This window comes from Acidovorax radicis (assembly GCF_020510705.1).
GTDB lineage: Bacteria > Pseudomonadota > Gammaproteobacteria > Burkholderiales > Burkholderiaceae_C > Acidovorax > Acidovorax radicis_A.
In genome coordinates this window covers 1313801-1429143 of record NZ_CP075184.1, presented here as the reverse complement: position 1 = coordinate 1429143, position 115343 = coordinate 1313801, and the positions used below count along the sequence as shown (strand labels likewise).

Below are 115343 nucleotides of genomic sequence, written 5' to 3'. Positions count from 1 at the left end.
CAACAGATCACCGCCTCAGTCGCCGCCGCCGAAGGCATCCAGGCACCGTTTGACCGCGAGATCATCGGCGGCAAGGACGCACCGGGCCACCAGCGCATCCAGAAGACCATCGACAGCCTGACGCAGCAAAGCAAGGACCTGGTGGCCGCGGCCAACGCCATCGGAATCACCAAGCTCACGCTCGTGCAACCTTGAGGATGAAGCATCCCCTGCGCCTGGCGGCAGCCAGCATCGGCATCATCGCCCTCGGCAGCCTTGGTGTCGGCGCCTTGACGGCAGCGCCCCAGCCCGATCCGTTGGGCGAAAAACCCGGCGGCGAGACCACGGTGTTCGCCACCGGGCGCAATGCCTTTTCGTTCCCGGCCGCCAACCTGACCGATGAGGAGCGCACACGCTTCGTCATCGGCAACTCGTTCTTCCGGCGCAACTGGGTGGAGGCGCCTGCCTCCACCAAGGCGCGCGACGGGCTGGGCCCCCACTTCATCGCGCGTTCGTGCGGCGGCTGCCACGTGCAGGACGGCCGGGGCGAGCCGCCAGCGATCTTCAACCGCCTGGGCGAAACCAAGGACCCCACCGTGGCCCTGTTGATCCGTCTGTCCATCCCCGGCACCGACGCGCATGGCGGCCCCAAGCACGACCCGGTATACGGCGACCAGTTCAATAACGCGGCCATCCAGGGCGTCAAGCCCGAAGGCCGCGTGACCCTGCGTTACGACACCATCAAGGGCCAATTTGCCGACGGCACGCCCTACACGCTACAACAGCCCATCTACGGCTTTGCCGACCTGGGCTACGGCCCTATGCACCCGGACGTGATGACGAGCCCGCGCATTGCGCCGCAGATCATCGGCGTGGGCCTGCTCGAAGCCATTGCCGAAGCCGACATCCTGGCCAATGCCGCCAATCAGGCCGCCACCCCTGGCCCCATCAAGGGCGTGCCCAACAAGGTGTGGGATGCCCCCGCCAGCCGCATGATGGTCGGCCGCTTCGGCTGGAAGGCCAACGTGGCCAGCATCGCGCACCAGACAGGCGGCGCCTTCCTGGGCGACATGGGCATCACCTCGCGCCACTTCGCGCAGGAAACCTGCACGCCCACGCAAAAGGACTGCCTGGACGCACCCAGCGGCCAGAACAGCAGGAAGGGTGGCGGCAAACAGGGCCAGTCCGGCGTGGAGATCGACGACAAGACCCTGGCAGACGTGATCTTCTACCAGGCCACTCTGGCACCGCCCGCACGCCGGAACATCAACGACGCGCAAGTGCTGCGCGGCCAGGCGCTGTTCTCGCAGGCCCAGTGCGCCACCTGCCACCGCCCGAGCTACGTCACCAAGGAAGGTCACAACGACGGTGTTTCCCCCCTGCTGACCAGCAAGGCGCTGAACGGCCAACGCATCGCCCCCTACACCGACCTGCTGGTGCACGACATGGGCGAGCGCCTGGCCGATGGCCGACCCGACTTCGGCGCCAACGGCCGCCAGTGGAAAACCCCGCCGCTGTGGGGCGCGGGCCTCATTAAGGACGTGAACGGCCACACCCGCCTGCTGCACGACGGCCGCGCGCGCGGTGTGCTCGAAGCCGTACTGTGGCACGGCGGCGAGGCCGAGGGCGCCAAGGACCAGGTGCTCAAGATGAAGAAGGCCGACCGGGATGCGCTCGTGAAATTTGTGGAGTCGTTATGAAAATTTACCCCCACGCTCCGCCGCTACGCGGGTCGCAGCCCCCCAAGGGGGCCGCGTTTTCATCTTGGGGCGGCCCGTCGATGAAAACATCCCTCCTTGCAGCCGCCCTGCTGCTGGCCACCCTGCCCCCTCTCGCAGCGCAGGCACAGTCTGCGGCGCCCACTGCACCCACCATCCCGGCCTGGCAGCGCAACGCCGTGCCCTTCTACGACACGGTGCATGCCCTGCAAGGCATCTACGGCCACTGGACTCTGCCGCGCGCGCAGGACTTTGACCGCGATGCGCGCGCCCTGGTGCCCGCCGTGGCGGCGTTGTGCCAGGTGCCGGCGGCAGACGGCACGACCGCGCTCGAATCCGCACGCACCGCCTGGCAGGCCACAGCCCGCGCGTGGGAGCAGCTCGCCGCCGTGTCCGTCGGCCCGGTCATCGCACGCCGCAGCCAACGCGCCATCGACTTCACGCCCACACGCCCTGCACTGATCGACAAAGCCATCGCTGCCCAGCCCCAGGGCGCCAAGGCCTTCGAGCGCATCGGCACGCCAGCCAAAGGCCTGCCCGCACTGGAATGGCTGCTGTGGACGCGCCCCGCCCAGCTCGGTAGCCCTGCCTGCAGCTACGCCCGTGAGGTGGCCCAGGACGTGGCGCGTGAATCGGCCGCACTCGCCAAGGCCTATGCCGACGCGGCGACCACCGACTGGGGCGCCGAGGACGAGCAAGAGGCATCCACCCAGGCCATCAGCGAATTCGTGAACCAGTGGGTGGGCGGCATCGAACGCCTGCGCTGGGCACAGATGGACAAGCCGCTGCGCGCCGCTGGATCGGGATCCCGCACCCGCACGCCGGACTACCCTCGCACCGCCAGCGGCACCACGCTGGCCGCCTGGGCCGCCACCTGGGGCAGTCTGCGCAGCCTGACCGCCTTGCCCGCCAGCGCCAGCATCCCTGCCGCTGGCGAGGCTCTGGTGCCGCTGGAGATGGTCCTGCGCGGCAAGGGCCTGAACCCGCTGGCCGACACGCTGCGCCAGGCCACCGACAAGGTCGACGCGTCGATGGCCCAGGTGCAGAAGTCCGGCCTGCAGGACAAGACAGCCATCCAGCAGACCGTGCGCGACCTGGCCGCGCTGAAGTTCCTGGCCGAATCCGAAGTGGCGCCTGCGCTGCAGGTGAGCATTGGCTTCTCGGACGCCGATGGCGACTGACCTACGCCGCCGCCATGCGCTGGCCACTCTCGCGGGCCTGGGCGCCTGCGTGATTACCCCCGGCACGGCATTCGCCAAAGTCGGTGATCGCGTTCGACTGGCCGCTGCCTGGGAGCGCCAGGGCAGCTTTCACATCGGCCTGCTGTCCACACAGGAAGGCGCTGGGCAGGCGCTGCAGATTCACGCCGCGCTGGAAGTGCCGACGCGCGCCCACGGCCTGTGTGTGCTGCCCGACGGGTCGGTGCTGGCCACCGCCCGCAGGCCCGGCGACTGGCTGGTGCGGTGGCGGCCCGGCGCTGGCGGAGAGCCCCAGTGGCTGTGGCAAGACGGAGACCGCTCCTTCAACGGCCATGTACTGGCCAGCGCCGACGGCCAGCGGATCTACACCACCGAAACCGATGCCGAGACCGGCGCGAGCTGGGTCGTGGTGCGCGACGCTCGCACGCTCGCAAAAACCACCGAGTGGCCCACCCACGGCATCGACGCGCACGAATTGATCTGGGACACGCAGGCCGGCAAAGGCAACGGCGGCGCCACCCTGATCGTCGCCAACGGCGGCGTGCCCACCACGCCCGAAATCGGCCGCGTCAAGCGCAACCTGGACGCCATGGACTCATCGCTCGTGCGGCTCGACGCCCGCACGGGCAGGCTGCGGGGCCAATGGCGCCTGCAGGACCAACGCCTGAGCCTGCGCCACTTGGCCTGGAGCCCCGATGGAACCACGCTGGGCATCGCGTTGCAGGCCGAGCACAACGACGCTGCCGTCAAAGACGCAGCCCCCGTGCTGGCCCTGTTCGACGGCATGGCGCTTCGCGTAGTGCCCACGCCCCAGCACATCGCGCAGAGCATTCACGGCTACGGCGGCAGCATGGCCGCCACACCCACCGGCTGGGCAGTGAGCTGCCCGCGCGCCCACGGCATCGCCACGTTTTCATTGCGGGGGGGGTGGCAGGGCCTGGTGCCGCTGCCCCAGGTGTGCGCGCTGGCGGTGCGCGACGGTGCGCTGTGGGCGGCAGGCCTGGGTGCCAGCCTGCAGGATGCACAGGCCACTGCGCGGGTAAGCCATCCGCATGGCGCCAGCCTGCAAGGTGCGCGGCTGGACAACCACTGGGGCGTGGCACATGAAAATGTCACCAAAAATCGGCCTTAGCGCTTGTTGAACAAGCGCCATTAGCTATCAAAAATATAGTAAATTGATGCACTATCTTTGCCGCTGTCGCACACATGGCCGTGCGGTAGGCATCGGGAACCCCACGAATGCGAGGGCCCAGATGATGAGCACCTGGCCATACCGCAGCACGCAGACGCTGCGCGCTGCGCCACATTACCGCCCGGTGAACATGAAATACGCCAGCACACACACACCGCCAGCGCCACGATGAGACGTGCGATCCAGGGGGTGATCAGCCAAGCGCCCAGCACCATGGCCACACGGCCCCACAGGTGCGGCGACTGGAGTGCGTTCTTCGGCCCCTGAGATGGTGGCCCGTTGCCCTGCAGCGGGTACCCACAGGAAGGGCAGGCAGGTGCCTGCGACGAAACTTCACGCCCACATTCCGGGCAACGCATGAGTGCCATGGTCTATCTTTTCACGCCAGGGGGCACCCCGATCAGAATCTGGACGCGCCGGTTCAGTTGCCGCCCTTGCGGATCGTCCCGCCCGTCAGGGGTGGTGTTGGGCGCCAGCGGCTGGCGCTTGCCACGGCCCTCGGCATGGGCCTGACGGCCCGTCTGGCGCAGCAGGACTTGCGCCACGGCATCCGCGCGGCGCAGCGAGAGGCTGTCGTTGTAGGCATCGGTGCCCTTGCCGTCGGTGTGGCCCACCACCGTCAGCGGTGCGGTGGGGTAGCTCTTGATCAGCTCTGAGGCTTTGTCCAGCGACGCCGCCGCATCCACACGCAGTTCGGCCTTGTCAAAATCGAACAAAACATCGGCCGGTAAATCAATGGAAATAGCCTGCTCGGGCGTGGGGCGGGCCTTGAGCTCGGCCAGCAGCGCGCGCGTCTGCTCCAGCCGGTGGGCGGGAACCTCTGCCTCGCGCAACAGGGTGCGCGGCCCGGTGCTGGGCTGCAGCGTGGTCTGCGGGGACTGCGCCGCCAGACCGCCCGCGTCACCTTGCCGCTGCAGCACCGTGGAAGGCGCCCCCGATGCAGGCACCAGATGTGTCGGCACTGCGGCCAGCGACCGGCCGCTGCGCACCACATCGATCGCCTTGGCCATGCCCGGCACAGCCAGAGCCGCCGCCAGCACGAAGGCCTCCCGCCGCGCCAGCACTCCCGCGATGGCTTCGCACACCATCAAACGCCCTGCAACGGCAGGTCGATGACCAGCCCCGGCGCCACGATGTTGTCGCCCTGGTTGCCATCGTTGAACACCAGCTTGAGCTTGCGCGCCGAGGGGGCCACGGCCCCCATGAACACCAGTTGCCCGTCCAGCGTCTCGCCTTCGCGGATGGTCATGTCGCGGTTGTTATCGGGCCGCTTGATGTGCAGACGCGCCCCACTCTCGTCCTGCAGATACGTGTCGGCCAGGGCCAGCATGGTGGTGTCGGTGATGCGGTTGGCAAACGAGATGCTCACATCCAGCACTGTGGCATCGCCGCCGATTTCCACACCCTTGACCCGCACGGTCACCCCGGCAGGCGCCACGCCCTGGATCGACAAGGCCACCTTCCTGGGTGCGGCAGCCGTCGCCGCTGCCGCGACCGGTGCCGCACCGGCGGGTGCTGTGCCCACGGCAGCAGGTGCCGCCGCTGGCGGTGGGGCGGCGGCAGGCATGGCGCCGGCTGCGGGCGTCGCAGCCACGGGCTGGGGCGCATCCGGGGCCTGGTCTTTGCAGGCGCCCAACAGCAGGGCCGCCGCCAGAAGGCCGCAGGTGGGCACGCCGCGCCGCAGGCTGTGCTGGGTAGGGGTGAATCGGTTCATGGTCATTCTCTTGAAGGTGGTTGTTGGTTGGTGTGGGGTGGCAGTGCGCGGTGTTTTGTGCCTCAGCGGATACGGATGCTGTTGACCTGGGCTGGCACCTCGGGCGCCCCGGGCGCCTTGTGGCCCGCCGCAGCGCCGGCGGTGTGTGGTGGGCAATCGCGCGTATCCACGTTCTGGATGTTGCGGCCCTGCACGACGACGGTCTGGCCGTCGAGCCGGGCGCGCGACACGTCGACGCTGTTGACGGACGCCGTGCCGTTTTGCGCGCACCGTGTGCCCACAGCGGTGTTGCCTGTCACTTCGATGTGGTTGCCGGTGCTGGTGGCGGCGCCTGCAGGGGCGCCGTGGGCAGCACCCGGCGCGGCGGAAGGGGCGCGCATGGGTGGCCGAGGGGTGCGATGAAGATCAGCACCGGGCGATTCAACCGGGGACGTGGACCGCGATGGGCCCACCGGCCCGACGGGCCCCATGGGGCCCACCGGCCCCGCCGCGAAGGCCAGAGCCCCGCCAAGAACAAGCGTACTGGCCATCAAAACACGAACCACAACAACAGCGCGGTGCACCGACACCTCCATTTCGGCGCATTCACGCCGACATTGTGGATGCCGCAAGCCGGCCCTTTTCATTGCGGCGCCGCTTTCCCCGGCATGCCGGGCAACCCACCCCCTGCGGGCGCATCCGCAGAGGGCGGCGTCACCACCCTGTTTCGCGGGACCGAAGAAATCCCCGGCAGTCCCCCGCCGGGCCGCGCCGGGGACATTGCCGGCTGTGGCGGGCCGCCCACGGCGCCCGTGTCTGCGGTTGCCTGGCGCTGAATACGGGCCTCCAGCTCGGCAGCAAAACGTTCGGCCAAGGCCACTTCTTCCACCGCCATCTCTGAACCCAGCTCGTTGATCACGGTGGCGGCGTGTCGCTGGGGATCACTGTTGGGCTGCGCCAGTCGCTCAAGCAACCGCGCATAACCCAGCGCTTTCACGCTGTCTTTGGGCACGCCCTGCCCCTTTCGATTCATCTCCGTCAGGCGCTGCATGGCCCGAGGGTCTCCGCGCACGGCCGCCAGCAGGTACCAGCGGTAGGCCTGGCCCATGTCCCCGAGGCCCGAGCGCGGGTTCTCGTAGGCACCGCCTACAAACGACAACAACTGGGGGTTCTGCGTGGTCAGCGCCTCACGCTTGAGGCGCTCCAGTTCATTGCGGTAAATGGGCCCTTGGCAGCCCAGGTCAGTCACGCCGCGCTCCAGAGATTGGTTGCAGGCCTCGACAAACCGCGCGCCCACATTGGCAGCAGGCGCAGGGGCCTGGGCGGGCGCCAACGGGCTGCCAGGCGCAGCAGGAGCCACCGGCGGGGACGGGGGCACCTGCGCCATGGCGGCGATGTGCAGGCCGGCGCTGGCGATACAAAGGCTCCAGCCCTGCAACGTCCAAATGGCACGCTTCATGAGCCCGCCTTGACCTTGACAGCCGGCGCACCCGCCACAGGGGCCTGCGCCACTTCCCAGGCCATCGGAACACCAAAAAACAGCGGCTCGAAGCCCTGCCAGGTCATCACGTCCACCGCGCCAAGCGATGCATAGCGTGTGCCATACACCTTCTCAAGGGCCTGCCGGGTGGCATCGTCCAGTTTCTGGGTCACCTGCACCGGCTCGCCATATTTGCGCAGGGTCACTTGAATCAGTCCGAGCTTGAGTTCGGGGCTGAGGCCATTGAACGCGCTGCGCATGTTGTCCACCACCACGGGGTCGGGCTTGCCGTTGGGAATGCAACGCCAGTACGGTGTGTTGGTGGCCTTGCCCACCAGTTCAAGCACGCTCAGGTCCACGAGGGTGCGAATGGCAGAGTGGCGCCCCTGCAGGTATTTGCCTTCGAGCTTGAAGCCGAAGGCATCCCCGTAGAAGCCCAGGCTGGCGTTGTCCTCCGAGCTGAAGTTCAGGACCTTCACCACGTTGGATGCCTGAATCTGCGGAACCATCTGCTGCGTGGAGAAGCTCACCAGATTCAGGTCCAGCGCCAGCGCGGAATAGATGGCCGTGCGCTTGACATCACCGCCCAGCGTCACCTTGCCGTTGCCGCCACCGAATTCGATGCCGGCCGAATTCACACGGCCCGCACCTGCGATAGCGCGGTCAAACTCGGTGAGCGCCCCCGTGATCAGAAAGTCCGGCATCGTCACACCGAACTTGGCCCCTAGCTGCGCCTGCGATATCAGGTAGTCGGGGTGGTAGGGCACATACACCACGCGCGCGCCAATGCGATTGACGGCGGTGCGCACCATCTCGGTGATATCCCCCGGTATCTCTGCGCCCACGAGGGGGCTGGAAAGGTTGGTCGCGTCCAGGATGCTGCGCGTCTGCATGTAGATGACGGGATCGCCCTCTTTGTACACATCAAGCATCCGCCCAAACCGGCCCAAGGCCAGCGAATAGGGGCTGAGGTTGGTCACGGGCAGCAGTTTGTCGGCTTCGCGCTCTGCCAGCAGGGTGTTGGCGTCCTTCAACGCGTTCTCGGTCGACGCGCAGCCAGCCAGCGTTGCAGCGGCCAGTGCGAGCGCCGTCCATCGCAGAATTTTTCTTGTCATGGTTGTTATGGATCGTGTTGTTATCGGGTGTCCCGGCGCCCCGCTCTCTCTCGGGGCCGTCCTGCGCAGCGGGCAGGGCGCGGCCTAGCGGCGCGAGTTCAATACGGTGATGTTCTCCACGCCCTTGCCCTCTACGTAGAGCGTCACGTTGCCGTTGACGTTGCCCTGGATCACCGGGCTGGCAATGCGCAGCGTGCCGTCCGCAGACCGCTGCACGTCCGAATACGTGCTGCGGATCACGATGTTCTTCTGGTTCTCAGGCAGCAGCAGCGTGCCGTCGGGCTGCAACAGGGCGCTTTGGTCTACCAATGTGTTTTGCGCGATGGCGCGGTTGACCCGCGCCTTGGCACTGACCGAGGGATACACGCCATCGTTCAAGCGAACGCCACTTTGGGCCATGTCTTTGTAAGCCCCCAGCTGCTCGCCGTAGTTCACCATCTGGGCTTGGGCGCCCCAAGCAATACACAGCAGGCCACCCGCCAGCAAGGCCCGACGCCCCGCCCCTGCACGCAACCGGCTGTGAAAAGATCGACCCAGGTTTTTCATGTCAACTCCTTCGATGCACGGAAAAAATAAAACAGAAAACCACGTCGCTACATGCTGAGCAGAGTCACCGCAGGCAACACGGTGACGGACTGGTTCACGATGCCTGTCGACGGCACGGTGTATGTGTAGCCAGGGTTCGCAGCAAACGGTGTGTTGGCGGCCACCCCGGCGACCCCCGTGATGGCGCCGCCGACATTGCGCACACTGCCGGATGTCATGCCCGCCGCAGCCATGGACATGTTGCCCACAATGGTCACGGCGCCAGTGATCACGCCCTGGTTGACGACCGAGTTGGACACGCCACCGGCCATGGCGCGCCCCTGGTTGCCCACAATCATCACGCTGCCAGCCATCACACCCTGATTCACCAGCGAGTTCACGGTGCCCCCCATGGTGGTCGAGCCCCGATTGCCCGCAATCACCACCCGGCCCGACAACTGGCCCCGGTTGTCCACGCTGTTGACGGTGCCACCGCCCGTGGCATCGCCTTGATTGCCTGACAGCACCACCTGCGCACCGGCCATGCTGCCGCGGTTGCGCACGCTGTTGACCGTGCCACCACCACTTGCGCGCCCCGCGTTGCCAGCAATCAATATCTGGCTGCCCTTGATGGAGCCTGCGCCCGAAACGCTGTTGACCTGGCCGCTGCCCTGAACGCTGGCCTGATTACCCAGGATGGTGATGTTCGAAGCGGTCACGCTGCCTTCGCCACGCACGCTGTTGCCCAACCCGCCACTGACCGAGCCGGCATTGCCGAGGATGGTGATCTGGCTGCCCGCCATGCGCGCATCACCCACCACGCTGTTGATCACGCCGCCGTCGCGCGCCGACCCCTGGTTGCCCAGAATGGTGATGCTGCCGCCCTGCAGGGTGCCCGCAACGTCCACGCTGTTGGCCACGCCTTGCTGCGCAGCGCCCTGGTTGGCGGCCACCGTGATGGTGGAGCTTCCGACACGTCCCCGGCTCTGGCTGCGCACGCTGTTGGCCAGCGCGTCTTTACCGGCCGCACGCGCACTACCCTGGTTGGCAACCACTTGCACGGCACTGCCTTGCAGTGTGCCGTCCACCTGCACGCTGTTGGCCAGTGCCGTGCTGCCCTGGTCCGCCTGGGTGGAGGCTGCCGAGTTGCCCGCAATCAGGGCCTGCACGCCATCGACGCGGCCCGCAGCCCCCTGCGAGAAACTGTTGGCGGCTGCCAGCCCATTGCTTGCCCCCACGCTACTGGCCGAGTTCCCGATCAGCTGCAGGCTGGCGGCGCGCATGGCCCCCAGCACCTGAACGGCATTGGCGTTCGCCTGCCCTACCCCCTTGCCAAACGCTGCAAAGCCGCCGACCGTGCCTTCACGCCCTTCGCTGTGCACATTCGAGGCCACATTGCCGGCCACGGACACGGTCGTGCCGTCGACACGGCCTTCGGCGTTGATAGACAACGCATTGGCATTGATGCGGCCGCCCTGCGCGTCCAGCTGCCGCGCACTGTTGCCCACCACCTGCAGCGCGCTGCGCGCCAGCGACGTGTCGCCGGAGCCATCCATATACAGGCCATTGGCCGCCAGCACGCCGTTGGAACCCGAACCCACGCCCAGCGCCTGCGACGAGCCACCGCTCGCGCGGATGTTTTCTCCGACGTTCCCCGCGATGACCACGGGCGTGCCCTGCACGCGCGCGCCGCGGTAGGCCGCCAGCGCATTCACCAGCGCCGTGCCGCCAGTGGCATGCACGCCGCGTGCGGTGTTGCCGGCAATCAGCCAGGGGGACGCGGTGTCCATAAAGGACCGGTCATGCAGCACCAATGCATTGGCAGCAGCCCGCGCCCGGCTTTCGCGCCCCGCCAGCCCCCCCACCGCGGATGCGGAATCTGCGGCCGTGGTCATATCGGTGGCGGTGTTGCCGGTGAGCGCGCCCGCAGCCGACAGGTGTGATGCAGAGCCCGCCCCGCTTTCCAGTGCCACGCTGTTGGCCTGCAACGCGCCGCCCCGTGCATCCAGGCGTGACGCCGTGTTGCCCACAACGGCCACAGACTGCGCGTCCAGTTGCGCGCCCGTGACCGCAATGGCATTCGCCAAGGCCACCGACTGCTGCGTGGCCGCAAAAAGAACGCCGCCGCCCGCCTGCGCGGAGTAGCCCGTGGACCGCACGCCGTCGGCTCGATTGCCGGCCAGTGAAACGCTCGTGTTTTGCACGCGGCCTTCACTGACGGTGAGGGCATTGACAGCCGCCAGCCCGCCAGACCCTGTCACGGACTGCGCGCGATTACCAACCATCGCAACGGCGGACCGCTCCAGGGTGGATTGCTGGTCGGCCGCGACAGCATTGGCCAGTGCGCGCCCGTTGCGGTCCAATGCCGCCACCACGCCACCGCCTACGCCGCCTGATCCGCCCGTGGTGCGCACGGTGTTGGCATCGTTGCCCGCCACGACCAACGTACCCCCACTCACACGTGCGGCGTCCAGCCACACGCTATTGGCCACAGCAGCGCCGCCCGTGGCCACGACATCCTGCGCAGTGTTGCCCACAATCTGGTGCACCGGCGCCTCGGCCAGTTCCCCCCGGCTCACGGAAATGGTGTTGGCCAAGGCTGTGGCCGACACGCGGACATCGGCAAGCGCTCCGCCCAAAATGGAGCCTTCACCACCGAAGGCCTGCACATTGCGTGCGGAATTGGCCGAGACGGCCGCCTGGTAGCCAGCCGATCCGGCGAGGCGGTGGTCTGCAAAACTGATGCTGTTGGCCAGAGCGCTGCCGCCCGTGGCCGTGAGTTGCGCCGCCTGGTTGCCCACCACGGACAACCGCGCGCCCCTCAGTTCACTGGACGCCAGCGCCACCGCGTTGGCCCCCGCGACCCCGGTCAGGTCTACCTGGGCAAGGGTGCCCCGCCCCACGCCAGCACTGCCACCGCCCGCGCGCACCTCTTGTGCACGGTTACCGGTTTGCACAATGCGGGTGTTCTCCAGCACGCTGCGAGCGGCCGTGAGGGCGTTGGCCAGCGCCGATCCGCCGATCGAGGTGACCCGCAGGGCATCGTTGCCGGAAACCACAGCCTCCGTGTTGCGCACCGCCGTGGCATCGAGCAACACGCTGTTGGCAGTGGCACGGCCCGGCATCTGCAACGATCCCGTACCCAGCAGCACCTCGGACTTGGCGCCAAAAGCAGCAATGTCTGCGGCGCGGTTGCCCACCACCACCAGACGGCTTGCCGTGAGTGGCTGAGCGCCCGTAGCGCTGGCCGCCAACACCACATTGGCCGTGGCGGCACCCCCCAGCGCATTCACAAAGCCTGTGACCTGGTTGCCCAGCACCGCGATCTGGGACTGCCGCACGTCCATGGCCGCCAAGCCCACGGCATTGGCCTGCGCGGTGCCAGCCAGATCGACCCGCATGCCCGCGTTGGCCAGGGCAGACCCCTTGCCGCCGGTGGAAACCACCGGCCCCGACGAGCGATTGCCCTGGACCTGGAGCTGGCTGCCCGCATCCACCTGTGTTCCGACGCTGTTCTTGTGCCAGCCCAGGCCGGCCAGCATGGACTCCTGCGCTGCCGCCTCGTGTACAGGCGCGACGGCGGTGGTCAAGCCCATCAGGCATGCCACGGTGAGAGGGGATGGCGTCTTAGGCACTTGCGATCTTTGAGGTTGTCAAAAGGTGCTGGCCACCTGGCGACACGCCTGGTGGCCCATTCGCACGGCGGGCACGGCGGCCCCAGAAGGGCGCGCGGTATCCCTCGCACCGTCCATCAGTTGATGTTGATGGTGTTGACGTTGGCCGTGCCGCCAATCGCCTTGATGTCCGTGGCTTCGTTGCCGCTCACGGTGATCTCCGAATTGCGGATCTTGGAACCCGTGATGTTGATGCTGTTGACGTTGGCTACGCCTTCCATCGACACCTCGGCCACCTTGATGCCCGCCTTGCCGCCACCCGCGATCACGTTGGTGGCTTTGTTGCCGGTCACGGTGATGCGGCTGTTGGTGACTTCAGAGCCAGAGGAGCCCTTGCCCGACAGCAGGCCAGGGATCGTGACGTTGCCGCTCTGGGCAAAGGCGACGCCGCAGGTCATGGCCAGCGAAGCCAGGGCAGTAATGGCAATTTTGCGCATATCAATAATCCTTCAAGAAGTTGAACATTAATCGACGAGCAGCCCAGAAGCGGCTTGCGAAACGAATTCTTGAAGAGACAGCGCCATCACGGAGTAAAGAAATGTAGCCATTTTTCAAATACGTGAATCATGGGTTATCCACAGCTGCACGATCTATAAAAATCCTTGCAAACGCACTAACAGGGCGGCATGCAGGCCTGCGTCCTACACCCCAAAATGAAAGATTCCCACAGACAGGTCTTGAACGCCTCTCAAAACTTTCTCCTTAATTTGGCAGCATTTAATTACACTTAAAATCATAATCAAACTCACAATAACATTTTGAAATTAACAAACCACTGAAAATTAATCGGCATATCCATTCGTTTGTAATAAATATGAAATTAATCATGCTACGCAACCTTGGCACTATGGTTTTGGCCAGCGCACTTCTGGCCTGCTCGCCGCGCTCCGGGCCGGAAGCACCCGCAGGAGCTGCCTACCCCACAGATGCCCAGATTTCCGCCGCACTGCAGACGCAATTTCAGACCGACCCACACAGTGCCGCTGCGCGCGACCTCATCCGCACCCTGGGCGGCGACAAAGGCGCGCTGCGCTACCAGATCCACCACGTGATCTACCGCCAAGGTGCGTATGAGGCTCGGTATGACGCCGTTCTGGTGATGGGCCAACCGGGGGCGCAGAGCCTCTTGGCGCTCTACGCCAGCATGATTCCCGAGGCCGAGCGGGCCCCAATCGGGGCGGCCAGCCTGGACGCCTACGAAACCTGGCTCAAGGCACAGGCAGAGTCGCTCAAGAAGACATCACCGCCGCAGGCGCAGGCGTTGATGGCCACCATGGAATTGCTCGGCAAGTGCTACCGCGACGCCCGGGCGGGCAGCGAGGTCACGGTCATGCAAGGGCTGGGGGCGCTGATTTCTCCCGAGCGCAGCGGGCTGTATGCCGAAAAACTGGCGCTGCCCGACACCACGGCGCGCTGCCTGCCCACGTGACTGCCGTGGCACGAAGGGGCGTCGGTCGGCGCAGGGATGTCAACAACCAGCAAACGGCCGACGCTTTGTTCTCGCCAGACGGACGGGGAACAGGCGCACACCGGCGAGCAGACCGTGGAGACCATGGAAACCGTGGGGAAGGTCATCCTTTGCCGCAGCATGGCGGGCCAGTCAACCTCTCCAATGGGATAAAAATGGCCTCTAGCGCTTGATGAACAAGCGTTAACAGCTCTCTAATTGATAGCTAATAGTTCCTCTGGCAACTCAGCGGTGCCAGTCACACGGCATCGCTGATGGCGCCAACATGCCATCGGGCAGTGTTCCTTGCGCACGGCCCCTTTGGCGCCTGTTCAAAGCCCCTCTCAAGGCGCGGAGAGCTGTACGGGGGCCATGGACTGCAAGGCGCCATCCCCGCCTGCTGGCCGGGATCTCGCAGAGCACACAAACATGGGTTGGACGAAGGCGGAGCGGCTGGGGGCTGCGTGGCCCCACCCGCCCGCAGAGAGCCCCGAGTCTGGACGCCAGCGCCTTGCCCCCTCGTTCGCTGGATCAATGGACGTTCGCTGTGATCGCGGCGCGGTGCCACCGGGTGCCCGCACTGCCGGCAGCGGTGCATGCGCGTCCTAGCTTCCGTGCCACCCCATTGCGGCCCAGGCTGACAGCAAAGCCCGGGGTGGGCGGTCAGATCACGCGGCTCACTCCACCACCGTCAGCTTGGCCACGCTCAGCGCCAGCCACTTGGTGCCGTGGCGCGGGAAGTTGACCTGTGCGCGTGCGTCGTCACCCGAGCCTTCGATGGCCAGCACCTTGCCTTCGCCAAACTTGGTGTGGAACACGTTGATCCCCGCGCGCAAACCGTGCGATGGCGCGGTTTTCTGCACGGGCACCGGCGGGCTGGCGAATGTCTCGGATTTGAAGTCAAATTGGCCTCTAGCGCTTGATCCATAAGCGCTACCAGCTCCTGATTTAGGAGCAAAACTCGGCGCATACGAGCCAAACCCCTGCTGCTTGGGCGTGATCCACTTGAGCGCGCTTTCAGGCAGCTCGTCAAAGAAACGGCTCTTGACGTTGTAGCGCGTCTGGCCGTGCAGCATGCGCGTTTGCGAATGGCTCAGGTACAGCCGCTTGCGCGCGCGGGTGATGGCCACGTACATCAGGCGGCGTTCTTCTTCGAGGCCGTCGCGTTCGGTAGAAGAGTTTTCGTGCGGGACCAACCCCTCCTCCATGCCACCGATGAACACGGCATCAAATTCAAGGCCCTTGCTGGCGTGCACGGTCATGAGCTGCACGGCGTCTTGCCCGGCCTGGGCCTGGTTGTCACCGGCCTCCAGCGCGGCGTGGGTCAGGAAGGCGGCCAGGGGCGAAAGGGTTTCGCCAGTGTCGATGTCCACGATGCCGGGGATGGCGGGTCGCAAAGGCTCGTCCAGCACGGGCGCATTCGGGTCCAGACCTTGGCTCACCGGGCTTTGCGCGCTCTGGCCCAGCGGCGTGCCGTGCTCATCGAGCGGCAGCGCCACGGCGTCGCGGCCAAAGCCTTCCTGCGTGACAAAGCTCTCGGCGGCGTTGACCAGTTCCTGCAAGTTCTCGATGCGGTCGGCGCCTTCTTTTTCGGTGCGAAAGTGCTCAATCAGCCCCGTGGATTCGAGCATCTGCTCGATGATGCCGCGCAGGTTCAGGCCCTGCGTCTGCTCGCGCAGCACATCCACCATGGACACGAAAGCGCCCAGGTTGGCGCCCGCCTTGCCGGGCACGGCGCTCACTGCGTCGTGCAGCGAGCAGCCTGCGGCGCGGGCAGCGTCTTGCAGCACCTCAATGCTGCGCGCGCCGATGCCACGCGGCGGAAAGTTGACCACGCGCGTGAAGCTGGTGTCGTCGTGCGGGTTCTCCAAGAGGCGCAGGTAGGCCAGCGCGTGCTTGATTTCTGCACGTTCAAAAAACCGCAGGCCGCCGTACACACGGTAGGGCACGCTGGCGTTGAACAGCGCCGATTCGATCACCCGGCTTTGCGCGTTGCTGCGGTAGAGCACGGCAATCTCTTTGCGCTCAAAGCCGTCGTTGCGCACCAGCTGCTTGATCTCATCGACCATCCACTGCGCCTCGGCCAGATCAGAGCTGGCCTCGTACACACGCACCGGCTCGCCCGCGCCCTGCGTGGTGCGCAGGTTCTTGCCCAGGCGGCGGCTGTTGTGGCTGATGAGGGCGTTGGCCGAATCAAGAATGTTGCTGTAGCTGCGGTAGTTCTGCTCGAGCTTGATCTGGCGCTGCACATCAAATTCGCGCACGAAGTCGGTCATGTTGCCCACGCGCGCGCCACGGAAGGCGTAGATGCTCTGGTCGTCGTCGCCCACGGCGATCACGCTGCCACGCGCTTCAAAACGCCCGTCCACCTCATTGCCCGCCAGTTGCTTGAGCCAGGCGTACTGCAGCTTGTTCGTGTCCTGAAACTCGTCGACCAGGATGTGCTGGAACCGGCGCTGGTAATGCTCGCGGATGGGGTCGTTGTCGCGCAGCAGCTCATAGCTGCGCAGCATCAGCTCGCCAAAGTCCACCACCCCTTCGCGCTGGCATTGTTCTTCGTACAGCTGGTAGATCTCGACCTTTCTGCGCGCGTCGCTGTCATTCGTCTGCACGTCGCCGGGGCGCAGGCCTTCTTCCTTGCAGTTGGCGATGAAATAGGACAGCTGTTTGGGCGGAAAACGCTCGTCATCCACGTTGTGCTGCTTGCACAGGCGTTTGATGGCCGAGAGCTGGTCTTGCGTGTCCAAAATTTGAAACGACTGCGCCAACCCCGCCGCCTTGTGGTGCGCGCGCAAGAGGCGGTTGCACAGGCCGTGGAAGGTCCCGATCCACATGCCGCGCACATTCACCGGGAGCATGGCCGACAGGCGGGCCACCATCTCCTTGGCGGCCTTGTTGGTGAAGGTGACGGCCAGAATACCGCCGGGCGTGGCGTAGCCGTTTTGCAGCAGCCAGGCGATGCGGGTGGTGAGCACCCGGGTCTTGCCCGAGCCCGCCCCCGCCAGGATGAGTGCATGGCCTGTGGGCAGCGTGACGGCAGCCAGTTGCTCGTCGTTCAGGTTGGCCAGGAGGGGCGACGCGGCCGAGGCCGCACCGGCGTGTGGGGGCACCAGGGCTTCTGGCGCGCCCGAAAACGGGTCTTGTGGGAACATGCGGACATTGTAGAAAGCGCCCCGCGCCCCCATCCACCCGCCCCATGAAAAACATTGCACATCCCCTGGCGATCCTGTTGGCATCGATGCTGGCGCATGCCCCCTCTGCCATGGCCCAAGCCAGCTGCAGCAGCGACGGCACCGCCCAGCCCGTAGCGGTGTTTGAGCGGTTCATCAATGCGGACTGCGAAGCCTGCTGGGCCGACCCGGCCACGCCTGTACCTTCGGAATCGTCGTTGTCCAGCCCGGGCGCGGTGGTGTTGGACTGGATTGTTCCGGCGGCATCGGGCGACGAGGCACCGCTGTCGGCAGCAGCGATCAACGATGCGCTCATCCGCCTGCAGGCGCTGGGACGCCAGGTGCCCAAAGCTACCGATGTGTACACCGCACCGGTGTTGCCCCTGGCAACGCCATCGCCCCGGCTGCGCGTAGCCCACGGTTTGCCATTCGGCGACTACATAGGCACTGCCATCGCCTGGGCGCCAGCACAGCACACCAACACCAGGGCACGCTCAGCGGCACACCAGAACGGACACAAGAACACACAAGCCACACCCCCTGGCGTATTCCGCTACCACCTGGTGCTGGTGGAGTCGGTGCCTGCGGGCACCGATGGCACCACCGTGCCACGCCATATCGTGAGAAACCTGCTCGAAGGCGTGTGGGCACCCTCGGACCTCCGCCCCGATTCCAAGAAACCCCGCCAGCGCCGGTGGATGGAGGTGCGCCCAATGCAAATCCCCCAAGGTGCGCAGGCCGAGCGTTTGCACATGGTGGGCTGGGTGGACGATGCCCAGAGCCGGATCATGGCGGCCGCGCAGTCTGCGTGCAGGTAATACAGGTCATACCGCCAGCGTTATGACGCACGTTTTTGAGGCGGGTAGAATCAATCACCGGGCCCAAGTTTCTTGACGCCCGGTTTTTTTTTGTGCCCGCGCTCAGCGGGGTTCGGTGCGAGCCGCCACGTTCGCCCCCGCATAACCGGTCAACAAGCCAAGCGCCCACCGCGGCAAAAATCCTTTTGCCGCGTCCTTCACTGGAGCTTGGAATCTCATGGAAATCTTCGACTACGACAACGTTCTTTTGCTGCCGCGCAAGTGCCTGGTGGAGAGCCGCTCAGAGTGCGACGCCAGCGTGACGCTGGGCAGCCATTCGTTTCGCATCCCCGTGGTGCCCGCCAACATGAAGACGGTGGTGGACGAAAAAATCTGCGTCTGGATGGCGCAAAACGGTTACTTTTACGTCATGCACCGGTTTGATCTGGACAACGTCCAGTTCATCAAAGACATGCATGCCAAGAGCTGCTACGCCTCGATCTCGCTGGGCGTGAAACAGCCCGACTACGCCACGGTAGACCAGTTGGTGGCGCAGGGCATCTCACCCGAGTTCATCACCATCGACATTGCCCACGGCCATGCCGACAGTGTGAAAAACATGATCGGCTACCTCAAGAAGCACCTGCCCAAGGCCTTCGTGATCGCCGGCAACGTGGCCACCCCCGAGGCCGTGATCGATCTTGAAAACTGGGGCGCTGACGCGACCAAGGTGGGCGTAGGCCCGGGCAAGGTGTGCATCACCAAGCTCAAGACGGGTTTTGGAACGGGTGGCTGGCAATTGTCGGCGCTCAAGTGGTGCGCACGGGTAGCGACCAAACCCATCATTGCCGACGGTGGCATCCGCAGCCATGGTGACATCGCCAAGAGCATTCGCTTTGGCGCCAGCATGGTGATGATCGGCTCGCTGTTCGCAGGCCACGAAGAATCACCCGGCAAAACGGTGGAAGTGGACGGAGAGCTGTTCAAGGAGTACTACGGCTCGGCCAGCGATTTCAACAAGGGCGAATACAAACACGTCGAGGGCAAACGCATCCTCGAGCCGATCAAGGGCCAACTGGCCAACACCCTGATCGAGATGGAGCAGGACGTGCAAAGCTCCATCAGCTACGCGGGGGGCAAAACGCTGATGGACATCCGCAAGGTGAACTACGTGATTTTGGGCGGCGACAACGCGGGTGAACACCTGCTGATGTAATCCCGCCAGGGACTGGCGACGTACGTGCCACCCCGATGCGTGAGGCGGGCGTGGCCGCTACCTGCGGCCGCCGCGCAGGGGCCGTCGTCCCTCCGCAATGTCGGCAACCCCGTGCGTGCAACGGCGCGAAGCGCCTGGGGACACTTCTTTCTACGCACGCAGCAAGTTCAACGCCATCTGGTGCAGTTCATGCCCAGGTTTTGCCAAGGCGTCCACCACACTGAAGTGGTTGAGCCCTGGCAATGATTGGCTGCGGGGCACAAAGTGACTGCCCCAGGCGTCCTGCATCAGATGGTTTTGCCGAATGAACTCGGCACTTTCATCGCCCCCCACCACACAAAAAAGCACGCCGCGCTGTGGCGCTGGCAGCCGCGCCGGGCTGACCTGCAGCACCTGCTGCTCTGTGATGTGCAAAACCGACTGGTACATGGGCGTGTGCATGACGGGTTCCAGGTCGTGGATACCGGATATGGACAGCGCGCTGCGCACCAGCCCGTCGGGCAGGCCGTGGCCTATCAGCGGCCACAGGCTGGTCAGCAGCATGGCCGCCAGTTGCCCACCGGCAGAGTGCCCGGCCACGGTGATGCGCCGCGCGTCGCCGCCATGGCCTGCAATGTTTTGCGCCACCCAGCCCAGGGCTTTCTCCATCTGCCGCACGATGTGGGGAATGGTGACGGGCGCGTCGGGCGTGCCGGGGCACAGCGCATAGTTCACGACCACGACACAAAACCCGGCCTGGGTGAATGATGGCGCCACAAACGAGTGGTCAGACTTGTCAAGCGACCGCCAGTACCCGCCATGAATAAACACCAGCACGGGCACGGGCGACACCTGCGCGTGCACGGGCGCAAACACGTCCAGCGTCTCGCCCGGGCCGGTGCCATAGGGTATATCCAGCACGCAAGGCAAATTGGCCCGGACCTGGGCTGAGTCTTGCGCCCAACGGTCCAGATAGTCCATGTGGTCGGGCACCAGCGCGCGGTTGTTGTACATGCGCTCCAGCCAGGCGGGGTCGTGCAGGGGCAAGGTCATGGGCAAGGTCTCCTGGGTTTTGTGATGGGCCTGTGGCGTGGCGGGGCAGCCCGGGGCTGCGGGCACTGCGCCAGGCGCCATGGGATCATCTTGGTAATCATCCAATGCTGCAAGCTCCTTGACAGACTGTCGCCCCAAAAGCGCCCATGATGATGAAAACCAGCCGCAGAACCAACCCGATCAGAGTGACGCCATGACCCACACCCCGCTTCGCATCGCCGTTCTCGGCATTGGCATGATGGGCCTGCCCATGGCGCGCCGTCTAAGCACCGCCGGCCACCAGGTGCACGCCTGGAACCGCACCCGCGCCAAAGCCGAGCCGCTGGCCGGCGATGGCGTGATGGTGCATAGCGCCCCCGCCGATGCCGTGGCACACGCCGATATCGTGATCAGCCTGCTGGAGAACGGCCCGGTGGTAGGACAGGTGCTGTTTGATCTGGGGGCAGCGCATGCCATGCGTAAAGGCGCCCTTTTTATTGACATGGCATCGATTCAGCCCAGCGAGGCCCGTGATCATGCGGCCCGCCTGGGCGAGTTGAGCCTGTCGCACCTTGATGCACCTGTCTCGGGCGGCACAGTGGGCGCAGAGGCCGGCACCCTCGCCATCATGGCGGGTGGGCGCGCCGAGGATTTTTTGCGCGCGCAACCTGTTTTTGCGGCGCTGGGCCGGGCCACCCATGTGGGCCCTCATGGCGCAGGCCAATTGGCCAAACTCGCCAACCAGATGATCGTTGGCATCACTATCGGCGCGGTGGCCGAGGCCCTGCTGTTTGCGGCCAAAGGCGGGGCAGACATGGCCAAGGTTCGCGAAGCCATCAGTGGCGGGTTTGCGGACAGCCGGATCCTGCAATTGCACGGACAGCGCATGGTGGATCGTGATTTTGCCGCCCGGGGCCGCATGGCGGTTCAGCTCAAGGACATGCGCAACGCGCTGGCAACGGCCAAGGAAACCGGCTTCGACGCCCCCATCACAGCCTTGTTCGAGGGCCTGTATGCGCAAGGCATAGAGCATGGCTTGGGCGAACTGGACCACAGCGGGTTGTTTGTGGAGCTGGCCAGTCGCAACGCCATGCAATAATTTTTTCAGCAGAGTTTTATGACAGTGAAAAATTAGTGCATAATTCGAGGCTCTGCAGCAATGCAGACAAGTCGTCAAAAGATTTGGGTTCTTAGCTCAGTTGGTAGAGCAGCGGACTCTTAATCCGTAGGTCGAGTGTTCGAGTCACTCAGGACCCACCAAAATTAAGAACGAAAAAGCACTTAGCGAAAGCCAAGTGCTTTTTTTCTTTGTGCGTCGTAGCAAGTACCGGTTTTTTCCACACAAACCGGTCGCCTGACTCGACTGAAAAGTAGCGCATCAATACGTGCAACGTTCGGCGCACCCGGAACCACCACCGAAGCATGCCAAGCGTGCGAACACCACATGCCTCCCGCATAATGCGCCAGGCTCTCGGCACCGGCAGCATCCAGGCGCACATGTCCTGCTGACAAGCCCCAACACCTCGCTCACTGTATGCACCCACAAGCCCACCTGCTCTGGAAAGCGCCCCGCTGGGCCTTGGCAGTTCTGCTGGCGGTGCTTGGCATGCTGGGCCCGTTTTCCATCGATACCTATATTCCGGCCTTCTCCGGCATAGCCGCCGCCCTGGGTGCCACGCCGGTAGAGATGCAGCAAACGCTGTCGGCCTATCTGTTCGGGTTTGCCTTCATGAGCTTGTTTCATGGCGCGCTGGCCGACAGTTTTGGCCGCCGCCCCGTCATTTTGTGGGGCATTGCGGTCTTCACCCTGGCATCAGCAGGCTGTGCCTTGTCCCAAACGATCGGCCAGTTGGTGATGTTTCGGGCATTGCAGGGCCTGTCGACCGGGGCGGGGATTGTCGTATCGCGGGCGGTCATTCGCGACATGTTTCCCCCCACCCAGGCGCAACGGGTGATGAGCCAGGTCACGATCTATTTCGGCGTCGCACCGGCCATCGCCCCGATCATTGGTGGGTGGTTGTTTGTGCATACGGGCTGGCACAGCATCTTCTGGTTTCTGACGCTGATAGGCGTCATCCTCTGGACCGCCAACTTTCGGCTGCTGCCCGAGACCTTGCACACCGAACAGCGTCAACCTTTCAGCGTCAGCCATCTGCTGAAGGGCTATATGGAGCTGGGCTCCAGCGCACGGTTCGTGTTGTTGGCACTGGCCAGCGGCGTTCCATTCAACGGGATGTTCCTGTATGTGCTGTCAGCCCCAGCTTTTCTGGGCGAGCACCTGTCACTGGCGCCGACGCAATTCTTCTGGTTCTTCGTGCTCACCATATCGGGCATCATGGGTGGGGCCTGGTGCAGCGGGCGCCTGGCCGGCCGCATCCCACCCAAGCGGCAGATCCGCCACGGCTTTCTGATCATGTTCATCGTGGCGGTTTTCAATCTTGCCGCGAACCTGCTGTTCACCGCGCACGCTTACTGGGCGCTCGCGCCTATTGCCATCTTTGCCTTTGGCTGGGCGCTGATGGTCCCCGTGGTGACCTTGCTGGTGCTGGATCTGTACCCTGAGCGGCGAGGGATGGCCTCATCCATGCAGGCGTTTGTGGGGTCCACCGCCAATGGCTTGGTGGCAGGCGTCATTGCGCCCTTGGTAATGCACTCGACCATTCTCCTGGCCCTGTCATCGCTGCTGATGATGGGGATAGGAATGCTGGCCTGGGTTTACCTGCACCATCGCTGGCCAGACATCGGAAACGAGCCTGTCGGCCACTGATGGCCAGTTCAGGCGCCGACCGGCAGCCAAGACATGGGCATCAGCGATTCGGAGACAAGAGCCCACCCCGCAAAACGGCACCAATGGAGTCTCGGCCCTATTGCCGGCGGTCCATGTCCTTTTGCTGGTAGTAGCGGTTCTTTTCGGCATACATGGCCTGGTCCGCACGATGGACCGCGCTCTCCACCACATCGCCCGACTGACAACACGCCAGGCCCATGGCCAGACTCAGGTGTTGCCCAGGATAGAACTGGTTGTTGAGATCGAGCAGAGAAAGGATGCGCTGCTGTACCGCCTGGGCACCGCGCTCATCAATGCCCGGCAACAACACCGTGAACTCATCGCCCCCAATACGGGCCGCACAGGCAGGCGCATCCACAGCCTTCGCCAGAACCTCCCCCACCCGCCGCAGCATCGAATCACCAGCCGCGTGCCCCTGCTCGTCGTTGACCGACTTCAGCCCATTGAGATCAATCGCAATGATGGACAAGGGCCAGGGCCCCTTGCGGGTGATGCGATTGAGCTCTTCAGCGTAAAAGGCCCGATTGCGAAGCTGCGTCAGTACATCGTGTTTGCCCAGATACTCAAGATAAGCCTCTGCCTTCTTGCGTGCCGTGATGTCCACCAGCGATAGCAGCACCAACCCCCAGTCGGCCAGGTGGTCGGCCAAAACGGAGAACTGCATGTGGATGTACACCGCATCCCCTGACAGCGCGTAATTGACCACTTCACGCTGCTGGAAGGTTTTCCCATCCCACAGATCCAACAACTGTTCGGCGAACGACTCGTGCATCTCGCCACGGAACACGCGCCCGATGTTGTTGAGCAGCATTTCCTTGTTGCTGGCGCCAAACATGTGCAAGGTCTGCTGGTTGACGTCAATGACCCGGATCTCTTGCATGCAACGTGTCACAAACTCTGGGTGCACCCTGATGAAGGTCTTGAAATCCACAATACCCTGGGCCCGAACCCCATCCAGCAAATTTTTGACAACGCTGAAATCCTCGACCCACAAAGACACCGGCGAGTGCTCGAACAGATCCCGTGCATAACGTTCGCTGCGCCGCAACTCGTTGCCCCCCCGCACCTGCGCGGTGACATCTTCCAGTGAAACCAGCACGCGGCTCCAGGTATCTTCGTAGCCTGGCAATATGCGCCCGTGGATCTGCACATCCAGCCGGCGTCCATCCAGCGCGTAGTTCACGGTTTGGTTCGAAAACTCGAGTTGCCCAGACCACAGCTGCACCAGCTCATCGGCAACCGCGTCGTGCATGTCATCCCTGAAGACCTTGCCCAGGTTGGCTTCGAGCTCATGCTGGCTTGCTGCAGCGAACAAATCCAGCGTACGCTGATTGACTTTCAGCACCTTGAGTGCGGCACTGCATTCGCGCAGCCGCGCCATATCTTGTGTGAGGTGATCCCGTATGTCGGCCACCCCTTCGGCGCGCCACCGATCAAACAGCTGCTTCAATGCGCTGTAGTCTTCCAGCCAGAGCGACACCGGGGCCAATTCGAACATGTTCTCAAAGTCAGCACCCGAAGATATAGAAGACGACACAGCAAATTCCTCCCAAGCCAATTATTGTCGCGGCCCCATACCCCAGCACGCTCGCAAGGCTGCGCGGCAATAAAAAAGGCTGGCACCTTCCAGTGCCAGCCCTTCAACATAAGCCTCTTGCGCAAACCTGCGCCAACAACGATCAGCGTGCTGGACGCGCAGGACGCTTGCGTGCGTCATGGGCGACGAATGGCTTGCCACCACCGCTTGCTGGCTTCGCAAAGCCCGGCTTGCGCGGTGCAAAATCACCGCGCGGTGCGCCTGCGTCAGCACGGGGAGCAAAACCTCCACGGCCTGCATCACCAAACCCGGGCTTGCGGCCAAAACCTTCGCCGTCACGGCGCGGAGCAAAGCCACGGTCATCACGGCCTGCAAAACCGCCTTGACCTTCACCGCGGGCTGGTGCACCACGGTTGTCACGACCTGCGAAGCCGCCACCAAAACCGCCACCACCACCAAAACCACCACGGTCATTACCGCGGGCTGGGCCACCAAACTTGCGTTCACGGCTGTCGCGGTCGTAACCACCGCCACCGCCGCCTGGACGACCGCGGCCTGCGTAATCACCACCACCACGCGGAGCTTGTGGAGGACGCTGCGAAGGCTCCATGCCAGGAACAACATCGGCCTTGAACTGCTGGCGGCTGTACGACTCAATGTCGTAGATCTTGCGGCGGTCGCGGAATTCGGCAAATGTAATGGCCAGGCCATCGCGTCCCGCACGGCCGGTACGGCCAATGCGGTGGGTGTAATCCTCGGCCTTCATGGGCAAACCGAAGTTGAAGACGTGGGTTACGGTGGGTACGTCAATACCGCGTGCAGCCACATCGGTGGCCACCAAGATCTGCACCTGACCAGCGCGCAGCGCCATCAGACGGCGATTGCGCAGGCCTTGGCTCAAGGCACCATGCAAAGCCACCGCCGAGAAACCTTCTTGTTGCAGGTCGTTGGCCAGGCCATCACATTCCACCTGGGTGCTGGCAAACACGATCGCCTGGTTGATGGTGGTGTCACGCAACCAATGATCCAGCAGCTTGCGCTTGTGCTGCGCGTTGTCAGCCCAGTAAAGCACCTGCTTGATGTTGGAGTGCTTTTCTTGCGGAGAATCGATGGTCACTTTTTGCACAGACGCACCGCCATCGTGCATCACGCGCATGGCCAGTTGTTGAATGCGCGGCGCAAACGTGGCGCTGAACATCATGGTCTGCTTGCGCTGGCTGGTGAGCTGATTGAGCTCGGCCAGATCGTCCGAAAAACCGAGGTCGAGCATGCGATCGGCTTCGTCGACGACCAGGAATTGCACCTTGTCGAGCTTGATTTGCATCGAGCGCTGCAGGTCAAGCAGGCGGCCGGGGGTGGCAACTACGAGGTCGGCATTTTGCAGCTTGGCAATCTGCAGCTGGTAAGGCATACCGCCCACCACATTGGCGACGCGCAGGCCACGGCAATGCTTGACGAGGTCAATGGCGTCATGCGCCACCTGCTGTGCCAGTTCACGTGTGGGGCACACGATCAGGGCGCCGGGGGTGGCAGCCTTGAAGTTGCGCGAGCTGGTGGGATCCTTGCGCTTGGCGCGCTTGGGTGCGGGTTCGCCGCGTGCTGCGGCTTCGGCCACAGCACGATCAAAAGCGGCACGCTCTTCGGCCTCGGCAGCAGCTTGCTGCTGGAGCAAGGTGTGCAGCACGGGCAGCAAGAACGCAGCGGTTTTGCCACTGCCGGTTTGGCTGGAAACCATCAGGTCAATGAACTTGGTGGAATCATTGCCGCTGCCCATGGCCAAGGGGATGGTCTTGAGCTGAACAGAGGTGGGCTGGGTGTAGCCCAGGTCGGCAACAGCCTGCACCAACTCAGGCGCCAGGCCCAACTCGACGAAGCCATTGGGTTCTGCGGTCACAGCCACCTCGGCCTCAGCGGCGGAAACAGCCACTGCGTCCAAAGGGGAAGACTGCACGGAATTGTCGGCAGCAAAGGAAGTATCTGCAGGCGCGAATTCGCCCTGCACCAAAAAGGTGTCGGTCATGATTTTTCTCTCACGAAGACGATCACAGGCGCTGCCTGTGACTGGCTTCGTCAATGGTTAAAAAACATCAACCATCAAACGAAACCTGCGCTGGCTCTAAACAGGTAGGCCTTGGCGGGTGGGCATTGTTCGCGAGTCCAGAACTGTCGTAAACAGTTGGCTTGCAAGCCCGGTGTGTGAGGGGAGATGCACAAACTGCGAGGAATCGTTTCCTGCGCAGCCCGCAATTATTGCACACATAGGGTTTCCCCGCAAGCCCTGATAGGTAAGGCCCACGACGCCGTATGCATGAGACCCGCCCCAGCCGCCCACACACGGAGCAGCCCGGCCTGTCAGACCGACAGAAGATGGGTGCGGTAGTGCGCCAACTCGTCGATGGACTCGTGCACATCGGCGAGCGCCGTGTGTTTCTGGGCTTTCTTGAAGCTCGTGTAAGCCGCAGGTTTCCAGCGCTTGGCCAACTCCTTGAGGGTGCTCACGTCGACATTGCGATAGTGAAAGAACCGCTCCAGCTTGGGCATGTACCGCACCAGAAACCGCCGGTCCTGTCCGATGCTGTTGCCACACATGGGCACAACCCCCTTTGGCACATAGCGGCTGAGGAACTCAATGATCTGCCGCTCGGCGTCTTCTTCGGTCACCGTAGAAGTTTTTACTTTTTCGATCAATCCGCTGCGCCCGTGGGTCCCCTTGTTCCAGGCATCCATCTTGTTCAACAGTTCATCGGACTGGTGAATGACAAACACCGGGCCTTCGATGCGCGGCTCCAGGTTGGGGCCGGTAACGACCACGGCAATCTCGAGCAAGCGCTCTGCCTCGGGGTCCAGGCCGGTCATTTCACAATCGAGCCAGACAAGGTTTTGGTCGGATTTGGCAAGCGAGGCAGGTGCGGGGTTCAAGGCTTCAGACATGGCACGCATTGTCGCCCATGAGCAGGGCCTTCCCCGCCAGCGTTCAGGGTTGCGACAATAGGAAGAACACGCCCTACACTCCCCGCACATGCTGCCACCCTTCGACGACCTTTCTCCTTCCACGGTGCTCACGCTGGCCTTTGCCGTGGCGCTGCTCACAGGCCTGGCCATCAAATTCTGGCTCGCCACACGCCAGATCCGGTATGTGGCCCGGCACCGGGATGCAGTGCCAGCGCCCTTTGCAGAGCGCATCACCTTGGCCGCCCACCAAAAGGCAGCGGACTACACCATCACCAAGGCACGCCTGGGGATGCTGGAGATGGCGCTGGGTTGTGTGGTTCTGCTGGGCTGGACATTGCTCGGCGGCCTGGACATGCTGAACCAGGCACTGCTGGGCGGGTTCGGCGGGGGGGGCATGTGGCAGCAGTTGGCACTGCTGGCAGGCTTTGCCGCCATCAGCGGCCTCATTGACTTGCCCCTATCGCTTTACCAGACCTTTGTGGTCGAACAGCGTTTTGGCTTTAACAAGATGACGCTGCGCCTTTGGCTGGTGGATGCGCTCAAGGGTCTGCTGGTAGGGACGATGATCGGTCTGCCCGTCGCCGCACTGATCCTGTGGCTGATGGGCGCGGCCGGACCTCTGTGGTGGCTGTGGACCTGGTGCTTCTGGATGGGGTTCAACCTGCTGCTGATGGTGGTTTACCCCACCTTCATTGCCCCTCTGTTCAACAAGTTCCAGCCCCTGGAAGATGAGTCGCTGAAAGCCCGGGTCACCGCACTGATGCAGCGCTGCGGCTTTGCGGCCAAGGGATTGTTCGTGATGGATGGCAGCCGTCGCAGCGCGCATGCCAACGCCTATTTCACCGGTTTTGGTGCCGCCAAACGTGTGGTTTTTTACGACACCTTGTTGCGCCAGCTGGCAACCGGGGAAGTGGAGGCCGTGCTGGCGCATGAGCTCGGCCACTTCAAACACCGCCATATCCTCCAGCGCATCGTGATCATGTTCGCCATGAGCCTGCTGGGGTTCGCGCTGCTGGGTTGGGTGTCTACACAAGTGTGGTTCTACACGGGCCTGGGTGTACGGCCCAACATCTCGTTGGACCCCGCCATGGCGGCCGCCCCGAACGACGCGCTGGCGCTGCTGCTGTTCATGCTGGTGGTGCCCGTGATCACGTTTTTCATCTCGCCCCTGTTCTCACTTCAGTCGCGCCGCCACGAGTTTCAGGCGGATGCGTATGCCACGTCCCAGGCCAGCGGGGCGGACTTGTCGTCAGCACTGCTCAAGCTTTATGAGGACAATGCATCGACCCTCACGCCCGATCCCGTGTACGTGAAGTTCTACTACTCGCATCCGCCCGCAACCGAACGGTTGGCGCGCATGCTTTCATCTGCTACCCCATGACCACCATGTTGAAGAAAAAAGACTGGTCAGCGCTTATACGACGTGCGCTGACAGCTACTGAAATCGTAGCGAATCTGGCCAAACTGGAAGGCTGGAGCCTGAGTAGCGATGGCGCCAACCTGTCCATCGAAAAGACCTACCACTTCGCCAACTACTACGAAACGATTTCGTTCGTGAATGCCGTGGCGTTTGTTGCCAACGCACAGGACCACCACCCCGATCTGTCGGTGCATTACAACCGTTGTGTGGTTCGGCTGAACACCCACGACGTGAACGGCATCTCTGCCACGGATTTCGACTGCGCCACCCAGTTCGACGCCCTGGTGGCCTAACCGCATGACGAATCACGCACACCATGGCTGAACGCAGCGCCCTCATGAAAGGCACCGTGGTGGCCAGCCACGGGCGCCACTGCATGGTAGAGACCGCCGATGGCGAACGTCGCATCTGCCACCCCCGCGGCAAAAAAAGCCAGTCGGTGGTGGGCGACCATGTCCTGTGGCAGGCGCCCCCACCCGGCCAGGGTGATGAAGGCACGATCGAAAAGGTGCTGGAGCGGCGCAACCTGTTCTATCGCCAGGACGAGATCCGCACCAAATCATTCGCCGCCAATCTGGACCAGGTACTCATCCTGATCGCGGCCGAGCCCGTGTTTTCCGAAAGCCAGCTCTCACGGGCTCTGATTGCCGCTGAGGCGGCGGGCATCCAGCCCATCATTGCGCTCAACAAGAGTGATCTGGTCGAGCCGTTTGCCCGGGCATGGGAGCGTCTGCTACCTTACCGCCACATGGGTGCCGGCAAACACTACGGCGTGCTGCCGCTGTCGCTGGCGCTCTCCAGTGACGTGGATCGTGCCCTGCTGATGAAACACCTTGCGGGCAAGACTACCCTGGTGCTGGGCCCCTCCGGCTCAGGCAAGAGCACATTGATCAATCTGTTGGTGCCCGGTGCGACGGTGCTGACCGGTGAAATATCCCAGGCACTGAACTCGGGCAAACACACCACCACCAGCACCCATTGGTACTGGATGGATGCCGCACGCACCACCGCACTGATCGACTCGCCAGGCTTTCAAGAATTTGGCCTGTACCACATCGCCCCCATGCAGCTGGCCGCCTGCATGCCCGACATTGCGGAACACGCGACCGATTGCAAGTTCTACAACTGCACGCACCTTCACGAACCCGGCTGTGGCGTGCTGGATGCCGTCAAAAAGGGGCCTGACGCAGGTGGGATAAGCGCAACACGCTACAAAATATATAGCGATTTATTCGAAGAGCTCCGCCATACACGCTATTGAGCACAGGCGCCAAAAAGCAAGAGAAACAAAGAGCGAACAAGCCATTGCGCAGCGGACGCTCGCAGGGCTGCGACGCACGATGCACTGAGCGTTTCGAGCAATGGGAAATGCCGGCGGTTGTCCGTAGCGCTGCGCGCGGCAGGTGGCGGTGCGATTCAGCCCAGCAGGCGGGCCAGGGTCAGCAGTGCCAGCAGCAGCATCCAGACCACCACAGAGCGCCACACCAGCCCCACCACACTGCGCAGGTGACCGACCTCGGGCTCCCGGCCGGGGGTGGCATCGCTGTCACCCATATCGGCATCGATCTCAAGGCCCTGAGGCGCGCTCACGCTGGTGCGCGCTTTCAAGGCCTCGCCCCCCAGGCGCACGTTGATGGCCCCGGCCGTCGCGGCCAGCACCACCCCATCATTGTCGTTGGGGAAACGCTGCGCATGAAAACGCCAGCCCTCAATGGCCTCTTCAAAACTGCCCACCACGGCAAAACTCAAGGCCGTCAGCCGCGCAGGTAACCAGTCGATCCCTGTCCACGCCAATGCCGACGCACGCTGCAGCGACGGGCTCGCGGCCGGGGCTCCGACGCGCTCCTTGGGGTGCCAGTACCGCGAGACAAACTCAGCCAGCCGATACAACACCGCACCGGTGGGGCCAAGGCCCAGAGCCGCCAGCACCGAAAACCAGGCCAACACGCCAAACACGTGCCGATGCGCCGCCAACACGGAATACTCGATCACATGGCGCACGATTTCGCTGCGGGGCAAGGCCACCACATCCACCTGTTGCCAATGCGCAAGCCGCTCGCGCGCCGCGTTTTCGTCACCTTCTTCCAGTGCATCGCGAATACCGGTGAAATGGTGGCTGAACTGCCTGAAACCCAGCGTGACATACAGCACGGCCACGCTCCATACCACGGCAAACGGCCAGCCCAACCCCCACAGAAGCAGCCAGTGGATCGCCAGCGTGACCAGCGAGGGCAACAGCACCGCCAGAGACCATGCCACCCAGCCATGGTGGGATTTTCCTGCATCGAAATTGCGACTCACAGACAAAGCCCACGCCCGCAAACCCGCGTGGATCGGGTTGCTGCGTGCCAGAGGGCGCGCCTGCTCTATCAGCAAAGCGAACAGGATGGCGAAGAAGCTCATGGAGCGCAATGATACTGGCGGTTAACGCCCCCGCGTGCCGGATCTGCGGTCGTCAGGCCTGCATGAAACGATAGAAGTTGCGCAGCATGCCAGCCGTAGCCCCCCAGATGAAATGGTTCTTGGGGCCGTCCTGGTATGGCATCGAAAACCATTCGCGGTGCACGCCGTCCCGATCGAAGACGTGGCGCCGGTGGTTGGCAGGGTCGAGCAAAAATGCCAGAGGCACTTCGAAGATGTCCGCCACTTCATAGGGGTTGGGTGCGAGCACGCAGTCCGGCCTCACCAGCGCCACCACCGGTGTGATGATGAACGATGACCCCGTCACATAGGTAGCCAAGCTGCCCAGCACCTCCACGAACTCCGGCGCAAGCCCCACTTCCTCTTGAGCTTCTCGCAAGGCGGTGTCGGCAGGGGTGGCGTCTTCCGGATCAGCCCGGCCGCCCGGAAACGCCACCTGCCCCGAATGGGTGGACAGGTGCGCCGTGCGCTCCGTGAGCAACACCATAGGCTGCTCCCGCATGACGACGGCCAGCAACACAGAGGCATGCGCCGGCTCACGGTTCATAAATTTCTTTTCCAGCACCACCTCGGGCTCCCAACGGGGCGGTTGGGCGAAGCGAGCACGCAGCGACTGGGGCGTCTGCCGATCACCCGATACGGCAGGCAAATGAGCGTCCACGCCCACCACGGGCACAAGACGGGGGTCAAAATCAGGCAGGCTCGACAGGGGAGCAATGACAGACGAGACAGAGGAGGTGGAAGGACGGTTCACGTAACGCAACCTCAGAGCGCTTTAAAGGGCCAGAAAAACAAAAAGCCGCTACAGGCGAACGCTGTAGCGGCTTTCAAGGATGAATCCCTCGCCTTATGCGGCGGTGGCGGCAACCTTGACGCGCGAAGGCAGCTTTTCCTTGATACGTGCCGACTTGCCGCTGCGCTCGCGCAGGTAGTACAGCTTGGCACGGCGCACGTCACCACGGCGCTTGACTTCGATCTTGGCGATCAGTGGGCTGTAGGTCTGAAACGTACGTTCCACGCCTTCGCCACTGGAGATCTTGCGCACGGTGAAGCCGCTGTTCAGGCCGCGATTGCGCTTGGCAATCACCACACCTTCGTAGGCCTGCACGCGCTTGCGGGTACCTTCCACCACATTCACGCTCACGATGACAGTGTCACCAGGGGCGAATTCGGGGATGGTCTTGTTCAAGCGGGCAATTTCTTCCGCTTCCAGGGTCTGGATCAGGTTCATTTTTCACATCCAACGATCATGTCCGCGCCAAAAGTGGCAGCGTCGGGATTGACGTCTCAATGTTTTGCGGGAGAAATCCCAGTCAAAACGGCCGGCCAGAGGATCGAAAAGCCTTTGATTATAGCAATTCAGCCAATCTTCACCAATACCGCTTCGTCTGCGGGCGTCAGGCGCCCGGCCTTGCGTGCCGCGTCAATCAGATCAGGCCTGTGCCGGGCCGTGATGGCCAGACGCTGATCACGCCGCCAGCGCTCAATCTGCGTATGGTGGCCCGACATCAGCGCGGCAGGCACGTGTTGTTGCGCCCACACCTCCGGCCTTGTGTAGTGCGGGCAGTCGAGCAAGCCGTCCAGTGCGGGGTTGAAACTGTCGAGCTGATGGCTGCCCTCGTCGTTCAGCACGCCCGGCTGCAGGCGGGCCACGGCATCGAGCAACGCCATGGCGGCGATTTCGCCTCCTGAGAGCACAAAATCACCCAGACTCACCTGCCGATCGACATATGCGTCGATAAAACGCTGGTCAATGCCTTCGTAGCGCCCGCAAAGCAGCACAGCGCCAGCGCTCGCCGACCAGCGTTCGACGCCAGCGTGGTTCAGTGCTTCGCCAATGGGTGAAAAAAGAACCAAGGGGGCCTTTTCACCGTCGGGCTCATTGCGTTCGGTGCGGATGGCGGCAAGGCAACGCAGCAGTGGTTCCGCCATCATCACCATGCCGGGGCCACCTCCGAAGGGGCGGTCATCGACACGGCGGTAGTTGCCCTCGGCATGGTCACGCGGATTCCAAAGGCGCACATCGACCTGGCCACCCGCGTAGGCACGGCGGGTCACACCACTCGCTAGAAACGGCGCAAACAGTTCGGGAAACAGGGTGATGATGTCAAAGCGCATGGTGCGCGGCTGCATTGAAGCAATGCCCCCTCAATACATCAATAGTCAGGCTGCCAGTCGACCGTAATGCGTTTGCCGGGCAGGTCGACCTTATCGACAAAAGCCGACACAAAAGGAATCATGCGCTCTTGCGCCTTGCCGTCTTGCTCATAGGCCAACACAAGCACCGTCTGCGGGCCTGTGGACATCAAATCCTGCACCAGCCCCAGCGCCACACCTTCGCGGTTGACGACCTCCAGGCCGATCAGATCGACCCAGTAATACTCGTCGTCGCCGGTGGTGGACGGGAAACTCGACCGCGGCACAAAAATGCGGGCGCCGCGCAGCGCCTCGGCCGCATCGCGGTCATCGATGCCTTGCGCCCAGGCCACCACGGTGTCGGAATGTTCCTTGGCCTGCCGAATAGGCAAGAGCACTGTTCCGGCAAACGTTTTGGCGCCACGTTCGGACGGCTGCAGATACCACTGCTTCGCCGAAAACAGCGCCGCAGGGTTGCTGCTGTGGGACAACACCTTGAACCAGCCCTTGATACCCCAGGCGTCAGCAATACGCCCCACCTCGACGGCATCGGCTGGCAGTTGTGTGGGCTCTAGGGACAGGGTAGTGACCATGGTGTGAATCCAGAATAGGAAAAGGGCGGGTTTCGTGCGGCAAGCCGACGAAACCCGCCCTTTTCAGGGAGCTTTAAGCAGCCTTCTTGGCAGCTTGCTTGATCAGGCGGTCCACGGTAGGCGAAGTTTGTGCGCCCACACCCACCCAGTAAGCCAGACGGTCTTGCACGATGCGCAGGCCCTCTTCGGTTTCCTTGGCAGTGGGGTTGTAGAAGCCAATACGCTCGATAAAGCGGCCATCACGGCGCACGCGCTTGTCAGCAACAACGATATTGAAGAAAGGACGGCCCTTGGAGCCGCCGCGAGAGAGTCGAATGACGACCATGATTTATCCTTCGGGTGGTGAACTCCGGCAACATTTGCCTTGAGCCACAGTGTTCGCAACCATATTCGCAACGCTTGAGACACGCGACATGGCCACCCGGCCAGCGACACGCTGCAAAGCCCGCGAGTATATCTCTTTCTTCAAAATGCCCACCATCCGCCCCAGCATCGACAGCGATATCCCAGCCATCACGGCCATTTACCAACACCATGTGCTGCACGGCACCGGCACTTTCGAAATCGATCCCCCGTCCGAAACCGACATGGCGGGCCGCCGCGCCGACGTGCTGGCCCGTGGTTTGCCATGGCTTGTGGCCGAAAAAGACGGCCAGGTGCTCGGTTTTGCCTATGCCAACTGGTTCAAACCACGTCCGGCCTACCGCTTCTCTGCGGAAGACTCGATTTATGTCGCGGACCAGGCCCGAGGGATGGGCCTAGGCCGCAAGCTGCTGGCCGAACTGGCGGTTCAGGCGCAGGCGGCCGGTGTCCGCAAGCTGCTGGCGGTCATTGGCGACTCGGCCAATGCCGGCTCGATCGGAGTGCACCGGGCGCTGGGCTTTACCGACGTCGGCATCATGCGATCCGTGGGCTGGAAATTTGGCGCCTGGCGCGACATCGTGCTCATGGAAAAGACCATCGGCGCTGGCGACACCACATCACCCGAATAAGGCGGCGCGGAACCCGCGCTCGCCATAATCGGGGCATGAAAAACAAAACTGTCGCGGCATGGCTCACTTTTTTTGGCGGGCCGCTGGGCCTGCATCGCTTTTATCTGCACGGCTTCGGCGACATGCTGGGCTGGTTGTTGCCTATCCCAACCGCGCTGGGAATCTATGGCATCCAGCGGGTGCAGGAACTCGGACAGGATGATCATTACAGCTGGGTGCTGATACCCCTGCTGGGATTCACGATCGCGGCGTGCGCGCTGCGCGCCATCCTTTACGCGCTGATGACGCCAGAGGTATGGAATGCGCGCTTCAACCCCACCGCCGCACCAGATGCCCAACCGGGCAGGACGCAATGGATCACCATCGGGGCCATTGTGGTGTCTCTCATGGTCGGCACGGCCGTGCTGATGGCAAGCCTGGCGTTCAGCTTTCAGCGCTACTTTGAATACCAGATCGAAGAAGCACGCAAGATCTCGCAGTAAGCACCCCATGTATCGAGTGCCATAAACCCAAACGCCCCTACAGACTTCGGTCTGCAGGGGCGTTTGGTGGGGGTTTGGTTTTCTCCAGCAGCGCATCACCAGCCACTGCGGATCATCAAAAGATCTGCAGGCTGACCCAATAGGCAACCGCAGCAACAAATGCGCTGGCCGGGATGGTCAGAACCCACGCCCAGATGATGTTGCCAGCCACACCCCAGCGCACCGCGCTGGCGCGCTGTACCGATCCCACGCCCACAATGGCGCCGGTAATGGTGTGTGTGGTGGAAACCGGAATCCCCAGCGCGGTGGCCAGAAACAAGGTCAACGCCCCCCCCGTCTCGGCGCAAAAGCCCCCGACCGGTTTGAGCTTGGTGATCTTCTGGCCCATGGTCTTCACGATGCGCCAGCCCCCAAACATGGTCCCCATGCCAATCGCAAGATAACAACTTGCAATGACCCAGGTGGGAGGCGACGCGTCAGACGATGACGAATACCCCGTGGCAATCAGCAGCAGCCAGATAATGCCGATGGTTTTCTGCGCATCATTGCCACCGTGGCCCAGGCTGTAGGCCCCCGCGGATATCAACTGAAGCCGCCTGAACCACTTGTCCACCTTGCTGGGTCGCATTCGCCGGAAGACCCACGCGACCACCACCATCATGAGCGAGCCCAGCGCAAAACCCAGCAACGGCGAGACGAAAATGAAGGCCACCGTTTTCAGAATGCCACCCGAGATGAGTGCCCCGGCGCCCGCCTTGGCGATCACGGCACCGACAATGCCGCCAATCAGTGCGTGCGATGAACTGCTGGGAATGCCGTAGTACCAGGTAATCACGTTCCAGGTGATGGCGCCCACCAGGGCGCCAAACACCACATGGGTGTCCACCACCCCCGGCTGAACAATGCCCTTGCCCACGGTGGCAGCCACACTCAGGTGAAACACCCAAATGGCCACACAGTTGAAAAAGGCGGCAAATAACACCGCCTGAGCGGGCTTAAGTACACCGGTGGAGACAACAGTGGCAATCGAGTTGGCGGCATCGTGAAACCCGTTCATGAAGTCGAACAGGATCGCCAGCGCCACAAGCAGAACCACAACCCACAGGGTCGTTTGTACGGTTTCCATGCTTTATCCGACGAATCAGGAGTTCTCGAGGACGATGCCCTCGATGCAGTTGGCCACGTCTTCGCACTTGTCGGTGATGGTTTCCAGCAGCTCGTAAATGGCCTTGAGCTTGATGACTTCGCGCACATCGGGCTCTTCGCGAAACAGCTTGCTCATGGCGCTGCGCATGACACGGTCGGCGTCGGATTCGAGCTTGTCGATCTCCTCGCAGGTCTTGAGCGCGGCTTCGGCCACGGCGGGGTCTGCGATCTTGTCGAGCAGCTTCACGGCATCACGCAGTCGCTCGCAGCACTTGAGGCTCAGATCGGTCAGGCGCGTGATCTCGTCGGTCATGTGGTGCACGTCGTACAGCGCCATGGTTTCAGCCGAGTCCTGGATGAGGTCGGCCACATCGTCCATGGTGTTGATCAGCGTGTGGATCTGCTCGCGATCGATGGGGGTGATGAAGGTCTTGTGGATGGCCTTGTTCACCTCGTGCGTCACACGGTCGGCGGCACGCTCGGCGTTGTCCACATCCTGGTTGTATTTGTCGCGCAGGTGCGGGTCGCTGTAGTTGGCCACCAGTTGCGAGAAGGCCCGGGCCGCCTCGACGATGCGGTCCGCATGCTGGTTGAACATTTCGAAAAAATTGCCTTCGCGTGGCAACAGCTTGGCAAACAGCATGGGAACTCCTGGAGGGGATCGTTTTTTGGAAGAGGCCAAATCATGACAACAGCATGACTTTTAAAGACCCGCGGAGTTTAACCGTCAGTCCCGGCGCAAGAGGCGCCCGCATGCACATCGGTCCATGAGAACACCGGCCACCCGTTCAAGCGCGTGCAACCATCGATTCTCACGCCCCCCGAAAAATGAAATACACAGCGCCCACCATGCACAAACCGGCCCATAGGTAGTCCCATTTGAGAGGCTGGTCCATATAGAAAACGGCAAAAGGCACAAACACGCTGAGCGTGATCACCTCCTGCATGATCTTGAGCTGGCCTACGTTGAATTGGGTGAAACCGATGCGGTTCCCAGGCACTTGCAGCAGATATTCAAAAAGCGCGATGCCCCAGCTCGCCAGTGCCGCGACATACCACGGCGACGCGGCCAGATTTTTGAGGTGCCCATACCAGGCGAACGTCATGAAAACGTTGCTGGCAATCAGCAGCAACACCGTCTGCAAGGAAACCGGCAGGGATTGAAGAGCATTCATGGACAAACGTCAGCGGCTGCCGACCAGAGAAAATGAGGATGCAATTATGAACAAAATCGCCGCTTTGCGCTTATTGCACATACTCTAACAGCTATCAAAAAAATAGCATCTTTGGTTTCAACCATTGCAAGCAATGAGGCCGACGTTCGGCACAAAAAAAAGCACCTCCCGCAGGAGGTGCTTTGGATCGGACCCCTCGCCCAGGCTCGCCGGGCGTCGTTGTCCGTTATTCGCCCAAATAAGCGGCACGCACCTTGGGGTCGCTCAACAAGTCCTGACCAGGACCACTCATGGTGATGAGGCCGGACTCCATCACGTAGCCGCGGTCGGCAATGGCCAATGCACGGCTGGCGTTCTGCTCGACCAGCAAAATGGTGACGCCCAGCGCATACACGTCGCGCACCACTTCGAAGATCTTGTCCACCATGATCGGCGACAGGCCCATGGAGGGCTCGTCCAGCAGCAGCACCTTGGGCTGGCTCATCAGTGCGCGGCCCATGGCCAGCATCTGCTGCTCGCCACCCGACATGGTGCCGGCCAGCTGGTCCTTGCGTTCGCGCAGGCGTGGAAAGATGGTGAACATTCGCTCGATATCAGCCAGGATGCCGGCCTTGTCGCGGCGTGTGTAGGCGCCCATCTGCAGGTTCTCGGTGATGGTCATGCGCGCAAACACGCCACGGCCCTCGGGCACCATCACCAGGCCTTTTTTGACCAAGTCCCAGGCACCCTGGCCTCTGATGCTCTCGCCCAGGTACTGGATATCACCGTCGTTCAGGGGCAACGTGCCGGTGATGGCCTTCATGGTGGTGGTCTTGCCGGCGCCATTGGAGCCGATCAGCGACACGAGTTCGCCCTCGCGCACCTCGAAGTCGACGCCCTTGACGGCCTGGATACCGCCGTAGGCCACTTTCAGGCCTTTGACCTGCAGCAGTACCTTGTTGGATTTTTCGGCCATTCTCAATGTCCTCCGGTGCCCAGATAGGCCTCAATCACTTTTTCGTTCTTCTGCACGGTGGCAGGCGTGCCTTCGGCGATCTGCTTGCCATAGTCGAGCACGGTGACCCGATCGCACAGGCCCATCACCAGCTTCACGTCATGCTCGATGAGCAGGATGGTGCGGTTGTCGTTGCGAATGCGGTCGATCAGTTCGCGCAGCTGCACCTTCTCGGTGGCGTTCATGCCCGCGGCGGGCTCGTCCAGGGCGATCAGTTGAGGGTCCGTCGCCAGGGCACGGGCAATCTCCAGCCGGCGCTGATCGCCGTAGCTCAGGGTGCGCGCCTTGTAGTCGGCAAACTTGCCAATGCCTACGTAGTCGAGCAGCTCCTGCGCGCGCTTGGCAATGGCGGCCTCTTCGGCCTTGAAGCCCTTGGTGCGCAGCACCGCCCCCAGCAGCCCCGATTTGGTGCGGATGTGGCGACCCACCATCACGTTCTCCAGCGCCGTCATGTCCGAAAACAGGCGGATGTTCTGGAACGTGCGGGCAATACCCGCCTTGGCGACCTCATGCACGGCCGTGGGTTTGTAGGGTTTGCCAGAGAGCTCGAAGGTACCGCTATCGGGCGTGTAGAGGCCGGTGATCACGTTGAAAAACGTGGTCTTGCCCGCGCCGTTGGGGCCAATCAGGCCATAGACCTGGCCGCGTTCAATGGTGATGCCCACATCCGAGAGGGCCTGCAGGCCGCCGAAGCGCTTGGATATACCGGCAACCTTGAGCACCACATCGTTAGATTTTTCTGCCATGTTCAAACTTTCTGCGGTGTGTTCAGATCTTCTGCGTGAGGCTCTTGCCATGGTCGGGCGCAGGCCACAAACCACGGGGACGCAACAGCATGACGATGATCATGGCCAGCGCAATCAGCAGCTGGCGCAAGATGGCCGAGTCCAGACGGCCGTCCGTCATGGCCTGCAGCGGGCCGGCCACATAGCGCAGCACCTCGGGCAATGCGGACAGCAGCACCGCACCCAGAATGACGCCGGGGATATGGCCGATACCGCCCAACACCACCATGGCGACGATCATGACCGACTCCATCAGGCTGAACGATTCGGGCGATACAAACCCCTGGAACGCACCAAACATCGCACCCGACACGCCACCGAACGAGGCGCCCATGGCAAATGCCATCAGCTTCAGGTTGCGGGTGTTGATGCCCATGGCCTTGGCGGCGATTTCATCTTCACGGATGGCCATCCAGGCGCGGCCCACACGCGAATCCTGCAGCCGGTAGCAGATGATGATCGAGATCACCACCAGCACCAGGAACAGGTAGTAATACAGCGTGACCGAGTTGATGTCGAAGCCGAACAGCTCCAACCGCTTGCCCAGATCCAGGCCAAAAATCTTGACCGAGTCGATCTGGCCCACGCCTTTGGGACCGTTGGTCAGGTTGACGGGTTGGTCGAGATTGTTCAGGAAAATGCGGATGATTTCGCCAAAACCCAGCGTCACGATGGCAAGGTAGTCACCCCGCAACTTGAGCGTGGGTGCCCCCAGCATGGCCCCGAAGAACGCCGCCAAAAGCGCCGCGACCGGGATCACCAGCCACAGGGATGTGTGCAACCCATTCGGGAACATGGCCGCAAAGGCGGCGAAGTTCTCCGCCAGGTGCGGCGATGCCATCAACCCAAACAAATAGGCCCCCACGGCGTAAAAGGCCACATACCCCAGGTCCAGCAGACCCGCGTAGCCCACAACTATGTTCAGGCCCAGCGCCAGCATGACGTAGAGCAGCGCCAGATCGGCAATACGCACCCAGGCGTTACCGAAAAATTGCAGCATGAGCGGCAGCACCAGCAGCGCGACCGCCCCAATGATCCAGGTGGTTTTGTTGTTTTTCATGGTGATGCTCCTCAGGCGCGATCCGCCACACGCTCACCCAGCAGACCCGAGGGGCGCAGCGTCAGGATGATGATGAGCACGATGAACGCAAAAATGTCGGTGTAGTTACTGCCCAGCAACCCACCCGTGAGCGTACCGATGTAGCCCGAACCGATGGCTTCGATAAGGCCCAGCAAGATGCCGCCGACCACCGCGCCGGCCAGATTGCCGATGCCGCCAAACACCGCCGCCGTGAAGGCCTTCAAACCGGGCAGGAAGCCCATGGTGTGCTGCGCCGTGCCATAGTTGGATGCATACATGATGCCGGCGATGGCCGCCAAAATGGCGCCGATGATGAAGGTGGCCGAGATCACCATGTCGGGCTTGACCCCCATGAGCGAGGCCACGCGCGGATTCTCTGCCGTGGCGCGCATGGCGCGGCCCAGGTTGGTGTAGTTGACCAAGTAGACCAGGGAGGCCAGGGCCACCGCCGTCACACCGAGAATGAGAATCTGCGTGGGCGTGATGTACGCACCGCCCAATTCAAACGGCGCGCTGGGCAGCAAGGTGGGATACGGTTTGTAGTTGGGTTTCCAGATGATCATCGCCAGCGTCTGCAGCAAGATGGACATGCCGATGGCGGTGATCAGCGGCGCCAGCCGAGGGCTGCTGCGCAGCGGGCGATAAGCGACTTTTTCGATCACGAAATTAAGGGCGGCCGCCACGATGCAGGCAATGATGGTGGCGAGCAAAAGAATCACCCAACCCGGGGCGCCAGGCATTGCGCCCTGCATCATTCCAATACAGCTCCAACTGGTCAGGGCGCCAATCATGAGCACCTCGCCGTGGGCAAAATTGATCAGTTGAATAATGCCGTACACCATCGTGTAGCCCAAGGCTATCAAAGCGTACATGCTGCCCAATACCAGACCGTTGATGATCTGCTGCAGCAAAATGTCCATAAGAGAAGTCCTTCGTTTGTAACGCGCCCACCGCAGAGGCACCGGAATCGGTACAGCCTTGTGGGCCCGACTGCCATCTAGCAAAAAACCCGCCAGAAATACAACTGTGCGGGTTTGTGGACGGAATTGTAGCGAGTAGTCACAACCCCCCCTACTCAAGCTGGGCGGGGTTTTCCCTCGGGTTTGGGCCACATCAGCGTGCCACGCAATTCATAAGAAAAATTGATGCGCGCAAGAAAATTGATGTGCAAACTTATTACCAGCATCATGCGAAATCGGCATAAACCGACCTAAAACACACTCGAAGCCGCCACAACGTCCCCGCGCGCCAGCGCCGATCAGACATCTTCGGCGGGAGTTCCGCCCGCAGAGGCTGCGCTATTGCGCAGCTTGAGCTCACGCAACTTGTGTGCAATCTTGATTTCCAGCCCCCGCTCAACCGGTTGGTAAAAACCCGGCTCGGGCATGCCTTCGGGCAGGTAGTTCTCGCCGGCCGCAAACCCGCCTTCTTCGTCGTGGGCGTAACGGTAGCCTTTTCCGTAATCGAGCTCTTTCATCAACCGGGTCGGCGCATTGCGCAGGTGCATCGGCACCGGGCGCGTGCCGTCTTGCTTGACCCAGGCGCGGGCCGCGTTGTATGCCTTGTAGACCGCGTTGGACTTGGGCGCCACGGCCAGGTAGACCACGCACTCGGCCAGTGCCAGCTCGCCCTCAGGGCTGCCCAGGCGTTCGTAGACCTCACTGGCATCGAGCGCCAGACGCAGCGCTCGGGGATCAGCCAGCCCCACATCCTCGGCAGCCATGCGCACCAGGCGCCGCGCCATGTACCGGGGATCGGCCCCCCCATCGAGCATGCGCACCAGCCAATACAGCGCGGCATCCGGGTCCGAGCCTCGCACGGATTTATGCAGCGCGCTGATGGTGTCGTAGAACTGCTCGCCACCCTTGTCGTAGCGGCGCATGCGTTCGCCCAGCACCTTGAGCAGCCAGGCATCGGTGATCTCGGAGAGCTTCTCCTGCGTGGCCGCCATGCCCAGGGTTTCGAGCGTGTTGAGCAGGCGGCGAGCATCCCCGTCGGCATAAGCCGCGAGCCGGTCAATAGCTATAGATTCAATAGCTGGAAGCGCTTGTTCCGCCTGCGCTAGCGCCACAATTTGCTTCAAATCCTGTTCAGACAGCGGTTGCAGCACATACACGGCGGCACGCGAGAGCAACGCGGAGTTGACTTCGAAGGACGGGTTCTCGGTGGTGGCGCCAATGAAGGTGAACAGCCCGCTTTCGACATGCGGCAAAAACGCATCTTGCTGGCTCTTGTTGAAGCGGTGCACTTCATCGACGAACACGATGGTGCGCTGCTGCATGAGGCCGTCGCGCGCCGCCTCGGCGCGCTCGACGGCCTCGCGGATGTCCTTGACCCCGCCCAGCACGGCGCTGATGCTGATGAACTGCGCATCAAACGCATCGGCCATGAGTCGCGCTATGGTGGTTTTACCCACGCCAGGCGGCCCCCAGAGGATGCAGCTGTGCGGGCGGCCCGATTCGAACGCCAGCCGCAGGGGCATGCCTGGGCCCAGCACGTGTTGCTGGCCAATCACCTCACCCAAGGTGCGCGGGCGCAGGCGCTCGGCCAGTGGCTGGTGGGAAGAAAAAATATGAGTCGACGTTGTCATCAAAAATCCGCAAGCCACCACGGTCGGAGGGCAGCACACGCCAGACACCCCGCGCGGTGAGCACTAAGTGGACGGCATGCGCCAAGGGTAACCCGATTGTTCTCTTTCGCTGCCAGCGCGGCACGGTCCGTGGGTCCCGCGGTGAGAGATCGCGCGACAATGCACCTTGAATCAGAATCAGGTTGAATCAGGTTATTGGGCCCATTGGCGGATAGGAGACACACCATGCCGGTACGCGTTGTTCAACTGGGTAGCGCACGCACCGAAGACGAAGGCGTGCGCATCGGCACAGTGCGCCACCCGCCGCGCGGTGTGCCCCGTGAAGAGTTTGCCCGCCAGAACTGGTACGACGTGTGGTACCCCAACCTGGCCCCCAGCGCAGAGGCCGTCCAACAGGCCCTGGGCGCGGGCACCCCCGCCGAATGGAAAGCGTTTGCGAAAAAATACCGCGCCGAAATGGCAACGCCGGAAAACCGCCACACGCTGGCCTTGTTGGCTCAACTGTCACAACACACGAATTTTTCGGTAGGGTGCTACTGCGAGGACGCCTCGCGCTGCCACCGCTCGATCCTGCGCGAACTGCTCGACGAAGCCGGCGCCAAGATGGCATGAACAGAACCGGCACCGGCGCACCTGAGCGGCCCCAAGTGCCTGAGTCTCTGAATGCCCTGCTTGCCCGGGTGCGCGCCTGCACACTGTGTGCCTCCGGCCTGCCGCTGGGGCCACGGCCGGTGCTGCAGGCACACTCAGCAGCCCGCATCCTCATCGCCGGTCAGGCACCGGGCCGCAAGGTGCACGCCAGCGGCATACCGTTTGATGACGTCAGCGGCGAACGGCTGCGCGCGTGGCTGGGCTTGTCCCGCGAACATTTTTACGACCCGCAGCAAGTCGCCATCTTGCCCATGGGCTTTTGTTACCCCGGCACCGGCAGGGCGGGCGACCTGCCTCCCCGCCCCGAATGTGCGCCGACATGGCGCGATGCTTTGCTTGCCCGGCTGCCCCACATAGAACTCACCCTGGTGCTGGGCCGCCATGCCCTGCCCTATCACGTGCCGGGCGCAAAGGGCACATTGGCCGATGTCATGCACAACGGCACACCAGAAGGTGGCGCAGTGGTGGTGTTGCCCCATCCAAGCCCGCGCAACCAGCTGTGGCTGCGCCGCAATCCCTGGTTTGAGGCAGAACAGCTGCCCCTGCTCAGGGCGCGTATTGCGAAAGTGCTGGCGAGCGCTGCCTAAAACCGGCCACGTGCACTAGGCCATGTCGCCGCAAACTGGCAAGGGTCTGCCACGGCAGCGTATCAACAGCCCCGGGCGCTGCGTATGACGACGGCCCTCTGGCTCCCTATTTCCCTATTTCCCTATTTCCCTATTTCCCTATTTCCCTATTTCCCTATTTCCCTATTTCCCTATTTCCCTATTTCCCTATTGTTTGACCACGTCCGCCCCGGCGGGCGGCTTGAACTGGAAGGTGCTCGCCGGCAAGGCGGCATTCGTCTGCATGCCATTGAACCGGATCAGCGAGTGCTGGCCAAAGCTGTCGAGAATATCGAGGGCGGCCAACTGGTCCCCCGCGAAGCCGACACGCACACTTTTGAGCTGCCCGTCGCGGGCCTTGGGGGTGGCCAGCACCCACTGCAAACCATCCTGGTCCGGGGCGGCTGCAAGCGTGAACTCGGCCTTCAATGCCGACAGGTCAGGAGCGGAGGCCAGCAGCGCTGCAGGCGTGGAACCCAAGGCCTGGGACTGCGAACGCTGCGTCACCTGGTTCAGATCCACGTCATACAGCCACAGCCATTGCCCATCCGCGACGATGGTCTGCTCGAATGGTTTTTTGTAGACAAACTTGAAGCGCCCGGGCCGCTGGAACTCAAAGCTGCCTGTGGATGTTTTGGTGCGCGCGGCCTGGCCGTCCTTGGGCGGGGCCGTCACTGTCTGCGTGAAGTCTGCGCGACCTGCCTGTGTGCCTTTCATGAAAGACTCAAGGCTTTTTAGGCCGTCAGCGCTTGCTGCGCCTGCGCAAGCAGCTATCAATATTGCAGTGGCTATTTTTTTCAACGACATTTCTCCTGTGAATAGGGGCGTGCTGGCGGCGGGGCCGCATGCGCTCATTCGTTGCGTGCGGGCACCAGCACTTCGCGCTGGCCACTGGTGGTGAGGCCACTCACCAAACCGGCCTTTTCCATGTCTTCCAGCAAACGCGCCGACCGGTTGTAGCCAATGCGCAGCTTGCGCTGCACGTACGAGATGCTGGCCTTGCGGTCCTTGAGCACCACTTCGACGGCCTGGTCGTACATCGGGTCCTTTTCGCCCCCGTCGCCGCCGCCCTCCCCTGACAGATCACTGTCACCATCCACAGTTCCACCCTCGAGCACGCCTTCTATGTAGTCCGGCTCCCCTTGTTGCTTGAGGTAACTGACGACACGGTGTACTTCTTCGTCCGACACGAAGGCGCCATGCACGCGTATGGGGAGGCCCGTGCCGCTGGCCATGTAGAGCATGTCGCCCATGCCCAGCAGGGCTTCGGCGCCCATCTGGTCAAGGATGGTGCGGCTGTCGATCTTGGAGCCCACCGAGAACGCAATGCGGGTGGGAATGTTGGCCTTGATCAGGCCGGTGATCACATCCACGCTGGGGCGCTGGGTGGCCAGGATCAGGTGGATGCCGGCAGCACGCGCCTTTTGCGCCAGGCGGGCAATCAGCTCTTCGATCTTCTTGCCCACCACCATCATCAGGTCGGCCAGCTCGTCGATGATGACCACGATGTGCGGCAGGCGCTGCAGCGGCTCGGGCTCTTCGGGCGTGAGACTGAAGGGGTTGTAGATGAACTCCTCACGGGCCTTGGCTTCGTCGATCTTGACGTTGTAGCCCGCCAGGTTGCGCACGCCCAGCTTGGACATGAGTTTGTAGCGGCGCTCCATCTCGGCCACGCACCAGTTCAGGCCATTGGCGGCCTGCTTCATGTCGGTGACCACGGGCGCCAGCAGGTGCGGAATGCCCTCGTAGACCGACATTTCCAGCATCTTGGGGTCGATCATCAACAGGCGCACGTCGCGCGCCTCGGCCTTGTACAAGAGCGAGAGGATCATCGCGTTGATCCCCACCGACTTGCCCGAGCCCGTGGTGCCGGCCACCAGCACATGCGGCATCTTGGCAAGGTCAGCCACCACGGCATTGCCCACGATGTCCTTGCCCAGGCCCATGGTGAGCATGCTCTTGGCCTCGTGGTAGACCTGCGAGCCCAGAATTTCAGATAGCTTGATGGTCTGTCGCTTGGCATTGGGCAGCTCCAATGCCATGAAGTTCTTGCCCGGAATGGTTTCCACCACGCGGATGGACACTAGGCTCAGCGATCGTGCCAAGTCCTTGGCCAAGCCCACGATCTGCGAGCCCTTCACGCCCGTGGCAGGCTCGATCTCATAGCGTGTGATCACCGGGCCAGGCATGGCGGCCACCACGCGCACTTCCACGCCAAAGTCCTTGAGTTTTTTCTCGATAAGGCGGCTGGTCATCTCCAGCGTCTCGGGCGCCACCGTTTCCTGGCGCTGCAGCGGGCCGTCGAGCAGGTCCACCAGCGGCAGCTTGCTGTCCGGCATCTCGGTGAACAGGGGCTTCTGGCGCTCCTTCACCACGCGGGTGCTCTGCGGCACGTCCACCAGCACCGGCTCAATGATCTGCACCGGTTGCGGATGGTGTTCTTCGCTCTCGGTGCGTTCTTCCAGAACCACCACCGCGCGCTCGCGTGCGGCCTTGCGACCCACGGCCACGTCCTTGGCCACCTCGCGCCTGGCCAGGCGTGATTGCACCAGCGCATCAATGCGCCCGCCCACCACTTCAGCCACGTGCCCCCAGGAAAAGCGAAACACCAGCGCTGCGCCCGCCACGGCCAACACGATCGCCACCAGGCCAGAGCCCGTGAACCCCAGCCATTTGACGCTGGCCAAGCCCACAACGTAGCCCAGCACCCCCCCGGCCTGCCCGGGCAAATAGGACTCAAACCGGTACAACCGCGACCACTCCAGCGCCGTGCTGGAGCACATCAGCACCACCAGGCCGACCCAGAAAATCGCCCGACGCACCGCCGGGCTGGACGCACCGGGGGCGACATCACCAGCGCGCATCCAGCGTGCCAGGGACGACAACCAGGCGCAAATACCTGCGGCCACACACCACCACACCGAAAACCCCAGCGCGAAGTAGCTGCCATCGGCCAGCCACGCACCCAAACGGCCCGCCCAGTTGGACACCATGCGGGTGTCACTGGCGCCCGACGTGGACCACGCGGCGTCTTGCGCCGAGTAGCTCACCAGCGCGAGCAACCAGAAAACCAGGGCCAAGAGCCCCACGACAAGGCCGATTTCATGGCCAAAACGGGCAGCGCCCGTGCGCGGCGGCGACTTGGCCGCTGCCGATGCGTTCAGGGTATTGAGGGAATAGGTCATATGCGTGCCGGGCGAGCTTACCCCATGCACCCAAGGGGATTACCGTGTACAAAACTGTTACCAAACCGCGCCATCAGCCCAGAGCACTCAGGCGGTCCTTGAGCAAGGTGGCCCCGTTGGGCAAGGCCTCAATGAAGCCGCGCTCCTCCAGATCCTTCATCACCCGGCTCACCATCTCGCGCGAAGCGCCCACCATTTTGGCCAGGTCCTGGCGCGATATTTTTTCCTTGATCACCCGCTGGCCATGGGCGTCGGGCGCAGCAAATTCCAGCAAGGCGTGGGCCACACGGCCATACACATCCAGCAGCGCCAGGGATTCAATCTTGCGATCGGCATGGCGCAGCCGCTTGACCAGGCCCCGCATCACCACCAGCGACATGGAGGCGTTCTCCGTCAGGCAGCGGGCAAACTCCGCGCGCCCAAGCATAAGTACATCGGTCTGCACCTCGGCCCGCACGGTGGCTGAATGGGGCTGGTTGTCGATGATGCTCATCTCGCCCAGATAGTCCCCCGGCGCCAAGGTGGCCAGAATCACCTCGCGCCCCCGGCTGTCGGAGGTCATGACCCGCGCACGGCCCGTGAGCAAAATGAACAGCGCGTCCGACTTTTGCCCCTGCGCCACCAGCGCCTCGCCGCGCTTGAAACGCTGCTTGATCACGGCACCACTGATCACCTCGGCCTGGGCCACCGTGAGCAAAGAGAACAAAGGCACCCGGCGCAACAGGTCCAGGTTGGACAACAACATGGTCGACATTCAGACATCTCCTCTCTTGGGGCGCCCCGACGCGCGCTTCGGCGGGTTATTGGGACCTGGGGATTGATGGGTTCTTACAATCGCCGTGATTGAAAATAGGGCCACCCACCGGCGCGATGTCCGGTTGATACTCGTCGGTTCAATCCCCAGCTTTCCCAACAGCGCCCCATGTGGCGGGCGCAAAACACAGGCTTTTACCATGTCCATCACCCAACACACGAAAGTTCTGATCCTTGGCTCTGGCCCCGCAGGCTACACAGCGGCTGTCTATGCCGCCCGCGCCAACCTGAACCCCGTGCTCATCACCGGCATGGCCCAGGGCGGCCAGCTGATGACCACGACCGAGGTGGACAACTGGCCTGCCGACGTACATGGCGTGCAGGGCCCGGACCTGATGCAGCGCTTTCTGGAACACGCCGAGCGTTTCAAGACCCAGATCATCTTTGACCACATCAACAAGGTCGATTTCAGCCAGCGCCCCTTCACGCTCACCGGCGACAGCGGCACCTACACCTGCGATGCACTGATCCTGGCGACTGGCGCATCGGCCAAATACCTGGGCCTGCCCTCGGAAGAGGCTTTCATGGGCAAGGGCGTGTCCGGCTGTGCGACGTGTGACGGATTCTTCTACCGCGAGCAGGATGTCTGCGTGGTGGGCGGCGGCAACACAGCCGTCGAGGAGGCGCTGTACCTGTCGAACATTGCCCGCAAGGTCACGCTGGTGCACCGCCGCGACAAGTTCAAGGCCGAGCCCATCCTGGTGGACAAGCTCAACGAGAAGGTCGCTGCGGGCAAGATCGAACTCAAGCTGTTCCACACCCTGGACGAGGTGCTGGGCGACAACACGGGCGTGACAGGCATCCGCATCAAGAGCACGCAGGACGGCAGCACCCAGGACATTACGCTGCAGGGCTGCTTTATTGCGATTGGGCATGCACCCAATACGGAGATTTTCCAGGGTCAGCTGGCCATGGAAAACGGGTACATCATCACGCAGGGCGGCCTCAAAGGTTTTGCCACCCAGACCAGCGTGCCCGGCGTGTTTGCCGCAGGCGACGTACAGGACCACGTGTATCGCCAAGCCATCACCAGCGCTGGCACCGGCTGCATGGCCGCACTCGATGCGCAGCGTTTTCTCGAACAAGGGGCTTGATGATCTGAAAGGGCGCAGGCTATAATCTGCGGCTTTGCTGAGTTCGGCCACGGTTTGTCGTGGCCGGGTCATTCAAGCAAATCGGGTTACCGCCACCCTTTCTGGCGAGGTGAGGCCGCCAGCGACCCCAGGGAAATCATCTCTGGGTATCCGCAAACGGCCGTTAAAAAGTATCGGAGTGTCCACATGGCACGCGTCTGCGACGTAACGGGCAAGAAGCCCATGACGGGGAACAATGTTTCCCATGCCAACAACAAAACCAAGCGCCGGTTCCTGCCGAACCTGCAATACCGCCGTTTCTGGGTCGAAACCGAAAACCGCTGGGTGCGTCTGCGCATCTCCAACGCTGGTCTGCGTCTGATCGACAAGAACGGTATTGATTCTGTGCTCGCAGACCTGCGCGCACGTGGCCAGGCTTAAGGAGAAACACCATGGCAAGCAAAGGCGGACGCGACAAGATCAAGCTGGAATCCACTGCGGGTACCGGTCACTTCTACACCACGACCAAGAACAAGAAGACCATGCCCGAGAAAATGCTGATCATGAAATTTGATCCAAAAGCTCGCAAGCATGTGGAATACAAGGAAATGAAGCTGAAGTAATTCAGCGCCTTTCCCCCCAAAAAAGCCGCCCGGCGTTAAGCTCGGCGGCTTTTTTGTGTCTGAGTGAGCGCAGATGACACGACGGGGCCACTACGTTTCGAGGGCATGTTGAGCATCACTCCATTCGAATCCCGGGGTGCACAACGAGGAGGATGCGCGGGATTGCTTCGCTGGCCAATGCAAGCGACCTGAGGGCGGTTTCTGGACCATCAACCCGGCCCCAACCCTATCAGCGCTGCCATCGAATCCGCAGCGCCCCCCAAACGAAAAAGCCGCTGCGGGCTAAAGACCCTGCAGCGGCTTGGACGAATTTGGGGAAACCGAGTTCGTCAGGCCCGTGCAGCACGCAAGCGAATGGAGAACTCACGCAGGGCCGCAATACCGCTTTCCTCGGCCCGGCGGCACCAGGCCTGCAAATCGGTCGTGAGCTGCTCGCGCGATTGCGAGGTGTTGAGCCACAACTGGCGCAGTTCTTCGCGCATGGTCACCATCTTGTCCAGGGCCGGATGCGCAGCGCGGGCCTGCGCCAACTGCGGCAAGGCCACGGCGGGCACCTTCTCGGCGTCACGGTGCAGCCAGCGCTTGGCGGCCTTGAGCACCGAAACATCGGCCTGGCGCGCCTGCAAGGCGGCGATTTCTTCCTTGCACGCCTGGCGAACACCACGCGCATAGCCCGCCATCACCTCATAACGATTGGCAATCAGGGCTTCCAGGGTTTTTCCATCGGCCACGGGCTTCACATCGCCCAATTGCAGCTTGGGCGGCACCTTCTTGACCGTGGCCCAACCGATCTTCTTCATCAGGCTGATGTAGACCCAGCCGATGTCAAACTCGTACGGCTTGACCGAAAACTTGGCCGCCGTGGGGTAGGTGTGGTGGTTGTTGTGCAGCTCTTCGCCACCAATGATGATGCCCCAGGGCGAGAGGTTGGTGCTGGCGTCCTGCGCCTCGAAGTTGCGGTAGCCCCAGTAGTGGCCCACGCCGTTGACCACACCGGCCGCCCAGAACGGAATCCAGAGCATCTGCACGGCCCACACGGCGGCGCCCAGGGCACCGAACAGGGCCAGATTCAGGATCAGCATGAGACCCACGCCTTGCCAGCCGTAGCGGGTGTAGACGTTGCGTTCCATCCAGTCATCGGGCGTGCCGTGACCGAACTTCTTGATGGTTTCCATGTTTTGGGACTCGGCGCGGTACAGCTCCGCCCCCCGCCACATCACCGTGTCCAGGCCCCGGGTCTGGGGACTGTGGGGGTCCTCCACTGTTTCGCACTTGGCGTGGTGCTTGCGGTGGATGGCCACCCATTCCTTGGTGACCATGCCGGTGCCGATCCACAGCCAGAAGCGGAAAAAATGCGAAGGAATGGCATGCAGGTCGAGCGCCCTATGGGCTTGCGCCCGGTGCAGAAAAATCGTGACGGCCGCGATGGTCACATGGGTGGTTGCCAGCGTGTACAGCACCACCTGCCACCACGAAAGGTGCCACAGACCATGGCCCAGCCAATCGATGGCGGCATTCAACACAGCCCAGTCGGGTAACAACATAATCAAAAAAACCTTACAAAAACCCTGCCTACCAATACCGCAGGTGTTCTATTTTAGAGATGCCGTCGTGATCCACAAGGCGTTATCACACGGCATTTCACCGGTTTTTTGCGCCTTGTGGCATCAACACTCACCAACTGAAGCCTTTCACGCTTTTTTGGCCCACACCGCAGCAAAAAAACCGTCGGTGTGATGAAGATGGGGCCACAAACGCAAATAACCACTGCCTGATGCACCGCCACTGCACAAGCCCTTGGCGCCCTCCACCTTGAGTTGCTCCAGCAGATCGCCTGCATCCAGCCATTCAAATTCGGGATGTGAGGCACTGAAGGCTTCGGCAATGGCCTCGTTCTCCTGCGGCAAGATGCTGCAGGTGGCATAGACCAAGCGACCGCCGGGTTTGAGCAAGCGGGCCGCACTGTCCAGAATGGCGGTCTGCTTGGCCACCAGCTCTTCTATGGACTTGGCGGACTGGCGCCATTTGAGATCAGGGTTGCGCCGCAACGTCCCCAAACCTGAACAGGGTGCGTCCACCAACACCCGGTCGATCTTGCCTGCCAGCCGCTTGACGCGGTCGTCTCGCTCGTGTGCGATGGCTGCGGGGTGCACGTTCGACAGGCCACTGCGGGCCAGGCGGGGTTTGAGGGCGTCGAGCCGGTGAGCCGACACGTCAAACGCATAGAGCCGCCCCGTGCTGCGCATGGTGGCGCCAATGGCCAGTGTTTTGCCCCCTGCGCCCGCACAGAAGTCCACCACCATTTCGCCACGCTTGGCGTCCAGCAGCATCGCGAGCAATTGCGACCCCTCGTCCTGCACCTCGATGGCACCGCGTGTGAAGGCGTCGAGTTTGGTCAAGGCAGGCTTATCGTCAATGCGCAGACCCCACGGCGAATAGGGCGTGGGGCTGGCTTTGATGCCCGCTTTGGCCAGTTCCTTTTGCACATCGGCGCGCTTGTCTTTGAGGGCATTGACGCGCAGGTCCAGCGGTGCGCTGTGTGCCAGGCTCTCCACCAGCGGCCAGAAACCTTCGCCCAGTTGGTCCTTGAGGGGCTTGACCAGCCACTCGGGCAGGTTATGGCGATGGCGCTCCATCAGATCGTCGGGTTGGACCGCATCACATTGGTCGAGCCAGTTTCTCTCCTGGTCGGTGAGCGCGCTCTTGAGGAAGTCGCGGGGGCCATAGAACCCCAAAATGGCCAGGCGGCGCTCCTTGGGGCCCGAGCCCGAGGGTGCCATGTGGTCAAACAGCAGCTTCTTGCGCAGCACGGTGTAAACCGTCTCGGCCAGCGTGGCCCGCTCGCGTGGCCCCAGGCCCCGGTTGTCGCGGAAAAAACGTGACACCACGGCATCGGCCGGGTGTTCAAAAGTGAGAGTGAGCCTGACGAGTTCAGCGCAGGCGTCGAGAAGGACTTTGGGATGCATTCCCCGATTGTCCCACTGTGGTCTGCTGCGCCGTCAAACCCGGCAGGCTACTGCAGCAACGGCCACGGGCTTACCGCGTATAGACGGGCTCGAACGCCGAACGCCCGATCTCCTGCAAGGTAGGCGATTCACCAGCCCACAGAGCAACGGCGGGGCCGGGCAGGCACAGGTTACGCTCCAGGGTGCGGCACAGGTGGTAGCGCCTTTCATCGTCCAGACCCGGCAATTCAAAAAACACCAGATAGGCCCGGCGTTGCGGATGCTCGCGCAGGTTCTTGCGTACCAGCCAGCAGCGTGTGAGCGGTGCGCAGCGTGCCAACTCCGATTGCAACTCGGCCAGCTCGAACGAGCTCAGGTCATGCCGAGCGATCTGGCTAAAGAAAGATGTGCCCGAAAGCTCCTCCCAGGCCCGCTCTTCCGACTCCTGCGCGCGATCCAACCGCTTGCGCCATTGCTTGAAGGCGGCGGCATCGTGATCCATCCCTAGGCGCGGTGTTTCCAGCTCGGCCAAAGCAGTGCGTGCCGCCCAGTAGCGGTCACTGCTGCCAGCGTCCCACAACCGGTGCAGCAGCGCCAGTTTGCCATCGCGGTCTTCATTAGGCAGGCAGGACACCAGGCTTCGCAAAGCGGCAGGGTGCTCGGGGCTGCGCTCCAGCGCCAGCTCAAACAAGGCGCGCACATCAGCGCGCGGGTCAAGGTGACGCTTCAGGCGTGCCAGCTCCACCAGCTCCACCGCATTGCTCTGCGCGGTGGCTTCACCCAGGGTTTGGATACGCACGCGTACCCGCTCCAGCCAGGCGTGGTGCTGCTTCCATTGGGTTGCATTGTCGCGGCACCATTGCTTGTCAAAGTGGCTGACCCAGCGCTTGGCATCCGACCCCAGCAGGCCCAGGGCGGTGCCGCGAGACCAGTCAGGCACAGTGGGCACGGCGTCCAGCGCCTCCATGCGGTCGCGCAAGCCAGGGTGGGTATCGTCCACACTGCTGATCCGCTTGAGCGCCTGGCGCAACGCATCATTGGCAAACGCGGCATCAGGCGGTTCTGCCAGGCGGCGGCGCATGCTGCGATATGGCCCCACGGGCAGCGGGTTGCCCGCCGCCGCACACCAATGCTGGCTCCAGAAGTTGGCCTGCAACCAGGCGCCACGGATTTCAATCTCGGCCAGGGCTGCCGCCGCGACCTGCCGGCCCAGCAACTTGCCGGCGATACGGTCGGCCTCGTATTCGTCCTGCCGGGCCAAGGCAAATGTCTTGGCAGAAAACCGGGGAAAGTACCACCGCATGAATGCCTGCGTGGCGGCACCCACGGGCCCTTCATCGTCTGCCAGACTATGGTTCAGCCGCATCCAGGAAAGCCGGGTGCGATAGATCCAGGCGGCAAACTGCCCATGATCGCCGCGCAGGTGCCCATATTCGTGCGCCAGCACGGCCAGAAAACGCGGCCGGTCCAGCGCCATCAGCAGAGGCAGCCCGATACTCAGATGGTTGACGGCGCCGCCCAACAAGCCGAACCGGGGCAACTGCTGAATGCTGGCATTGAACTCATCGTTGAGCGTGACCTTGTGGATGGCCGGCCCTTTGATTTTTCGGCGAATACGCTCAAGGGCTTCAAACAGCTCGGGAGCCTCCAGCGCTGTGACCTCTACGCCGGTGGGCTCCTCAAAACGCACCCACAGGGCGCGCAGGCTCACCCACAAAAGCCCCAACGCACCGAGCAACGGCCACACGAGCGCGATCCGGATCCGCCCCTGCAGCAGCTGGGGCACCACCCACATCAAAATACCGATGGCCAGCGCCAGGCAGCCCAGCACCCACGCATAACCCAGCGCGGCAAAAACAGCCACGCTGCGACGGTACGCACGGCTGTTGTCCGCGCTGGCATGCTCGCTCATGCGTACCAAGTGCACAAAATCTGCCTGATCCACGGGCGACCCTCCCCATTTTTGATTGTTCCTTGCCGGCCACCATACTAACCACCCTCCAAACACACCTGCCCACCATGACCGACGACGACCTGCCAGCACTCATCTACACACCCCCAGGGCTGTACCGCCACTACAAAGGCATGCTGTATGAGGTGATCGACACCGTGCGCCACAGCGAGACCCTGGAGCCCATGACGCTCTACCGCGCGCTGTATGGCCAGCGCGGCTTATGGGTGCGCCCTGCCGCCATGTTTGGGGAGCAGGTGGTCATCGACGGGGTGAAGCGGCCGCGATTCGAGCCGTGTGGAGACGACGCGCACGCAGGGTAAGGACGTCTGGCCTTAGAACGTGTTCACGATCTCAAACCATCTACGGCCGTGGGTGTGGTTGTGGACGCGGAAACACGGCGGTTGCCACCAGCCCGCCGCCTTCGGCATTGCGCAATACAAGCTGCCCACCGTGGCGGCGCACGATGTCGCGGGCAATGGTGAGCCCCAGCCCGGCCCCACCGCTTTGGCGGTTGCGTGATGCCTCCACCCGATAAAACGGCTTCATCACCCGCTCCAGTTCAGCCGGCGGCAGACCAGGCCCGTGGTCGCGCACCTCGATCACCAGCGCGTCGTTTTCATCGCGAAGGCCGATCTCGGCGCTCCCGCCATAGCGGACAGCGTTGCCCACCAGGTTGTCGAGGCAGCGCCGCAACGCAGTGGCCTGCAGCCACCGGGGCAAGACATGCCCTGTCACGGTGACCTGGTGGCCCATGGCGAGGTGATCATCGGCCATGCTTTCCACCAGCGCCTGCACATCCAGCAGCACCCAGGCTTCGGCGTCCGCCACGCCGCGCAGGTAGTCGAGTGTCGACGCGATCATCGCGTCCATCTCGGCGATGTCGCGGCGAAAAAGTTGCTGCGCGCATGGGTCGCCAAGGCTTTCGGTACGCAGGCGCAGCCGGGTCAGGGGCGTACGCAGGTCGTGCGACACCGCGGCCACAAACCGGTCGCGCTCGGCCAGTTGCTGGCGAATACGCGCCTGCATCTGGTTGAAGACGCGGCTGGCATCACGGCATTCAAGGGTGCCATCCTCAGGCAGTGCAGGGCGTTCGATGTCACGCCCGAGCTCCTGCGCCGCCGTGGCCAGCCGGTGCATGGGGCGCGACAGCCAGCGCGCTGCCCACCAGGCCGCCGCCACCAGAGCAGCCAGTCGCACGCCGATGTCCAGCAACAGACCCAAGTGCAGCGAGGGTGGCGCGCTCCAGAACCCCGGCCCTTGCCCGGGCGGCGGCGGGCCCGGCGGATGCCCGGGGAAGGCCGGACGAAGCTCGAACATCAGCGTCAGCGCCAGCACATGGCTCACGATCACGGCCACGATGAGCAGCAGCGCCAGCCGGCCAAACAAGGTGTCGGGCACGCAGCGCTGACCCCATGCGCGCAAGCGCTCGCCGATCAACACGGCCACCCCACCTGACCTTGCAACGACTGCACGTGGAACAGATAGCCAGCACCACGCACGGTGCGGATCATCGACGGTGCACGCGGGTCATCCGCAAGCTTGCTGCGCAGGCGCGAGACCAGCAAATCGATGCTGCGCTCGAACGCATCCATGGCCCGGCCCCGGGCCTGCTCCATGAGCTGGTCGCGGCTGAAAACGCGGCGCGGCATGCGCAAGAAAGTGCAAAGCAACCGGAACTCGGCGTTCGACAGGGGCACCACCACGCCCTTGGGGGACACCAGGTGCCGCTCGATGCTGTGCAGCGTCCAGCCATCAAACCGCACCACTTCATCGGGGCCCTGGGGAGCCGGTGCGCTATCGCCGCGCGTGCGGCGCAGCACGGTCTGGATGCGTGCCACCAGCTCGCGCGGCTCAAAGGGTTTGCCCATGTAGTCGTCCGCGCCCATCTCCAGCCCCAGAACGCAGTCATAAGGGTTGGCCCGTGCCGTGAGCATGATGATGGGCACCCGCGAGCGCTCACGCAGCTCGCGGGCCAGCGTGATGCCGTCGGTGCCAGGCAGCATCACATCCAGCACCACCAGGCCGATGGGGTGCGCGGCCATCTGGGCACGCATCGCCTGCGCGTCGCACGCGGCGTGGGTGGCATAGCCAAATCGGGTGAGGTATTGGGTGAGCAATGTGGTGATCTCGACATCGTCGTCCACCACCAGGATATGTTGCATGGGCCTGCGTGCGCTAAAAAATAGAGGGCTTTGGCCCTTGAGTTTAGGCAGCGCCCACAGCGCACTGGCAACAATCTGACGGGCATTTGCCCCCCTGTTCAGGCCTTGTGGGCGCCCTTTGTATCGGGCTTGGTACAAAGCGGACAAACCACAGAGACATGCGCGCCCAAGAATGGATTCGGGCCTTGGAGTCTGCGCACGCCCTTTTCGACGGAAAGACCGCGCACAGGCTCTAGCGCTGCCAGCCCCCGCTCCGGGAGCCCAGCCCCTGGCCTACCCATGGAACGAAAGGAACGACGATGACGACCATCAGTAGCGTCAGCAGTGCCTGGTCCAGTGCAAGTGTCCAGAGGGCCATGCGCCCCGGGCAAATGTCGGAACGACTGCTGTCAAAGATAGATGCCAACGGCAGCGGCGGCGTAGACAGCAGCGAGTTGCAGGGGCTGCTGGACGATGTCTCTACCAAGACGGGCGTGAGCACCACAACCAGCGCCGCAGACTTGATCACCCAGTACGACAGCAACGGGGACGGCAGCCTCAATGCCGACGAGCTGGGCAAGACCATGCAAGGCGTGCTGCCCCCGCCGCCGTCGACCATGGCATTCGCCCAATCGCGCGGCAGCGCCGACAGCGACACCGCCACAGGCAAAGCTGGCGACGACCTGTTTGGCAAGGTGGACAGCGACGGCGACAGCGCCGTGAGCAAGACCGAGTTGCAGGCACTGCTGGAGGCCATGTCGGGCGGCACGGCCAGCCAGACAGAGACCAGCAGCGACAAATTGTTCAGCCAGCTCGATGCAGATGGCAACGGCAGCCTGACCCAGGCCGAATTCGACGCAGGCCGCCCCTCAGGCACTGCGGGGGAGACGGGCCAGACAGGTGGTGGCATGCAGGCCACGGGCGGCATGCCACCACCCCCTGGGGGCCCAGGCGGTGCAGGTGGCGCAGGCGGTACGGGTGCGGCATCCAACAGCGCCACCACCTACGACCCCTTGGACACCAACGAAGATGGAGAGGTCTCGCTCACCGAGCGGCTGGCCGGCGCGAGCAGCAACAGCACCAGCAGCACCAGCGTGGAGGAGCAGGACGCGATCACTGAACTGTTCAGCGCTATCGACACCAACGGTGACGCCACCCTCAGTGCCAGCGAATCAAAGGCCTTCATCGACCAGCTGACCAGCCAGGCCCAGCAGATGACCAGCACCGCCTCGACCACCTCGACCCTCTCGACGAGCAGCAGCAAGGCGAAGGAATCCGGCCAACGCAATGACCTGGCGCGGCTGACCGACTTTGCCCGGCACCAGTACGAAAGGGCCGCCAATGGCTGGAATACATCCTCCAACGCCAGCAGCCTGAACGCGGTGGCCTGACAACACACGGATGGACGGCGACCAAGTCGGCCGCCGCCGCAGGGTTTCTGGCCGCGCAGTGCGATTCGCCCGTCAGTTGACGAGCTGCGTGCGCCAGAAGCCCCCGCGATAACAGCGACTGGAAAGATTTAGATAAAAATAGCCGCTAGCGCTTATCCCATAATCGCTAGCAGCTCCACATTTGATAGCAATCATGGCGACGGCGGAACAACCCTCCCAGGGCGCCCACCCAACCCCCGCCACACCACCGCCCAACGCGCCCAGGCTACAAGGCCTGTACCAGCGCCCGCACGGCGCGGGGGTAGATCACGTGTTCCTGCGTCAGCACCCGCGCCGCCAGCGTCTCGGCGGTGTCGCCCGGCAGCACCGGCACCACGGCCTGGTCCAGGATGGGGCCCACATCCAGCTCGGCCGTCACCTGGTGCACCGTCACGCCCGCAAACTTGCAGCCCGCGTCGATGGCACGCTGGTGCGTGTGCAGCCCGGTAAAAGCGGGCAACAGCGAAGGGTGGATGTTGATGAGCCGCCCGGCGTAGTGCGCCACAAACCCTGGCGTCAGGATGCGCATGAACCCGGCCAGCACCACCAGCACGGGCTGGTGGCGGTCAATCGTCGCGGCCAGCTCGGCATCGAACGCCTCGCGGCTGGCAAAGGCCTTGTGGTCCAGCGCCTCGGCGGTGATGCCCTGCTCGCGTGCAAACACCAGCCCCGCAGCATCCGGTTTGTTGCTGATGACGGCCGCCACGCGGGCGCCGTAGCGTTGTGCCCAGTTCTCTTGTTGCGCGGTGCGGACGATGGTGGCCATGTTGGAGCCGCCGCCAGAGATCAGAATGACGATGTTCTTCATAAATTGCCACGGATTATCCCAGTGCCCTTCGACCCCGCCATCCGCCCCCTCACCCCCCACGAAGCCCGCGTGCTCGCCACGCTGATGGAAAAAGCCCGCACCGTGCCCGACAGCTACCCCATGTCGCTCAACGGCCTGCTAACCGGCTGCAACCAGAAGACCAGCCGCGACCCGGTGATAAACCTCAGCGACGCCGAGGCGCAAGAGGCGCTGGATTCGCTCAAGCTGCTGACCCTGGCGTTTGAAAGCAGCGGCAACCGCACCACGCGCTGGGAGCACAACTTTCAGCGTGGCGTGGGCGTGCCCGAGCAGTCGGCCGTGCTGCTGGGCCTCTTGATGCTGCGCGGCCCGCAGACGGCGGGCGAGTTGCGCATCAACGCCGAGCGCTGGTACCGGTTTGCGGACATTTCGTCGGTCGAAGCCTTTCTGGACGAGCTGCAGGAGCGCAGTGCCGAAAAGGGTGGCCCGCTGGTCGTGCAACTGCCCCGCGCGCCCGGCGCCCGCGAGCAGCGCTGGGCGCACTTGATGTGCGGGCCGGTAGACACCACTGCCAGCCATGCGCCCGCAGGCAGTGCGGGCTCCAACCCATCGCCCGCATTGCAGGCCCGCGTGGACGCCCTGGAGGCCGAAGTGGCGAGCCTGCGCAACACCGTGCAGCGGCTGTGCGCCGAGCTGGGCATTCCCCCTGAGTTCAGTCCAATGTCGCCACCCGGACAGGAGTAAAACGAACGACCGTGCTACAAATGCGCAATCACTAGGAGACGCACCGCATGGATCTCGCATTCACCCCCGAAGAGCAGGCCTTCCGCGAAGAGATTCGCGCCTGGGTTCACGCCAATCTGCCCAAAGAAATCTCTCACAAGGTCCACAACGCCTTGCGCCTGACCCGCGCAGACATGCAGGGCTGGGCCAAGATTCTGGGTCAAAAAGGCTGGCTGGGTTTTGGCTGGCCCAAAGAGTTTGGCGGCCCCGGCTGGACGGCCGTGCAAAAGCACTTGTTTGAAGAAGAGTGCGCGCTGGCCGGTGCGCCGCGCATCATCCCCTTCGGCCCCGTGATGGTGGCGCCGGTGATCATGGCGTTTGGCAACGCCGAGCAGCAAAAACGCTTCTTGCCCGGCATCGCCAGCGGCGAGGTGTGGTGGAGCCAGGGCTACAGCGAACCGGGCTCGGGCTCGGACCTGGCCAGCGTCAAGACCCGTGCCGAGCGCGTGGGCGACAAGTACATCGTCAACGGCCAAAAGACCTGGACCACCCTGGGCCAGCATGGCGACTGGATGTTCAACCTCGTGCGCACCAGCACCGAGGGCAAGCCCCAGACCGGCATCTCCTTCTTGCTGCTGGACATGAAGTCCAAGGGCGTCACCGTGCGCCCCATCAAGCTGCTGGACGGCGAGTGCGAGGTGAACGAGGTGTTCTTCGACAACGTCGAGGTGCCTGCCGAGAACCTGATTGGCGAAGAGAACAAGGGCTGGACCTACGCCAAGCACCTGCTCAGCCACGAGCGCACCAACATCGCCGACGTGAACCGCAGCAAGCGCGAACTGGAACGCTTGAAGCGCATCGCCAAGACCGAAGGCGTGTGGGACGACCAACGCTTCCGCGACCAGATCGCGCTGCTAGAAGTGGACATCGTCGCCCTGGAAATGCTGGTGCTGCGCGTGCTGTCGGCCGAGAAGTCGGGCAAGAACTCGCTCGACATCGCGGGCCTGCTCAAGATCAAGGGCAGCGAGATCCAGCAGCGCTACGCCGAGCTGATGATGCTGGCCGCCGGCCCCTTTGCCATGCCCTTCATCGAAGAGGCCATGGAAGCTGGCTGGCAGGGCGATTTCCCTGGCGGTGTCACCGCCAATGCGCCGCTGGCATCGACCTACTTCAACCTGCGCAAGACCACCATCTACGGTGGCAGCAATGAAGTTCAACGCAACATCGTCGCGCAGACGGTTCTGGGCTAAGGAGACAAGAACATGGATTTCGATTTTTCTGACGACCAGGAACAACTGCGCGACGCCGTGCGCAAATGGGTGGACAAGGGCTACACCTTTGAGCGCCGCCGCGCCGCGGTGGCCGCTGGCGGTTTTGACCGCGCCGCCTGGGGCGAGCTGGCCGAGCTGGGCCTGACCGCCCTGACCGTGCCCGAGGCCCACGACGGCATGGGCCAGGGCGCCATCGACGCCATGGTGGTGGCCGAAGAACTGGGCCGCGGCATCGTGCTGGAGCCCATTGCCCAGGCCTTCATGGCCAGCAGCGTGCTGTCGCACTACGCCCCCGCCGACGTGCAATCGGCCTGGCTGCCCCGCGTGGCCAGTGGTGAAGCCCTGGTGGTACTGGCCCAGCAGGAGCGCAAGGCGCGATACCGCCTGGATGTTTGCGAGGCAAAAGCGGCCCCAGCGCAAGATGGATATGCACTGACAGCTATCAAAAGCGTAGTAGCTGCCGGCGATAAGGCCGATGCGTTCATCGTGCCTGCCCAACTGGACGGCAAGACCGCCCTCTTCCTGGTCGAGCGCACCGCCACTGGCGTGACCACCCAAGGCTACGTCACACAAGACGGCAGCCGCGCCGCCGAGGTGAAGTTCACCAACGCCCCCGCCACGCTCATCACCACCGATGGCCTGGCCGCGCTGGAACTGGCCGTGGACACCGGCATCGCCGCCACCTGCGCCGAGGCCGTGGGTGTGATGGACAAAACCGTGGCCATCACCGTCGAATACATGAACCAGCGCAAGCAGTTCGGTGTGTTCATCGCCAGCTTCCAGGCGCTGCGCCACCGCGTGGCGGACATGAAGATGCAGCTGGAGCTGGCCCGCTCGATGAGCTACTACGCCAGCCTCAAGCTCGGCGCCCCCGCCGCCGAACGCCGCGCCGCCATGGCCCGCGCCAAGGTGCAACTGGGCCAATCGATGCGCTTTGTGGGCCAACAGGCCGTGCAACTGCATGGCGGCATCGGCGTGACGGACGAGTACATCGTGAGCCACTACTTCAAGAAGCTCACGCAGCTGGAAGTGACCTTTGGCGACACGCTGCACCACCTGGGTGAAGTGTCGGCCCGCATGCAAGACACCGCGGGCGTGTTTGCCTGATGTGAACTGACGCAGCCGCGTCACACCCACTAACGATGCTCGTGGATTTCGCAGTCCACGGGCATTTTTGCTTTCTGGAGCCCCCCATGAATCACCCATTCCTGTTGCCACGCCGGTCCCTCTTGCTGGCAGCCGCTGCGGCCGCCAGCCTGGCGCTGGCAGGCTGCGCCACCCAGAGCCCCAGCCTGGCCGAGGCGCCGCCCATCGTCTTTGTGCATGGCAATGGCGACACTGCCGCGCTGTGGCAGACCACCGTCTGGCGGTTCGAATCCAACGGCTGGCCCCGCGAGCGCCTGCACGCCATCGACGTGCCCTACCCCCTGGCGCGCGATGAGGACGCCAAGCCCCAGGCGGGCCGCACGTCTGCAGCAGAACACATGGCCTACCTCAAGGCCGAAGTGGACAAGGTGCTCAAGGCCACCAGCGCCAGCCAGGTGGTGCTGGTCGGCAACTCGCGCGGCGGCAATGCCATCCGCAACTACATTGACAACGGCGGCGGCAACAAGACGGTGAGCCACGCCATCCTGGGCGGCACGCCCAACCACGGCGTGTGGGCGACCCCTGGGGTGCGCGAAGGCAACGAGTTCTCGGGCACCGGCCCCTTCCTCACCGCCTTGAACGCCCCCAAAAATGCAGCGGGTGACGAAGTGAGCGGCCCCGTGCAGTGGATGACCATCCGCTCGGACAACAACGACAAGTTCGCCCAGCCCGACGGCCTGTGGATCGGCCAGAAAGGCACGCCCACCCACGTGACCGCAGCAGGCCCCGAACTCAAAGGCGCCACCAACGTAGTCATCCCGCGCATCGACCACCGCGAGACGTCGTACTCCCCCGCGGCGTTTGAAGCCACCTATCGCTTCATAACCGGCAAGGCACCAGCACGCACCAACATTGCGACCGAAAAATCCGTGGTACTGAACGGCAAGGTCACGGGCCTGGGCGTGGATTCTGCAGACCCCAAGACCGGCAACTTCAGCAACAACCTGCCCCTGGCGGGCGCGCAGCTGGAGGTGTATGCCACCGACCCCGCCACCGGCACCCGCACGGGCAATGCCCTGCTGCGCAAAACAGTGGGAGCGGATGGCCAATGGGGGCCACTGGCCGTCCCCACCGGCTCGCCCATCGAGTTTGTGATCACCGCCCCCGGCTACGCCACCACCCACATCTACCGCAGCGGCTTTCCGCGCAGCAGCAACCTCATCCACCTGCGCGCCGAGCGCATCGCCGACGCCGACAAAAGCGCCGAAAGCGTTGCGACAATGAACCGCCCACGCGGCTATCTGGACCCGGCGCGCGACAAGATGCTGCTGGATGATGCACCGCCAGCCGGCGTGCCTGCGGGCGCCGGTGCGGCCACCGCCAAAGTGAAGCCTGCTGGCGGGCTGCGATCAATCACGGCGGAATTCAATGGCGAGCGCGTCACCGGCCAAACGTGGCCTGCCGCACAAGGGCACGTAGTGATGCTAGAGATCAGCCAATAAGCAGGCTACGACACCGTCCCGTGTTTCGAGGCCATGGCATCAAGGCGGGCCGCGGCTGGTGCTCCGCTACGCTCGGTCAGTGCTTGTGTCCTTCGTGGCTGTGGCTGTGGCTGTGGCTGTGGCTGTGGCTGTGGCTGTGGCCAGGGTGCTCCGCACGCTTGCGGTCATCCACCACGTTCACCGTCACGCCATTGGGCAACACCATATCGCCGGGGCGTTGACTGGCTGAACACGCGCCCAGCCAGCGGCCTTCAAACACCATGCGGCCCGTGTTGTTAAAAGGCGTCTGGGGGTACTTCACGTTATACGTGCCGTGGTAAGAGGACTGCAAGTCGCCCAGCAGCTCCATCTGCGCGCTCAACCGGTTGTCGTGTACGTAGCACACAGTGTTGATGTTGTAACCCGCCACTTGGGCGCGCCGCCAGACATTGAGTTCATGGCAGTCGTCCTGGCCAGGCATGATGGATGTCAACATTACCGGCTCTGCTTCGGGGCTGGTGCATTGCCGGACAGTCAGTGGCCGCTGCGGCGCCTGACCCGCCCGCTTTAAAACCAGATCGTCGCTGCGCACCGTCACCTCCCACAAGCCAGGCTTGCGTGCAGGCAATGGGGATTTTTTGGCGGCTGGCTGCGCCTTCGCTGGCTGCCTGGCGGTGGGGGCTGATTCATGCGCGGCGCTGTGTGCAACTATCACCGCGAGGCACAGCGCAAGAACGCTTTGTCTGTACTTGTACTGCATGTTTTCCCCAACATTCAATTCGAAAATGATAGCTACCCGCGCTTTAAAGATAAGCTCTAACGGCCGATTTTATTAAAAAAACCAGCGATACCATCGGCATCACTGGTTTCTGGGCCAGGACACGAGGGCCCTGGCGTTGGCTTTTCAGCACATCTCAAATCATCTGACGACGGCGCATGCCGATCATGCCCAGCCCGATCAAAGCAGAGAGGATGATGAGACCCCACTCACTCAAAGTGGGGATGGAAGCCACTTGCCCCCCCGCGCCAGCAAAGGCAAAAGCCACGGCACATGCAGCCGTCGCATTGGTCATCGTGTAGGTGTAGGGTGCCGTGGCGCTCAGCGTGCCCGTGCAAGTGGACCCTGCCACCACACTGGGAACCATGCCAGCCGTGGCAGGCGTGAGTGTCCAGACGCGCGTGTCACCTATCGCCAATACGGTTTCTCCAGCGCCGTTCTGGCCGGGGGTGGTCACCGTGCCATTGCCGCCCGGCACCGTCGCAGTCACCGTGATGGCATTGGCTGCAGCGATGAACTTCACCTGAACGGAGCAGTCCGCCAGCGCGTTGCTGGCGGTGAACTGGTTACCAGTGCGCAAACCGGTGCAGGTACCGCCAAACACGGACTCATTGCCTCCGCCAGGTGTTGCGGTAAAGGTCTGACCGCCACCCTGTGCCACAGTCGTGGACCCACTGGGAGTGATGGTGCCGGTGCCGCTGGTCACTGAAGAGCTGATGTTCACGGTCTGATTGGTGAACGACACGCTGAAAGCGCAGTTGGCGTTCACCGGGGACACGGTGTAGACATTGCCCACCAGCGTGCCCGGGCAGTTGCCGGTCACCAGGGGATAGAAGCCCGCCGTTGGCGAGAAGTTGTAGGTGCGCGATCCGCCACGTGCCAGGTTGATGGTTCCTGTGGTGTCCACGCTGCCGTTGCCGCCCGTGACGGACGATGTCACCGTCACCGGGTCGTTAGTGAACGAGGCAATCACCGTGCAGTCTGTGGTCGCGTTGGCTACCGTATACGTGTTGGCCGCAATGTCCTGGGTACCCTTGCAGGTACCCCCCACCACGGCCGAGTAGCCAGCGCTGGGCGTGAGGGTATAGACGGTATTGTTGGCACCAGGAACCAGTGGCCCCGTCACGCCCAGCGGGCTGATAGTGCCATTGCCGCCAACCACCGAAGAAGTCTCTTCAAAAGTGAACGCTACCGTGAAACCACAATTGGCGCTGACCGGATTGACGGTGTAGGTGTTGGGAGAAACGCTCGTATCCAGCACACCCGTACAGGCCGTACCAGAAGCTGGGGGCAGAACATAAGTCGTCTTGCCCGCGTTGGGGGTGATGCTGAAGACCGTCGAGGTACCGTCTTCCACCTGACGTGGCGTAGACGATGTCATCGTGCCGCCGGGCAACAGCGTGGGCGTGACGATGTAGGCGCGAGCGAATTCAGCCGTGGCCGTCACGTCCGTGGCTCCGACCGTGATCACGCACGTATTGCCGCTGAGAGACGTGCAACCAGTCCAGCTCTTGAAGAGCGAGCCAGCATGGGCCACGGGCGTCAGGCGCACCTCATCGCCCTGCGCCACCGGCTGAGTGGTACCCGCAGCGCCACACGCGGCACCCGCGTTACCGCAGGCCAAGCCGCTGGGCACCGCCAGGATGTGACCCGTACCGGCTCCCGTGGAGTTAGCAGTCACGTTACGCAGCGTGCCCACGGATGTGTTCATGCCGGCGGTGTTATTCGCTGACTGGGTGTCCTGCGTACCGGCTGGAGGAGTCACCGTCAGTACCGTATTGGCAGGGGTACCCGCGCCAGTGAGCGTGCCGCCCGTATAGGTGTAGACCAGGCTCTGACCGGGGGGCACATCGGCCGTGTTAGTAGCGATGGGGCCAGCGCCACTGCTGGTGGCGCCACAACTTGCCGTGCTGCCCGCAGGCACGGCGCAAGTCCAGTTGCCACCGGTCACACCGGTCAGCGTCTGACTGACGCTGGCGCCCGTGACACCCGAGCTGCTGTGGTTGGTCACCGTCACCGTGTAGACCGGGGTATCGGCTGGTGCATAAGAAGACGAGCCGCCGTTCGTTACGGTCACACCCAGGTCTGTGGTCGGAGTGGCTGCGGGCACGATGGCCGTCTTGACCAGCGGGCCGATAAACGGGCTGGCCGTGTCGGAACGCACATCGTAGTCCCCGTTGTTAACAACTGCATTGGAGCCCGATGTGGCTGCACCGGCAGGTACGGTGAACGTCACGTTAAAGCTACCACTCTGGCCGTCATTGAGCAAACCGCTGCTACCCACCTCGCACTCCAGGTAGTCTGAGCGCGGGGCGACCCCAGTGTGCGGACCAGTGCACGAAGCCGGCCAGGAGCCCGGAACAAAGGTTGTAAACAAGCCGTCTTCCGTCTTCGGAGCGGCCACCCGCACCTTGGAACCCAGGGCAATCACGCCGCTGTTGTTGGCATAGCTGTAGGTGTAGGTCACCTGATCGGCTGGCTTGGTCGTCGATGGCCCAGTGGACGTGATTGCAAGACCTGGCATAAAAGCCCCCACGGCATCCATATACACGCGCGCCTCATGAGCAGCGGCACCCGGCGAGCAATTGGAGGCATAGATGATGAGCATGACCTGATCACCCACATCCAACTGGCCATTGCCAGGGGCGATATCAAACCCCTGCCAATCGGTATAGCGGTAGCTGCCTGCGGTCTGCCAAGGCACGCCGGACTGGTTGGCGTAGTTGTAGGTGTAGAACATCACCTTGTTCTTGGTGAGGTTGCGCACCTCAACATAGAAGTAAGGCTGCTCCGTTGGACCATGTCCACCGTCCACCAGTACCGGCGCCATACCAAAGCGGACGTGAACTTTGTTGTCCACAGGATCCACTTCCGCCACGGTCATGGTAGCAACCTGTTCAATAGACGATGCCAATTTGGCACCTTGATCATTGAGTTTGAGTGCGTTATTGCCCCACCGAGGGGCCGTCAGCGTGCCCGGATTGGTGGCTGGAACGTTGAAAACAGGCATCGTGACGATGGCACTGGCGCCATTCCCCACGGCTGCACCGCTCAGTCCCAACTGACCCAGCGTGATGCCGGTGGTGGGGTCTGGCAGGGGCGGAGAGGCAGGCAACACCGCGCTGCGGGTGTAGGTGCGGTGCGTCCAACCAGTGGGAGGCATCGTGTTGTTATCTTCAAACCCCCCGTTGGCAAAACCTGCATGCACCACTGGAGTCCCCAGAAGAGCCCCCCCGGCTGCAATCGCCCATACGCCGCGTTGGCACCGCCGGGCCAAGCCCTGCAGCCCCCTCCATACATTGATTGTTTTCAACACGTTCCCCTCTTGGTAGATTCACGGCCGACAACCTCGCGGTTGCAGCCCCATACAGTTCACACGACAAAACACCGCCCCGACTCGCGACCACTCGGTCGCTGAGTCAGCATTTAGAGGGGTGTTGGTTCAACAGATCGCACAACATCGCGGCACCGATGGGCACTCATGCAGGTTTCAGTTCAAGCAACGAACACAAGCCCCTTCCCAAACACGGCACGCACCGGCAATGCGGTGCCCGTGGTTTCCAGCGTCTTGCGACGCAACCTGGTCAGTTGGGACTCGATGCGATGAAAGCCGCCCTCCGCCTCGTCAGCGCCCATGGCCTCCGTGAGCGCCTGCTTGGTGAGCAGCGCACCCGGCATCACCATGAGGCAGCCCAGCAGTTCCAGTTCACGGCTGGTCAGATCGACAACCCGTTGATTGGGCGCGACAAGCCGGGACGCCGCCTGGTCCAGGCGCCAGGGGGCAACGGCATCCCCGTGCGCTGTACGCGGCGCCATACGGCGCAGTTGTGAGCGGATGCCTGCCGTCAACTCCTGCATATCCACGGGCTTGACGAAATATTGAAGCGCTCCAGCATCCAGCCCTGCGATTCGACTGCCCACATCTGCTCTTGCAGTCATCAGCACCGTGGGGACTGCCTGGGCGGCAAGGCGGGCCACGAGACTGAGCCCATCTTCACCGGGCAGACCAATATCGACGACCACCAGATCCGCACGATCCTTCAGCAACCGAACATAAAAATTCTCAGCCGACTCCACACCCCATGCCCCAAAGCCGGAACACTCGAGATATCTGCAAACGTTTTCGCGAATGTCTGCGTCGTCTTCGACCACGGCAATGATGAATTCAGGGGGCATGAAATGGGGGTGGCGCAAGGAACAGATGAAACATCCAGATACGGACTATTCTCTGTGTTCATCGACCAGCCAGCCATGCTCAAACGCTCACAATTACTCACAACATTGCAAACAATGCGCGCAGGCCAACACCTGAAATACCTGTTCTTGATTTGCGTGTCGCTCGTCGCGCTCATGACGCACGCCCCATCGAACGCAGCAGGGTCGGCAGAGCGCGCGCTCATGTTGGGACGCGATATCTCCACACAGAGACTGGACGACCACAGCGGAAATTTGACACCTGACGATGTTCTTTCGGGACGGCGAACCGTCCCGAAGTGGGAATCCATGGATTCAGCCTTGAATGCGGGCTACCTCCAACATGTGGTGTGGCTAACCTTCACCGCGCCGGCAGCAATGCACCCGAGCGACCCGCTCTGGCTGGTGGGACAACCGACCTACCTGGACTCCGTCACGCTCTACCAGCGTGATGCAACCGCCAACGCCTGGACGGCGCAACGCAGCGGCGACTACGTTCCCACCAGTGAAAAGATGTCCATCCGGCAACACCTGTTTCGTCTGGAGCCAGGAAAAGCTACTCTGATTCGCATCGAAACGACAAGTGCCATGCAGTTTCAGGCCAGCGTGTTTTCGAGCACACAAGCGCTGGCGGCGCATCTGGCATCCAACGAAAGGGTGATGGGGCTTTACTTTGGCGCAATGATGACCCTGCTCTTGGTCACCTGGGCTGCCGCAGTGATCTTCCGCACCCACGACATCTACGCCCTGGCACTGCTGGGCACGGTGAGCCTGCTGCACGTTTTTAATGTGCGTGGATACACGAACCTGTGGGCCCCGGAATCCTGGACGGTGTGGGCGAGCCATTCCGTCGGCATAGGCGCATTTGTCCTTGCCGCCACGATTGCCTGGCAGATACGCGAGCAATTGACGCGCAACACACGCTATTGGTGTGCAGACCGCATTCTGTTTGGGTTGGTGGTTGTCAATCTTTTGGGCACATTGAGCGTGCCATTGGGCTTTTACGCGTCAGTCGCTTGGGTCAACCTCGCGTCGCTGGTGGTCGCTGACGTATTCGCCGTGGTGTTCTGCCTCGTCGCATTGCAACGGCGCCAGCGTGTTGCTCAAAGTGCACTACTGCTGGCCGCTTATGTTGTTCACTTGCTGGGCGGCATACCGACCACCGCTTTCATGATGGGAATCACCCGCTGGAACATCGACATCACGAATCTGTGGCAATTCCAGGCCTTGGTCTTCACTGGCATGATTGCCTGTGCCGTCTTTGTCGGTATGGTGCAACGCTACCGCCAAGCCAAAATTTCAAACGATCACGCCATAGAGCGCTTGGCTCATTCAGAACAGGTTTTGGAAGAAAGGATCGAGCAACGCACGCGAGAACTCTCCAACGCCCAGCATTTGCTGAAACAGGCATTGGACAGCGAGCGGGAACTGCGTCAAGAGCAACAGCAGTTCTTCCACATGATCAGCCATGAATTCCGCACCCCCCTAGCGGTCGTGGACAGTGCCGCCGCAGAACAGCAGAGCTTCCCGTCTTCAGATCTGCAGGCGCAGACCGACCGGGCGAAACAAATCCGCCGTGCATGCCGCCGGCTGACGTCACTGGTAGACAGCTGCCTCATCAGTGAACGCCTCGATTCTGCGGGGTTCAGGCTGTATGCCGCCCCCACCGGTGTGGCGGCACTGCTGGAACATGCGGCACAACTGGTGCATTGGTCCCCCCGCCACCAGCTACGCCTGTTCACCGAGGCCGCTCCCGCCGAGTGGATCTGCGACCAGGCACTGGTGCGCATTGCGCTGTCCAACTTGGTGGACAACGCCGTGAAATACGCGGCAGCAGGCGAGATATTCATTGCGGCACACAAGAACGATGCGGGAATGCTGGAAATATCCGTCGCAGACGAAGGCTCCGGGATGTCGCTGGAGGTCATGAGCCGAATTTTTCAGCGGTTTGAACGCGGTGACCGCACCGATCAAAGCAAAGGGTTTGGACTGGGGCTGTGGGTCAGTCGCCGGGTGGCGCGGCTTCACGGAGGAGATATCACCGTGCAATCCCAGCGCGACCATGGTGCCCGCTTCACATTGACCCTGGCACCCCAACGCGTAAGCACCCCCAGCGGCTTATAGGCCCATAGGCACCAGCCGATTGCCACTTGCCACTTGCCACTTGCCACTGCGCAGCAGGATGATCTTGGCGCTGACGGGGAATGAAGCCTTTTGTGCTCTTTCCAGCCCGCAATATGCGGATTTCACACGGCCCCTTCGCTCGAAAAATGGACATCAAAAAATGCGCGAGGGATGGCTCCGAGGGGGTATCTGCGAATCCTGGATAATCTCCAACTCTATCTTTACCGCATCTGGCTCGCCGAGCCCAGCAGACCGCGCAGCGGTCCCATTGCAACCATCCAGCATCCATGAGCGCCACAGCGACCGACCCCAACCTCAAGCACCTGACCAAGGCCCGTGAACAGATCGCCAAAGGCGACCTCAAGAATGCCGCACTGACGCTCAACAAAGCCATTGCCCTATGGCCGCAGGATGCCCGCGTATACATGCTGGGTGGCCTGCTTGCAGAAAAGGCTGGCAATGTAAAAGGTGCGTTTGAAGCCCTGCGCAAGTCGGTTGCACTGGCTCCAGCGTGGGGCCCCGGCCTGTTGGAGCTCGCGTTGCTTCTGGCGCGCCAGAACCAATTCAAGGAAGCCGTGGAAACCGCGGAAAAAGTAGCCGCGCTGGAACCCAAGAACCTGCAGGTGCTAGCGGGCGTCATCGACATCGCACACCGTGCGGGCCATACAGAGATGGCCGTGCGCCACCTGCGCCGAGGTCTGGAGCTGGTCCCGGGCGACGTCGCGCTGCGGCGGTTGCTTGCGCGGGACCTGAGCGAACAGGGCCATCACGAGGAGTCCATGGCGCTGTGGGATGCATTGCTCGAACAGCATCCCGAAGATGCCCAGTCGCTGGTCGGCCGCGTTCAAGCCTGCATCACCGCCGGCAAACCTGCACAAGCACGCGAAGACGCGGCAGCGCTGCTGAACCTCGCGCCTGGCGATGCGGTGTACCAGTACTACGCCCAGCTCACGCAGGGTGAAACACCAGCACAACAGCCCGCAGCCTTGATGCTCCCCCTGTTTGATGGCATGGCGGAGTTCTACGACGTTCACATGGTGCGCAGCCTGAAGTACCAATTGCCCAAACAGGTGGCTGAAAAAATCATCGCCCGCCATCCCGACAAGAAAATCAACGTGCTCGACCTCGGATGTGGCACCGGTCTGCTCGGGGTGTGCCTGGGCCGTCTCGATGGTGCCCTCATCGGTGTCGATCTGTCGATGAAGATGATTGAGCAGGCGGCTCGCCACAACGTGTATGACCGGTTCCACACGGTGAACCTGCATGACGCATTGCGCGAGACACCCGACGGTCTTTATCAGGTCATCGCGGCGCTGGATGTGTTCATATATGCGGGTGACTTGACCCAGGCCGTGTCCGATGCGTTCCGCGTCCTGGCACCCGATGGCATACTGATTTTCTCTTGCGAGATCGCCGATGAATCAGGGGCCAACCTGGTGTTGTTGCCGGCGGGGCGCTATGCGCACAAACGCAGCCATGTCGAAGCACTGTGCAAGGCCGCCGGTTTTGACACGGTCGACGTGCAAGAAACCGTGCTGCGCCATGAAAACCACCAGCCCGTGCACGGGTTTGTAGTGACCGCTCACAAGCGGGCCTGATTACTCGCTTACTACCAAGGCAACGCTTCGCGCATGCCGTGATCGATAGCGCCCCCGGTGGGGTATCGGCAGGATGCGTTCCTGCCGGACCGTTGATTTTCCGTGTTGCCCCGCTGGCAACCACGGCTATTCTTTTGACGATCTCACCGCCACGTGAAAGATCACCAACGGGTCACGCCAGAAGCCGCGACGACTTGGGCACGTGCGCCATCAAGAACTCCATCTGATCGGCCAGGATGCGGCGGTTGCGCAGGATGAAGTCTTCCCACAGGCTGGGCACGTAGGGGGCGTAGAGCAGCGGCATGTGGGCCTGCTCGGGCGTGCGGGGGCCCTTGCGGTGGTTGCAGGGGCGGCAGGCGGTGACCACATTCATCCAGTGGTTCTGCCCATTGCGCGCAAAAGGCACGATGTGCTCACGCGTCAGGTCTTCTTCGTGAAAATGCCCGCCGCAGTAGGCGCACACATTGCGGTCACGCGCAAAAAGCTTGCTGTTGGTCAGGCTGGGTTTGAGCTCAAACGGGTTGATGCTGGGCACACCCTTGGTGCCGATGATGCTGTTGATGGCAATCACCGATTGTTCGCCCGTGATGGCGTTGTGGCCGCCCCGGAACCGTGCGATCTGCGCGCCGGATTCCCAACGCACTTCGCCCGCCGCGTAGTGGATCACCGCTTGCTCGAGCGTGATCCACGATTGGGGTAGCCCTTGGGCTGACAGCTTCAAGACCTTCAAAACACGCCTCCTGGAACATAAAGTACACAAGGATTCGGAACGCAGATGTCTCAGGGCGACTTCGCGCAGATCACCCATGGGTCACAATATACTCCGGTTTCATGACAAATTGGCGTCTTGCGCTTGATGCATATGCGCATGCTGCTATCAAAAAGATAACAATCCGATGAAGATCTTTCGTGGATTCCACCATCCCGGCATTGCCCGCGCCTGCGCGTTGACCATCGGAAATTTCGACGGGGTGCACCGGGGCCACCAGGCCATGTTGGCCCTGGTGAACAACGAGGCGGCGCACCGGGGCGTGGAGAGTTGCGTGCTCACGTTTGAACCCCATCCACGCGACTACTTTGCCCGGGCACTCCACAAGCCCGAGCTGGCGCCGGCCCGCATCGGCACGCTGCGCGACAAACTCACCGAGCTGGAGCGCTGCGGGGTGCAACAAACGGTGGTGTTGCCCTTCGACGCCAGCCTGGCCGCACAGTCGCCCCACGAATTTATCGACCGGGTGCTGGTGCAGGGCCTGGGGGTTCGGTATGTGTTGGTGGGTGATGACTTCCGGTTTGGCCGCCAACGCACGGGCGACTACGCCATGCTCGACGCTGCGGGCAAAAAGCAGGGTTTCGACGTGGCCCGCATGAACAGTTACGAGGTGCACGGGTTGCGCGTTTCCAGCTCTGCCGTGCGCCAGGCGCTCGGGGCCGGTGACATGCAAGCGGCAGCGCGCCTGCTCGGGCGGCCCTACACCATCAGCGGCCATGTGGTGCACGGGCGAAAGCTGGGGCGGGAGCTGGGCGCCACCAACGCCGGCATGGGTGATGGGTTTCGGACCCTCAACCTGCGTTTTGCGCACTGGAAACCCGCCGCCAGCGGCATCTTTGCCGTGCTGGTGCACGGCCTGGCCGAAGCGCCCCTTCCCGGCGTGGCCAACCTCGGTGTGCGTCCTTCGCTGGACCCTGGCGACGTGAACGGCGGCCGGGTTCTGCTGGAAACCCATTGCCTGCAATGGCCTGCCGCCCTCGGGTCCGAGGGGGCGTACGGTAAAATCGTGCGCGTGGAACTACTGCACAAACTGCACGATGAGCTGAAATACGACGGTCTGGATGCCCTGACGGCAGGCATCGCCAAAGACTGCACCGACGCGCGTGCCTACTTTGCCTCGGCCCAGGCACCCAATCACACCGAGACCCGGCGCCAGACCACCCGCGACCGAATTTGAGGGGGGCTGCTTCTCGCAGCGCCCGCTTGGCGGGCCCGTCATCTTTCGCGCTCCCATCCTGTTCTTGCTCCGGGCCCGCCCCGGAATGCCCTGTTTTTAAGGCTCCCTCATGTCCGACGACAACGCCAGTACCTCTTCCGCAGCGTCCACCGCCCCGGATTACCGCAGCACCCTGAACCTGCCTGACACCCCCTTCCCGATGCGTGGTGATCTGCCCAAGCGTGAGCCAGGCTGGGTCAAGGACTGGGAAGACAAAGGCCTGTACAAACGCCTGCGCGATGCCCGCCACGGCGCGCCCAAGTTCATCCTGCACGACGGCCCGCCCTACGCCAACGGCCAGATCCACATGGGCCACGCGGTCAACAAGATCTTGAAGGACATGATCACCAAGGCGCGCCAGCTCGAGGGCTTTGACGCGCTGTACGTGCCGGGCTGGGACTGCCACGGCCTGCCGATCGAGAACGCCATCGAAAAGAAACACGGCCGCAACCTGAGCCGCGACGACATGCAGGCCAAGAGCCGCGCGTTTGCCACCGAGCAGATCGCGCAGCAGATGGTGGACTTCAAGCGCCTGGGCGTGCTGGGCGAATGGGACAACCCCTACAAGACCATGAACCCCGCCAACGAGGCGGGCGAAATCCGCGCCTTCAAGCGCGTGATGGAGCGCGGTTTTGTGTACCGGGGCCTCAAGCCCGTGTACTGGTGTTTTGACTGCGGCTCCTCGCTGGCCGAGTTCGAGATCGAATACCAGGACAAGAAGAGCACCACGCTGGATGTGGCCTTCAAGTCGCATGACGCGGCCAAGCTGGCTGCAGCGTTCGGATTGCCATCGCTCTCCAAAGACGCCTTCGTCGTCATCTGGACCACCACCGCCTGGACCATCCCTGCCAACCAGGCCCTCAACCTGAACCCCGAGATCAGCTACGCGCTGGTCGATGCGGGCGAGCGCATCCTGCTCGTGGCCGAGCCCCTGGTGGCCTCGTGCCTGGAGCGCTACGGCCTCACCGGCACCGTGCTGGCGACCACGCTGGGCAAGAATCTGGGCGGTCTGGAGTTTGAACACCCGCTGTACGACGTGAAGAGCGAAGACGGCACCCAGGGCTACCGCCGCCTGTCGCCCGTCTACCTGGCCGACTACGCCACGGCCGACGACGGCACGGGTATCGTGCACTCCTCGCCCGCCTACGGGCTGGAGGATTTCAACTCCTGCGTGTCCCATGGCATGGCGCTGGACGACATCCTGAACCCCGTGCAAGGCAACGGCACCTACGCAGCCGACTTTCCGCTGTTTGGCGGCCAGCACATCTGGAAGGCCGTGCCCGTCATCATCGAAGCCCTGCGTAACGCGGGCCGCCTGATGACCACCAAGGACATCACGCACAGCTACCCGCACTGCTGGCGCCACAAGACGCCGGTGATCTACCGCGCTGCCGCCCAGTGGTTCATCCGCATGGACGAGGGCGAAGGCGTGTTCACTAAAGCAGGCATGAAACCCGCCAAGACGCTGCGCCAGATTGCGCTCGACGCCATCGAACACACCAGCTTCTACCCCGAGAACGGCAAGGCCCGTCTGCACGACATGATCGCCGGACGGCCCGACTGGTGCATCTCGCGCCAGCGCAGCTGGGGCGTGCCCATCCCGTTCTTTTTGCACAAGGATTCGGGCGAACTGCACCCGCGCACCATGGAAATCATGGACCAGGCGGCCGACATCGTCGAAAAGGGCGGCATCGAGGCCTGGAGCCGCGTGACGACCGAAGAAATCCTGGGCGCCGAAGACGCACCGCACTACACCAAGAGCACCGACATCCTCGAAGTGTGGTTCGACTCCGGCTCCACCTTCAGCCATGTGCTGCGCGGCACGCACCCCGAGGTGCACCACGACACCGGCCCCGAGGCCGACCTGTACCTCGAAGGCCATGACCAGCACCGCGGCTGGTTCCACAGCTCGCTGCTGCTGGCCTCGGCGCTGGAAGGCCGCGCGCCCTATCGTGGCCTGCTGACCCACGGCTTCACCGTGGACAGCCAGGGCCGCAAGATGAGCAAGTCGCTGGGCAACGGCATCGACCCGCAAGAGATCAACAAGAAGCTGGGCGCCGAGATCATCCGCCTGTGGGTGGCCGCCAGCGACTACTCGGGCGACATCGCGGGCGACGAGAAGATCCTGGCGCGCGTGGTGGACGCCTACCGCCGCATCCGCAACACCCTGCGCTTTTTGCTGGCCAACGTGAGCGACTTCGACCCGGCCAAGGACGCCGTGCCGTTCGACCAGATGCTCGAGATCGACCGCTACGCGCTCACGCGCGCGGCCGAGTTCCAGGCCGAGATGCTGGCGCACTACAAGGTGTACGAATTCCACCCCGTGGTGGCCAAGCTGCAGCTGTACTGCTCGGAAGACCTGGGCGGTTTCTACCTCGACGTGCTGAAAGACCGCCTCTACACCACGGCGGAAAAGAGCCTGGCCCGCCGCAGCGCGCAGACCGTGCTGTTCCAGATCACCCATGGAATGCTGCGCTGGATGGCGCCCTTCCTCTCCTTCACGGCCGAAGAGGCCTGGAAGGTGTTCGGCAACTCCGACTCCATCTTCCTGGAGACCTATGGCTCCATCGCCGGTGCCGACGAAGGCCTGCTGGCCAAGTGGGCGCGCCTGCGCGAGATCCGTGATGCCGTGAACAAGGAGATCGAAGTCCTGCGCGCCGCCGGTCAGGTCGGCTCGTCGCTGCAGGCCGCTGTCACCCTCACAGCGGCCCCCGAGGACTACGCACTGCTGGCCAGCCTGGGCGATGACCTGAAGTTCATCTTCATCACATCCGCTATTGAATTAGTAGCTGGCAGCGCTTTACAGATAAGCGTCAAGCCCAGTTCTGATACCAAATGTGAGCGCTGCTGGCACTACCGCAGTGACGTGGGCCAGGATGCCGCCCACCCCACCATCTGCGGTCGCTGCACCAGCAACCTGTACGGCGACGGCGAGAGCCGGGCGCACGCCTGATGGCCCGCACGTCGCAGGCCGGGCGTTCCGGTGCAAGCATGTGGCCCTGGCTGGCCTGGGCGGTGGTGATTCTGTTGGCGGACCAGGCGACCAAGACGCTGATCCTGGGCAACTACCGGTTGGGCGACTCCACGTTCATCACCAGCTTCTTCAACATCGTGCGGGCCCACAACACCGGGGCAGCGTTTTCGTTCCTGTCGGACGCGGGCGGTTGGCAGCGCTGGCTGTTCACCGGCATCGGTGCGGCGGCCACGGTCTTCATCGTGTGGCAACTGCGCGCTCACCCTGGCCAGAAGCTGTTCAGTTTTGCGCTGTCGAGCATTTTGGGCGGGGCCGTGGGCAACGTGGTGGACCGGCTCATGCACGGTTATGTGGTGGATTTTCTGCAGTTCCACTATGCGGGCTGGTATTTTCCGTCGTTCAATCTCGCGGACTCGGCCATCACGATAGGCGCTGCATGCCTCATCCTGGATGAACTGCTGCGGGTGCGCCGCGAGCGGTGATCTGAACCCGCACGCTGGCGCCGCATGAGTGCGGCGCCAACGCCCAAGCCAACGGCCCGCCGCGCGCGGGCCGTTGGCTTGGGGGCCTGAAAACCTCTTCAAAGTCTTTGAACAGGCTCTCAAAACGCGTCGGGGGAACTATCCCGCTTGAAAGCTGTCCAACCCCGTCGCTCCGTATTCAGCCGCCAGGCGGTGCGGGCACGGCAGCAGAACCATCTCTCGCCCCCTTAAGCGCCCACACACCCAGCCATGCACCGGCACGGCTGTCAGGGCCGCCACGGCTTCCCGACCACCGGATCGCCCCCACATGGGCATCTGCACGGGGCACCGGAATCGGGGGTATGCTTATAAGTCAGTTTTGTGACAACAACAGATGTGCGCATTGCGTGCGGGCATCTGCTGCACCCAGAGGCCGCGAAGCCGGCCCCGCAGACACCCCTGCCACCCGCCTCCGGGCACAAAAATGAGCGCCCTGCTCCACCGCGCACGGGTACGCATGTTGCAGCGCGTGGCGCGTGGTTCGAGCGCTGCTTTTGTTTCTATCACTCAAAAAATTAGAAGGATTCATCCACTTTCATGAAGCATCTCCTGAATCTTTTGGCCGCGGTAGCCCTGCTGGTGTGGGGCACTCAACTGGTGCGCACCGGCATCTTGCGGGTCTTTGGCACCAAACTGCGCCAGATGATTGCGCGCAGCGTGCGCACGCCCGCAGCGGCGGTCATGTCAGGGGTGGGCGTGACGGCGCTGGTGCAGTCGAGCACCGCCACCGCGCTGATTGTTTCGTCGTTTGTGGGGCAAGGGCTGATGGCGCTGCCCGCTGCGCTGGCGGTCATGCTGGGCGCCGACCTGGGCACCAGCGTGATGACGGTGCTGTTTTCGCTGGACCTGTCCTGGCTGTCGCCGCTGTTCATCTTTGTGGGCGTGGTGATGTTCATCGCGCGCCCCGACACCACCCTGGGGCGCATGGGGCGGGTGTTCATCGGGCTGGGGCTGATGCTGCTGGCCCTGCGCCTGATCACCGAAGCCACCACGGTGCTGACCCAGTCGCCCGCCGTGCGCACGCTGCTGGCGTCGCTCACCAGTGACCGCATGCTGGAGATCACCATGGGCGCCGCGCTCTCGGTGGTGTCGTACTCGAGCCTGGCCACCGTGCTGCTCACCGCCACGATGGTGGGCTCGGGCGGCATCCCGGTGGAGGTGGGCCTGGGCCTGGTGCTGGGCGCCAACCTGGGCAGTGGCCTGCTGGCGGTGATGACCACGCTGCGCTCGAACGTGGCCGCCCGCCAGGTGCCGCTGGGCAGCCTGATCTTCAAGATGGCCGGGGTGGCCATCATGGCCCCGTTCATTGGCCTGTGGCTGCGTTACGCCGGGCCCTATGTGGCCAACGATGCGACGCTGGTGGTGCTGTACCACCTGGCGTTCAACACCGTGCGCGTGGTGCTGTGCATCGGGCTGACAGGCCCGGTGGCGCGACTGGTGGAGCGCATCCTGCCGCCTGAGGCGGCCGTGTCGGGCACCGACACGCGCCCCCACCACCTCGACCCGTCAGCCCTGGCCACGCCGTCGCTGGCCATCACCTGCGCGGCGCGCGAGGCCTTGCACCAGGCCGACGTGGTGGAGACCATGCTGCAGGGCATGCACACCGTGTTGCGCAACGACGACCTCAAGCTCTCGCAAGACCTGCGCCGCCTGGACGATACGGTGGACCACCTGTATTCGGCCATCAAGTACTACATGACCAAAATCTCGCGGGCCGAGCTCGATGAGGCAGAGGGCCGGCGGTGGGCGGACATCATCGGCTTCACGATCAACATGGAGCAGATCGGCGACATCATCGAGCGCGTGCTGCTGGACATCGAAGACAAGAAGATCCGCAAGAACCGCCAGTTCTCCGAGGCCGGCATCGAAGAAATCAACGAGCTGCACGCGCGCCTGATCGACAACCTGCGCCTGGCGATGGGTGTCTTCCTCAACGGCAATGTGCGCGATGCGCAAAAGCTGCTCGAAGAAAAAATGCGCTTTCGCGACCTGGAACACGCCTACTCGGCCACCCACCTGGCGCGGCTGTCTGACAACACGGTGCAGAGCATCGAGACCAGCTCGCTGCACATCGACCTCATCAGCGAACTCAAGCGCATCAACTCGCTGCTGTGTTCGGTCGCCTACCCCATTCTCGAATCGGCCGGCGCATTGGCCCCCACCCGCCTGCGCGCGATGAGCGAGCGGCCCTGACGAAGAGGCCCCGGCGGGTTCTCACCTGCCAGGGCAGGGTTTTGAGCTTTTTTGGCTTCTAGCGCTTATGGAATAAGCGCCAGAAGCTATTTAAACAATAGCAAATTTCCCACCCACCCACGCCGCCGGCCCACAGCTCAGGAGCGGCGCGCGTAACGCTGCGCGAGCACCGCACACACCATCAACTGCATCTGGTGAAACACCATGATGGGCAACAGGACGGCACCCACCGCGCTGGCTGCAAACAGCACCTTGGCCATGGGAACGCCACTGGCCAGGCTTTTCTTGGAGCCGCAGAACACGATGGTGATCTCGTCTTCTTTTGAAAACCCCAGGCGGCGCGCCATCCAGGTGGTGGTCACCAGCGCCAACGCCAGCAACACAGCGCACACGGCCACCAGCCCCGCCAGCGCAGGCAACGGCAACTGGCGCCACAGGCCCTCCACCACGGCCGCGCTGAACGCCGTGAACACCACCAGCAAGATCGAGCCCTGATCCACCAGCCGCAGAACGGGCGCGCGCCGCTGCACAAACCCGCCGATCCAGGGGCGCAGCAGGTGCCCGGCCACAAAAGGCACCAGCAATTGCAGCGTGATGCGCCCGATGCTGTGCAGCGTGTCCTGCTGCGAATGCTGGGCCTGGGCCTCGGGCAGCAGCAGGCCCACCAACAGGGGAGTGATCACGATGCCCAGCAGCGTGGACGCAGACGCACTGCAGATGGCCGCGGGCATGTTGCCGCGCGCCATGGCCGTGAAAGCGATGGCCGACTGCACGGTGGCCGGCAACACACACAGGTACAACACCCCGGTGTACAACTGCGGCGTGACCAGCGGCAGCAGCACCGGCCGCAGCGCCCAGCCCAGCAGCGGAAACAGCACGAACGTGGCGCCCACCACCAGCAAGTGCAGCCGCCAGTGCGAAAGCCCGGCCTTGACGGCGTCGCGCGAGAGCTTGGCCCCATGCAGGAAAAACAGCAATGCAATGGCCGCCACGGTCACTCCGTCCAGCACGGAAGCCATGGCGCCCGAGGCAGGCAACACGCTGGCCAGCGTCACGGTGCCCAGCAGCGCGAGCGTGAAATTGTCGGGAAGAAAACGGGAACGGGTCATGAAAGAAGCACCACAAAGGCCATAAAGCGCCCGATTAAGCCGCAGCCCCATTCAAAAATGAAATGGATTGTTGTGATGGTTTTATGATTCGAGCGCATGAATATCACCTTGCGCCAACTGCATGTATTCCAGTCGGTGGCGGCCACCCACAACTTCAGCCGCACAGGCGACGCCGTGGGCCTGACACAGCCCGCCGTGAGCCGCAGCATCAACGAACTGGAATCGCAACTGGGCTTGAAGCTGCTCAACCGCACCACGCGCGAAGTCACGCTGACCGATGCAGGCCAGCGCCTGGCCGCCCGCTTGCCGCGTGTGCTCGAAGAGCTGGACAACACGTTGCTGGACGTGCGTGGCATGGCCACCGAGCGGCGTGGGCGCGTGCGGGTGGCCAGCAGCCCCACCTTGTCGGCCAACCTCATGCCGGACTGCATTGCGCAGTGCCTGCAGACGTTGCCGGGGCTGGAGCTGGTGCTGCTAGACCGCATTCAGAGCGCGGTGCTGGCCAGCGTGCTGTCGGGCGAGGTGGACTTTGGGGTCGTGATCGACCCTGGCGAGCGCGAGGCGCTGGAGTGCGAAACCATCCTGACCGAGCCCTTTTGCCTGGCCTGCCCACCCAGCCACCGGCTGGCCCGCAAACGCCACGTGCGCTGGGCCGATCTGGCTGGTGAATCGCTGGTGCTGCTGGACCACGCCTCGGGCAGCCGCCGACTAATTGACCGCGCGCTGGCCGACCACGCCGTGCCGCATACGGTGGCCCAGGAGGTGGGCCACCCCACCACCATCTTCCGCATGCTCGACGCGGGGCTGGGCATCTCGGTCATCCCCACGCTGGCCCTGCCACCCGAGGGCCTGGCGCGGCTGGTGGTGCGCCCGCTGGTGCCCCGCGTGGACCGCGACATCGTGCTGGTGCACCGGCGCAACCGTGCGCTGGCCCCCGTGGCGCAGGCCGCATGGGACCTGGTACGCGAGGTGGCGGCGCAACGGCTACGGTGAGTAGACAGGCGGGCGGTTTAAAGCAATAACGGGCGCTACCGCTTGATGATCAAGCGCAGATAGCTATCAAATTTATAGTGCTCAGCCAACACAACGTGTGGACGAGAAGGCGACGAGTCGATAAATCGAAAAGCGACCCGGCGGCGCAGTGCGGCGCTTGCCGACTCAGCCCCCCACGCCCGCCCCATCGGCCAGATACTGCTGCAGCCCCGCCACCAGCGCATCGAAAGTGACGCGGCAGCGCGGGCTGTGGCGCAGGTCTTCGTGCATGACGACCCAGGTCTCCAGGCCCCACACGAACTGCGCAGGCAGCAGGTGCACCAGGGCCGGGGCGCGCAGCGCCAGCCCGGTCTGGCACACGCCGATGCCGCCGCCCGCGCGCATGAAGGCCAGCTGCGCCACGTCGCTGTCGCTGCGCACGGCAAACCCCTCGCGCTGCCAGGCCGGAAAGGACTTTCGGGCCGCGCGCAGGAACGGGGTTTCCTCGTCAAAGCCGATGAGCCGGTGCTGCGCCAGGTCGGCCAACGCCTGGGGCGTTCCGTGGCGCTGCAGGTATTGCGGGTGGGCATACAGCCCCAGCGCCACCGCGCCCACGCGGCGTGCCATCAGCGCGTCCTGCCGGGGTTCGGTCATGCGGATGGCGATGTCTGCCTCGCGCTGCAAAAGATCGTGCACGCGGTTGCTGAGCACCAGCTCGACCGTCAGCGCGGGGTGATCGGCCTGCAGCCGGGCCAGGATCGGGGGCAGCACCTCCACCCCCACGATCTCGCTGGCGCTGACGCACCGTGCCACGCACGCCGTCGCCCTGGGCGCCGGCAGCGCGCACCAGGGCCGCAGCGGTATGGCCCATGGCCTCGGCGTATGACTGCAGTGCGAGCGCGGCCTCGGTGGGCAACAGGCCTTGCGGCGACCGGGTGAAGAGCACCAGCTCCAGCGCAGCCTCCAGCGCGGCGATATGGCGCCCCACCGTGGGCTGCGTGACGCCCAATGCCCGTGCGGCACCAGACAGCGAGCCCTCACGCAGCACGGCCAGGTAGGTGCGATAAAGCTCCCACCCAATGCCTTGGATGTCTTTGATGCCTTTGTTTTCGTCGTCGTTTTCGCCGTCGTTATCGCGTTGACTCATACATAAATGTATAGCCACTGCACTTATTTCGACAATTTCATTTTGACTCCACAACGCCCACACTGCCGGTTCTCATCTTCTTCTGGAGTTCTGGCATGGCAAATGGCAACAAGGTTCTGGTCCTCGGCGCCACCGGCGGCATCGGCGGCGAGGTGGCGCGCCAGCTGCGCGACAGAGGCTGGGACGTGCGGGCCATGCGCCGCAGCGGCCCGCAGGCCACACCGGCGCACCCCGATGGCATCACCTGGATCCGTGGCGACGCCATGCACCGCGCGGACGTGCTGGCGGCGGCCCGTGGCTGCGACGTGATCGTCCACGCCGTCAACCCACCGGGCTACCGCCGCTGGAGCGAACTGGTGCTGCCCATGGTGGACAACACGATCGCTGCGGCCCAGGCGAACGGCGCCACGGTGGTGCTGCCGAGCACCGTCTACAACTACGGGCCCGATGCCTTCCCCCTGCTGCACGAAGACTCGCCCCAGCACCCCCACACGCGCAAGGGCGCCGTGCGGGTGGAGCTGGAGCGCCGGCTGCAACAGGCCACCGTGGCCCACCCGCTGCAGGGCAGCTGCCGCGTGATCATCGTGCGGGCGGGAGACTTCTTCGGGCCGACAGCGGGCAACAGCTGGTTCGCCCAAGGCCTCGTCAAGCCCGGGCGCCCCGTGGCGGTGGTCCACACGCCCGGCGCACCTGGCGCGGGGCACCAGTGGGCGTACCTGCCGGATGTCGCATGCACCATTGCTCAGCTGCTGGAGCGCCGCTCCACGCTGCCGGCCTTTGCGTCCTTTCACATGGCCGGCCACTGGGATGCTGATGGCACCGAGATGGCCAGCGCCATTGGGCGCGTGGTGGTGCACAGCGGGGGCGCAGCGCCCCAGGTGAAGGCCTTTCCCTGGTGGCTCGTGGCACTGGCATCGCCGGTGGTCGCCACGCTGCGTGAGCTGCGCGAAATGCGCTACCTTTGGCAATACCCCGTGCGCATGCCGGGCCACCGACTGAGCGCGCTGCTGGGCCAGGAACCCCACACACCGCTGGACGAGGCGGTGCAGGCCACGCTGGAAGGCCTGGGCTGCGTGAAGAAAACCGGCACGGACAGGCTGGGCGCGGTCCTCACAGACCCCAATGCGCCGCAATCACCAGGCCAGCTTCCAGCGTGAAACGCTCTTGCACCAGGTGTTCGCGCACGACTTCGGTGGATCGCAGGGCAAACTCGTCGACCTCCCCATCCTGGTTCCGGGGCTCGGCACCCTCCGGCACCTGGGCACGAAACCAGTCGATGCGCTCGACCATATAGCCCGCGCCGCCGCCCTCGCTGCTGGGGCGGCTGAACAGCACATGGCCGCCATGCACCACATCGGCCAGTGTGTTCACGTGCAGCCCGGCCTCCTCCCAGGTCTCGCGGGCCAGCGCCTGCGGCAATGAATCGGCCGCCGACACCATGCCGCCCATCAGCGTGTCCCACTGGCCGGGGTTGTTGGGTTTGGTCATCGACCGTTTTTGCACCCACATGCGCCCGTCGGGTGTCAGGCCCACCAGGTGCACGGCGCGAGAGGCAATGCCCAGCACGCGCACAGCGCCGCGCTCCACCGTGCCCACCACCTCACCGCGCGGGTTGGTCACCGCCAACTGCTCGTTGCGCCAGGGGCCACACAACCCCTGGTCACGCAAGGCCTCTGCGAGGGTGTTGAGGGCGTCTGTGATAGCGCCGGGGCTGGCTTCGGCAAGCCCCTCCAGGCACCACGCTGCATCACCTGCATGCTCACTATTTGATAGCTTGTAGCGCTTATCCAATAAGCGCTGAAGGCCAATTTGGCTTAAAAATCCCTCTGCCACAGTGCCCACCACCTGCCCCGCCACCACCAGCGGTTGGCGTGGCTGGCGCGGTGGCTGGTGTGCCAGTTGCCGTGCGCCCGCCAGCCACTGCGCGAGCGAGGGGCTGCGTACCACCGCGTTCACAGCGTGAGGATGGTGCAGCCGGTGGTCTTGCGTGCTTCCAGCGCGCGGTGCGCCGCTTGCACGTCGGCCAGGGCAAACCGCTGCTCAATGTGAATCTTCACCTGGCCACTGGCCACCACGGCAAACAACTCATCGGCCATGGCCTGCGTGCTTTCGCGCGTGGCAATGTGGGTGAACAGCGTCTGGCGCGTGACGTAGATCGAGCCCTTGGCGCCCAGCGAGCCCGGTGCAAACGGCGCCACCGGGCCCGACGCGTTGCCGAAGCTGGCCATCAAGCCAAAGGGGCGCAGGCAGTCCAGCGATTGATCCCAGGTGTCCTTGCCCACGGAGTCATAGACCACCTTCACGCCCTTGCCGCCGGTGATCTCCTTCACGCGCGCCGCGAAGTCCTCGGTGCTGTAGTTGATGGCGTGCGCCGCGCCGTTGGCCAGCGCTAGTTGGCACTTGGCATCGGACCCTGCCGTGCCGATGAGCTGCAGGCCCAGCACCTTCGCCCATTGGCAGGCGATCAGCCCCACACCACCCGCAGCGGCGTGGAACAGCACATGGTCGCCAGGTTGCAGGCCTTCCACGGGCAGGGTTTTCTTGAGCAGGTACTGCGCCGTCAGGCCCTTGAGCATCATGGCCGCACCGGTCTCGAAGCTGATCGCGTCGGGCAGCTTGCACACGCACTTGGCGGGCATCACGCGCACTTCGCAATAGGCGCCGGGCGGGTTGCTGGCATAGGCGGCGCGGTCGCCCACCTTCAGGTGCGTGACGCCCTCGCCCACGGCTTCGATCACCCCCGCGCCTTCCATGCCGATGGTGGCGGGCATGTGGAGCGGGTACAGGCCCGTGCGGTGGTACACGTCGATGAAATTGAGCCCGACGGCGTGGTGGCGAATGCGGATCTCGCCGGGGCCGGGTTCGCCCACGGTGACGTCGACGATGTGGAGTTCTTCGGGACCACCGTGCTGGCGGATCTGGACGGCAAGGCTCATGGCAAAAGGCTCCTGGGAAGCGTGTGTTGTAACGGGCGAGACAAACGGCGGCCATCCTGCCATGAATCTGCAAGGCTTGCTGACGAGGCACCGCTACAGTGCAGCCCCATGACACAAAAACTCACGCCCGGCACGGCAGTGCTGCTGGTGATACCGCCGCTGCTGTGGGCCGGCAATGCCGTGGTGGGCCGGCTGGTGCATGACCTGATCCCGCCCGTCACCCTCAACTTCATCCGCTGGGTGCTGGCCTTTGCCATCCTGCTGCCGCTGGCCTACCGTGTGCTGCGCGCCGACAGTCCCCTGTGGCCACACTGGCGCCGCTACGCGCTGCTGGGGCTGCTGGGCATTGGCCTGTACAACGCGCTGCAATACATGGCGCTGCAGACCTCCACGCCCATCAATGTGACGCTGGTGGGCTCCAGCATGCCGGTGTGGATGCTGGCCGTGGGGGCGCTGCTTTTTGGTGCCACTGTGACGCGGCGCCAACTGATGGGCGCATTGCTGTCGATGTGTGGCGTGGTGCTGGTGCTCAGCCGGGGCGAATGGTCGCAGCTGCTGGCGTTTCGCCTGGTGCCAGGCGACGTGTTCATGCTGATGGCCACCGTCTCGTGGGCGTTCTACAGCTGGCTGCTATCCGCTACCCGCGAGCCGGCCAGCATCCGGGGCGACTGGGCCGCGTTTTTGATGGCGCAGATGGTATTTGGCCTGGCGTGGTCGGGCAGCTTTGCGGGCGCCGAATGGGCCAGCGGGCGCACGCACATCGCATGGAGCGGCCCGTTGATCGCCGCACTGGCCTTCATTGCCGTGGGGCCGGCCGTGGTGGCGTATCGGTGCTGGGGCATGGGTGTGCAGCGCGCGGGGCCAGCAGTGGCGGGGTTTTTCATCAACCTCACGCCGCTGTTTGCAGGGGTGATGTCGGCGGTGTTTCTCGGCGACACGCCACGCCCGTTTCACGCAGCAGCGTTTGCGCTGATTGTGGGCGGCATCGTGGTGTCGTCACGGCGCTGACAGTGGGGCTCGGGGCGCACGCCAGGCCCCGCAGTTGTCAAAACGCCAACACGTCAAAACGGCTCAACGTTCAACGGCTCAACGCGGCTGCAAGACGATGATGCCCATGCCCGCCAACGCCACGGCGACGCCTGCCACATCCCAGGCCGACGGTCGTATGCCATCGACCACCCACAACCAGACGATGGCAACGCCGATATACACCCCACCATAAGCCGCGTACACGCGCCCCGACGCCGCCTCATGCAGCGTCAGCAGCCACGCAAAAACCGCCAGGCTCGCTGCGGCCGGCAGCAGCAGCCAGACCGCGCCACTTTGCCGCAGCCAAAGCCAGGGCAAATAGCAACCGACGATTTCTGCCAGTGCGGTGGCGAGGTACAGAAAGAAGGGTTTCACGCTGCCGTCCCCGGGGGCGATGCCACAGCGTCAGGGCAATATTGGATTTCGATGGTCGAATGGACAATTTCTTCATGCACGGACAAGCGCTCGCGCACAACTTCTGGCGTCAGCGCCTTGTCGTGCGTCACGACCGTCAAGGCGCATGAATAAACGTTGCGGCCCACGCGCCACACGTGCAGATCGGTGATGCGGGTGCTACTGGCGCCGGGCCCCGTCTCCACCACGTCGCGAATCTCATCCACGACCGGGTGGTCCATCTCCCGGTCCAGCAGCACTTTGCCGGTGTCGACGATCAGCCCCTTGGCCCAGACTGCGACCAGCACGGCCCCGACGATGCCCATGAACGGATCCAGCCATGACCAGCCATACTTCCAACCACCCCACAGGGCCACGATGGCAAGCACCGAGGTCGCCGCGTCGGCCATCACGTGCACATAGGCCGACTTCAGGTTGAGGTCATGGTGATCGCTGTGGTGGTGGCCGTGGGGTTCATGGCCGTGGCCGTGGTCGTGGTGGTGTGCTTTCCCGAGAATCAGGGCGCAAACCACATTCACCACCAGCCCCAGGATGGCGATCACGATCGCTTGCTGGTACTGAATGGGTTGCGGCGAAACCATGCGCTCCACCGAACCGACGAGCATCATCACCGCTACGCCCAGCAGAAAAATGGCGCTGGCAAAACCGCTCAGAATCTCGATCTTCCAGGTGCCAAAAGCGAACCGTGGGTCTTTGGCGTAGCGCCGTGCGGTGCCATAGGCCAATGCGGACAAGCCAAGCGCCACCGCATGAGAACTCATGTGCCAACCATCCGCCAGCAGGGCCATCGAGTTGTACCACCACCCCGCAGCAATCTCGATCCCCATCATCGAGGCCGTGATCCACATCACCAAACGCGTGCTGCGCTCGGCGGGATCGTTGCCCGCATCGAAGACGTGGTCGTGTATGAAGTGGGAAAGTCGCTCGGTATGCATGGAGGGGTTTTCGTGAAAGATCAAAGGGCCCAGACGGACTGCTGCGCGTCCATCACGGGCTGTTGTTATGCGGCTTGCCCGATCGTGGCGATCAGCGTTTCCAGCTGCGCCACGGGCGTCGGGCGTCCCAGCAGGTAGCCCTGAAAAAGCACGCAGCCGTGCCGTGCCAGGAAGTCCCTCTGCATCTGGGTTTCCACCCCTTCCGCGATCACGTCGAGTTCGAGGTTTTTGGCCATGCCCAAGATGGTTTGCACGATCACGTCATCGGTGTGGCGCACGCCCAGGTTGCGCACAAACGACTGGTCGATCTTGAGCTGGTCCAGCGGCAGCCGCGTGAGATAGGCCAGCGATGAATAACCGGTGCCGAAGTCATCCACCGAAAACCGCACACCCTTGGTCTTGAGCAGGCTGATCTTGGCGATGGTGTCGTCCACGTTGTCCAGCACCAGCGACTCGGTGAGCTCCAGCTTAAGCAGATGGGGGCGCGCACCCGTCTCGCGCAGCACCTCAATGACCCGCGCCACGAAGTCGCGCTGACGAAACTGCCGCGCGCTCACGTTGACGGACAACTGCAGGTGCTCATAACGCGCATCGCCTTGCCAGGCCGCCAGTTGTGCGCAGGCCGTGCGCAGCACCCAGTGGCCCATGGGCACGATAAGTCCGCTTTCTTCGGCCACGCCAATGAACTCGCCAGGGGCCACCAGGCCGCGCTCGGGGTGTTGCCAGCGGATCAATCCCTCGGCACCCACGATGTGGCCATCCAGGTGAAACTGCGGCTGGTAGTGCAGCACGAACTGCCGGGCGGCCAGCGCTGCCTGCAGATCCACTTCAAGCTGCGCCCGCAAGCTGATGGCGATCTGCATCTGCGGGTCAAAAAAGCACAGCGCGTTGCGCCCTTGCGACTTGACCTGGTACATCGCGATATCGGCCTGTTTGAGGAGTTCTATCGAGGACTGCATGGTTCCACCCATCAACGTCGCCCCGATGCTGGAGGTGCTGTGGTGCACGTATTCACCCAGCGTGTAGGGCACATTGAGCTTGCGCAAAATCTTCTCGCCCACACGGCGGGTGTAGGCCGCAGCCTCCTCACGCTGGGTCGACAGTTCGTGCAGCATGACCACAAACTCGTCGCCTCCCAATCGCGCAACGGTGTCTTCGCGCCGAACGCAGGTGGTCAGGCGCTGGGCCACCTGCCGCAAGAGCATGTCGCCCACCTCGTGGCCCCGGGTGTCGTTCAGCGTCTTGAAGTGATCGAGATCGAGGAAAAGCAGCGCGCCGTATTGCCCGCTGCGCACGCTCGCCGCAATGGCCTGCTGCATGCGGTCCATCAGCAGGCGCCGGTTGGGCAGGTTGGTGAGCGGGTCATAGAAGGCCAGATTTTCGATCTCGGCGCTGGCCTGGCGCCACGCCGTCACGTCGTTGTAGCTGATGACGAGCCCGCCATCGGGCGTGGCGCGTTCGGTGATCTGGATGGTGTGGCCGTTGTTGAACACCTGTTCCTGCGGCTCGACCTGCGGCTTTTTTTGCTTGTCCAGGCGCTGCTGCACCCAGCGCGCGATGTCCGCCTCGTCCATGCGCGGCACCTGGTACGTCGCACCCCTTTCGATCACGTCGCGGAAAGACATTTGAGGGCGCACCAGGCCCTTGAGCCAGGGGAAGATTTCCTCGAAATGGCTGTTCCACTGCACCACGCGGTTTTGGTTGTCGAGCAGCAAAAAGCCGCTGACCATGGATTCGAGCGCCTGATCGAGCGTGGCCTTCGACCGGGCGATCGCCAGGCGCGCCTGCGAGAGCTGATCGACATAACGCTGCGCCAGCCACCCGGCCGCCACCAGCATCGCCACAAAAAGCAGCGCAGTGAGCCCGATGGCATCACGCTGCTCGCGCCAGGCGGCCAGCGTGGCTTGCCTGGGGATGCTGGCCGAGATGCGCAGGTCTTGGTAAAGAATCGGCCGGTAAACCACCAGCGCGGCTTCACCGGTGAGGCGCGCGGGGGCCTGCCACTGCTCGTTGGTGCCAGTGACTTCATCGAGCGGTGGCGTCAGCGTGGGCGTTGCGAGGTCTTCGCGGGCGGGAACACTCAGCAGCAACTGGCCATCGGCCCGCTCCAGCGTCACCTGCAGGCCGCTGATGTCCACCCCTTGCACCAGCACGGCGCTCAGCGCCACCACGGGGAGCTCGGCCACTGCCACCACCCGTGTGCCATCCACCATGCGCAGGTGGCGCGCAAAGAAAAGCACGCGCTCGGAACTGGCAAAGCTCACCACCGGCGCGCTGACCGTGAGCGTGGACAAGGGCTGTGCCAGCACACTGTCCAAAAACCCTGCGGGCAGATGCACCGTGTGCGCGCCGCCCCCCGGGTCGGACGACGCCAGGGTTTTACCCGTGCTGTCGAGCACGGCCACATCACGCACCATGAGGTTTTGGCGGGCCGAGCCGCGCAACCGCTGGCTGGCGGTTTTGGTGTCTACCCAGGTGGCCATCGAGCTGGACAGGTCCAGCAGCTCATCCAGGCTGGCCAACAGCACGTCCACCGACAACAACGCGCGGTTGAGCGCCGCCTCCGCGCCCGCCACAAAACGGGTGGCCTGGTCCTCGCCTTCATTGAGCGCCACCTTGCGGGTATTCCAGACCAATGCGATGGCCACCAGGACCACCGCGGCCACAAAGAAAATCACCCCGTACCAGATGGAGGCCTTGACGCGTGCGGGATTGGACGGCTCTTTCATTTGTCAGGGTCAACCATCAAGCCGCGCGTGGGGCCGATGGTCTGGTTCCAGACCTTGGCGCAACGCGCGCCACAGCGTTGTACCCAGCGTGGCAATACCGTCGATGCCAGGATCTCCTGGCGCTTGCGGTCGTCCTGGGCTGACAAGGGCACGACCACCATGGCCCCTTTGCCGCCACCCACACAGCTGGGCGCCCCCCGGTTGCAGGCAATGCCGTCTGCGGTCTCGCGTTCGGACTCGGCCCAAATGGCGGCTTCGAGGCGGGGCAGCTCCCGGCGCAGCAGCACACGCAGTTCCTCGGGCAACGCCGCCCAGGCAGCCTGGTTGGCGCCAAACACCGCAAGCCCCCAGGTCACAGGCAGGGTGTGCAAATGGGATGTGAGCGTTTGCAGGCCCAAGGTGTTGCCAGACATGGTGCCCGTGATCGCACATTCGGTGTTGCCGGTCGTCAGGCTCGGCACGATCTGGGCGAACCCGGTCAACACCGGCACGGCGCCCAACGCGCCCACAAAATCGGCCTGCGTGGCCGACGAAACACGGACACGGCGCCCCGCAAGATCCGCCAACGAACGCAAAGGTTTTTTGCAGAACACCACCTGCGCCGGATACACATACACGGCAAGGGCCTCTACCCCGTGCTGCTCACGCAGCGCTTTTTCCAGATACGGGCGAAATGCCGCCAGGGTGGTCTTGAGGGTGGCGATGTCGGGGTTCAGGCCCGCCAGATCAGGCGCGGTGTATTCCGGGTATTGCGCAGTGAAGGAACTCATCAGCGCGGTGCCAAAAGGCACCACGCCGAGTTGCAGGAGCCGCAGCATTTCAGTGCCAGGCACCCCCGCCCGGTCAAATGGCACGATCTCTGGCAAATACCGCCCCCCCGTCAAACGGGGCAGCTCCTTGCTCCAGAAAGGCTCTTCCTGGCGCGTGTATTGGCTGATCCGGCCCAACCCCCCGACGATGCGCAAGCGATAAGGCGCTGGTGCCACTGCCGCTAAAGCAGCGGTCGCAGTCGTCGCAGCTGTGGGGGCCGCAGCCTGCAAACTGCCCGATGCCCACCACATCGCGCAGAGAAGCACTGCATGGCGACGGGCGCCAGCCAGGCCGCCAAGACGGGAGATCGGTGCGGTCAACGGTGTGGGCATGGTGAGCAACGGTGATCAGTATTCCACCCATTTTCTGAGCGTCTGGGCAACTGTCGGCAAAACACGACAGCGCATTTCTACAGGCGCCGCAGATGGGTGCACCCGTACGATAACCATAGCACCAATGCCACGCCAGACAAGCGGCGAGCCCGAAGAAAACAGCCACTCGCCGTCACCCCGCGCCCAGTGCCGCATCAGAAAGTGCCTGCGTAGGCCCCGCCGTCCGCCAACACGTTCTGCCCCGTCATGTAAGCGGCCTGCGCACTGCACAAAAAGGCGCAGATGGCGCCAAACTCCTGGGCCGTGCCATATCGCCCGGCCGGAATCTGCGCCTGCTGGGCTGCGCGCACGTCGTCCACACTTTTGCCGGCCTTGCCTGCGGCGGCCGTCACCGTGGCCGCAAGCCGATCAGTGTCGAACTTTCCGGGCAGCAGGTTGTTGATGGTGACCCCGCGCGCTGCGATCTTGCTGCGCGACACCCCCGCCACAAAACCCGTGAGGCCGCTGCGCGCACCGTTGGACAGGCCCAGGATGTCGATGGGGGCCTTCACCGCGCTGGAGGTGATGTTGACGATGCGCCCGAATCCGCGTGCTGCCATGCCGTCGACCGTGGCCTTGATGAGTTCGATGGGAGTGAGCATGTTGGCATCCACCGCCTTGATCCATGCATCACGGTCCCAATCTCGAAAATCGCCGGTGGGCGGGCCGCCGGCATTCGTGATCACGATGTCGAAATCCCTTCCTGGGCCACCAGCCACCGAGAACACCGCCGCGCGGCCTTCTGCGGTGGTGATGTCGGCGGCCACGGCCAACACCTTCGGTTTGAAGCCATTTTGGCCACTAGCGCTTGCACCGTCTGCGCCTTCAGCTATCAAACGAGTAGCAGCCTCGTTCAAGGCATCGGCATTGCGCGCATTGATGACCACATGAACGCCCTCGCGTACCAATGCCAGCGCACAACCGTAGCCCAATCCCTTGCTGGCGCCACACACCAACGCCCATTTGCCTGCGATACCCAAATCCATAACAATCTCCAGTGAATGCGCTGCACGCTGCAGCCCTGACAAATCATAAGTGGGGGAGTCGTACGATGAATTGGCTACACCGTGGAGCGCACGCTCTCTGGCAGACAGGCGCAGCCATCGCCCTGTTGGTCAGTCTTGCCGGGTTTGCCCAGGCACAGGAGACCGCCGTGGTCAAGCGCGCCACCCAGTTGCGCGATGCCCCCGCAGAGAGCGGCGCCAGTGTCGCCCCGCTGGAGGCGAACACCGTGGTCACCCGCACCAGCGAGCGCAAGGGCGCCTGGACCAAAGTGAACACCGCCCAGGGGGCCACGGGCTGGGTGCACATGTTCGACCTGGGGCCTCAGTCGGGCTCTGCGTCCTCCAGCAACAACACCGCCACCAGCGGGCTGCGCAGCCTGGGCGGGCTCTTTGGCGGCAACAGTGGTGCCTCCACCACCGCGACCTCCACCGTCGGAATCCGTGGCCTGGGTGCAGAAGACATCGCCAATGCACAACCCAATCCGGCAGCGGTCAGCCAGGCCGAGGGGCTGCGCATCAACGCCGACCAGGCGCGTCAGTTCGCCAGCAATGCAGCGCTGCAGCCGCGCACGGTGCAGCCATTGGCCGAGCCTGCACGACCATCGACCAGCGGTTCGGGCGGCACCAACTCGATGAACACGCCGTATGACCCCAGCAGCTTCGGCCCCAACTGAGCAAGAAGAGTCACCATGCGCCTGACGTTCCGCCACCCTCCCACCCGCCGCCTGCTTGCCACGGCGTGCACAGCCCTGACCCTGACCCTTGTGCCCATCCAAGGGCAAAGCCAGGGCGTGATGAACCTGCTGAACGCCCTGGGCGGCAGTGGCAACGCCAGCAGCTCGGCCGGCGGCCTGCTGGGCGCCATCACTGGCGGCGGCAACACGGCCGCCCCACAAGGGGATGATCTCGTCAGCATGCTCACCCGCTCCGTGGAGAGCATCGACGAACCCCGTGAGATCGACATCGGCCGCCAGCTGGCTGCCGTGCTGCTGGGCAGCAAGCCCTTGCACCCCGACATGGCGCTGCAGCGCTACGTCAACCAGCTGGGCCGCTGGATCAGCCTGCAATCGCCCCGCCCCAACCTGCCCTGGACCTTTGTGGTGCTGGACGACCCTGGCTACAACGCGTTCGCAGCACCCGGCGGTTACGTGTTTGTGACCAAGGGGCTCATCGACCGCTGCGCCGACGAGGCCGAGCTGGCGGGCATTCTTGCCCACGAGATCACCCACGTCACAGCCAAGCACCATCTGTTGGCCCTGCGCAAAACAGCGCAGTCGGGCATGTTGACCCAGCTGCTCGCCTCCCAGATCAAGACCACGACCGTGGGCAACGTGGTGGCCTCGCAGTTCCTGGCCCTCGGCCGCAATCTCTATGCGCGTGGCCTGGACCAAACGGACGAATTCGAGGCAGACCGCACGGGCGTCGCGCTGGCCACACGGGCGGGCTTTGACCCCTATGGCCTGGTGTCGGTGCTGCAGCAACTGCGCACGGCCACGCCTGACAACCCCCTGTTTGCCCTGTCCCTGGCCACCCACCCCCCTGCACAGACACGCATCGAGCAGCTTGAGCTGGCCATGGGCAAAAATCTGGATGGATTCACGGGGGCCGCACCAGTGACGCTGGCCCAGCGCATGCTCCCCAAGGGCACGCCTGCGGCATCAGGCCCACCCGCAGCTGCAGAGCCTGCGGCACCCGCGCGCAAGTCGACGCCTCCCAGAAAAAAATCGTCGTAAACCGCCGGGCCGTGCCGCGCTGCCCGCGCGGTTAGTGACCACCGGCTTCGCCCAGGCGCCAAAGGCGATTCAAGGGGTTTTCGTTCATTTCACGGCGCGCGACGCTGCGCCATGCGGGTGAAGATGTAGATCCCCGCAATCACCAGCACCGTGCCCGCAGCCACCCAGGCCGTGAAGGGTTCACCCAGAATCCACACGCCCATGAGAATGGTCGACAAGGGCCCCACCATGCCCGTCTGCGCCGCCATGCCAGCCCCGATGCGCTCGATGGCCATCATCACCATCAGCACGGGCACTGCCGTGCACACGGTGGCGTTGAGCACCGACAGCCAGATCACCTCGGGCGCGACCACGGCGGCGCTCAAGGGTCTGAGCACTGCAAATTGCGCGATGCAACACAAACAAGCCACCGTGGTGGCCAAGCCGACAAGCCGCAACGAGCCCAGCCGCTTGACCATCTCGCCGCTGTAAACAAGATAGATGGCATAGCTGACCGCGCTCAAAAACACCAGCAAGGTGCCCCAGGCCGCATCCTTGCCCTGCAGGTTGGCCTCATGGCCAAACACCAGCAAGACGCCGGCATAACTGACCAGCATGCCCGCCGCCTGAGGCCAGCGGATACCGCGCCGGTATAAAACCCAGCCCAACGCCACCACCAGCGTGGGGTTGAGATACAGGATCAGCCGTTCCAGGCTGGCGCTGATATAGGCCAGGCCCGCAAAGTCAAGAAAGCTGGCCAGGTAGTAACCCGTCACCCCCAGCCCCAGCACCCCCAGCCAGTCCTTGCGCGTGAGAGGCGGTTTGCCCCGGCTTGCCCACCACGCCATCACCGCGAAGATCGGAAGCGCAAACAGCATGCGGTACATGATGAGCGTGACCGCATCCACCCCGTAGCGGTAGGCGAGCTTGACGATGATGGCCTTGCCGCTGAACGCGATGGAGCCCATGAACGCAAGCGCCAAACCTGTCGCTATTCTTTTTCTAGCTGCTCGCGCTTGCTCTGATTGGGCTGAAGGCACTTTATTCATATATTTCTGGAAACTATCTACGCAAGATGCCAGCCCCTGCGCTGGCACGGCCCCAACGACAAACATCGCGGCAGCCCCGTGTGATGCCCGGGTGGGCAGGGCAGAGGTTCAGTGTGACACGATGGCTGCTGTCGGCGCCATCGATCCTGTGCGCGGGCGCCACCGCGATAGGCGATGGCCAGGCTCAGGTGGGACCGCATCTGGAACGGCCCACACGACCCACCGCAGTGGCTGGCAAGCGGCTAGCAAGGGCACTCACCAGGCGGCCGACGCAACGTGCCGGCACCATGAGAGCACCAAGAGGGGCACCCGCAGCACACACGGGTCGCGCGGACCATGCGGCGGGCCACGCAACGGCGCCGCGAGCATCGCATCAACTGCCTTTGTGAAAGACCCGGTGGTGCAGGCGCCTGAGCGACCACCACACGCCAACCGCCACCACCGGGATCGCCACGGCTGCCGTGGTCTCGGGGGACACCGGCCAGCCGAGCTTTTGCGCCCCCTTGGCCAGGTAACTCACCAACCCCACGATGTAGTAGGTGATGGCGGCCACCGACAGGCCCTCCACCGTTGATTGCAGCTTGAGCTGTGTGTCCTGGCGGTGGTTCATCGTGGTCAGCAGCGCCTGGCTGCTTTGCTGCTGCTCGATCTCCACCCGCGTGCGCAAGAGGTTGCTCATGCGCGAGACACGCTGCGACAGCGCATCCTGGCGGCGAGCCGCCCATTCGCAGGTGCTGCGTGCGGGGGAAAGGCGCCGGTCCATGAACTCGCGGATCGTCTGCATGCCCGCCAGGCGCGACTCGGCAATGTCGCCGATGCGCCGGTCCAGCAATTCAAAGTACGCACTGCTGGCTGAAAACCGCGAATGGGTGGCCGCGTGCTGGCTCTCCACCTGCCCGGCCAGGCGGGTCAGGCGATCGAGCAAGGCCGGTTCTGCGTCACGATCGGCCGTGCGGATCGCCTGGGCCAGCGCCGCAAGCTCGCGTTCGGCAAAGGCCAGGACATGGGCGGCTTCACGAGCAGCCGGCAGGCCCAGCATGGCCGCCATGCGATAGGTTTCGATCTCGAGCAGGCGCTGCACCAGTCGGCCCAGGCGGCGCGGCGCCATGCCCCCGGCGAGCAAAACCATGCGCGAAAAGCCATCGGCGTGGATGGCGAAGTCGGTATAGACCTCACCGTGCCCATCCGCCACCGTGGACGCCACCAGCGTGTCTTCGTGCAGCACCTGCTTGACCAGCGGGCCCGAGCCGAACGTGTGCGTGGGCAACACCCACAGATTCAGGCTGCACAGGCATTGGCCGGGCAGCGCCGCCAACCACTCGCGGGGGACCATATCCGCTGCACTCACGGGTTCGCGCTCGCCAAAAGAGTCCATCGGCACAGACACCATGAACGTCCACGACACAAACTCGGTGTGCAACTCCCAGCGCATGCGAAACGCACCCAGATCCATGCGCAGATGGTTGGTGTCGGCGTCGGGCAACGCCATGTGGTGATCGCGCAAAAGCGCCGCCGCATGGGCGCGGCTGGCCTCGCGGCCCGCTGCATCGGCCAGCATCACGACATGGGCGATGGCCAAGGGGGCTTCCATCGCCTCGGGCGGGCGGGCATGGATCTCGTTGTGCAACACAGCCCGTTGGGGGTGCTGCGTGGGGCGGACAGGAGTGGACATAAGGACCTCTGTCGGCCATTGTCTATCGGCGCCCATGACACCACGCCACCCGGGCACCCAAAAAACAACGGCACCCGAAGGTGCCGTTGTGGTGGGAGGAAACCGGGCTGAACGCGGTCAATCCTCTACGAAGGCTTCTTCGCGCTTGTTCTTCACCGAAGGCAGCAGCACGATGATGAGCAGGAGGGCCGCAGCGGCCAGCAGGCCCGCCGACAACGGACGCGTGACAAACACGCTCCAGTCACCGCGCGACAGCAGCAGCGCACGGCGCAGATTCTCTTCCATCATCGGGCCCAGGATGAAGCCGAGCAGCAATGGTGCTGGTTCGGTGCCCAGCTTGTGGAAGATGTAGCCCACCAAGCCAAAAATGCCCACCATCCAGATATCGAAGGTGTTGTTGTTGGTGGAATACACGCCCACCGCACAGAACAGCACGATGGATGGGTACAACCAGCGGTAAGGCACGGTCAGCAATTTGATCCAGATGCCAATGAGCGGCAGGTTCAGGATGACCAGCATGGCGTTGCCGATCCACATCGACGCGATCAGCCCCCAGAACAGCTCAGGGTTGCTGGTCATTACCTGCGGGCCAGGCTGGATGTTGTGGATCGTCATGGCACCCACCATCAGCGCCATCACGGCGTTGGGAGGAATACCCAGTGTGAGCAACGGAATGAACGAGGTTTGTGAACCCGCGTTATTGGCCGACTCGGGGGCCGCAACGCCGCGAATGTTGCCTTGACCGAAAGGCACTTCTCCAGGGTGCAGCTTGGTCTTCTTTTCAATGGTGTAGGCCGCAAATGCGGACAGCAGAGCGCCACCGCCGGGCAAGATACCCAACGCGCAACCCAGCGCCGTGCCACGCAGCACAGCGGGGATCATGCGCTTGAAGTCTTCCTTGGTAGGGAACAGGCCCTGAACCTTGGCAGTGAACACTTCACGGTCATCATCGGGACGCGACAGGTTGGCAATGATTTCACCGTAGCCGAACACACCCATGGCGATGGTCACAAAACCAATGCCGTCGGTCAGCTCAGGGATGTCGAAGCTAAAGCGCGCCACACCCGAGTTCACGTCGGTGCCCACCAGGCCCATCAGCAGACCCAGCACGATCATGGCCACAGCCTTGAGCAGCGAACCCGACGCCAGCACCACAGCGCCAATCAAACCCAGCGTCATCAGCGAGAAATACTCGGCAGGGCCGAACTTGAAAGCCACTTCAGTCAACGGGGGCGCGAAAGCCGCCAGGATCAGCGTACCCACACAACCGGCGAAGAACGAACCCAGGCCAGCCGCAGCGAGCGCAGGGCCCGCACGCCCTTTTCGGGCCATCTGGTAGCCATCGATCACCGTCACCACGGAGGAGGACTCACCGGGCAGGTTGACCAGAATGGCCGTGGTTGAACCACCGTATTGTGCGCCGTAATAAATACCGGCCAACATGATCAGCGCAGCCACGGGGGGCAGCGCGTAGGTGGCGGGCAGCAGCATGGCGATAGTGGCCACCGGGCCAATACCGGGGAGCACGCCAATGAGCGTGCCTAGCAAACAACCTACAAAGCAGTAGACCAGGTTTTGAAACGTGAAGGCCACGCCAAAACCAAGCGAGAGATGTTCAAAAAGTTCCATGATGGGTGCTCCTGCTTAACCTGTGATGAAACTCGGCCACACAGGAAACTGCAGCTTGAGCGCCCAAACAAATGCCACATAGCTGCCTGCCGCCAGCACAGTGGCCAGCACAAACACGGCCTTGGCGTTGAACTCGTTGCCAGCCAGGCTGGAAATGAAGGTCAATGCGTAGATGGCAACAATCAGACCCATGGCGGGAACGCCCACACTGGGCAGACCGCCGAGCAGGATACCGAACACAAAGTTGGCAGCCAGGATGAAGAACAAAGGCTTCCATGCCCATGCCCCAATCTTGTCGCCGTCCTGTGTTTCCACCGTGGTGGCCTTGAAGGTGATCACGCTGCCGATGACGGCAAGCAAGATACCCAGCAGCAGTGGAAAGTAGCCGGGGCCCATGCGGGCTCCATTACCGACGTTGTACGTGGTGGCACCCCACGCAAACGCCACTCCGATCCCCATGAACATGAGGCCGGCAAAAAAGTCTTTTTGACTCTTGATATTCACGAATTGTCTCCTTGACGGAATCTCGACTGCGCGATTGTGCGGGCATCCTGGGCGCTGATGGATGTGGATTCCACCTACATCCCGTAACGTTCGCGAGACGCCGTCATGGAAAAAGCAACACCCCCGGCGACAAGCCCTCACCGCGCGCAAAGAAATACGGGACAGAAAAACCGCGCGTGGATGCGGGGGCACATCACTCCAGGGAAGGTGTGGACGCAATCACTTCTTCGATGGTGGTGAGGCCCTCGGCCACCCGCAAGGCCCCGGCCAGGCGCAGCGGACGCATGCCGTCCTGCACGGCCTGTCTGCGCAGTGCGTCGATGGAGGGCGTCTGCGTGATCTTGTCCTTGAGCGCTTCGCTCACGGTGAGCAGCTCGTACAGACCCATTCGCCCGCGAAAGCCGCCCATGCGGCAGTCCACACAACCCACAGGCTTGTAGGGCTGGTAGGTGCCGTTGATCTTCCAGGGTTTGACGACTTCGGCCAGCGCCTCGCGGCTCGCAGCCTCGTCCTTTTGTTTGCACTGCTTGCACAGCGTGCGCACCAGCCGCTGTGCAAGCACCCCCAGCAACGTGGCGTTCAGGAGGTAGGACGGGACACCGAGCTCCATCATGCGGGTGATGGCCGACGGCGCATCGTTGGTGTGCAGGGTAGAGAACACCAGGTGACCGGTGAGTGCGGCCTGGATGGCCATTTCGGCGGTTTCCAGGTCACGGATTTCACCCACCATGATGATGTCGGGGTCCTGGCGCATCAGGGCCCGCAGGCCCTCGGCAAAGTTGAAGTCGAGCTGCGGCTGCACCTGGGTCTGGTTGAAGCTCGGCTCGATCATTTCAATGGGGTCTTCCACCGTGCTCACGTTGACCTCTTCGGTGGCCACCCGCTTGAGCGTGGAATACAGCGTGGTGGTTTTGCCCGAGCCCGTAGGCCCTGTCACCAAAATGATGCCGTGCGGGCGCTGCACCAGCGCTTCCCAGCGCTGCGCGTCATGCTGGGCAAAGCCCAGGGCATCGAGGTCCTTGACCGCGTTGTCAGGGTCGAAGATCCGCATGACCATCTTTTCGCCAAATGCCGTGGGCAGGGTGGACAGGCGCATTTCCACCTCTTCGCCCCGCTGGTTGCGGGTTTTGATGCGTCCATCCTGGGGGCGGCGCTTTTCCACCACGTCGATGCGGCCCAGCAGCTTGATGCGCGCCACCATGGCGTTATGCACGCCCATGGGCATCTGATAGACAGGGTGCAGCACGCCGTCGATGCGAAAACGGATCACCCCCTGGTCACGGCGCGGCTCCAGGTGGATGTCGCTCGCTCGCTGATCAAATGCGTATTGCCAAAGCCAATCGACCACCTTGACCACACCCTGGTCGTTGGCATCAAGCTGCTTGTTGCTCTTGCCCAGCTCCACCAGTTGCTCAAAGCTGCTGCCCCCCGCATTGCCACCCGCCTTTTGCGCGGCACGCACCGATTTGGCCAGGGCAAAAAACTCAGCGGTAAAACGGTGGATATCCTGCGGGTTGGCCACCACACGCCGCACTGTGCGCCTCGACTGGCGTTCCACCTCGGCCACCCAGTCGTCGACAAAAGGCTCGGCCGTGGCCACCACCACTTCCTTGGCCGTTACCTGCACCGGCAGCACCTTGTGGCGCTCGGCATAGGTGGCACTCATGGTGTCGGCCACGCGGCCCACATTGACCCTAAGCGGGTCAATGCGCAGATAGGGCAGCCCCGCACGTTGCGCGAGATACTCGGACAAGGCTTCGATGTCGAGCGGCTTGCTGTCGCTGGCCCGCTCCATCGCCACGCTGGCCAGGCGCACCAGCGCATGCTGGGAGCTTTCGGCCTGCGAGCAACGGGCGATGGTGCGCTGCGCTTCTTCAAGCGATATCACTTTGTCATCGCTCAACCACTGAACAATGCGGCGCCAGTCCAGCAGCCCCACATAGGGAGATGCCGCCGTGCGGAGGGGAACAACAGCGGTTGTGCTCATCTACATACCTTTCAGGGGGCTACCGGCTTGAACACCCGCAGCCATTTGGCCGCAGGCAAGCCCCAGCGGGCTTCGATGACTTCCGCACGTTCGACCAGCTCGGCGCGTTTGGGCCGGGTGGGGGTTCGCTGCGCGAGCACCACCGTGTTGCCTTCGCGCGTGGGCTTGAAGGCCCACAGCGCTTTTTCTCCGAAGGCTTCCTGCATGCTTTGCAGACTGCGGTCAAAACTCGATGCCCGGCCAAACAGGTTGACCGTCATGCAACCCGACTCGGTCAGCAACGCACGGCAATCGGCATAAAAATCGGCGCTGTCGAGCACGGGAGCGGCTGCCTCATGGTCGTAGAGGTCTACGGCGAGCGCATCCACGGTGCCCAGCCACATGGGGTTTTTGACCTCTTGCGCCGCATCAGCCAGCACCACGCGCAGTTTGGGCCCGTCAGGCGGCAGCTTGAACCATTGCCGGCACACGGCGAGCACCTGCGGGTTCAGTTCGATCGCCGTGGTACAGACGCGCAGTTTTTTGTAGCAGAACTTGGTGATGGCGCCCGCACCCAGGCCCAGCTGCATGGCGTGGCCTTTGGAGACCAGCGCAGGGTCGGCAAACAGCAGCCAGGCCATCATGCGCTGCACGTATTCCAGCTCCAGCACAAAGGGCTCGGCGATATTCATCGACCCTTGAATCCAGGGCGTGCCCAGGTGCAGATGGCGTGTTTCGCCATCGTCAGACACGCTGACTTCCGGCAGCTCCATCAGGGGGGTATTTTTCTTTCGGGTCATTCCGTACACCGGTGCAACCGGCAAAAACAGGTTATGGCACGCCATGGTGCGCCACGCTGCGCAAGATGCGCGCGGTGCGTCATGGCGAGTTCGATAGGCATTACAACAAACCGTGCTGCGCCATCAGCGCCGCCCATGCGGTCAATTTACGATCAAAGCTCCACGACGCATTGGCCGGGCTGGTGGATGGCAAGCGGGTGGCCACCACTGGCGGCGCCCACGCAAGGGCGCTCTCACTGTCAGGGATGCTTTCGTCGCCGTCACGGGCCAGCCGCATCATGCGCCAATGCCGGGGGATACAGGCTTTGAAGCACGGCCTTGGCGTGCCGAAAACTCTCGCCACCATTGTGGGCAACGGCGGCAAGCCGCGGGCACCGGCCATGCAGGCGGGCAAAGTCATTGACCTGGGCATGGCGGATGCTGGTGTCCAGGCTACCGTCCCGCTCGCAACTGGCATACACATCCCACACACCCAGGCCACGCGCCAGCAGCCATTCGCAGCGTTCGGCGTAGCCCGCCGGGCCTGCGGGCGGCAGAGGGTGATCTGGCCACAGTGCCTGAAGAATCTTCCAGAACTGGTTTTGCGGGTGGGCGTAATACTGCCCGGCCCGCAGCGACGCGGCACCGGGAAAACTGCCCAATATCAAGACCACCGTGTGGTCCGAGACCACCGGCGGCAGGCCTGCCAAACGCGCCGGCAGCGCGGGCTCGGCGGCCTGCGGCAGCGTCGAGGGTGCGATAACGGTGTGGGCCTGGGCGGTGGTGGGGGGCATCGTCCGATTCTGGACCGAAACGGGGTGAAACCCGGCCTTTTTTACAAAAAAGATAGCTGCAAACCCTTTGCCATAAAGCGCAAACCTCCAAAATGTCTCCTATAAAAGATGGTGCACCCGGGGCAGCGCCGCCCGCGTATTGGCGGTGGTTTCCTCCGCCAATGCCTGCAGCGACTGCCCCCGCAACTGCGCCACCACGGCGGCAATGCGGGGAAGCTCGGCAGGGGTGTTGCGCCCTTGGGGCTGGCCCTGCTCGCGCTGGGCGGCGGGGGTGTACAGCCAATGGGGCGGGATGTCCGGTGCATCGGTTTCCAGCACCAGCGCATCAGGGGGCAACTGTGCCGCAAGGCGGCGCAGTTGCAACGCTCGCTCATAGGTCACCGCGCCGCCAAAGCCCAATTTGAAGCCCAGCGCCACAAATGCGCGGGCCTGTTGCAGGCTGCCGTTGAAAGCGTGCGCAATCCCGCCCTGCACGGGCAGCTCACGCAGGCCTTTGAGCAGCTTGTCGGCCGATCGGCGCACATGCACGATCACGGGCAGGTCAAACTTGCGGGCCAACTGCAGCTGAGCCCGGTAGAACTGCTCTTGCCGGGCGGGGTCCAGCCCCGGCACAAAATAGTCCAGGCCAATCTCGCCAATCGCCACCAGGCGTGGATCGGCATGGTGCTGCGCAAGCGCCCGCGCGAGGCTGTCCAGATCACCCTCCTGGGCGCGCCCGGTGTACAGCGGGTGAATCCCCAGCGCGTAGCTGTCTGCGTGGTGGTGCGCCAGCGTGCGCACGGCATCCCAGTTGCTGCGCTCCACGGCAGGGATCACGCAATGGGCCACGCCTTGCAAGGCGGCCTGGTGGCGGACTGCGTCACGGTCGGCATCGAACTCGGGCGCGTCGAGGTGGCAGTGGGTGTCGATCCAAGCGGTCATCGGGCAATGATGCACGATGCGGCATGTCAGTGCGCCTACCCCCACTTCGGTTGCACATGGACCCACAAAACCGTGCTACCGTCATCTCGTTGCGCCAGCCATTGGCGTGTACGAGCAAAGGTAACAGGATGCCCCGGCCCGCCCTCTACAGCAGCTCCCGCCCCACACGCCGACCGCTGGCGGCGTCGCCCCCCGAGCAAAACATGCCCCCTGCCGAAGGCATGGCCACGCCGCAACCACCGGCCCAGGCCGACATGGCACAGACTGCGGCAACACGGGCTATTTTTCGCCCTCCGTCAAAACGGTCCTGGCATGCCTTGTGGGCTGCCGTGCTAGTGTTGACCACGCTGCTCGCTGCGAGCCTGTGGCAGCAACAACGCCCGGCGCGCGCACCCATCACACAAGACGATATTGATGCAGCCGTGCTGCGCACGCTGGAGACCACCACCCCGCCATCGGCCGCTGCGCGCGCCGTGGACGCCATCGCACCCTCGGTCGTGCGGGTGGTGGGTTATGGCCGCAGCAAAAACCGCAAGCAAGAGATCGAGCGCGGCATAGGCACCGGGGTGGTCATCGTGGACAAGGGCATCATCCTGACCAACCTGCACGTGGTGGCCGGCTCTGACCGCATTGGCATCACCTTCAGTGACGGGCTTGAAACCACGGCCAGCATCACCGGCATCCAGGCCGAAAACGACCTCGCCGTGCTGCAGGCCCACAAGGTGCCAGACGACCTGCAGGCGGCCACGCTGCGGTCCACCCAGAACCTGCGCCCCGGCGACCATGTGGTGGCCGTGGGTTTCCCGTTTGGCATCGGGCCGTCGGCCTCAGCGGGCGTGGTCTCGGGCCTCGAGCGTGAATTCACCTCGCCACAGGGCAAACGCCAGCTCAGCAACCTGATCCAGTTTGATGCGGCCGCCAACCCCGGCAACTCGGGCGGGCCGCTGGTCACACTGGACGGCGAAGTGGTGGGCATCGTCACCGCCATCCTCAACCCCACCGAGGCACGCACCTTCATAGGCATCGGTTTTGCGGTGCCCATCGAGAACGCAGCGTCCGCGGTCGGCATGCCGCCCTTCTGAAATGAAACACCCCCTGAGTCGCTTCGCGCCTTCCCCCTCAAGAGGGACGACACCCTGACTGCGGGGCGGCCCTTGCTCGGTGTCCCTCGCCTGGGCCGCGCCAGTGGTTTGGGCTGGACACGGCTCGCTGCATCGTTGATCACGGAGAAAGAATTAAACCCATGGAAGCCACAACAAACACCGCCACGCTGATGGAACAAGTGCTCTACGAAGTCAAACGCGTGGTGGTCGGGCAGGACCGCTTTCTGGAGCGCGTCATGGTCGCCATGCTGGCCCAGGGCCACCTCCTGGTCGAAGGCGTGCCGGGCCTGGCCAAGACGCTCACCGTGAAGACGCTGGCCAGCACCATCCAGGGCAGCTTCAAGCGCATCCAGTTCACGCCCGACTTGGTGCCCGCCGACCTGGTGGGCACGCGCATGTACAACCAGAAGACCGGCGAGTTCAGCACCACGCTGGGCCCAGTGTTCACGCACCTGCTGCTGGCCGACGAAATCAACCGTGCGCCCGCCAAGGTGCAAAGCGCGCTACTGGAGGTGATGCAGGAGCGTCAGGTGACCATTGCGGGCGAAACGCACAAGGTGCCCGAGCCCTTCCTGGTGATGGCTACGCAGAACCCCATCGAGACGGAAGGCACTTACGCGCTGCCCGAGGCCCAGGTCGACCGCTTCATGATGAAGGTGCTGCTCGGCTACCCCACCGAGGAAGAAGAGTTTGTGATTGCCCAGCGCGCACTCGATGTGCCCGTGCAGGTGCTGCCCGTGGCCACCACGGCCCAGCTGGCCGCGCTGCAGGCCGAGTGCCGCACCGTGTATGTAGACCCGTCGATGCTGCAGTACGCCGTGAAGCTGGTGGCCGCCACGCGCGAGCCTGCGCGGCATAGCCTGAAAGACCTGGCCGGCTACATCAGCTGCGGCGCCAGCCCCCGCGCCACCATTGCCCTGGCCGAGGGCGCCCAGGCCCTGGCCATGCTGCGCGGGCGCAACTATGTGCTGCCAGAAGACATGACCGACCTGGCCGCCGACGTGCTGCGCCACCGCGTGGCGCTGTCGTACGAGGCGCTGTCTGAAGGGCTGGATGCCGACGCGCTCATCCAGCGCATCATGGCCAAGATCCCGGCACCGGCACGCCCCTTGCACCACGAGCAAAAAGCCGCTTGAGTCCACCCGCCATGACCAGCAAGCCGCCTGCAAAATCCGCCACGGTGCACTCCCTGCCCACGCTGCCCGGGCAGGCCGACCGGCTGCTGCGCGAGCTGGAGTGGACGGTGATCCGCCGCCTGGACGGCCTGCTGCAGGGCGACTACCGCACGCTGATGCGCGGCAGTGGCCTGGACTTGACCGACCTGCGCGAATACCAGCCCCACGACGACGTGCGCCACATCGACTGGAACGTGACCGCACGGCTGAACACGCCCCATGTGCGCGTGTTCACCGAAGACTGCGAAATGTCGGCCTGGTTTCTGCTGGACCTGAGCCCGTCCATCAGCTTCGGCCCCACCGGCCATGCCAAGCGCGACATCCTGACCGGCTTTGTGGCCGTGCTCTCGCGCCTGCTCACCCGCCACGGCAACCGCGTGGGGGCCATGTTGTACGGCGGCGCCAGCCCGCAGGCCGTACGTGCGGTGGACGCCGTGCTGCCCCCGCGCAGCAGCCGCGCGCATGTGCTGCACCTGGTGCACCAACTGCTGCCCCCCAAAACCCCCATGCCGCAGCACAAGACGGGTGGCGGCGCCACCGAGCTGCACCGGCTGCTGCAGACCGGCCTGGCCACGCTCAAGCGCCGGTCCACCGTGTTTGTGGTGTCCGACTTCATCAGCGCGCCCGGCTGGGAAAAGCCCCTGGCCCAGCTGGCCCAGCGGCATGACGTGGTGGCCGTGCGTCTGCTGGACCCGCTGGAGCTGGAACTGCCCGATGTGGGCCTGGTCACGCTGCGCGATGCAGAAAGCGGCGAGCAACTGCAGGTGGACACCCACGACGCGGGCTTTCGCCGCCGCTTTGCCCAGCTGGCCGCCGAGCGCGAGGCCGCTCTGCGCGAAGGCCTGGCCCGCGCAGGCGCCGACACGCTGGAGCTGTGCACCGACGACGATCTGGTCGATGCCCTGCTGCGCTTCATGGGCCTGCGCCAGCGCCGGGTCCGGGCGCACAGCAACCCTCTCGTCCCCGCATCGGCCTCCGCAGGCCCTGCCGCACAGGCGGCCGCCGCCTGACCGATCGATGGATCGATTAATCACCCGCCGCACACGCCACCAAGGACACACACCATGGTATTTCTCTGGCCCACCCTGCTCTGGCTGCTGCTGGTTGTGCCCCTGCTGGTACTGCTGTACGGGTGGCTGCTGCACCGGCGCAAGAAAACAGCGCTGACCTACTCCAGCCTGTCCCTGGTGCGCGAGGCCATGGGCCCCGGCCAGCACCTGCGCCGCCACATCCCGCCCGCACTCTTCCTGCTGGCGCTGGTGGCGCTGCTGCTGGCCGCCGCACGCCCGCTGGCCGTCATCACCCTGCCCTCGCAGGACCAGAGCATCATGCTGGCCATGGACGTGTCGGGCAGCATGCGCGCCGCCGACGTGGAGCCCGACCGCATCACCGCCGCCCAAAATGCCGCCAAGGCCTTCATCGCCGACCTGCCGCGCCATGTGCGCGTAGGCATCGTGGCCTTTGCGGGCAGCGCCCAGCTGGCCCAGCTGCCCACCCAAAGCCGTGAAGACCTGGTGAAAGCCATCGACAGCTTCCAGCTGCAGCGCGGCACGGCCACGGGCAACGGCATCATGCTGTCGCTGGCCACCCTCTTCCCGCACGCAGGCATCGACATCGCCGCCCTGGGCGGCCGCCAGGCCATGCGCCCGCTGTCGATCGAAGAGCTGGGCAAACAGCAGGACCCGGCCAAGACCTTCACGCCGGTGGCCCCGGGCTCCTACAACTCGGCCGCCATCATCATGCTGACCGACGGCCAGCGCACCACGGGCGTGGACCCGCTGGAAGCCGCCAAGTGGGCCGCCGACCGTGGGGTGCGGGTGTACACGGTGGGCGTGGGCACGGTGCAGGGCGACACCATTGGTTTTGAAGGCTGGTCGATGCGGGTGCGGCTGGATGAAGAAACGCTGAAGGCAGTGGCCGCGCGAACCAATGCCGAGTACTTTCATGCGGCCACGGCGGCGGACCTGAAGAAGGTGTACGAGACACTGAACTCGCGGCTGACGGTGGAGAAGAAGGAGACGGAGATTTCTTCTTTGCTGGCGTTGCTGGGGGCGGTGCTGGCGTTGGCGGCGGCGGGGTTGTCGGTGTGGTGGTATGGGCGGGTTTTGTAGTGTTTTTTGGCTCTGGCGCTCGCCTATCAAGCGCTACCAGCTATTGTTTTTATAGTTCGTTCTTGCCCTATCCGTTTGGGCTGAGCTTGTCGAAGCTGGGGCGTGCTGGTTGGGAAAGCATGCTTGTGTTGAGGGCGGAGGCCGGGAGTCGCCCGGCATGCGAGGTACTTTTCTTTGCTTCGCCAAAGACAAGTACCCAAAAGAAAGGCGACCCCGCTGTCTGAGTCCCCTGCGCTTCGCTACGGGGCAACCTGCGGTGCTCGGCGCATCCAGAGGGGAGTGGGGAACCAAACACCCACACGGGCCTTTGCTGCGCTCGGCCCAGTTTGCGCAGCGCGTAGCGCTTGCGCCCGCGAGTCGGGGCCGAGCGCAGCAATGGCCCGAATGGATGTTGGCTGTTTGGATGTTCGGCTGCCCCACCCCTGCTGGCTGCGCCTGCGGCGGGGCGGTTGCGGGGTGGCATGGGCGTCGGAGCGCCCATGCTTCGTGAACTGACTCGCCGTGGTTGTCCGAGCGGCGCTGCGCAGCAGCAAAGCGAGTTCCACGGCGCACCCCGCAACCGCCCCGACGCAGGTCTGCCCCGTAGCGCCAGCGAAGGGGTCGCAGACTGGGGGTCGCCTTTTCTTTGGTGACTTTCTTTTGGCGAAGCAAAAGAAAGTTACTCGCACGCCGGGCGACTCCCGGCCTCCGATCTCAACACAAGCATGCAGTAGCCACCGCCAAAACAGGCTTCGACAAGCTCAGCCCAAACGGATGGTGCGAGAACGAACTATAAAAACAATAGCTGCGAGCGCTTTATGTATAAGCGCCAGAGCCCAAAATCACCCCAAAACCCCAGACACCAGCCTCATCACCCGGTCACACCGCGCCGCCAGCGACTCATCGTGCGTCACCATCACAAACGCCGTGTCCTGGTCCCGCGCCAGCTGCAGCATCAGGTCAAACACCCCATCCGCAGTGCTCCGGTCCAGATTACCCGTAGGCTCATCCGCCAGCACGCACGCAGGCCGCGTCACCAAGGCCCGCGCAATGGCCACCCGCTGACGCTCACCGCCCGACAGCTCGGCCGGCCGGTGCATCAACCGCTCCTTCAAACCGACCGATGCCAGCACCCGCTCCGCCTCGGCATGGCACTGGGCCAGCGGCAGGCGGCGGATGCGCAAGGGCATGGCCACGTTGTCCAGCGCACTGAACTCGGGCAGCAGGTGGTGGAACTGGTAAATAAAACCCAGGTACTGGTTGCGCAACTGCCCCTGGCGCTCTGCCGACAGCGACGACATCTGCTCACCCTTCAGGCGCACCGTACCCGCCGTGGGCGCATCCAGCCCGCCCAACAAATGCAGCAAGGTGCTCTTGCCAGACCCCGATGCGCCCACGATGGCCAAGGTTTCACCCGCGTGGATCTGCAGGTCCACCCCCTTGAGCACGGTCACATCCAGACGGCCTTCGGTAAACCGTTTGGTCAGGCCCTTAGCCTCCAACACCACCACACCAGTTTTTTGATCACTCATAACGCAGCGCCTCGGCAGGATTCACACGGCTGGCACGCCAGCTGGGGTAGAGGGTGGCCACAAAGGCCAGCACGAGCGAGATGACCGCAATGGGCACGATGTCGCTGCTCTGCGGCTCGCTGGGCATCTTGCTGATGAGATAAATGTCCTTGGGCAAAAAGCTCGCGTTGAGCACGTGCTCGATGGCCGGCACGATCACGTCGATGTTGAACGCAATGCCCAGGCCCAGCAGCAGGCCGACCAGCGTGCCGATCACCCCCACCATCGCGCCCTGCACCACAAAGATGCCCATGATGCTTTTGGGGCTGGCGCCCAAGGTGCGCAGGATGGCGATGTCGGCGCGCTTGTCGGTCACCGTCATCACCAGGGTGGAGACGAGGTTGAACGCCGCCACCGCCACGATGAGCGTGAGGATGATGAACATCATGCGTTTTTCGAGCTGCACGGCGGCAAACCAGGTGCGGTTTTGCTGCGTCCAGTCACGGATCAGCAACTGGCCGCTCAGGGACTGCGCCAGCTGCTGCGCCACCTCGCGCGCCTGGTGCAGGTCCTTGAGCTTCAGGCGCACGCCCGTGGGGCCTTCCAGGCGGAAGATGCGCTGCGCGTCTTCGTGGTGCATCAGCACCAGTGCCGAGTCGTATTCGTAGTGGCCCGAGTCAAACGTGCCCGCCACCGTCATCTGCTTGAGCCGAGGCACCACACCAGCGGGCGTGACCTGGCCGCCCGGGGCGATCAGCGTCACCGAATCCCCCACGCGCACACCCAGGGCACGCGCCAGTTCGCCACCCAGCACCACGCGGAACTCGCCGGGCACCAGCAGGTTGAGCGTTTTCTCGTTGGTGGCGGCCAGGTCGGTCACCGCGCCTTCCAGCGCGGGGTCAATGCCGCGCACCAGCGCGCCTTTCATGTCCTCGCCACGGGCAAGCAACGCCTGCGCCGACACAAACGGCGCGGCGCCGACCACACTGGGGTTTTGCTTGGCCTCGGCCAATGTGCGGGCCGGGTCGGGCAGCGCAGCACCCTGGGGCGCAAAAATTTCGATGTGCGAGACCACGCTGAGCATGCGGTCACGCACATCCTTTTGAAAGCCGTTCATCACCGACAACACGATGATGAGCGCCGCCACCCCCAGCGCAATGCCCAGCATGGACACGCCCGAGATGAACGAGATGAATCCGTCGCGCCGCGTAGCGCGGCCTGCGCGCGTGTAGCGCCAGCCAAGGGCTAGTTCGTAGGGAATTTGCATGGATAAGGAAAGAAGGGCCTGCACCCAGCGAAATGCTGGCGCGGGCCGGGCAGATTGTGGCATCCCGGACAATAGCGGCATGTCGGACACCACCCATTTGCTCATTCCCTACGCCGCCAGCACCTCCGGGGGATGCCAGCAAGCCCTGCAGGGCCTGGCCCTGCCCCATCTGGACCGGCTTTTGCCCCGGCTCAGCCCCTACCCCGCCCAAAGCGACAGTGGCGAAGAGACCAGCTTTTCGGCGCCCCACGAACGTGCGCTGGCACGCGCCCTTCACCTGCCTGTTGCCGACGGCCGCATCCCCTGGGCCGCATGGCACCGCCGCCAGCAAGGCCTGGCCAACGACGGCCAGGGCTGGGCTTTCGTCGCGCCCTGCCAGTGGCAGGTCAGCACCGACCACGTCACGCTGCGTGATCCCGAAACGCTGGGGCTGGATGACGCGGCATCGCGCGCCTTGTTGGCCATCGTGGCGCCGTGGTTTGCCGAAGACGGCATCACCCTGGTGTACGACCGGCCCACGCGCTGGCTGGCCCGCAGCCCACTGTTTGCCACGTTGGCGACCGCGTCGCTCGAACGCGTGTTGCAGCGCGACGTGCGCGCCTGGATGCCCGACGTGGGCGCTGCCCGCACGCTGCACCGCCTGCACAGCGAAATGCAGATGCTGCTGTACACCCACGTCTTCAACGACGAGCGCGCGGCGCGCGGCCTGCCCGTGATCAACTCGTTCTGGGTGCATGGCACGGGGACGTTGCCTGCACCAACACAAGCCACAGGATCTTCGCCAACACCACCCGTTGCGCAGCCCCTCACGCCGCCGACCACGCCAACCACGCTGCGCGACGCGGCCCTGCATGAGGACTGGCGCGCCTGGGCCGCGGCCTGGGTGGCGCTGGACGCCGGGCCCGTGGCCAGCCTGCTGCGCCAGGCCGAAAGCGGCACCCCGGTGCAGCTCACGTTGTGCGGCGAGCGCAATACCCTTGGTTTTCACAGCGCACCGCGTGGGCTGGTGCAACGTTTTCAAAGCCTTTTACGCCCGCAGCGCTTTAAAGACGTGCGCGATCAGCTATGAAAATAATAGCTAGAGACATTCCCCCGCGCGCCGCCTGGGCGCTGGAGCAGGCTGGCGTGCACCCGCTGCTGGCCCGCCTGTACGCCGCGCGCGGCGTGCGTGCCAAGGACGAACTGGACGACGGCCTGGCCCGCCTGCTGCCGCCCAGCGGTGAAAAAGGCCTCAAGGGCATCGACACCTCTGCCCGCCTGCTGGCCGACGCCATGGAACAGAACAAGCGCCTGATGATCGTGGCCGACTACGACTGCGACGGCGCCACCGCCTGCGCCGTGGGCGTGCGCGGGCTGCGCCTGCTGGGCGCCCGCAACGTGGACTACCTCGTGCCCGACCGCGTGACTGATGGCTATGGCCTCACCGCTGCAATAGCCCGCCGCGTGGCCGAGCGCGGGGCCGACGTGCTCATCACCGTGGACAACGGCATCGCCAGCGTCGAAGGCGTGGCCGAGGCCAAGGCCCTGGGCCTGCAGGTGCTGGTGACCGACCACCACCTGCCCGGCCCCGAGCTTCCGGTGGCCGACGCCATCGTCAACCCCAACCAGCCGGGCTGCACGTTCGAGAGCAAGTCCATGGCCGGCGTGGGCGTGATGTTTTATGTGCTGCTGGCGCTGCGGGCCGAACTGCGGGCACGCGGAATCTTCGATGCGGCCACCCAACCCAAGCTCGACCCGCTGCTCACCCTGGTGGCGCTAGGCACCGTGGCCGACGTGGTCAAGCTCGACGCCAACAACCGCCGCATGGTTGCCCAGGGCTTGAAGCGCATCCGCGCGGGCCAGATGCCTGCTGGCGTGGCCGCGCTGTTCCACGCCGCTGGCCGCAAGGCGCCTGTGGCCACCACGTTCGACTTCGGCTTCGCATTGGGCCCGCGCATCAATGCCGCAGGCCGCCTGGCCGACATGACGCTGGGCATTGAATGCCTGCTGACCGACGACGCAGGCCGCGCCGCCGAACTCGCGGCCATGCTCGACGGCATCAACCGCGAGCGCCGCGAGATCGAGGGCGGCATGCGCGACCAGGCCATGTTGATGGCAGAGAGCCTATTCCAGGAAGACGAAGAGCCGCCCCCGGCCATCAGCGTGTTCGACCCAGACTTTCACGAAGGCGTGGTGGGCATCGTCGCCAGCCGCATCAAAGACAAGCTGCACCGCCCCACCTTCGTGTTTGCCGCCAGCAGCGCGCCGGGCAAGGAGCATGAGCTCAAAGGCTCGGGCCGCTCCATCCCCGGCTTTCACCTGCGCGACGCGCTCGACCTGGTGGCCAAGCGCCACCCGGGCGTGTTGCTGAAGTTTGGCGGCCACGCCATGGCGGCGGGTTGCACGGTGGCCGAGGAATCGTTCGACGTGTTCGAGCAGGCCTTTGCCCAGGTGGCGCAGGAATGGCTGGACGCCGCCACCCTCACCCGCCGCATCGAGACCGACGGCCCCCTGGCCCCCGAATACTGCCGCGCCGACATGGTGGACACGCTACACCACGAGGTCTGGGGCCAGGGCTTTGCCCCCCCCACGTTCAGCGAAGAAGTGCAGGTGCTGAGCCAACGGCTGGTGGGCGAGGGCAAAAACCACCTGTCGCTCAAGCTAATGCACCAGGGCAGCCCGGTGGATGCGATCTGGTTCGGCCACACCGAGCCGCTGCCTGCGCGGGTGCTGCTGGCCTTCCGGCTCGATGTGAACGAGTGGAAGGGCGAGCGCAAGGTGCAGTTTCTGGTGGAGGGGGCAGAGATCTAAAAGCCCCCTTGCATCGCTGCGTGCCCCCGAGGGGCCCGGTTTTCAGCGATGGATTCTCAAGCCAACACGCGTCAGAAGCTCTCCCAATCATCGTCGCTGCCACCCGCCGCCGCACGGGGCGCGGCAGCGGCAGCCTTGGGCGCGGCGGCCGAAGCCGATGATGCCAACCGGGCCGCCACGGGTGCCTTGGACGCCAAGGGCGCCTTGGCAGCAGCAGGCTTGTTGCCCAGCGCCGTTCTGGCGGCTGGCGCAGGCCGTGGCCCTGCCGCCGGGCGGGCTGCGGCTGCAGGCGCGCGCGCAGCCACCGCCCCCACATTGAAGACCGACACCACGTCGGCCAGCCGCTGGGCCTGGTCGCGCATGGATGCTGCAGCGGCCGTCGATTCCTCGACCAGCGCGGCGTTCTGCTGGGTCATCTGATCGAGTTGCGTGACCGCTTGGTTGACTTGGGCGATGCCGTCGCGCTGCTCGGTGGACGATGC

The 115343-nt window shown here is 63.7% G+C and carries 101 protein-coding genes, 1 tRNA gene and 2 pseudogenes (2 of these 104 running past the window's edge); 43 read left to right on the top strand and 61 right to left on the bottom strand.

Features of this window, described 5'->3' with window-relative positions:
• The 4 genes from KI609_RS06550 to KI609_RS06535 form a co-directional block, all read left to right on the top strand.
• A protein-coding gene (locus KI609_RS06550) for an imelysin family protein (protein ID WP_226450209.1) crosses the window boundary here: on the top strand, nt 1-195 show its 3' portion. 966 nt of this gene lie to the left of the window's left edge; 195 of the gene's 1161 nt are visible here — the last part of the coding sequence; its start codon lies beyond the left edge, outside the window; it ends in the stop codon at nt 193-195.
• A gap of 2 nt (nt 196-197) precedes the next feature.
• Nucleotides 198-1679: a di-heme oxidoredictase family protein gene (locus tag KI609_RS06545; protein ID WP_226448327.1), complete on the top strand. Its 1482-nt coding sequence runs from the start codon at nt 198-200 to the stop codon at nt 1677-1679.
• A gap of 80 nt (nt 1680-1759) precedes the next feature.
• Nucleotides 1760-2878, top strand: coding sequence for an imelysin family protein (locus tag KI609_RS06540; protein WP_226448325.1), 1119 nt, complete (start codon nt 1760-1762; stop codon nt 2876-2878).
• Nucleotides 2868-4028 carry a DUF1513 domain-containing protein gene (locus KI609_RS06535; protein WP_226448323.1) on the top strand — a complete coding sequence of 387 codons (1161 nt, stop codon included), beginning with the start codon at nt 2868-2870 and terminating at the stop codon, nt 4026-4028. Before KI609_RS06540 ends, KI609_RS06535 begins: the two co-directional genes overlap by 11 nt.
• 20 nt (nt 4029-4048) lie before the next feature.
• Here KI609_RS06535 and KI609_RS23020 read toward each other — a convergent pair whose 3' ends face one another.
• From KI609_RS23020 to KI609_RS06490, 9 genes are all read right to left on the bottom strand, one after another.
• A complete protein-coding gene (locus KI609_RS23020; protein WP_226450207.1) occupies nt 4049-4447 on the bottom strand; it encodes a zinc ribbon domain-containing protein in 399 nt (132 codons plus the stop codon).
• 12 nt (nt 4448-4459) lie between these two features.
• On the bottom strand, nt 4460-5176 hold the full coding sequence (locus KI609_RS06525; RefSeq protein ID WP_226448321.1) for an OmpA family protein: 717 nt from the start codon (nt 5174-5176) through the stop codon (nt 4460-4462).
• Complete coding sequence (locus KI609_RS06520) at nt 5176-5802, bottom strand: hypothetical protein (RefSeq protein WP_226448319.1); 627 nt, start codon at nt 5800-5802, stop codon at nt 5176-5178. The genes KI609_RS06525 and KI609_RS06520 overlap by 1 nt, the downstream gene beginning before the upstream one ends.
• A 62-nt stretch (nt 5803-5864) precedes the next feature.
• Entirely contained in the window at nt 5865-6182 is a 318-nt protein-coding gene (locus tag KI609_RS06515) for a hypothetical protein (RefSeq protein ID WP_226448317.1), read from the bottom strand.
• A gap of 242 nt (nt 6183-6424) precedes the next feature.
• Entirely contained in the window at nt 6425-7240 is an 816-nt protein-coding gene (locus KI609_RS06510; protein WP_226448315.1) for a sel1 repeat family protein, read from the bottom strand.
• Complete coding sequence (locus tag KI609_RS06505; protein ID WP_226448313.1) at nt 7237-8376, bottom strand: CsgG/HfaB family protein; 1140 nt, start codon at nt 8374-8376, stop codon at nt 7237-7239. The genes KI609_RS06510 and KI609_RS06505 overlap by 4 nt, the downstream gene beginning before the upstream one ends.
• Before the next feature lie 84 nt (nt 8377-8460).
• A complete protein-coding gene (locus KI609_RS06500; RefSeq protein ID WP_226448310.1) occupies nt 8461-8922 on the bottom strand; it encodes a hypothetical protein in 462 nt (153 codons plus the stop codon).
• A gap of 47 nt (nt 8923-8969) precedes the next feature.
• On the bottom strand, nt 8970-12497 hold the full coding sequence (locus KI609_RS06495) for a beta strand repeat-containing protein (RefSeq protein ID WP_226448308.1): 3528 nt from the start codon (nt 12495-12497) through the stop codon (nt 8970-8972).
• A gap of 155 nt (nt 12498-12652) precedes the next feature.
• Complete coding sequence (locus tag KI609_RS06490) at nt 12653-13012, bottom strand: hypothetical protein (RefSeq protein ID WP_226448306.1); 360 nt, start codon at nt 13010-13012, stop codon at nt 12653-12655.
• 389 nt (nt 13013-13401) lie between these two features.
• Here KI609_RS06490 and KI609_RS06485 point away from each other — a divergent pair, with 389 nt between their 5' ends.
• Entirely contained in the window at nt 13402-14004 is a 603-nt protein-coding gene (locus KI609_RS06485; RefSeq protein ID WP_226448304.1) for a hypothetical protein, read from the top strand.
• Between the two features lie 695 nt (nt 14005-14699).
• On the opposite strand, the gene KI609_RS06480 is transcribed toward KI609_RS06485, so the two are convergent.
• Nucleotides 14700-17174 (bottom strand): UvrD-helicase domain-containing protein, encoded by a 2475-nt coding sequence (locus KI609_RS06480; protein ID WP_226448302.1) that lies wholly within the window; start codon nt 17172-17174, stop codon nt 14700-14702.
• A 44-nt stretch (nt 17175-17218) separates the two neighbouring features.
• Between KI609_RS06480 and KI609_RS06475 the strand changes: the two genes are divergently transcribed.
• Nucleotides 17219-18010 (top strand): hypothetical protein, encoded by a 792-nt coding sequence (locus KI609_RS06475; protein WP_226448300.1) that lies wholly within the window; start codon nt 17219-17221, stop codon nt 18008-18010.
• Between the two features lie 217 nt (nt 18011-18227).
• Entirely contained in the window at nt 18228-19205 is a 978-nt protein-coding gene (locus KI609_RS06470) for a GMP reductase (RefSeq protein ID WP_226448298.1), read from the top strand.
• Nucleotides 19206-19355: 150 nt separating this feature from the next.
• Here the strand turns inward: KI609_RS06470 and KI609_RS06465 are convergent, their stop codons facing one another.
• Nucleotides 19356-20237, bottom strand: coding sequence for an alpha/beta hydrolase (locus tag KI609_RS06465; protein WP_226448296.1), 882 nt, complete (start codon nt 20235-20237; stop codon nt 19356-19358).
• Between the two features lie 118 nt (nt 20238-20355).
• On the opposite strand from KI609_RS06465, the gene KI609_RS06460 reads away from it, so the two are divergent.
• The 3 genes from KI609_RS06460 to KI609_RS06450 all read left to right on the top strand — a co-directional run bounded on the left by KI609_RS06460 (nt 20356) and on the right by KI609_RS06450 (nt 22983).
• Nucleotides 20356-21315, top strand: a complete 960-nt coding sequence (locus KI609_RS06460; RefSeq protein ID WP_413463376.1) for an NAD(P)-dependent oxidoreductase — start codon at nt 20356-20358, stop codon at nt 21313-21315.
• 85 nt (nt 21316-21400) lie between these two features.
• Nucleotides 21401-21476 (top strand) — tRNA-Lys (locus tag KI609_RS06455).
• Nucleotides 21477-21750: 274 nt separating this feature from the next.
• On the top strand, nt 21751-22983 hold the full coding sequence (locus KI609_RS06450; protein ID WP_226448292.1) for a multidrug effflux MFS transporter: 1233 nt from the start codon (nt 21751-21753) through the stop codon (nt 22981-22983).
• Nucleotides 22984-23080: 97 nt separating this feature from the next.
• Here the strand turns inward: KI609_RS06450 and KI609_RS06445 are convergent, their stop codons facing one another.
• The 3 genes from KI609_RS06445 to orn form a co-directional block, all read right to left on the bottom strand.
• A complete protein-coding gene (locus tag KI609_RS06445; protein ID WP_226448290.1) occupies nt 23081-24541 on the bottom strand; it encodes a GGDEF domain-containing protein in 1461 nt (486 codons plus the stop codon).
• A 142-nt stretch (nt 24542-24683) separates the two neighbouring features.
• Nucleotides 24684-26561, bottom strand: coding sequence for a DEAD/DEAH box helicase (locus tag KI609_RS06440; protein WP_226448288.1), 1878 nt, complete (start codon nt 26559-26561; stop codon nt 24684-24686).
• Between the two features lie 332 nt (nt 26562-26893).
• Nucleotides 26894-27472 carry an oligoribonuclease gene (gene orn, locus KI609_RS06435; protein ID WP_226448286.1) on the bottom strand — a complete coding sequence of 193 codons (579 nt, stop codon included), beginning with the start codon at nt 27470-27472 and terminating at the stop codon, nt 26894-26896.
• 88 nt (nt 27473-27560) lie between these two features.
• Between orn and KI609_RS06430 the strand changes: the two genes are divergently transcribed.
• The 3 genes from KI609_RS06430 to rsgA are packed head-to-tail and all read left to right on the top strand — an operon-like array spanning nt 27561 to nt 30174.
• Nucleotides 27561-28874 (top strand): M48 family metallopeptidase, encoded by a 1314-nt coding sequence (locus tag KI609_RS06430; protein ID WP_226448284.1) that lies wholly within the window; start codon nt 27561-27563, stop codon nt 28872-28874.
• Nucleotides 28871-29206: a 4a-hydroxytetrahydrobiopterin dehydratase gene (locus KI609_RS06425; protein ID WP_226448282.1), complete on the top strand. Its 336-nt coding sequence runs from the start codon at nt 28871-28873 to the stop codon at nt 29204-29206. The genes KI609_RS06430 and KI609_RS06425 overlap by 4 nt, the downstream gene beginning before the upstream one ends.
• Before the next feature lie 23 nt (nt 29207-29229).
• The gene (gene rsgA / locus KI609_RS06420; RefSeq protein WP_226448279.1) at nt 29230-30174 is read left to right on the top strand and encodes a ribosome small subunit-dependent GTPase A; all 945 of its coding nucleotides are present in this window, start codon (nt 29230-29232) and stop codon (nt 30172-30174) included.
• Nucleotides 30175-30329: 155 nt separating this feature from the next.
• Here rsgA and KI609_RS06415 read toward each other — a convergent pair whose 3' ends face one another.
• The 6 genes from KI609_RS06415 to rpsP form a co-directional block, all read right to left on the bottom strand.
• On the bottom strand, nt 30330-31316 hold the full coding sequence (locus KI609_RS06415) for a CobD/CbiB family protein (RefSeq protein ID WP_226448277.1): 987 nt from the start codon (nt 31314-31316) through the stop codon (nt 30330-30332).
• Between the two features lie 52 nt (nt 31317-31368).
• Nucleotides 31369-32088: a CoA pyrophosphatase gene (locus KI609_RS06410; RefSeq protein ID WP_226448275.1), complete on the bottom strand. Its 720-nt coding sequence runs from the start codon at nt 32086-32088 to the stop codon at nt 31369-31371.
• 93 nt (nt 32089-32181) lie between these two features.
• Nucleotides 32182-32565 carry a 50S ribosomal protein L19 gene (rplS, locus tag KI609_RS06405; protein ID WP_226448273.1) on the bottom strand — a complete coding sequence of 128 codons (384 nt, stop codon included), beginning with the start codon at nt 32563-32565 and terminating at the stop codon, nt 32182-32184.
• Nucleotides 32566-32693: 128 nt separating this feature from the next.
• Nucleotides 32694-33452 (bottom strand): tRNA (guanosine(37)-N1)-methyltransferase TrmD, encoded by a 759-nt coding sequence (trmD, locus tag KI609_RS06400; RefSeq protein WP_226448271.1) that lies wholly within the window; start codon nt 33450-33452, stop codon nt 32694-32696.
• A 38-nt stretch (nt 33453-33490) separates the two neighbouring features.
• On the bottom strand, nt 33491-34063 hold the full coding sequence (gene rimM, locus KI609_RS06395) for a ribosome maturation factor RimM (protein ID WP_226448269.1): 573 nt from the start codon (nt 34061-34063) through the stop codon (nt 33491-33493).
• Nucleotides 34064-34136: 73 nt separating this feature from the next.
• Nucleotides 34137-34388 carry a 30S ribosomal protein S16 gene (gene rpsP, locus KI609_RS06390; protein WP_226448267.1) on the bottom strand — a complete coding sequence of 84 codons (252 nt, stop codon included), beginning with the start codon at nt 34386-34388 and terminating at the stop codon, nt 34137-34139.
• Nucleotides 34389-34533: 145 nt separating this feature from the next.
• Here rpsP and KI609_RS06385 point away from each other — a divergent pair, with 145 nt between their 5' ends.
• Both KI609_RS06385 and KI609_RS06380 read left to right on the top strand, forming a co-directional pair.
• Nucleotides 34534-35055 (top strand): GNAT family N-acetyltransferase, encoded by a 522-nt coding sequence (locus KI609_RS06385; protein ID WP_226448265.1) that lies wholly within the window; start codon nt 34534-34536, stop codon nt 35053-35055.
• Nucleotides 35056-35090: 35 nt separating this feature from the next.
• Complete coding sequence (locus KI609_RS06380) at nt 35091-35537, top strand: TM2 domain-containing protein (protein WP_226448262.1); 447 nt, start codon at nt 35091-35093, stop codon at nt 35535-35537.
• A 115-nt stretch (nt 35538-35652) separates the two neighbouring features.
• On the opposite strand, the gene KI609_RS06375 is transcribed toward KI609_RS06380, so the two are convergent.
• The 8 genes from KI609_RS06375 to KI609_RS06340 all read right to left on the bottom strand — a co-directional run bounded on the left by KI609_RS06375 (nt 35653) and on the right by KI609_RS06340 (nt 43308).
• Nucleotides 35653-36663 carry an inorganic phosphate transporter gene (locus KI609_RS06375; RefSeq protein ID WP_226448260.1) on the bottom strand — a complete coding sequence of 337 codons (1011 nt, stop codon included), beginning with the start codon at nt 36661-36663 and terminating at the stop codon, nt 35653-35655.
• A gap of 15 nt (nt 36664-36678) precedes the next feature.
• Nucleotides 36679-37326, bottom strand: coding sequence for a DUF47 domain-containing protein (locus KI609_RS06370; RefSeq protein ID WP_226448258.1), 648 nt, complete (start codon nt 37324-37326; stop codon nt 36679-36681).
• A 169-nt stretch (nt 37327-37495) separates the two neighbouring features.
• On the bottom strand, nt 37496-37858 hold the full coding sequence (locus tag KI609_RS06365; protein WP_226448256.1) for a DMT family protein: 363 nt from the start codon (nt 37856-37858) through the stop codon (nt 37496-37498).
• A gap of 226 nt (nt 37859-38084) precedes the next feature.
• On the bottom strand, nt 38085-38813 hold the full coding sequence (locus KI609_RS06360; protein WP_226448254.1) for an ABC transporter ATP-binding protein: 729 nt from the start codon (nt 38811-38813) through the stop codon (nt 38085-38087).
• 2 nt (nt 38814-38815) lie between these two features.
• Nucleotides 38816-39598 carry an ABC transporter ATP-binding protein gene (locus KI609_RS06355; RefSeq protein ID WP_226448252.1) on the bottom strand — a complete coding sequence of 261 codons (783 nt, stop codon included), beginning with the start codon at nt 39596-39598 and terminating at the stop codon, nt 38816-38818.
• 22 nt (nt 39599-39620) lie between these two features.
• Nucleotides 39621-40697, bottom strand: coding sequence for an ABC transporter permease subunit (locus KI609_RS06350; RefSeq protein WP_226448250.1), 1077 nt, complete (start codon nt 40695-40697; stop codon nt 39621-39623).
• A gap of 11 nt (nt 40698-40708) precedes the next feature.
• Nucleotides 40709-41638 (bottom strand): branched-chain amino acid ABC transporter permease, encoded by a 930-nt coding sequence (locus KI609_RS06345; RefSeq protein ID WP_226448248.1) that lies wholly within the window; start codon nt 41636-41638, stop codon nt 40709-40711.
• A 338-nt stretch (nt 41639-41976) separates the two neighbouring features.
• Nucleotides 41977-43308 carry a replication-associated recombination protein A gene (locus tag KI609_RS06340; RefSeq protein ID WP_226448246.1) on the bottom strand — a complete coding sequence of 444 codons (1332 nt, stop codon included), beginning with the start codon at nt 43306-43308 and terminating at the stop codon, nt 41977-41979.
• A gap of 225 nt (nt 43309-43533) precedes the next feature.
• Here KI609_RS06340 and KI609_RS06335 point away from each other — a divergent pair, with 225 nt between their 5' ends.
• Entirely contained in the window at nt 43534-43920 is a 387-nt protein-coding gene (locus KI609_RS06335) for a DUF488 domain-containing protein (RefSeq protein ID WP_226448244.1), read from the top strand.
• Nucleotides 43917-44546 (top strand): uracil-DNA glycosylase family protein, encoded by a 630-nt coding sequence (locus tag KI609_RS06330; RefSeq protein ID WP_226448242.1) that lies wholly within the window; start codon nt 43917-43919, stop codon nt 44544-44546. The genes KI609_RS06335 and KI609_RS06330 overlap by 4 nt, the downstream gene beginning before the upstream one ends.
• Before the next feature lie 186 nt (nt 44547-44732).
• Here the strand turns inward: KI609_RS06330 and lolA are convergent, their stop codons facing one another.
• From lolA to KI609_RS06315, 3 genes are all read right to left on the bottom strand, one after another.
• On the bottom strand, nt 44733-45365 hold the full coding sequence (gene lolA / locus KI609_RS06325; protein WP_226448240.1) for an outer membrane lipoprotein chaperone LolA: 633 nt from the start codon (nt 45363-45365) through the stop codon (nt 44733-44735).
• A gap of 50 nt (nt 45366-45415) precedes the next feature.
• Nucleotides 45416-47749: a DNA translocase FtsK gene (locus KI609_RS06320; RefSeq protein WP_226448237.1), complete on the bottom strand. Its 2334-nt coding sequence runs from the start codon at nt 47747-47749 to the stop codon at nt 45416-45418.
• Between the two features lie 73 nt (nt 47750-47822).
• Nucleotides 47823-48503 carry a Crp/Fnr family transcriptional regulator gene (locus tag KI609_RS06315; protein WP_226448235.1) on the bottom strand — a complete coding sequence of 227 codons (681 nt, stop codon included), beginning with the start codon at nt 48501-48503 and terminating at the stop codon, nt 47823-47825.
• Between the two features lie 199 nt (nt 48504-48702).
• On the opposite strand from KI609_RS06315, the gene trxB reads away from it, so the two are divergent.
• The 3 genes from trxB to rpmG all read left to right on the top strand — a co-directional run bounded on the left by trxB (nt 48703) and on the right by rpmG (nt 50258).
• Nucleotides 48703-49656: a thioredoxin-disulfide reductase gene (trxB, locus tag KI609_RS06310; RefSeq protein WP_226448233.1), complete on the top strand. Its 954-nt coding sequence runs from the start codon at nt 48703-48705 to the stop codon at nt 49654-49656.
• A 186-nt stretch (nt 49657-49842) separates the two neighbouring features.
• Nucleotides 49843-50076 carry a 50S ribosomal protein L28 gene (gene rpmB / locus KI609_RS06305; RefSeq protein WP_086913134.1) on the top strand — a complete coding sequence of 78 codons (234 nt, stop codon included), beginning with the start codon at nt 49843-49845 and terminating at the stop codon, nt 50074-50076.
• An 11-nt stretch (nt 50077-50087) separates the two neighbouring features.
• Complete coding sequence (rpmG, locus tag KI609_RS06300; protein ID WP_008904999.1) at nt 50088-50258, top strand: 50S ribosomal protein L33; 171 nt, start codon at nt 50088-50090, stop codon at nt 50256-50258.
• Between the two features lie 329 nt (nt 50259-50587).
• Here the strand turns inward: rpmG and KI609_RS06295 are convergent, their stop codons facing one another.
• From KI609_RS06295 to KI609_RS06285, 3 genes are all read right to left on the bottom strand, one after another.
• The gene (locus KI609_RS06295) at nt 50588-51802 is read right to left on the bottom strand and encodes a fatty acid desaturase (RefSeq protein WP_226448231.1); all 1215 of its coding nucleotides are present in this window, start codon (nt 51800-51802) and stop codon (nt 50588-50590) included.
• Nucleotides 51803-51949: 147 nt separating this feature from the next.
• Complete coding sequence (locus tag KI609_RS06290) at nt 51950-53224, bottom strand: RsmB/NOP family class I SAM-dependent RNA methyltransferase (protein ID WP_226448229.1); 1275 nt, start codon at nt 53222-53224, stop codon at nt 51950-51952.
• Nucleotides 53225-53294: 70 nt separating this feature from the next.
• Entirely contained in the window at nt 53295-55148 is a 1854-nt protein-coding gene (locus tag KI609_RS06285; RefSeq protein WP_226448227.1) for a M48 family metallopeptidase, read from the bottom strand.
• A gap of 74 nt (nt 55149-55222) precedes the next feature.
• Here KI609_RS06285 and KI609_RS06280 point away from each other — a divergent pair, with 74 nt between their 5' ends.
• On the top strand, nt 55223-55477 hold the full coding sequence (locus KI609_RS06280; protein WP_226448225.1) for a DUF1653 domain-containing protein: 255 nt from the start codon (nt 55223-55225) through the stop codon (nt 55475-55477).
• Between the two features lie 40 nt (nt 55478-55517).
• Here KI609_RS06280 and KI609_RS06275 read toward each other — a convergent pair whose 3' ends face one another.
• Nucleotides 55518-56603, bottom strand: coding sequence for an ATP-binding protein (locus tag KI609_RS06275; protein WP_226448223.1), 1086 nt, complete (start codon nt 56601-56603; stop codon nt 55518-55520).
• Complete coding sequence (locus KI609_RS06270; RefSeq protein ID WP_226448221.1) at nt 56591-57319, bottom strand: response regulator; 729 nt, start codon at nt 57317-57319, stop codon at nt 56591-56593. The genes KI609_RS06275 and KI609_RS06270 overlap by 13 nt, the downstream gene beginning before the upstream one ends.
• Before the next feature lie 299 nt (nt 57320-57618).
• Here KI609_RS06270 and xopAW point away from each other — a divergent pair, with 299 nt between their 5' ends.
• The gene (xopAW, locus tag KI609_RS06265; RefSeq protein ID WP_319003128.1) at nt 57619-58689 is read left to right on the top strand and encodes an EF-hand domain-containing protein; all 1071 of its coding nucleotides are present in this window, start codon (nt 57619-57621) and stop codon (nt 58687-58689) included.
• Nucleotides 58690-58954: 265 nt separating this feature from the next.
• On the opposite strand, the gene purN is transcribed toward xopAW, so the two are convergent.
• Nucleotides 58955-59536 carry a phosphoribosylglycinamide formyltransferase gene (purN, locus tag KI609_RS06260; RefSeq protein ID WP_226448217.1) on the bottom strand — a complete coding sequence of 194 codons (582 nt, stop codon included), beginning with the start codon at nt 59534-59536 and terminating at the stop codon, nt 58955-58957.
• 21 nt (nt 59537-59557) lie between these two features.
• Here purN and KI609_RS06255 point away from each other — a divergent pair, with 21 nt between their 5' ends.
• The 4 genes from KI609_RS06255 (at nt 59558) to KI609_RS06240 (ending at nt 64097) form a co-directional block, all read left to right on the top strand.
• The gene (locus tag KI609_RS06255; protein WP_226448215.1) at nt 59558-60259 is read left to right on the top strand and encodes a YceH family protein; all 702 of its coding nucleotides are present in this window, start codon (nt 59558-59560) and stop codon (nt 60257-60259) included.
• 47 nt (nt 60260-60306) lie between these two features.
• The gene (locus tag KI609_RS06250) at nt 60307-61488 is read left to right on the top strand and encodes an acyl-CoA dehydrogenase family protein (protein ID WP_226448213.1); all 1182 of its coding nucleotides are present in this window, start codon (nt 60307-60309) and stop codon (nt 61486-61488) included.
• A 12-nt stretch (nt 61489-61500) separates the two neighbouring features.
• The gene (locus KI609_RS06245) at nt 61501-62616 is read left to right on the top strand and encodes an acyl-CoA dehydrogenase family protein (RefSeq protein ID WP_226448210.1); all 1116 of its coding nucleotides are present in this window, start codon (nt 61501-61503) and stop codon (nt 62614-62616) included.
• Nucleotides 62617-62702: 86 nt separating this feature from the next.
• On the top strand, nt 62703-64097 hold the full coding sequence (locus KI609_RS06240; RefSeq protein WP_226448208.1) for an alpha/beta fold hydrolase: 1395 nt from the start codon (nt 62703-62705) through the stop codon (nt 64095-64097).
• 76 nt (nt 64098-64173) lie between these two features.
• Here the strand turns inward: KI609_RS06240 and KI609_RS06235 are convergent, their stop codons facing one another.
• The 3 genes from KI609_RS06235 to KI609_RS06225 form a co-directional block, all read right to left on the bottom strand.
• Nucleotides 64174-64836 (bottom strand): DUF3617 domain-containing protein, encoded by a 663-nt coding sequence (locus KI609_RS06235; RefSeq protein ID WP_226448206.1) that lies wholly within the window; start codon nt 64834-64836, stop codon nt 64174-64176.
• 154 nt (nt 64837-64990) lie between these two features.
• Complete coding sequence (locus KI609_RS06230; protein WP_226448204.1) at nt 64991-68017, bottom strand: IPTL-CTERM sorting domain-containing protein; 3027 nt, start codon at nt 68015-68017, stop codon at nt 64991-64993.
• A gap of 332 nt (nt 68018-68349) precedes the next feature.
• A complete protein-coding gene (locus KI609_RS06225) occupies nt 68350-69030 on the bottom strand; it encodes a response regulator transcription factor (RefSeq protein ID WP_226448202.1) in 681 nt (226 codons plus the stop codon).
• Between the two features lie 54 nt (nt 69031-69084).
• Here KI609_RS06225 and KI609_RS06220 point away from each other — a divergent pair, with 54 nt between their 5' ends.
• Both KI609_RS06220 and KI609_RS06215 read left to right on the top strand, forming a co-directional pair.
• Nucleotides 69085-71172, top strand: coding sequence for an ATP-binding protein (locus KI609_RS06220; RefSeq protein ID WP_226448200.1), 2088 nt, complete (start codon nt 69085-69087; stop codon nt 71170-71172).
• A 287-nt stretch (nt 71173-71459) separates the two neighbouring features.
• The gene (locus tag KI609_RS06215) at nt 71460-72770 is read left to right on the top strand and encodes a tetratricopeptide repeat protein (protein WP_226448198.1); all 1311 of its coding nucleotides are present in this window, start codon (nt 71460-71462) and stop codon (nt 72768-72770) included.
• 172 nt (nt 72771-72942) lie between these two features.
• On the opposite strand, the gene KI609_RS06210 is transcribed toward KI609_RS06215, so the two are convergent.
• Nucleotides 72943-73500, bottom strand: coding sequence for an HNH endonuclease (locus KI609_RS06210; RefSeq protein WP_226448196.1), 558 nt, complete (start codon nt 73498-73500; stop codon nt 72943-72945).
• Nucleotides 73501-73666: 166 nt separating this feature from the next.
• Here KI609_RS06210 and KI609_RS06205 point away from each other — a divergent pair, with 166 nt between their 5' ends.
• The 4 genes from KI609_RS06205 to KI609_RS06190 all read left to right on the top strand — a co-directional run bounded on the left by KI609_RS06205 (nt 73667) and on the right by KI609_RS06190 (nt 80443).
• Nucleotides 73667-74716: a bifunctional riboflavin kinase/FAD synthetase gene (locus KI609_RS06205; RefSeq protein ID WP_226448193.1), complete on the top strand. Its 1050-nt coding sequence runs from the start codon at nt 73667-73669 to the stop codon at nt 74714-74716.
• 109 nt (nt 74717-74825) lie between these two features.
• Nucleotides 74826-77708 (top strand): isoleucine--tRNA ligase, encoded by a 2883-nt coding sequence (gene ileS / locus KI609_RS06200; RefSeq protein ID WP_226448191.1) that lies wholly within the window; start codon nt 74826-74828, stop codon nt 77706-77708.
• Nucleotides 77708-78211: a signal peptidase II gene (lspA, locus tag KI609_RS06195; RefSeq protein ID WP_226448189.1), complete on the top strand. Its 504-nt coding sequence runs from the start codon at nt 77708-77710 to the stop codon at nt 78209-78211. The genes ileS and lspA overlap by 1 nt, the downstream gene beginning before the upstream one ends.
• Before the next feature lie 576 nt (nt 78212-78787).
• Entirely contained in the window at nt 78788-80443 is a 1656-nt protein-coding gene (locus tag KI609_RS06190; RefSeq protein ID WP_226448187.1) for a Na/Pi cotransporter family protein, read from the top strand.
• Nucleotides 80444-80580: 137 nt separating this feature from the next.
• On the opposite strand, the gene KI609_RS06185 is transcribed toward KI609_RS06190, so the two are convergent.
• On the bottom strand, nt 80581-81552 hold the full coding sequence (locus KI609_RS06185) for a bile acid:sodium symporter family protein (protein WP_226448184.1): 972 nt from the start codon (nt 81550-81552) through the stop codon (nt 80581-80583).
• Between the two features lie 96 nt (nt 81553-81648).
• Between KI609_RS06185 and KI609_RS06180 the strand changes: the two genes are divergently transcribed.
• Nucleotides 81649-82545, top strand: coding sequence for a LysR family transcriptional regulator (locus KI609_RS06180; RefSeq protein WP_226448182.1), 897 nt, complete (start codon nt 81649-81651; stop codon nt 82543-82545).
• A 165-nt stretch (nt 82546-82710) separates the two neighbouring features.
• On the opposite strand, the pseudogene KI609_RS06175 reads toward KI609_RS06180, so the two are convergent.
• Nucleotides 82711-83623: pseudogene (locus KI609_RS06175) on the bottom strand (LysR family transcriptional regulator).
• Between the two features lie 143 nt (nt 83624-83766).
• On the opposite strand from KI609_RS06175, the gene KI609_RS06170 reads away from it, so the two are divergent.
• Nucleotides 83767-84828 (top strand): NAD(P)H-binding protein, encoded by a 1062-nt coding sequence (locus KI609_RS06170; protein WP_226448170.1) that lies wholly within the window; start codon nt 83767-83769, stop codon nt 84826-84828.
• Here the strand turns inward: KI609_RS06170 and KI609_RS06165 are convergent.
• Both KI609_RS06165 and KI609_RS06160 read right to left on the bottom strand, forming a co-directional pair.
• A complete protein-coding gene (locus KI609_RS06165) occupies nt 84782-85627 on the bottom strand; it encodes an NUDIX hydrolase (protein WP_226448168.1) in 846 nt (281 codons plus the stop codon). The two genes, KI609_RS06170 and KI609_RS06165, sit on opposite strands and share 47 nt — an antisense overlap.
• Entirely contained in the window at nt 85624-86607 is a 984-nt protein-coding gene (locus KI609_RS06160; RefSeq protein WP_226448166.1) for a quinone oxidoreductase family protein, read from the bottom strand. Before KI609_RS06160 ends, KI609_RS06165 begins: the two co-directional genes overlap by 4 nt.
• A gap of 108 nt (nt 86608-86715) precedes the next feature.
• On the opposite strand from KI609_RS06160, the gene KI609_RS06155 reads away from it, so the two are divergent.
• On the top strand, nt 86716-87615 hold the full coding sequence (locus KI609_RS06155) for a DMT family transporter (RefSeq protein WP_226448164.1): 900 nt from the start codon (nt 86716-86718) through the stop codon (nt 87613-87615).
• A gap of 78 nt (nt 87616-87693) precedes the next feature.
• On the opposite strand, the gene KI609_RS06150 is transcribed toward KI609_RS06155, so the two are convergent.
• The 5 genes from KI609_RS06150 to KI609_RS06130 form a co-directional block, all read right to left on the bottom strand.
• Nucleotides 87694-88011, bottom strand: a complete 318-nt coding sequence (locus KI609_RS06150) for a YnfA family protein (RefSeq protein ID WP_226448162.1) — start codon at nt 88009-88011, stop codon at nt 87694-87696.
• Entirely contained in the window at nt 88008-88985 is a 978-nt protein-coding gene (dmeF, locus tag KI609_RS06145) for a CDF family Co(II)/Ni(II) efflux transporter DmeF (protein WP_226448160.1), read from the bottom strand. The genes KI609_RS06150 and dmeF overlap by 4 nt, the downstream gene beginning before the upstream one ends.
• A 65-nt stretch (nt 88986-89050) precedes the next feature.
• On the bottom strand, nt 89051-91714 hold the full coding sequence (locus KI609_RS06140; protein WP_226448158.1) for an EAL domain-containing protein: 2664 nt from the start codon (nt 91712-91714) through the stop codon (nt 89051-89053).
• On the bottom strand, nt 91711-92775 hold the full coding sequence (locus tag KI609_RS06135; protein ID WP_413463419.1) for a TRAP transporter substrate-binding protein: 1065 nt from the start codon (nt 92773-92775) through the stop codon (nt 91711-91713). The genes KI609_RS06140 and KI609_RS06135 overlap by 4 nt, the downstream gene beginning before the upstream one ends.
• A gap of 275 nt (nt 92776-93050) precedes the next feature.
• Entirely contained in the window at nt 93051-93881 is an 831-nt protein-coding gene (locus KI609_RS06130; protein ID WP_226448154.1) for an SDR family oxidoreductase, read from the bottom strand.
• 65 nt (nt 93882-93946) lie between these two features.
• Between KI609_RS06130 and KI609_RS06125 the strand changes: the two genes are divergently transcribed.
• Both KI609_RS06125 and KI609_RS06120 read left to right on the top strand, forming a co-directional pair.
• Nucleotides 93947-94573, top strand: a complete 627-nt coding sequence (locus tag KI609_RS06125) for an SH3 domain-containing protein (RefSeq protein ID WP_226448152.1) — start codon at nt 93947-93949, stop codon at nt 94571-94573.
• Between the two features lie 15 nt (nt 94574-94588).
• Entirely contained in the window at nt 94589-95632 is a 1044-nt protein-coding gene (locus tag KI609_RS06120) for a M48 family metalloprotease (RefSeq protein WP_226448150.1), read from the top strand.
• Nucleotides 95633-95721: 89 nt separating this feature from the next.
• Here KI609_RS06120 and KI609_RS06115 read toward each other — a convergent pair whose 3' ends face one another.
• From KI609_RS06115 to KI609_RS06080, 8 genes and pseudogenes are all read right to left on the bottom strand, one after another.
• Nucleotides 95722-96660, bottom strand: a complete 939-nt coding sequence (locus KI609_RS06115; RefSeq protein ID WP_226448148.1) for a DMT family transporter — start codon at nt 96658-96660, stop codon at nt 95722-95724.
• Nucleotides 96661-97033: 373 nt separating this feature from the next.
• Nucleotides 97034-98332: a DUF3422 family protein gene (locus KI609_RS06110; protein WP_226448146.1), complete on the bottom strand. Its 1299-nt coding sequence runs from the start codon at nt 98330-98332 to the stop codon at nt 97034-97036.
• A 117-nt stretch (nt 98333-98449) separates the two neighbouring features.
• Nucleotides 98450-99961, bottom strand: coding sequence for a tripartite tricarboxylate transporter permease (locus KI609_RS06105; RefSeq protein ID WP_226448144.1), 1512 nt, complete (start codon nt 99959-99961; stop codon nt 98450-98452).
• Nucleotides 99962-99976: 15 nt separating this feature from the next.
• The gene (locus KI609_RS06100; RefSeq protein ID WP_226448142.1) at nt 99977-100465 is read right to left on the bottom strand and encodes a tripartite tricarboxylate transporter TctB family protein; all 489 of its coding nucleotides are present in this window, start codon (nt 100463-100465) and stop codon (nt 99977-99979) included.
• A gap of 193 nt (nt 100466-100658) precedes the next feature.
• On the bottom strand, nt 100659-102452 hold the full coding sequence (locus tag KI609_RS06095; protein ID WP_226448140.1) for a GspE/PulE family protein: 1794 nt from the start codon (nt 102450-102452) through the stop codon (nt 100659-100661).
• Nucleotides 102453-102463: 11 nt separating this feature from the next.
• The gene (locus KI609_RS06090) at nt 102464-103231 is read right to left on the bottom strand and encodes a spermidine synthase (RefSeq protein WP_226448138.1); all 768 of its coding nucleotides are present in this window, start codon (nt 103229-103231) and stop codon (nt 102464-102466) included.
• Nucleotides 103232-103331: 100 nt separating this feature from the next.
• A pseudogene (locus KI609_RS06085) lies at nt 103332-104004 on the bottom strand (DNA-deoxyinosine glycosylase).
• A 99-nt stretch (nt 104005-104103) separates the two neighbouring features.
• Nucleotides 104104-104925 (bottom strand): TatD family hydrolase, encoded by an 822-nt coding sequence (locus KI609_RS06080; RefSeq protein ID WP_226448136.1) that lies wholly within the window; start codon nt 104923-104925, stop codon nt 104104-104106.
• Between the two features lie 128 nt (nt 104926-105053).
• On the opposite strand from KI609_RS06080, the gene KI609_RS06075 reads away from it, so the two are divergent.
• From KI609_RS06075 to KI609_RS06060, 4 genes are all read left to right on the top strand, one after another.
• Nucleotides 105054-106007 (top strand): S1C family serine protease, encoded by a 954-nt coding sequence (locus tag KI609_RS06075; protein ID WP_226448134.1) that lies wholly within the window; start codon nt 105054-105056, stop codon nt 106005-106007.
• A 161-nt stretch (nt 106008-106168) separates the two neighbouring features.
• Complete coding sequence (locus KI609_RS06070; RefSeq protein WP_226448132.1) at nt 106169-107164, top strand: AAA family ATPase; 996 nt, start codon at nt 106169-106171, stop codon at nt 107162-107164.
• An 11-nt stretch (nt 107165-107175) separates the two neighbouring features.
• The gene (locus KI609_RS06065; RefSeq protein ID WP_226448130.1) at nt 107176-108213 is read left to right on the top strand and encodes a DUF58 domain-containing protein; all 1038 of its coding nucleotides are present in this window, start codon (nt 107176-107178) and stop codon (nt 108211-108213) included.
• A gap of 54 nt (nt 108214-108267) precedes the next feature.
• Nucleotides 108268-109314 carry a VWA domain-containing protein gene (locus KI609_RS06060; RefSeq protein ID WP_226448128.1) on the top strand — a complete coding sequence of 349 codons (1047 nt, stop codon included), beginning with the start codon at nt 108268-108270 and terminating at the stop codon, nt 109312-109314.
• Between the two features lie 821 nt (nt 109315-110135).
• Here KI609_RS06060 and lolD read toward each other — a convergent pair.
• Nucleotides 110136-110825, bottom strand: a complete 690-nt coding sequence (gene lolD, locus KI609_RS06055; RefSeq protein WP_226448126.1) for a lipoprotein-releasing ABC transporter ATP-binding protein LolD — start codon at nt 110823-110825, stop codon at nt 110136-110138.
• Complete coding sequence (locus KI609_RS06050) at nt 110818-112071, bottom strand: lipoprotein-releasing ABC transporter permease subunit (RefSeq protein WP_226448124.1); 1254 nt, start codon at nt 112069-112071, stop codon at nt 110818-110820. The genes lolD and KI609_RS06050 overlap by 8 nt, the downstream gene beginning before the upstream one ends.
• A gap of 79 nt (nt 112072-112150) precedes the next feature.
• On the opposite strand from KI609_RS06050, the gene KI609_RS06045 reads away from it, so the two are divergent.
• Complete coding sequence (locus tag KI609_RS06045; RefSeq protein ID WP_226448122.1) at nt 112151-113140, top strand: phosphoglycerate mutase; 990 nt, start codon at nt 112151-112153, stop codon at nt 113138-113140.
• Nucleotides 113137-114861: a single-stranded-DNA-specific exonuclease RecJ gene (gene recJ / locus KI609_RS06040; RefSeq protein WP_226448120.1), complete on the top strand. Its 1725-nt coding sequence runs from the start codon at nt 113137-113139 to the stop codon at nt 114859-114861. The genes KI609_RS06045 and recJ overlap by 4 nt, the downstream gene beginning before the upstream one ends.
• 71 nt (nt 114862-114932) lie before the next feature.
• Here recJ and KI609_RS06035 read toward each other — a convergent pair whose 3' ends face one another.
• Nucleotides 114933-115343 carry the end of a methyl-accepting chemotaxis protein gene (locus tag KI609_RS06035; protein WP_226448118.1) on the bottom strand. It continues 1368 nt past the right edge of the window, so the window shows 411 of its 1779 coding nt (coding positions 1369-1779); the start codon falls outside the window, past its right edge; its stop codon occupies nt 114933-114935.

Excerpts from the sequence above, each read along its gene's own strand:
- KI609_RS06350 (WP_226448250.1), bottom strand. The coding sequence starts at position 40,697 with ATGAAAAACAACAAAACCACCTGGATCATTGGGGCGGTCGCGCTGCTG.
- rimM (WP_226448269.1), bottom strand. The coding sequence starts at position 34,063 with ATGGTCACTACCCTGTCCCTAGAGCCCACACAACTGCCAGCCGATGCC.
- KI609_RS06075 (WP_226448134.1), top strand. The coding sequence starts at position 105,054 with ATGCCCCGGCCCGCCCTCTACAGCAGCTCCCGCCCCACACGCCGACCG.
- KI609_RS06465 (WP_226448296.1), bottom strand. The coding sequence starts at position 20,237 with ATGACCTTGCCCCTGCACGACCCCGCCTGGCTGGAGCGCATGTACAAC.
- KI609_RS06215 (WP_226448198.1), top strand. The coding sequence starts at position 71,460 with ATGAGCGCCACAGCGACCGACCCCAACCTCAAGCACCTGACCAAGGCC.
- KI609_RS06190 (WP_226448187.1), top strand. The coding sequence starts at position 78,788 with ATGAAGCATCTCCTGAATCTTTTGGCCGCGGTAGCCCTGCTGGTGTGG.
- KI609_RS06330 (WP_226448242.1), top strand. The coding sequence starts at position 43,917 with ATGAACAGAACCGGCACCGGCGCACCTGAGCGGCCCCAAGTGCCTGAG.
- KI609_RS06225 (WP_226448202.1), bottom strand. The coding sequence starts at position 69,030 with ATGCCCCCTGAATTCATCATTGCCGTGGTCGAAGACGACGCAGACATT.
- KI609_RS06280 (WP_226448225.1), top strand. The coding sequence starts at position 55,223 with ATGACCGACGACGACCTGCCAGCACTCATCTACACACCCCCAGGGCTG.
- KI609_RS06500 (WP_226448310.1), bottom strand. The coding sequence starts at position 8,922 with ATGAAAAACCTGGGTCGATCTTTTCACAGCCGGTTGCGTGCAGGGGCG.
- KI609_RS06115 (WP_226448148.1), bottom strand. The coding sequence starts at position 96,660 with ATGAATAAAGTGCCTTCAGCCCAATCAGAGCAAGCGCGAGCAGCTAGA.
- ileS (WP_226448191.1), top strand. The coding sequence starts at position 74,826 with ATGTCCGACGACAACGCCAGTACCTCTTCCGCAGCGTCCACCGCCCCG.
- KI609_RS06385 (WP_226448265.1), top strand. The coding sequence starts at position 34,534 with ATGCCCACCATCCGCCCCAGCATCGACAGCGATATCCCAGCCATCACG.
- trmD (WP_226448271.1), bottom strand. The coding sequence starts at position 33,452 with ATGCGCTTTGACATCATCACCCTGTTTCCCGAACTGTTTGCGCCGTTT.
- KI609_RS06235 (WP_226448206.1), bottom strand. The coding sequence starts at position 64,836 with ATGCAGTACAAGTACAGACAAAGCGTTCTTGCGCTGTGCCTCGCGGTG.
- KI609_RS06170 (WP_226448170.1), top strand. The coding sequence starts at position 83,767 with ATGGCAAATGGCAACAAGGTTCTGGTCCTCGGCGCCACCGGCGGCATC.
- KI609_RS06205 (WP_226448193.1), top strand. The coding sequence starts at position 73,667 with ATGAAGATCTTTCGTGGATTCCACCATCCCGGCATTGCCCGCGCCTGC.
- KI609_RS06120 (WP_226448150.1), top strand. The coding sequence starts at position 94,589 with ATGCGCCTGACGTTCCGCCACCCTCCCACCCGCCGCCTGCTTGCCACG.
- KI609_RS06430 (WP_226448284.1), top strand. The coding sequence starts at position 27,561 with ATGCTGCCACCCTTCGACGACCTTTCTCCTTCCACGGTGCTCACGCTG.
- KI609_RS06105 (WP_226448144.1), bottom strand. The coding sequence starts at position 99,961 with ATGGAACTTTTTGAACATCTCTCGCTTGGTTTTGGCGTGGCCTTCACG.
- KI609_RS06510 (WP_226448315.1), bottom strand. The coding sequence starts at position 7,240 with ATGAAGCGTGCCATTTGGACGTTGCAGGGCTGGAGCCTTTGTATCGCC.
- KI609_RS06380 (WP_226448262.1), top strand. The coding sequence starts at position 35,091 with ATGAAAAACAAAACTGTCGCGGCATGGCTCACTTTTTTTGGCGGGCCG.
- KI609_RS06540 (WP_226448325.1), top strand. The coding sequence starts at position 1,760 with ATGAAAACATCCCTCCTTGCAGCCGCCCTGCTGCTGGCCACCCTGCCC.
- KI609_RS06135 (WP_413463419.1), bottom strand. The coding sequence starts at position 92,775 with ATGTGGTGGGCATCGGGCAGTTTGCAGGCTGCGGCCCCCACAGCTGCG.
- KI609_RS06440 (WP_226448288.1), bottom strand. The coding sequence starts at position 26,561 with ATGACCGACACCTTTTTGGTGCAGGGCGAATTCGCGCCTGCAGATACT.
- KI609_RS06415 (WP_226448277.1), bottom strand. The coding sequence starts at position 31,316 with ATGAGCTTCTTCGCCATCCTGTTCGCTTTGCTGATAGAGCAGGCGCGC.
- KI609_RS06345 (WP_226448248.1), bottom strand. The coding sequence starts at position 41,638 with ATGGACATTTTGCTGCAGCAGATCATCAACGGTCTGGTATTGGGCAGC.
- KI609_RS06095 (WP_226448140.1), bottom strand. The coding sequence starts at position 102,452 with ATGAGCACAACCGCTGTTGTTCCCCTCCGCACGGCGGCATCTCCCTAT.
- KI609_RS06355 (WP_226448252.1), bottom strand. The coding sequence starts at position 39,598 with ATGGCAGAAAAATCTAACGATGTGGTGCTCAAGGTTGCCGGTATATCC.
- recJ (WP_226448120.1), top strand. The coding sequence starts at position 113,137 with ATGAAAATAATAGCTAGAGACATTCCCCCGCGCGCCGCCTGGGCGCTG.
- KI609_RS06545 (WP_226448327.1), top strand. The coding sequence starts at position 198 with ATGAAGCATCCCCTGCGCCTGGCGGCAGCCAGCATCGGCATCATCGCC.
- KI609_RS06470 (WP_226448298.1), top strand. The coding sequence starts at position 18,228 with ATGGAAATCTTCGACTACGACAACGTTCTTTTGCTGCCGCGCAAGTGC.
- KI609_RS23020 (WP_226450207.1), bottom strand. The coding sequence starts at position 4,447 with ATGCGTTGCCCGGAATGTGGGCGTGAAGTTTCGTCGCAGGCACCTGCC.
- KI609_RS06080 (WP_226448136.1), bottom strand. The coding sequence starts at position 104,925 with ATGACCGCTTGGATCGACACCCACTGCCACCTCGACGCGCCCGAGTTC.
- lolD (WP_226448126.1), bottom strand. The coding sequence starts at position 110,825 with ATGAGTGATCAAAAAACTGGTGTGGTGGTGTTGGAGGCTAAGGGCCTG.
- KI609_RS06140 (WP_226448158.1), bottom strand. The coding sequence starts at position 91,714 with ATGAAAGAGCCGTCCAATCCCGCACGCGTCAAGGCCTCCATCTGGTAC.
- KI609_RS06125 (WP_226448152.1), top strand. The coding sequence starts at position 93,947 with ATGAATTGGCTACACCGTGGAGCGCACGCTCTCTGGCAGACAGGCGCA.
- KI609_RS06065 (WP_226448130.1), top strand. The coding sequence starts at position 107,176 with ATGACCAGCAAGCCGCCTGCAAAATCCGCCACGGTGCACTCCCTGCCC.
- rplS (WP_226448273.1), bottom strand. The coding sequence starts at position 32,565 with ATGAACCTGATCCAGACCCTGGAAGCGGAAGAAATTGCCCGCTTGAAC.
- KI609_RS06070 (WP_226448132.1), top strand. The coding sequence starts at position 106,169 with ATGGAAGCCACAACAAACACCGCCACGCTGATGGAACAAGTGCTCTAC.
- KI609_RS06185 (WP_226448184.1), bottom strand. The coding sequence starts at position 81,552 with ATGACCCGTTCCCGTTTTCTTCCCGACAATTTCACGCTCGCGCTGCTG.
- rpmG (WP_008904999.1), top strand. The coding sequence starts at position 50,088 with ATGGCAAGCAAAGGCGGACGCGACAAGATCAAGCTGGAATCCACTGCG.
- KI609_RS06480 (WP_226448302.1), bottom strand. The coding sequence starts at position 17,174 with ATGTTCCCACAAGACCCGTTTTCGGGCGCGCCAGAAGCCCTGGTGCCC.
- KI609_RS06520 (WP_226448319.1), bottom strand. The coding sequence starts at position 5,802 with ATGAACCGATTCACCCCTACCCAGCACAGCCTGCGGCGCGGCGTGCCC.
- KI609_RS06515 (WP_226448317.1), bottom strand. The coding sequence starts at position 6,182 with ATGCGCGCCCCTTCCGCCGCGCCGGGTGCTGCCCACGGCGCCCCTGCA.
- KI609_RS06245 (WP_226448210.1), top strand. The coding sequence starts at position 61,501 with ATGGATTTCGATTTTTCTGACGACCAGGAACAACTGCGCGACGCCGTG.
- KI609_RS06495 (WP_226448308.1), bottom strand. The coding sequence starts at position 12,497 with ATGGGCTTGACCACCGCCGTCGCGCCTGTACACGAGGCGGCAGCGCAG.
- KI609_RS06130 (WP_226448154.1), bottom strand. The coding sequence starts at position 93,881 with ATGGATTTGGGTATCGCAGGCAAATGGGCGTTGGTGTGTGGCGCCAGC.
- KI609_RS06340 (WP_226448246.1), bottom strand. The coding sequence starts at position 43,308 with ATGACAACGTCGACTCATATTTTTTCTTCCCACCAGCCACTGGCCGAG.
- KI609_RS06450 (WP_226448292.1), top strand. The coding sequence starts at position 21,751 with ATGCACCCACAAGCCCACCTGCTCTGGAAAGCGCCCCGCTGGGCCTTG.
- KI609_RS06320 (WP_226448237.1), bottom strand. The coding sequence starts at position 47,749 with ATGACCTATTCCCTCAATACCCTGAACGCATCGGCAGCGGCCAAGTCG.
- rpmB (WP_086913134.1), top strand. The coding sequence starts at position 49,843 with ATGGCACGCGTCTGCGACGTAACGGGCAAGAAGCCCATGACGGGGAAC.
- KI609_RS06485 (WP_226448304.1), top strand. The coding sequence starts at position 13,402 with ATGCTACGCAACCTTGGCACTATGGTTTTGGCCAGCGCACTTCTGGCC.
- KI609_RS06230 (WP_226448204.1), bottom strand. The coding sequence starts at position 68,017 with ATGCCTCCCACTGGTTGGACGCACCGCACCTACACCCGCAGCGCGGTG.
- KI609_RS06295 (WP_226448231.1), bottom strand. The coding sequence starts at position 51,802 with ATGTTGTTACCCGACTGGGCTGTGTTGAATGCCGCCATCGATTGGCTG.
- KI609_RS06370 (WP_226448258.1), bottom strand. The coding sequence starts at position 37,326 with ATGCTGTTTGCCAAGCTGTTGCCACGCGAAGGCAATTTTTTCGAAATG.
- KI609_RS06250 (WP_226448213.1), top strand. The coding sequence starts at position 60,307 with ATGGATCTCGCATTCACCCCCGAAGAGCAGGCCTTCCGCGAAGAGATT.
- purN (WP_226448217.1), bottom strand. The coding sequence starts at position 59,536 with ATGAAGAACATCGTCATTCTGATCTCTGGCGGCGGCTCCAACATGGCC.
- KI609_RS06240 (WP_226448208.1), top strand. The coding sequence starts at position 62,703 with ATGAATCACCCATTCCTGTTGCCACGCCGGTCCCTCTTGCTGGCAGCC.
- KI609_RS06425 (WP_226448282.1), top strand. The coding sequence starts at position 28,871 with ATGACCACCATGTTGAAGAAAAAAGACTGGTCAGCGCTTATACGACGT.
- KI609_RS06180 (WP_226448182.1), top strand. The coding sequence starts at position 81,649 with ATGAATATCACCTTGCGCCAACTGCATGTATTCCAGTCGGTGGCGGCC.
- KI609_RS06060 (WP_226448128.1), top strand. The coding sequence starts at position 108,268 with ATGGTATTTCTCTGGCCCACCCTGCTCTGGCTGCTGCTGGTTGTGCCC.
- KI609_RS06290 (WP_226448229.1), bottom strand. The coding sequence starts at position 53,224 with ATGCATCCCAAAGTCCTTCTCGACGCCTGCGCTGAACTCGTCAGGCTC.
- KI609_RS06160 (WP_226448166.1), bottom strand. The coding sequence starts at position 86,607 with ATGAGCCTTGCCGTCCAGATCCGCCAGCACGGTGGTCCCGAAGAACTC.
- KI609_RS06525 (WP_226448321.1), bottom strand. The coding sequence starts at position 5,176 with ATGGTGTGCGAAGCCATCGCGGGAGTGCTGGCGCGGCGGGAGGCCTTC.
- rsgA (WP_226448279.1), top strand. The coding sequence starts at position 29,230 with ATGGCTGAACGCAGCGCCCTCATGAAAGGCACCGTGGTGGCCAGCCAC.
- KI609_RS06360 (WP_226448254.1), bottom strand. The coding sequence starts at position 38,813 with ATGGCCGAAAAATCCAACAAGGTACTGCTGCAGGTCAAAGGCCTGAAA.
- orn (WP_226448286.1), bottom strand. The coding sequence starts at position 27,472 with ATGTCTGAAGCCTTGAACCCCGCACCTGCCTCGCTTGCCAAATCCGAC.
- trxB (WP_226448233.1), top strand. The coding sequence starts at position 48,703 with ATGTCCATCACCCAACACACGAAAGTTCTGATCCTTGGCTCTGGCCCC.
- rpsP (WP_226448267.1), bottom strand. The coding sequence starts at position 34,388 with ATGGTCGTCATTCGACTCTCTCGCGGCGGCTCCAAGGGCCGTCCTTTC.
- KI609_RS06335 (WP_226448244.1), top strand. The coding sequence starts at position 43,534 with ATGCCGGTACGCGTTGTTCAACTGGGTAGCGCACGCACCGAAGACGAA.
- dmeF (WP_226448160.1), bottom strand. The coding sequence starts at position 88,985 with ATGCATACCGAGCGACTTTCCCACTTCATACACGACCACGTCTTCGAT.
- KI609_RS06315 (WP_226448235.1), bottom strand. The coding sequence starts at position 48,503 with ATGTCGACCATGTTGTTGTCCAACCTGGACCTGTTGCGCCGGGTGCCT.
- KI609_RS06490 (WP_226448306.1), bottom strand. The coding sequence starts at position 13,012 with ATGCGCAAAATTGCCATTACTGCCCTGGCTTCGCTGGCCATGACCTGC.
- KI609_RS06045 (WP_226448122.1), top strand. The coding sequence starts at position 112,151 with ATGTCGGACACCACCCATTTGCTCATTCCCTACGCCGCCAGCACCTCC.
- KI609_RS06375 (WP_226448260.1), bottom strand. The coding sequence starts at position 36,663 with ATGGAAACCGTACAAACGACCCTGTGGGTTGTGGTTCTGCTTGTGGCG.
- KI609_RS06535 (WP_226448323.1), top strand. The coding sequence starts at position 2,868 with ATGGCGACTGACCTACGCCGCCGCCATGCGCTGGCCACTCTCGCGGGC.
- KI609_RS06090 (WP_226448138.1), bottom strand. The coding sequence starts at position 103,231 with ATGACCCGAAAGAAAAATACCCCCCTGATGGAGCTGCCGGAAGTCAGC.
- KI609_RS06270 (WP_226448221.1), bottom strand. The coding sequence starts at position 57,319 with ATGCAACATATCCTGGTGGTGGACGACGATGTCGAGATCACCACATTG.
- lspA (WP_226448189.1), top strand. The coding sequence starts at position 77,708 with ATGGCCCGCACGTCGCAGGCCGGGCGTTCCGGTGCAAGCATGTGGCCC.
- KI609_RS06505 (WP_226448313.1), bottom strand. The coding sequence starts at position 8,376 with ATGACAAGAAAAATTCTGCGATGGACGGCGCTCGCACTGGCCGCTGCA.
- KI609_RS06155 (WP_226448164.1), top strand. The coding sequence starts at position 86,716 with ATGACACAAAAACTCACGCCCGGCACGGCAGTGCTGCTGGTGATACCG.
- KI609_RS06050 (WP_226448124.1), bottom strand. The coding sequence starts at position 112,071 with ATGCAAATTCCCTACGAACTAGCCCTTGGCTGGCGCTACACGCGCGCA.
- KI609_RS06110 (WP_226448146.1), bottom strand. The coding sequence starts at position 98,332 with ATGTCCACTCCTGTCCGCCCCACGCAGCACCCCCAACGGGCTGTGTTG.
- xopAW (WP_319003128.1), top strand. The coding sequence starts at position 57,619 with ATGACGACCATCAGTAGCGTCAGCAGTGCCTGGTCCAGTGCAAGTGTC.
- KI609_RS06475 (WP_226448300.1), top strand. The coding sequence starts at position 17,219 with ATGAAAAACATTGCACATCCCCTGGCGATCCTGTTGGCATCGATGCTG.
- KI609_RS06365 (WP_226448256.1), bottom strand. The coding sequence starts at position 37,858 with ATGAATGCTCTTCAATCCCTGCCGGTTTCCTTGCAGACGGTGTTGCTG.